Source organism: Flavisphingopyxis soli (genome assembly GCF_007995095.1).
Classification (GTDB): Bacteria; Pseudomonadota; Alphaproteobacteria; order Sphingomonadales; family Sphingomonadaceae; genus Flavisphingopyxis; species Flavisphingopyxis soli.
In genome coordinates this window covers 972,580-1,083,642 of sequence record NZ_VOPY01000001.1, presented here as the reverse complement: position 1 = coordinate 1,083,642, position 111,063 = coordinate 972,580, and the positions used below count along the sequence as shown (strand labels likewise).

Below are 111,063 nucleotides of genomic sequence, written 5' to 3'. Positions count from 1 at the left end.
CGTTCGACGCCTTCGTCACCGGCCCCGAAACACGCGACGAGATGATCGCCCGCCTGTGCACCTGGCACCATCAGCGCGGCCCTGCCCTCCAGGCGGGACTCGGCATCTACCAGGGCAAGAAATTCCACATCGATGCGGGGCTCAAGGGCTATCGCACCTGGGGCAGCGACTATCACCGCGCGAGTTCGCCCTGCGCGGCGTAACCGGCTCTCTCCCCTTCAGGGGAGAGATAGCGCAAGCTTGCCGCTTCAGCGGCTAGCGCGCTTGAGAGGGGCGCGCCAAATCGCAGCCCCTCTCCACTGCGACTAACTCGCTTCGCTCGTAAGTCTCGTTGCAGTGGGAAAAAAGCCTTACCGCCCCGACCATTTCCCGGCGCGCTTGTCGACAAAGGCTGACATGCCTTCGGACTGGTCGTGCGTCGCGAACAGGCCGTGGAACAGGCGGCGTTCGAACTGGACGCCTTGGCTCAGCGTCGTCTCGAACGCGGCGTTGACCATTTCCTTGTTGGCCATCACCGCGAGCGGCGCCATCGAGGCGATCGTCGCGGCGGTCTTGAGCGCTTCGTCGAGCAGGTCGGCGGCGGGCGCAATGCGTGCGACCAGGCCAGCGCGTTCGGCTTCCTCGGCATCGATCATCCGCCCGGTCAGGCACATGTCCATCGCCTTGGCCTTGCCGACCGCGCGCGTCAGCCGCTGCGATCCGCCCATGCCCGGCGACACGCCGAGCTTGATCTCGGGCTGGCCGAACTTCGCATTGTCACCCGCAATGATGAAATCGCACATCATCGCAAGCTCGCAGCCGCCGCCGAGCGCATAGCCCGACACCGCCGCGATGATCGGCTTGCGCGTCGCGGCAAACCGCTCCCAGCCGGCAAAGAAATTGTGCGCGTACATGTCGGCAAAGCCCTGATCGGACATTTCCTTGATGTCCGCCCCTGCGGCGAATGCCTTTTCGCTGCCCGTCAGGACCGCGCAGCCGAGATCATCGTCGGCATCGAAATCGGCCATCGCCGACAGCAGCTCGTCAAGCACCTGCGAATTGAGCGCGTTGAGCGCCTGCGGCCGGTTGAGCGTGACGAGCAGGACGCGGTCACGCGTCTCGGTGGTGATCGTTTCGTAGTCGGCCATGTTGGCTCCCAGCTATCTGCGTTATTCGGGCGTCCACGCCTCGTCGTCGGGCAAGGGCGCGAAGATCGTGTCGATCATGTGCGCGGTGACCTCGTCGGGATGCGCCGGGTCCCATTCGGGCCGGTTGTCCTTGTCGATGATCAGCGCGCGAACGCCCTCGATGAAATCGTGGCGCTGGACGATGTGCGATGCGACCGCGAATTCCTGCCGCATCTCGTCGATGAAGAACGGCATCGTCGCACCTTCGCGCAGCAGCCGCAGCGAGACTTTGCACGACAACGGGCTCTTGGTGCACAGCGTATCGAGCTCGCGCTGCGCCCATTCGCTCTCGTCATTGCCGAGCGCGTCCATCACCTCGGCAAGGTCGTCGGAGGCAAACAGCTTGTTGATCTTGTCGAGATTGGCGAGGATCCGCGCTTCGGGCGGGCTGACCGCGAGCTGGCCGAGGATGCCCTTGATCCGGCCCGGATCGGTGGCGATTCGCTCCTTGGCTTCTTCAAGATGCTCGCTCGGCAAATAATGGGTGGCAATGCCCAGTTCGACGCATTCGCCACCGTCGAGCCGCGCCCCGGTCAGCGCGAGGAACTGGCCCACGCGCCCCGGCAGGCGGGAGAGATACCAGCCGCCGCCGACATCGGGAAACAGGCCGATGCCCGTTTCGGGCATGGCGAAACGCGTATTCTCGGTTGCGACGCGATATTCGCACGGCAAAGAAATGCCGACCCCGCCGCCCATCGTGACCCCGTCCATGAACGCGACGATCGGCTTGACATAGGCGAACATCGTGTTGTTCATGCGGTATTCGTCGCGGAAAAACGCGCGCGCCTGGACGCCGTCTTCGGCGCCGCTTTCGGCGATCATGCGGATGTCGCCGCCAGCACAGAAGCCGCGCCCTTCGCTATGATCGAGCAGCACCGCCTCGATGGCCTGGTCGCCGCGCCACTCTTCGAGCGCGGCCGAAATTCCCCGGCACATATCGATGTTGAGAGCGTGAATCGCCTTGGGGCGATTGAGGCTGATATGCCCTACGCGGCCATGCGAACGTACGATCAGATCGTCGGTCATCTTGTGTTCTTATCCTGTTCCGGGCGGCAGCCTTAGCGCGCTGGCGCTATTGCCGCAACATATCGCGCGCGACGATCATGCGCATGACCTGGTTGGTTCCTTCGAGAATCGAATGCACGCGCAGGTCGCGCCAGAAGCGTTCGATCGGATAGTCCTGAAGATAGCCATAGCCACCAAACAGCTGCAGCGCATCGTTGACGATCTTCGATCCGGAATCGGTAGCGAGACGCTTTGCCATCGCGGCAAAGCGCGTTTTGTCGGGCGCGTTCGCGGTCACCTTTGCCGCAGCGATATAGAGCAAGGCGCGTGCTGCCTCGAGATCGGTCGCCATGTCGGCGAGCATGAATTGCGTGTTCTGGAACTCGCTGATCGCCTGGCCGAACTGCTTGCGGTCCTTGGTATAGGCGAGCGCTTCGTCGAGGCAGCGCTGCGCGCCGCCAAGCGAACAGGCACCGATATTGAGCCGGCCGCCGTCGAGCCCGGCCATCGCGAAGCGAAAGCCCTCGCCTTCCTTGCCGACGCGATTTTCGACCGGCACGCGGACATCGTCGAAGGTCACCATCCGCGTCGGCTGCGAATGCCAGCCGAGCTTCTTCTCGTTCGCGCCGAACGACACGCCCGCCATGTCCTTGTCGATAACGAGGCACGATATGCCCTTGGGGCCATCCTCGCCGGTGCGGACCATCGTCACATAGACTTCGTTCTCGCCTGCGCCCGAGATGAACTGTTTCGATCCGTTGACGACATAGTGATCGCCGTCGCGCTTGGCCGATGTCTTGAGCGCGGCAGCATCGGATCCCGAACCCGGCTCGGTCAGGCAATAGCTGGCGATCTTGTCCATCGTCACGAGATCGGGGAGATATTTCCCCTTCACCGCATCCGACCCATAGGTGTCGATCATCCAGCTCGCCATGTTGTGGATCGAGATGAACGCGCTGGTCGAGGGACAGCCATAGGCCATCGCCTCCATGATCAGCGCCGCCTCGAGCCGGCCAAGGCCGATGCCGCCCGATTCCTCGCTGACATAGATCGCGGCAAAGCCCAGCCCGGCTGCTTTCTTGATCGTCTCGCGCGGGAAGATATGGTCCTCGTCCCACTTGGCGGCATGCGGGGTGATCTCGTCGGCGGTGAAGCGTCGCGCCATTTCCTGGATCGCAAGCTGGTCTTCGCTAAGGGCAAATTGATCGGTCATGCCGGTCCCCTAGCACCGGCATCGGGGCTTATCCAGATTGCAATGAGCGGATAAGTGCCTCGGGCAAACCCGCCTCGATGAACCAAGCGATGCGATCCAGACAATTGCGGGACCAAGCAGCAGGCCGCCGGTCAGCCGACCGATCCAATCAAGCTATTTGCATCGCGAATAGGTCATGTTGACGACAGGATTGATGTCGGCGCGGACAAGCGAATTGCCGCCATCCTCGAGGAACCAGTTGGTCCGGCGAAACCATTTCTCGCCGCGCCCGGTAAAATCGATCCGAGTCTTCACCTTTTCGGCCGATTTGGCAGTCATTTCGGTGACCTTGCCGACGCGGTCGTGGAACGTCAGCGTGTCGCCCTTGATCACGACATACATTTCCGACGCGCCGCGCACCGGCGAAGTGCAATCGCTGTCGAGTACGCCCCAACGCCCGTCGAAACCGGACGGAAAATCGTTGCCCTGCTGAAACGCGACCACTTCGTTGACGGTCGCAGCGGCATTGTCGACCACCGGTGCGCCGCTGTCGCAGCCCCCGAGCAGTGCCAGTCCCGTCAGCGCCAGTGTCGCGCGTAATGCGTTGCTCGGTGTGATCATCGTGAAGTCCCCCTTGTCGTTGTCGTCGGTCGTTTCAGTCCTCAGCCGCAGCGCGTGTAGCGTTCTTCGTGCCGAGGATCATGGTCGACACGCACCATCGTTCGGCCGCCGTTGACGAGCGTATAATCGGTCGTCTGCTTCCATTCCTGTCCCTCGCCGGTGAAAGCCAGATCGGCAGTGATGCTGACCGGAGACTTGACCGTCAGGACCTTCACCGTTCCGATCGATTCGTAGAACCGCAGCTGATCGCCGGTGATCGTCAGCAGGCCCTTGGCATCGCCGCGCGTCGAGGTGCAGTCGCCCGCCACGAGGCCCCAGCGACCCTGGAAGCTCTTGGGAAACGCCTTGCCCATCGGCTGCGCCATTTCCGCATCGGTTGCCGCTTGCGAAGTCGCCGCCTCGTCCTTCTCGGGATCAGGCGCGATCACCGCATCGGTGCCGACCGGAACGCCATTCTCGTCGATCTGGCCCGACTGGCCATTGACCGGTTCGTCGGCCGGCGGCTGCGAGGAATTGCACCCGGCAAGCAACGCAAGGCTCATCAGGGGAATAAGATAGCGCATCGAACCTGTTCCTCTCGGCTGGCCGCAGCCCAATCAGCCCATCGTCGGAATGACGAAGGCGTCCTTGTCATCCGCATCGGCGGTGCCGTCCGGCCAGCGCGCGGTGATCGTCTTGACCTTGGTCCAGAACTTGACGCCTTCAATGCCGTGCTGGTTGGTGTCGCCGAACGCGCTGCGCTTCCACCCGCCGAAGCTGTGATAGGCGACGGGGACCGGGATCGGCACGTTGATGCCGACCATGCCGACATTGACGCGGTGCGCGAATTCACGCGCGGCATGGCCGTTACGCGTGAAAATGGCGACGCCGTTGCCGTACTGATGCTCGCTCGGCAGGCGCAATGCTTCTTCGAAACTCTTCGCCCGGACGATCTGCAGCACAGGGCCGAAAATCTCTTCCTTGTAGCTTTGCATGTCGGTGGTGACGTGATCGAACAGGCTGGGGCCGATGAAGAAGCCTTTTTCGTGGCCCTGGAGTTCGAAACCGCGGCCGTCGACGACGAGCTCGGCACCTTCGTCGACGCCGGTCTGGATCCAGTTCTCGACGCGCGTACGGTGCGCCGCGTTGACCACCGGGCCGTAATGCGCGTCGTCGTCGCTCGACACGCCAACGCGGAGCGCCGCGATCGCCGGGAGCAATTTCTCGCGCAGCCGTTCGGCGGTGTCTTCGCCAACGGGCACGACAACAGGCAGCGCCATGCAGCGCTCGCCCGCCGAACCGAAGGCGGCGCCCGACAGGTCATTGACGACCTGATCCATGTCGGCATCGGGCATGACGATGCCGTGGTTCTTGGCGCCGCCCATCGCCTGGACGCGCTTGCCCGCGGCAACGCCGCGCTTGTAGACGTAATGCGCGATATCCGACGATCCGACGAAGCTGACCGCGCCGATATCCTCGTGGTCGAGGATCGCGTCGACCATCTCCTTGTCGCCGTGGACGACCTGCAAGATGCCCTCGGGCAAGCCCGCTTCGCGCATCAGCTCGGCGAGGCGCACGGGAACGCTGGGATCGCGCTCGGAGGGCTTCAGGATAAACGCGTTTCCGCAGGCGATGGCGGGTCCGAACATCCACATCGGGATCATCGCGGGAAAATTGAACGGGGTAATGCCCGCGCCGATGCCGAGCGGCTGGCGCATCGAATAGACGTCGATGCCAGGTCCGGCGCCTTGCGTATATTCGCCCTTGAGGACGTGCGGGATACCACAGCAGAATTCGATCACGTCGAGCCCGCGCTGGACGTCGCCGCGCGAGTCGGCGACGACCTTGCCATGTTCACTCGACAGCAGCCGGGCGAGTTCGTCGATGTTCGCCTCGACCAGTTCCTTGAACTTGAAGAACACGCGCGCGCGGCGCTGCGGATTGGTTGCCGCCCATTCGGGCTGCGCCGCCTTCGCCGCTTCGACTGCCTTGGCGAGCAGTGCCGCATCTCCAAAGGCAACCTTCGCCTGCACTTCGCCCGCATTGGGATCGAATATCTCGCCCGAACGTCCGCCCGCGGCGCTGCCTTGGGTGATGCTGTCGGCCAGCAAATGGTTTACTTCGCGCAACGTCTTTCTCCTGAACTGGATCATGGCAGGCTGCGTGGCCCGGCGGTTCGGCCGGTCAAACGCCCTGATTTGCCACAGACTTAGCGTGGTTGGCGCATCGGCGTAAAGGCCCGTGAGCGCGATTATGGCAGGCAACGGCGAGTGGGCCGGCAGACACTATTGAGACTCGAAGGTTTTTCGCGCACCCGATTGATCGCTCGTTAATCGCTTTGTGTCATAGCAGCACGATGTCGCGATCCGACCCCGCTGTGGTGCATGAAGAACACCGCCTTGCTGCATTGCGCAAGCTCGACATTTTCGATTCTCCGTCCAACGCCGAATTCACCGCGCTGACCGAGCTCGCCGCGACCTATTTCTCCTGCCCGATCGCGCTGATTTCGATGGTCGACAAGGACCGTCAGCGGTTCAAATCTCCGATCGGCCTGAGCGTCACCGAATTGCCGCGTGTGGGGACGTTCTGCGATGTCACGGTGGCGCAAAACCGACCGCTGGTGGTCGAGGATGCAACACTCGACCCTCGGTTTGTCTCGGGCATGATGGTCGTGAACGCGCCGCATGTCCGGTTTTACGCGGGCATCCCGGTGCGCGAGAGCCACGGCTATGCGATCGGCAACCTGGCCATCGCAGACGTCAAGCCGCGCAACTTTGGCGACGCCGAGATGGACGCTCTGGCCAAGCTTGCTAAGCTTGCCGAAAACATCATCCTGACGCACGAACGCGAGATCGAGCTGATCGACCGATCTAACCAGCTCGAAAAATGGAATACCTTGTTCCGCCAGTCCGAACGCATGATCAAACTGGGCACCTGGGAAGTCGACATCGACGAGGGAAAGCTGAAATGGTCCGACGGCGTTTACAATGTCCATGGCATCTCCATCGGCACGCCCGTCACCATTGCCCAAGCGATCGCTAAATACATTCCGTCCGATCGGGGATTGGTCGAACGGGCGGTTACCGACGCGATCGCCAACGATATGCCGTTTCGATACGAAGCGAGCATCCAAGTCGGTGAGCAAATTCGGCGAATTCAGGCGGTGGGCGAAATTATTACCGACACCGGCGGCGGACGCCGACTGGTTGGCATGATCAAGGACATCGACGACGAATACAGCGCGACCGAGCGGCTCAGGACACTGGCCTTCAGCGACAGCCTGACAGGCGCGCTCAACCGGCTGGGCTTCGACCAGGATTTCGCGCGCCAGCTCGATGCATCCGAGACGTCGGGCGCGTGCGTCCACCTTGCCATTCTCGACCTCGATGGGCTTAAAGCGATCAACGACGTCTACGGTCACCTGTCGGGCGACTTCGCAATCCGCAACACCGCTGCGATCGTATCTGGCCTGCTGCCCGAAGGTACGCAACTGGCCCGTCTGGGCGGCGACGAGTTCGCCATTTTCGGCGGCTCGTCACTGTCATCGCGCGAATTCCTCGCCGCACTGGAAAAAATCCGGCGGGGGTTCGACAAGGGCGTCGTCCACGACGGCCATTACTTATCGATCGGAATATCGGGCGGTTATGCCGTCAGCCGACCCGGAGACCTGCCGAGCAACCTGTTGTCGCGCGCCGATGCCGCCTTGTACCATAGCAAGCGCGTCAGCCCCGGCACCATCAGCTCTTTCAGCAAGGAAATGGACGAGCAATCGCACGATCGCAATGCGTCGGTCGCACGGTTGCGCGGGGCAATCGCCAAGCAGCAGATCGTCGCGCATTACCAGCCGATCGTGCGCCTGTCCGACGGTGCCATCCAGGCCTGCGAGGCGCTCATGCGCGTGCAGGATGAGGACGGCGCAATCCACACCGCCGAGCACTTTGCGCTCGCCTTCGAGGATGCGAAGATTTCGCGCCAGATCGGCGCGTTCATGGTCAAACATACAACGCACGACATGGCCGTGATGGCGCGCCAGCTAGAGTCCCCGCCGCGCATCAGCTTCAATGTGACCGCTGCCGACCTGCTGTCGCTCGGCGGCGTCGAATATTTTCACGACATGGTCGCCAAACATAAACTCGACCATTCACAGTTCTGCATCGAACTGACCGAATCGATGCTGCTGGTCAACGATCGTGGGGCCTTGAAAACGCTGCTCGTCGAACTGCGCAAGGCGGGGACGAAAATCGCGCTCGACGACTTCGGCACGGGCTATTCGTCGCTGACGCATCTGCGCGACTTCCCGATCGATTTCATCAAGATCGACAAGTCGTTCGTCGCCCGACTGGAAAGCGAGCACGAGTCGCGCCTGATCGTGCAGTCGCTGATCCAGATGGCCGCCAACCTTAACATCACGACCGTCGCCGAAGGGATCGAGACGACGGGCCAGGTCGATCTTCTAAGGCAGATCGGTTGCGAATTCGGCCAGGGCTTCCTGTTCGCCAAGGCGATGCCGATCGACCGATTGATCGCCCAGGTAAAAGCTGCCAACGCCATCCGTACCGCACAAATGTCCAAGGCGGGTTAGCAACGCAAAGGTCGGGGCCCCATTCGATGTCGAACCGCCCCTTCGCCACCCCTCCATCGACTGGCGCATCGACCGACAAGCCAACCCCTGATCGCCCGCTGGCCGGGATCGCGCTGCGGCTGCTTTCGGTGCTGTTGCTCGCGATCATGTTCGCGGGCGTCAAGCTTGCCGCGACGCGCGGTGTGCATATCGTCGAGAGCCTGTTCTATCGCCAGATCTGCTCGGCACTGTTCGCCGCCTTGTGGGTCCTCGCCGGACCCGGCCTGGCCAGTCTGCGGACGCAGCGCGTCGGCGCACACGTCACGCGGATGATGATCGGCCTTACCGCAATGGCGCTCAACTTCCTCGCAATGGTCCTGCTCCCGCTCGCCGAGGCGACGACGATCGGCTTTACCGTGCCGATCTTCGCGACGCTGCTTGCCGCGCTGCTCTTGCGCGAACCAACCGGGCGCTGGCGCTGGGGCGCGGTCGCCGCGGGCTTTGTCGGCGTGCTCGTCATCGTCCAGCCGGGCAGCGGGATGATCGCGCCAATCGGCGCTGCGGTCGCGCTCGCCGGCGCGCTGCTCACCGCCGCGGTCACGATCGTCATCCGCCGGCTCGGCGCGACCGAAGCAGCAACGACGACGGTGTTCTGGTTCGCCGCCAGCTCGCTCGCGCCGCTCGGCCTGCTGATGCTCCATTTCGGCCAGGCGCATGATGCCGCGACCTGGGGCATCGTCGCGGTGATGGGGATCGCCGGTGGCGCGGCTCAGCTGGCGCTCACCGGCGCGCTGCGCCTCGCCCCCGTCGCGGTGGTGATGCCGATGGATTATACCAGCCTGATCTGGGCGACGATGTTCGGCGCGATCCTGTTCGGGCAGTTGCCGGGCACATCGACCTGGCTCGGCGCGCCGATCATCATCATCAGCGGCATCGTCATCGTCTGGCGCGAACACGCGCTTGGCCGCCGCGCGGTGCGCGAGGCGGTCAGCGACGGCGGAGAATGACCGACAGGTTGTTGGCCGGCATCGGCGCGACGCGATCGAGCACCAGCCCGAGTGGCTGTGCCGCAGCGATCACGTCCTCGATCCGCCGGATACCCCACGCTGGATTGCGGGCGCGCAGGTTGGCGTCGAAATTCACATTGCTCGGCGCCCGCTCGACCCCGTCCTGCCAATAGGCGCCGTAAAGATAGAGCGGCGCGCCCTTCGGCAGCAACCGCGACGCGCCGTCGAGCAGGCCCAGCGTCGCCTCCCACGGGCTGATATGGACCATGTTGATCGCGAGTATCGCGTCGGCTTGTGCAATCGGCCAGGCCGCATCGCGCACGTCGAGTGCGATTGGCGCAGCGAGATTGCCCAGCCCCGCCTCGGCGCGATGAGCCGCGATCGAGGTCATTGCCTGCGGATCGGGATCGCTCGGCTGGAAGGTCAGCGAGGGAAAGGCGCGCGCGAACGCAACGACATGCTCGCCCGACCCGCTGGCGATTTCGAGCACCATGCCTGCATCGGGCAAGACGTCACGCAACACCGCGAGAACCGCGTCAACATTGCGTTGCGTTGCGGGAGCATGCCGCTTCTCTCCCGGCGTCGAATCGTCGCCGGGCATCCACGGCCGCGGTCCCGGATCCGGATCCCCGGTCATCAGCCCCCTCCGGGCTTCTCGTAATTGCCCGACCCGCTCGCAACTGCCGGTTCGGCCCAGGCGAGGATCGGCTTGCGCGCGGCAAGCGTCTCATCGAGACGGCGGCGCGGCGCGTAATAGGGCGCACCCTTGAGCGCTTCGTCGCCAGCCTTCGCCTGCCCCGCGACATGGCGCATTGCGGCGATGAACTGGTCGAGTGCTGCCTTGCTCTCGGTCTCGGTCGGTTCGATCAGCATCGCGCCGTGGACGACGAGCGGGAAGTACATCGTCATCGGATGATAGCCCTCGTCGATCAGCCCCTTGGCAAGATCGAGCGTCGTGAAGCCCTCGGCAAAGCCCTTATCGCTGAACAGCGCCTCGTGCATGCACGGACCCGATCCGCCGAACGGCGCGTCGAGCACATCCTCGAGACTGCGCAGGACGTAATTGGCGTTGAGCACGGCGTCTTCGGCGACCTGTTTGAGGCCGTCGGTGCCGTGGCTCATGATGTACGCGAGCGCGCGGGTGAACATGCCCATCTGGCCGTGGAATGCGGTCATCCGGCCAAAGCTGTGCGGCAGGTCCTCGCCGACATTCTCTTCCTCGACCAGCCGCCACGCACCGCCGTCGCGATGGACGAAGGGGAGCGGGGCGAACGGCGCGAGCGCTTCTGACAGCACGACCGGGCCCGAGCCTGGACCGCCGCCGCCATGCGGGGTCGAAAACGTCTTGTGCAGGTTGATGTGCATCGCATCGACGCCAAGGTCGCCGGGGCGTACGCGCCCGACGATCGCGTTGAAGTTGGCACCGTCGCAATAGACGAAGCCGCCGACCGCGTGGACCGCGTCCGAAATCGCCTTCATCTCGGGCTCGAACAGGCCGCAGGTATTCGGATTGGTGATCATCACCGCAGCGATGTCGGGGCCGAGCCGCGCCTTCAATGCGGCCAGGTCGACGCGCCCTTCGGGCGTCGCCGGGATGTTCTCGACCTTGTAGCCGGCGAATGCGGCGGTCGCAGGGTTGGTGCCATGCGCGCTTTCGGGGACGAGGACGACGGGGCGATCTTCGCCGCGCGCGTCGAGCGCCGCCTTGATGCACAGGATCCCGCACAGCTCGCCGTGCGCGCCCGCCTTGGGGCTCATCGCGACGCTCGTCATGCCGGTCAGCGTGATCAGCCAGTGCGCCAGCTGGTCGATGACGCCGAGCGCCCCCTGGACGGTGTCCTGAGGCTGGAGTGGATGGATGTCGGCAAAGCCCGGCATCCGCGCGATCTTTTCGTTCAATCGCGGATTGTGCTTCATCGTGCAGCTGCCGAGCGGGAACAGGCCGAGGTCGATGGCGTAGTTCTGCCGGCTAAGCCGCGTGTAATGGCGCACCGTCTCTGCCTCGCTGAGGCCGGGGATGCCCATTTCGGCGGTCCGTTCGAGCCCGCCGAGGCGCGAAGTGTGCGTCGGCGCATCGGCGAAATCGACCCCGGTGGTGTTGCTCGACCCGATCTCGAAGATCAGCGGCTCTTCGAGCATCAGCGCGCGGTTGCCCGTGCTGGTGGTCGGCGCGTCGCCTTCGATGCGCGCCATTTCGGGCTTCCAGCCGCTGGCGTTGATACCGCTCATGCCAGTGCCTCCTTGAGTGCGGAGGCCAGTGCCTCGATATCCTCTGCCGTCGTCGTCTCGGTCACCGCGACGATCAGGCCGTTCTGCAAATCGGCATTGTCGGCATAGAGCCGGCCGAGCGACACGCCGCCAAGCACGTCGCGTTCGGCCAGCGCCTGGACGACCGGCCGCGCTTCCTTGGGCAGGCGCAGCGTGAATTCGTTGAAGAAGCTGTCGTTGATCAGCTCGACGCCAGGCAGCTGGGCCAGCCGGTCGGCCGCTTGGCACGCCAGCGCGTGGTTGAGTGCAGCGAGTTCGCGCAGGCCACGCTCGCCGAGCAAGGTCATGTGAATGCTGAACGCCAGCGCGCACAGCCCCGAGTTGGTGCAGATGTTGCTCGTCGCCTTCTCGCGCCGGATATGCTGTTCGCGAGTCGACAGCGTCAGGACGAAGCCGCGCTTGCCGGTCGCGTCGACCGTCTCGCCGCAGAGCCGCCCGGGCATCTGGCGGACGAACTTCGCCTGGCAGGCGAACAGCCCGACATAGGGACCGCCGAACTGCAGTCCGACGCCGATCGACTGGCCCTCGCCAACGACGATGTCGGCACCCATTTCGCCGGGCGAGGTGATCGCGCCGAGCGCAACGGGCTCGGTCACCACCGCGACGAGCAGCGCGCCCTTGGCATGGACCGCCTTGGCAAGTTTCGACAGGTCGCCGATCCGGCCGAGGATGTCGGGATACTGGACGACCACGCAGCTTGTCTCGTCATCGACCGCATCGATCAGGTCGTCGATATCGGTTGCGGCCGCGAGCGTCGGATCGCGATGGACGATCTGGTCGCGGGTGAATTTCGCCATCGTCCGCGTCACGCTGACATAATGGGGATGCAGCCCCGACGACAGGATCGCCTTGCGCTTCTTGGTCACGCGCGCGGCCATGCTGACCGCTTCCCAGCAGGCGGTCGAGCCATCGTACATCGACGCGTTGGCGACGTCGCAGCCGAACAGGCGCGCGACTTGCGACTGGAATTCGAACAGCATCTGCAGCGTGCCCTGCGCGATTTCGGGCTGGTAGGGCGTGTAGGCGGTGAGGAACTCGCCGCGCTGGATCAGGTGATCGACGCTGGCGGGGACATGGTGGCGATAGGCCCCTGCCCCGAGGAAAAACGGCACGTCGCCGGCGACGGTGTTCTGCGCCGACAGAGATTTGAAATGCCGCTCGACGCTGAGTTCGCTGGCGTGATCGGGCAGGTCGCGGATCGGCCCGGTCAGCCGCGCGGCCTCGGGCACATCGATAAACAGGTCGTCGATCGAGGCGGCGCCGATCTTGGCAAGCATCTCGCTACGATCGTCGGGAGTCAGGGGAAGATAGCGCATTGATACTCCTTTACCCCCTCCTCTTCAGGGGAGGGGCAGTGAGACTGGGCGGCGCGCAGCGGCGCCTTAGTCGCAGCGGGGTGGGGATGATCAGGCGCGACGTCTTAGGCACGCCCCCACCCCAACCCCTCCCCTGAAGAGGAGGGGCTTAGGCTTCACAGCCCCGCGACGTAGTCCTTGTAGGCGGCTTCATCCATCATCGCCGACACCTGCCCGGCATCGGACAGCGTCATCTTGAAGAACCAGCCCTCGCCCTCGGGATCGGTGTTGACCAGCGCCGGGTCGTCGGCGAGCGCGGCATTGCCTTCGCTGACCGTCCCGCTCGCAGGCGCGTAGACGTCGGAGGCTGCCTTGACCGATTCGACCACCGCGGCGTCATCGCCCTGGCTGACCGATTTTCCCGCTTCGGGCGTCTCGACGAAAACGATGTCGCCCAGCTGTTCCTGGGCGTAGCTGGTGATGCCGACCGTCGCGGTGTCGCCGTCGACATCGAGCCATTCGTGATCCTTGGTGAAATACCGCGCCATGTTCAGACTCCCTTGCGAACGTAATTGTGGGGAACGAACGGCATCGCGGTGACGATGCCGTGGAATATCTTGCCGCGCTGCGACAGCGTGATGCGGGTCCCCGCCTCGGCCATCGCGGTCGGCACATAGGCCATCGCGATCGGCACTTCGAGGCTCGGCGAGAAGCCGCCCGAGGTAACGCGGCCGATCTCGTCGCCTTCGTCGTCGAGCACCAGCCCGCCCTCGCGAACCGGCTGGCGGCCTTCGACGGTGAGGCCGACGCGTTTGAGGATCGCGCCCTGTTCGCGCTCCATCAGGATGCGCTCGGCCCCGGGGAAACCGCCTTCTTCGCGGCGGCGTTTCGAGATGGCGAAGCCGAGATCGGCGGCGATCGGCGTCGTCTCGGTATCGATGTCGTGGCCATAGAGCGGCAGTCCTGCCTCGAGCCGCAGCGAATCGCGTGCGCCGAGCCCGACGGGCCTGACCTCGGGCTGTGCAACCAGCGCGTCGGCAAAGTCGGCGGCAATCTCGCCGGGCAGCGAAATCTCGAAACCGTCTTCGCCGGTATAGCCCTGTCGCCCGACGCCGAGCGTGTGGCCGTTCCAGTCGAAGGTCGCGCTCTGCATGAACACCATCGCCTCGACGCCGGGCAGAATGCGCGCCAGCGCATCGACCGCCTTGGGCCCCTGCAACGCGAGCAACGCGCGGTCTTCCTGGTGGTTGAGCGTGATCTCGTCGGCGAGATTTTCGCGCAGATGCGCGATGTCGTCCCATTTGGTCGCGCCGTTGACGACGAGATACCAGTCGGGATCGACATTGGTGATCATCAGATCGTCGAGGATGCCGCCATGCTCGTCGAGCAACAGCGAATAGCGTGTCCGGCCCGGCTTGAGCGCGGAAATATCGCCCGGCACCAGCGTCTCGAGCGCTGCGGCGACATTATCACCGCTGATCAGCAGCTGCCCCATATGGCTGACATCGAACAGGCCCGCGCTTGTCCGCGTCCACAGATGCTCGGCGATGATACCGTCATACTGGATCGGCATGTAGTAGCCGGCGAATTCGACCATCCGCGCACCGTGCGCGCGGTGCCAGGCGTCGAGCGGCAAGGTCAGGGTTTCGGGTTCGCTCGGCTCGGCAACGTCGTCTTCGATAGGAGGGGTCATCGGGGCACTTTCAAAGGGGGCGGCGCGGGCGCACGATTCCGCCGGAGCGAAAGCGTTTATCCGGCCCCCTCTGTCGCTGAAACCTGAGAGCTTGGCGAGTCGCAAAACCCGCTTACACCGTCGGTGGCCCGCCAAGGCCCGAAGGGCGAAGGAGGACGCTTTCCAGAGTGCCCGGCCGGTCAGGGCCATCGCGACGCGGTCCTGGGACCTGAGAGTTTCCGGGGCGGTTGCTCCTTCGGTGAGGACGTCGCCGCCCTCTCTCCCGCGCCGCCAATCGCTCGGGCGGACCCGGGCGAAGGCGAGGCTCCGCATTGGCCGTGCGCGCGGGTTGAGTCAATCTGGGATGCGCGGCGGACAGCGCATTTTCATGCGGGATCGGGTACGCGAGGGATTGGCTCCGCTGCGTTTGCCTGTCTTCGTGGCTGCGCCACTGCGACTCCGAACCCAGGCGGCTCGCCCAGCCATCTCCGCCACAAAAAAGGCCGCCTTGCGGCGGCCTCATTGTGGCGGACACGGAGGGATTCGAACCCTCGGTACGGAATTAACCCGTACGGCGGTTTAGCAAACCGCTGGTTTCAGCCACTCACCCACGTGTCCATCGGTGCATACCGGACGGACCGGCAAGGCAGGCGGGCGCTATAACCAGCGCTCCCGATACTGGCAACGGCAAACCCGCCTGCGTTACCGATAGTCGCAGATCGGTGCGTTTTAGACTCGCCTCGCCGCATTGCAGACTCGAGTCACCGCGCATTCATTGTCGCAGGCGCAGCATCATGGCTTGGTATTCCTTCGACCGAGAGCCTTGGGGGGCTGATATGCGCGCACCACTAATTTCCGCCGCCTTGCTGACGTTATCGAGCATGGGCCTGGCCAGCGTCCCGACGTCCGCCGCGGCGCAGATCACGACTGTCGATCCCAATGACGTGATCGACGCCGATCTCGACCAGGCGGGCCAGACTCCGGCATCGCAGCAACCGATCTATCCCGCGCCGCCGACGAACGCACAGGACCCGTACCAGGACCAGGGCGAAACCACTGAACCCGCCGCGAACGAAACCGCGGCAGCCCAGTCGGACAGTTGGGTCGCCAACGCGCCGGCCGCCAACACGCCGGCTCCGGGCGATAGCGAAACCTATCAGGAAGACGATCTGATCGGCGCGGCCGAGGGCGTGTTCGGCAAGGGCGCACAGGGCCTCGCGACGATGATTGAGGATATTCTCGCCAAACAGGGTCGTCCCAACGGCTATATCGTCGGGCGCGAGGCGGCGGGCGCCTTCGTCCTGGGCCTGCGTTACGGGTCGGGTACGCTGTTCCACAAGATCGAGGGCGAACGCACCGTCTACTGGACCGGCCCGTCGGTCGGCTTCGATGCCGGCGGCAATGCGTCGCAGACCTTTACGCTGGTATACAATCTTTACGACAGCCAGGACCTCTACAAGCGCTTCCCCGCGGGCGAAGGCGCGGCCTATCTGGTCGGCGGGTTCACCGCGAGCTACATGCGCCGCGGCGATGTCGTGCTGATCCCGATCCGCCTTGGCGTCGGTGCCCGTCTCGGCGTCAATGTCGGCTATATGCGCTTCAGCGAAAAGCAGAAGTGGCTGCCGTTCTGATCCAGCAACGGCTGCGGTAATTCAATCGCCGGCGAAAGCGATGAGCGTCTCTACCGGGACGCCTGCATCGGCCAGGCGCTTCGCCCCGCCCAGATCAGGCAGGTCGATCACGCACAGCGCAGCGGCGGCGATCGCCCCCGTCCGTCCGACCAGCTCGGCCGCCGCAAGCAGCGTGCCGCCGGTCGCAAGCAGGTCATCGACCAGCACGGTGCGCTGGCCAGCGCTCAGCATCCCCTCATGCATCTCGAGCCGGTCGCTGCCATATTCGAGCGCATAATCGACACCGATCGCCGCCCCGGGCAGCTTGCCGGGCTTGCGCGCCAGCACCACGCCCAGTCCCATCACGCGCGCCATTGCGGCAGCGAAGATGAACCCGCGCGCTTCGACTGCGACAAGGATATCGGGGCGATAGCGTGCCGCACGGATCGCGAGTAGATCGGTCGCCAGCGCAAAGCCGTGCGGATCGGCGATCAGCGTCGTGATGTCGCGAAACTGGATGCCGGGCTGCGGGAAATCCGGAATCGTGCGGACCAGCGCGGCGAGCCGGGCGAGATCGTCGTCAGCCATCATTGCGCCAGCCGTCGTTGAACGTCGCGCCGCCCGTCACAGGCAGCGCGACCGATCAATGCTTCTTGTCGGCCCAGATCTGGCGATAGGACAGATAGGTGAGGACGGTGAAGATCAGCAGGAAGCCGAGCGCACCCCAACCGACGGCGCGGCGGTTCTCAAGCTTGGGCTCGGCGGTCCAGACGAGAAACGCCGAGACGTCCTTGGCCATCTGGTCGACCGTCGGCTTCGGATTGCCCGGTCCGTAGGTCACCTGGCCTTCGCTCGTCAGCGGCGGTGCCATTGCGAGGTTGAGGTTGGCGAACCACGGATTGAAATGCAGGCCGGTGCCGGGCTTGCTGTCGGCGGGCAGCGCCTCGCCCTTTTCGTTGCGATAGGTCTCCGGATTACGGAAGCCGGTCAGCAGCGAATAGACATAGGGAGCGCCGCCTTCGCGCGCCTTGGTGATCAGCGAAAGGTCGGGCGGCAGCGCATTGTTGTTGGCGGCGCGCGCGGCGGTTTCATTGGGATAGGGCGACGGGAACGCGTCCTTGGGCAGGCCCGGACGCGTCGCCGGCTCGCCGGTGTCGGGATCGATGCTGGGCACTTCGTGCGCCGCGGCAAAGCTCTTCACCTGTCCTTCGTTATAGCCGAGCGCGGCGATGTCGCGGAACGACACGAGGCGCAGTGAATGGCACGCCGAGCAGACCTCGTTATAGACCTGCAGGCCGCGCTGCAGCTGCTTGCGGTCGAACTTGCCGAACGCGCCATCGCTGGCCAGCGCAAGCGTGCGCGGCTTCTGGTGGAAGTCCTCGACCGCCGTGCGCTCAGCCGCCTCGAAGGGAAGTGAACCGATGATCGAGAAGATCAGCGCGGAAACGAAGCCCAGGCCGACGATTATGCCAAAAAAACGAACCATGTGGAAAGCAGCTCCTGTCAGGCCTTAGCCGGCTCGGGATGGGCGGGGTTGGTCGCGCTGACGCCGACCGGATGGGCTTCGTCGGCTTCGCCCGACAACACCGCCTCGGTGATCGAATTGGGCATCGGCAAGGTCGTCTCGATGCGCGACAGGATCGGCACGATGATGAGGAAATGCGCGAAGTAGTAGGCGGTGCAGATCTGGCTGGCGAGGACCGTCCAGTTCGACGGATGCGCCTGACCGAGATAGCCCAGGATGATGACGTCGATGACGAGAACCCAGAAGAACGTCCGGTAGGTCGGGCGATACTTGGCCGACCGCACCGGCGACTTGTCGAGCCACGGCAGGAAGAACAGCAACAGGATCGAACCGAACATCGCCAGCACGCCCCACAGCTTCGCCGGGATCCACAGGAAGTTGCCGGTGAACGATTTGAGGATCGCGTAGAACGGCAGGAAATACCATTCGGGGACGATGTGCGCCGGCGTGGAAAGCGGGTTGGCCGGGATATAGTTGTCGGGATGTCCCATGAAATTGGGCAGGAAGAACGCCATGATGACGAACGCGATCAGGAACACGCCGAGTCCGAAGCCATCCTTCGCGGTGTAATAGGGATGGAACGGGACGGTATCGCTCTCGCTCTTCACATCGACGCCGGTCGGGTTGTTCGATCCGGGGATATGCAGCGCCCAGATGTGCAGGATGATGACCCCGGCAATGACGAACGGCAGCAGATAGTGCAGCGAGAAAAAGCGGTTGAGCGCAGCATTGTCGGGCGCAAAACCGCCCAGCAACAGCTGGCGAATCGGCTCACCGACGATCGGGATCGCGCTGAAGAAGCCGGTGATCACCTGCGCACCCCAGAAGCTCATCTGGCCCCATGGCAGGACATAGCCCATGAATGCGGTGGCCATCATCAACAGGAAGATGACGACGCCGAGCAGCCAGATCATCTCTCGCGGCGCCTTGTACGACCCGTAATAGAGGCCGCGGAACATGTGGATATAGACGACGATGAAGAAGAAGCTGGCGCCGTTCATGTGCATGTAGCGCAGCATCCAGCCCGAATTGACGTCGCGCATGATATGCTCGACGCTGTCGAAGGCGATCCCGGCATTGGCGGCGTAATGCATCGCAAGGACGATGCCGGTGACGATCTGGATCGTCAGTGCGACACCGGCAAGGACGCCGAAATTCCAGAAATAGTTGAGGTTGCGCGGCACCGGATAGCCCGCGCCGATCGCGCCGTAGACCAGCCGCGGCAGCGGCAGTCGCTCGTCGATCCACTGAGTGAATCCGGATTTCGGCTTATAGGCTTCAGCCCAGGGAAAACTCATAGTGTCTGTCCTTAGCCGATCGTGACTTTGGTGTCGGTGTCGAAAACATATTCGGGCACCTGGAGATTGAGCGGCGCGGGACCCTTGCGGATGCGCGCGGCGGTATCATAGGCCGAACCGTGGCAGGGGCAGAAATAGCCGCCGTACGGGCCCTTGTCCTCGCCTTCGGCCGCGCCGAGCGGAATGCAACCGAGATGGGTGCAGACGCCAAGCGTGATCAGCCAGTTTTCCTTGCCCGGTTTGGTCCGTTCGGCGAGCGTCTGCGGATCGCGCAGTTCGCTCAGCGGAACGGCGTTCGCCTCGGCCATTTCCTTGTCGGTCAGGTTGCGGATGAAGATCGGCTGCTTGCGCCAGCTGGTCTTGATCGCCTGGCCGCGCTCGATCGCCGAGATGTCGACGTCGATCGACGCTTCGGCGAGCACGTCGGCGCTCGGGTTCATCTGGTTGACCAGCGGGAACACAACCGCAACGGCACCGACGCCGGCAAAGCTCACCGCGGCAATGTTGAGGAAGTCGCGGCGGCGCACGCCGTCTTCGGTCACGCCGCTGTCGTGCGGACTTTCTATCCCGGCGTTGGGTGCGGGTGCTGTCATCTAAGGGCCCTTGCCTTCGAAAATGCCGTCGAAAAATCGAGTCTAGCCATTGGTCGAACAGGGGGATCGTCAAGCGCGGCGCCGAAGCGCGGCCAAACCGCCCCCTGCGGTGGTTTGGCCGCGTGATAGCGACCGCACCCGCGGTTGCCAACTGCGAATTTGCCGTATCCCGCCTACCGCTTAGTCCTCTCGCACGTTAGCCCCCGTGGCGCTATGGCGACCATCATGGAAATTGCCCTCTACCAGCCCGACATCGCCGGCAATGTCGGCGCGATGCTGCGCACTGCCGCGTGTTTTTCGGCGCGAGTCCACATCATCGAACCGTGCGGCTTCCCCTTTTCGATGCACGCATTTCGGCGCACCGCGATGGATTATGCCGATGCGGTCGAGGTCATGCGTCATGCCGATTGGGCCGCATTCCACGGCTGGGCCGAGGCACAGGATCGCCGGCTCGTGCTGTTGACGACACAAGGCGGCGAATCGCTCTATGCCAGCGCATTCGATTCCGCCGACGTGCTGTTGCTGGGGTCCGAAGGCGCCGGCGTACCGGCCAGCGTGCACGAGGAAGTCGCCTTGCAGGTGCGAATCCCGATGGCAGCGGGTATGCGTTCCTTGAATGTCGGCGTTGCCGCTGGCATCGCGCTCGCCGAAGCGCTTCGACAGACCGGAGGATTGCCAAAATGACGCTCACGCTCGACCCGCAACAGGCCCAGGCGCGCAGCTGGTTCGAATCGCTGCGCGACCGGATCTGCGCCGAGTTCGAGAGCATCGAACGCGAAGCCGGAAGCGATGCCGCGTTCGAATACGGCGCCTGGGACCGCGAGGCCGAGGGTATCGCCGCAGGTGACGGCGGCGGCGGCGTGCGCGGCGTGATGAAGGGCAAGGTGTTCGAAAAGGTCGGGGTCAACGTCTCGACCGTCAGCGGCGAGTTCGCCCCCGAATTTGCCGCCAGCATCAACGGCGCCGACGAAGATCCGCGCTTTTTCGCGACCGGCATCAGCCTCGTCGCGCACATGGCCAATCCGCACGTCCCCGCGGTCCACATGAACACGCGCTTCCTCGCTACGACCAAGCGCTGGTTCGGCGGCGGCGCCGACCTCAACCCGCCGATCCCCTACGAAGATGATACCGCCGCCTTTCATGCGCGGCTGCGCGCAGCGTGCGTGCCGTTCGGCCCCGAGCTCTATGATCGCTATGCCAAATGGGCAGAGGACTATTTCTATATCCCGCATCGCGGCGTCCAGCGCGGCGTCGGAGGGATTTTCTACGACCATCTCGAATGCGCCGATGAGCCCGCATTCGATCGCAACCTCGCATTTTCCAAGGCGGTCGGCGAGGCATTTCTCGACGCCTATCCCGCGATCGTGCGGCGCCGCATGGGGCAGGAATTCACCCCCGAGGAGCGGCGCAGAATGCTCGTCTGGCGCGGTCGCTATGCCGAGTTCAACCTCGTCTATGACCGCGGCACGCTGTTCGGGCTCAAGACCGGCGGCAATATCGACGCGATCCTGATGAGCCTGCCGCCCGAGGCGATCTGGGAATGAGGCGAGCATGGGACTGACGCCGGTCGCGCCGGGAATGCTCGCCGCGGTCGTCACCTCGCTCGAGATGACGACGCCGCCAGCAGCTGACGTCGCCGCCAAAGAATTATCGCCGCTCACGCTCGTCCGGCTCGAATCGCCTACGCTCGACGACTATCGCGCACTGTTTCGCCTCGTCGGGGCCGACTGGCTGTGGTTCTCGCGGCTCGTCCTCGACGATGCGGCGCTGGACGCGATCATCGGCGACCCGGCGGTAGAGATTTACGCCGTGCGCGATGCTGCGGGTGTCAACGTCGGCATGCTCGAGCTCGACTTTCGCGAAGGCGCGACCGCCGAGCTCGCGTTTCTCGGTCTCGCCTCTAGCCTGACCGGCCAGGGGCACGGCCGCTGGCTGATGACGCGCGCGCTGGCGCTGTTGTGGCGGCCGGGCGTGTCGCGGGTCTGGGTCCATAGCTGCACGCTCGACCACCCTGCCGCGATCGCCTTTTACCGCGCCAGCGGCTTCACGGCGTTTGCCCGCGCGCTCGAAACCTTTGCCGACCCGCGCCTGACCGGCCACCTGCCGCGCGATGCCGCGCCGCAGGTGCCGATCATCGCCTAGGCGCGCAAGCCGAAGGCGTCAGGCGAAAGTCTCGGCATCGTCGGCCGGGACGATCTCGCGATAGATCGCGGGCGGGGTCGCCATCCACACCATCAGCGCAGGCAGATAGACGAGCACCGCGACGACGATCAGCGCGGCGGGACCTTGGCCGACCAGCTTGCCCACGATCCAAGCGGCAACAACGACCGCGACGCCGATCACGATGTTGATCAGGAGCGTGAAGCCAACGATCCGCCATTGCGACGGCCCCGTCAGGCGCCACGATTCGCTGATGCCGGTGATCGGATTGAGCAGCCTGCGCGCGGCCATCACCGGACCCGCGACCGACAGCCGAGCCTGAAACCACATGATAGCGAGAAGGAACAACAGGTAGATCGCGACCACCGCAACCAACACGCCGCCAGCAACCGCGCCGCTCTGGATCGCGGCGGGCGTGAAGGCTGCGCCGCCGGTAATCGCAGCGAAGATGAGCCCGAAGACGAGCAGCGCGATGATCAGCACGATATAAAGGACGATCATGAGAACGAAATACGCCAGCGCATAGAGTGCGCCCGCACCAATCGCCCAGCCGACATCGCCCGCCGCGCTACCGGGGACGAGCGCGCCACGCCAGATCATCAGTCCGGCGGCATAGAGCACCACCGTTGCGGCCAGGCCGAACAGTGCCATTCTGGCGAAAAGGCCGATGAACGAGCCCAGGTTGCCCGGCGAGGCTGCCATCGCGGTGAATGCGTTACCCATCGTCATCATGCCGAGCGCGATAATGAGCGCGAGAGCGCCCCCCATCCACAAGACGATGCTCAGCCAGTTTTGTGCCATGAAGGCGAAGGTGCGTGAAAACGCGCCGCCGATCGTCAGTCTTTCCATTTCGTTTCCCCCCTGTGTGCCGAATCGACCCGGCGTGTCGTTATCGGCCGTCCGATCTTACGAAAACTCTTCGCTAAGCGTCTGTCCACTGACGCCGGTCAGCTCACGATAGGCGCCGCACAAGATAGCGGTGTAGATGACGGAAAATGCCGCGCTGAGCAGCGCATCGAGAAGCGCGGTAGCGACCCGCGACACATCATCGGGCAACAACGAGGTCAGCAACAGACCGATGACCCCTGACGCGAGCAGATAGACGACGATGCCGATAATCCCGATCAGCACCAGATAGACGACGAGCCGCCAGCCATTATTGCGCGTGGCGTTCCAGCTGCCCTGGAGCAGGTTGAACGGGTTCTTTTCACCGGTGCTCGCGACATAGGGCAGGACCATCGCAAAGCGTGCGTAGAGATACAGGCCGGGGACGAGGAGCAGGACCAAGGCGAAACCGACCGCGATACTCGACAATATGCCCGCGACAACGGTGCTGATGACGACAGTCAACGCGAATACCAACGTGGCGCCCACGGTCATTCCCCGCGCGCCGAGATAGAGGCGCGCGATCGCGATCGTCCCGACCGATCCCAGAACCGCGGTAACCAGCATATACGGCAGCATGTCGCCATAATATTGCATCAGAACGTCGAACGTCTGTGTCGCCGGGACGCCCTCGACCCCCGGCTGGGGTGGGCCGAATATCCCGACGAGTGCCGCCGGAAGGAACAGGAACACCCCGGCGATTGCCAGGACGAGATCGCGATGCGAAGCGATCAGCCCGGCGGCCGCATTCCACGCCGCGCCCATATCGAATTTGTTCAAAGCATATCCCCGATTGCCCCATTTTATCTCCCCGCACCATGGCTCGCCAGCGACGCCCTGTCCAGATGCCGTGACGCTATGTCGCCCTTGCGGAATGCTGCGCCGATGGGCAAATCGCGGACATGACCGTGCCGATCCCGACCCAGCCTGCCGTGACTGGCCTTGCCGATCCCGACTGGACCGTTGCGCCCGGGCTGACCCCCTATCCTTTCGCGCTCGCCGAAATGGAGCTGCGGGCGAGCGCGATCCGCGATGACGGCGCCGCCGAACGCATCTGGCTGATCGAACATCCGCCGCTTTATACCGCCGGGACAAGCGCGGTCGAAAGCGACCTGCGCAACCCGCGCTTTCCCGTCTTCGCGGCGGGGCGCGGCGGCAAATATACCTATCACGGCCCCGGCCAGAGGGTCGGCTATGTCCAGCTCGATCTCGCCCGCCGCGGTCGCGACATCCGCGCCTATGTCCACGCGCTCGAGGCGTGGGTCATCGCGACGCTCGCCGATTTCGGCGTCACGGCCTTTGCCGTGCCCGAGCGGATCGGCATCTGGACCCGACTGGCGAACGGCGAGGAAGCCAAGATCGGCGCGATCGGCGTGCGCGTGCGCCGCTGGGTGACGATGCACGGTTTTTCGGTTAATATCGATCCCGACCTGTCGCATTTCGGCGGGATCGTGCCGTGCGGCATCGCCGATCACGGCGTCACCAGCCTCGCCGCGCTCGGCTGCCCGGCAAGCATGGCCGATATTGACGAGGCGTTGCAAAAACGCCTTGGAATCCTGATGAATTCGCTTGTTCATCGCTGATTACTCTCTAGGAATCCATAACCATGGCGAAGCGACTGGACATCAACGGCAGCGGGCGGATCGAATGATCAGGAATTTGGGGCTTGGAGCGGGTCTTGCGGCGATCGCCGCGCTCACGCTGGGCGGCTGCGGTGACAAGCAAGACGACGGCTCGGCGACGACAACGACCCGGCTCGATGCGGTTGATGTCCCGCAAGGCACGATCAGCGACGAGCTGATGCCGCTCGACACGCGCAACGAAAGCAGCGCGGTTGCCGCTTCAACCGCAACCAACGAAACCGCCGCTCCGGCCGCTGCGGCGACGAAGCCCGCCGCCGAAAGCCAGGCCAGCGCGACCGACAGTGAAAGCGAGACCGACCAATGACCTTAGCCGACCGATGGCTCCCGACGATGATCAAGACCTGCGCTGCGGCAATGCTGGCGTTGGTCGCGGTCTCGCCTGCGCAAGCGCAGTTTTTCTGGGTATCGCCCGACAATAGCGGCGCTCCCGTAACGGGTTCGGAAATCGACGTCGGCATTCCGTTGCCAGGCGCCAATCCGGCCGAACAGGAAGCCGCACTGACCTGGACGATGCGCACCGGCCTCAACACCGCCGCGCTGCAATGTCAGTTCGAGCCGATGCTGCTGTCGGTCGAAAACTACAACGGCGCGCTCGAAAAGCACGAGGGTGAGTTCGTCCGGGCCTATCAGACGGTCGAAAGATATTTCAAACGCACGCAGGGCGCGAAGTGGCAGGCGCCGTTCGACACCTATCGGACGCGCCTCTACAATTATTTCGGCACCGTCAGCGCGCAATACACTTTCTGCCAGACCGCCGGGAAGATCGGGCAAGAGGCACTCTTCGCACCGGCGGGCACGATGGCCCAGCTCGCGCGCATGCGGATGCGCGAATTTCGCAACAGCCTGATCACGCGCGGCGACCAGCTGCGTGTCATCTATCGCCCGCAATGGTCACCGCTGGTCCTGCCGAGCTTCGACGACAAGTGCTGGGACCGCAAGAACCAGCTCAAGAAAAACTGCCTGCGCGATTACGAACAGGCCAAGCGGCAGCCGCGCGGTCTCGTCTACGGATAACGCCGCGCAGCGCCGAGGCGCCTAGCGGATGCCGAGCAGCTTGTGCGTTTGCAGCGATAGCCTCCAGTGCGGCCGTTCGATCACGAGGTCGACGCAGGCGCGCATGTTTTCGGCACTCCGCGCATCGTCCATCGGCTGGATCAGCCGGTGGACAAAGTCCCAGCCTTCCATCGCGTCGATATCGCTCCCCGGCTGGGGCCACACCAACTTGAGCTCATCGCCCGATCGCTGGACGGTCGTACTCCCCGCCTTGGGGCTGACACAGATCCAGTCGATACTGCGCGGGACGGCGAGCGTCCCGTTGGTCTCGATCGCGATCTCGAAGCCGCGATCGTGCAGCGCGTCGACCAGTGCATCATCGACCTGCAACATCGGCTCACCGCCGGTCAGCACGACATAGCGCAGCGCCGCATCGTCGCCCCAGAAGCCGGTGATCGCATCGGCGAGCGCGCCGGCATCGGCGAACTTGCCGCCGCCCGCGCCATTGGTCCCGACGAAATCGGTATCGCAGAATTTGCAGGTCGCGCTTGCCCTGTCCTGCTCGCGCCCCGACCACAGGTTGCACCCGGCAAAGCGACAGAATACTGCGCGGCGACCGCTGCGCACGCCCTCGCCCTGCAATGTCAGGAACAGCTCCTTGACCGCATAGGCCATCTCAGTCGGCCGCCGCAGCATAGCGCGTCGGATCGTCGAGCCCGGCCGCAGCGAAGCCCGCACGGCGCAAGCGGCAGCTGTCGCACAGGCCGCAATGCTTGAGGTCGGGCGTCGGATCGTAGCACGACCAGCTCATCGCCGGGTCGAGGCCGAGACGGACCGCTTCGGCGGCGATATCGGCTTTGGTCATGTGCTGGAGAGGGGTCTGGATAGCGAACCGCTCGCCGCCATCGCCCGCCTTGGTCGCCAGCGCGGCGAGATCGGCAAAGGCGGCGATGAATTCGGGGCGACAATCGGGATAGCCCGAATAGTCCATGCTATTGACACCAATATAGATTTCGCGCGCGCCTGCCGCTTCGGCCCAGGCCAGGCACAGCGACAGGAACACGGTGTTGCGCGCGGGGACATAGGTGACGGGAATGTCGTCGCCGACCCCCGATTTGGGCACCGCGATATCGGCGGTCAGCGCCGATCCGCCGAACGCGCTGAGGTCGAGCGGCAGCACGACGTGGCGCAGCGCACCGACATGCGCGGCAATCCGCGCCGCGCTCTCGAGTTCGATCCGGTGGCGCTGGTTATAGTCGATCGTCAGCGCAAGGACGTCGCGACCCGCCTCACGTGCGAGTGCCGCGCAGACCATCGAATCGAGCCCGCCCGAAAGCAGCACGACCGCCAGATTTTCATCGAGTGTGTTCATCGCGGGCGCGCTAGCGAGCGCCGGCGCGCTTCGCAAGCGCCGCGCGGTTTGCGGTCAGTCGCAACTGCCGCTTTGCCGGGCCTCATAGTTGTCCGAAAACGGTGATCCGTCGGCGAGTCCCTGCGTATAGACCTGGACCAGCCGCGGCGTTTCGTAGCGCAGCGTGGTGCGGACATGGCCCGCCGCGCCGCACGTCATGTGGATCGTCAGCTCGCCCGGGGCATTCTTGACGACATAGCGCGAACAGGATCGCGGGACGTGGCGCAATGCGAGCAGCTCCTCGCCGCTGCGAACGCAAACTTTCCGCGGCGCGCCTCCGCCGACGGGCTTGAGCTGCCACGCGCCCTTTTCGATCCGGTCGAGCAATATGAAGCCGGGCGCGAATGCGGGCGCTGGTACGGCCAGCGCAATCGATCCGAGCATCAAGCCGAGCTTGCCGGTCGCGACCATCGGGCTTCGCATCGTCCGCATCCCTTCATCCAGCTTTCAGCAGCCAGGATAGCATAAATGGGAAGCAAATGCGCCACGACAATAACAGCTAGGCGGGGTCGAGTCCGGCGGGGATCGCAAAGATTTTCGCGCAAAACGCGCAATCGACGGGAATCGTGCCGTTTTCATCGGCCATTTCGCGCCGTTCGTCTTCGGGAAAGCGCGCGAGCACGCCCGCCAGATAGGCAGCGTCGCAGCGGCATCCGCGCGTCAGCGTATCGCCGGCGAGGACGCGCACCTCATCCTCGTGAAACAGCCGCCAGGCGATCTCTTCGAGCGACAACGCGGGGTCGAGCAGCTCTTCGGGTTTGATTGTCTCGGCGAGCGCGCGGACATGGTCCCATTCGGGATGGTCGAGCCGCGTGTGGAGCCGCTCGCGTCCCTCCTCGCCCTCGGGCAGATGCTGGATCATGATGCCGCCCGCAACATGCTCGCCCGGCGTGCCGCAATCGGCCGAGATCCGCACCAGGCTGGGCAATTGTTCGGACTGGACGAGATACGATTGCGCCGCCTCGGCAATGCTGGCGCCGTCGAGCGGGACGATCCCCTGATAGCGCTCGCCATCGACCCCCTCGCCCGCCGGGCGATCGAAGGTGACCGCGAGATAGCCCTTGCCGAACAGCGCGAACAGCGACGGATCGGCGGGAACCTCGACGAAGCGCTCCATGTCGAACTTCACGTAGCCGCGCAGCTCGCCCTCGCGGAAATCGCAGACCAACAGCTCGATGATGCCCGCCTCGGTCTGCGCCTGCAGCGTCAGCTGGCCGCCCGCCTGTTTGAGCGTCGAACCGAGCAGGGCGGTCAGCACCAGCGCCTCGGCGAGGACCCGCGCGATCGGTTCGGGATAATCGTGCGCCGACAATATTGTGTCGAGCACCGGGCCCAGCCGGACGATCCGTCCGCGGGCATGCCGCGCGGGGATCGTTACCGCCAGCGGGCGATCGAAATAGGTCGCGCTGCCGCCCGCCCCGTCGCTGCCGCCGTCCGATTCGTCGCTCATTTCGCGACCGGTGCCTTCACCATCGGCTTGCCTTCATATTCGTAGTCGCGCGCACCCGCCGAGAGCTTTTCGATGCACTCGTCGATATGGTGCTGCTCGATGTTGAGCGGGGGGAGGATGCGCACGACATTGTCGCCCGCCGCGACGGTCAACAGGCCGTGATTGTCGCGCAGGTGCGCAACGAAGGGGCGGCTTTCGACCTTCATCTTGAGACCGAGCATCAGCCCCTTGCCGCGGACATGGTCGAACAGGTCGTCATGGTTGGGGATCAGCTGTTCGAGCGCGCCGCGCAGCCGTTCGCCGGTCGCCGCAACCTGATCCATGAAACCGTCTTCGAGGATCACGTCGAGTACTGCCGATCCTGCGGCCATCGCCAGAGGATTGCCCCCATAGGTCGATCCGTGCGTGCCGAACACCATCCCCTTGGCCGCTTCCTCGGTGGCGAGGCACGCGCCCAGCGGGAAGCCGCCGCCGATCCCCTTGGCGCTGGCGACGATATCGGGCGTCACGCCGTAATGTTCGTGCGCGTAGAGCGCGCCGGTCCGCGCGACGCCGCACTGGACCTCGTCGAGGACGAGGAGCAGGCCGTGCTCGTCGCAGATCGCGCGCAGGCCGGCGAGGAATTTCTGGCTCGCGGGGCGGATGCCGCCCTCGCCCTGGATCGGCTCGACGAGAAAGCCGGCAGTATGCTCATCGACCAGCGCGCGCGCCGCTTCGAGGTCGTCGAACGGCGCATAGGCGAATCCGGGGAGCAGCGGCTCGAACCCGTCGCGCATCTTTTCCTGGTTGGTCGCGCTGATCGTCCCCAACGTACGTCCGTGAAAGGCGTTGTTGAAGGTGATGATGTTGGTCCGCTCGGGGTTGCCGTTGACATAGTGATAGCGGCGCGCGGTCTTGATCGCGCATTCGACCGCCTCGGCACCCGAATTGGTGAAGAATACGGTGTCGGCAAAGCTCGCATCGACCAGCCGCTGCGCGAGCGCTTCGCCCTGCGGGCTGCCGTACATGTTGCTGACGTGCATCAGCGTCGCCGCCTGCTGCTGGATCGCCCGGGTCAAATGCGGATGGCCGTGGCCGAGGATGTTGACCGCAATGCCGCTGGCAAAATCGAGTGCGCGGCTGCCGTCTTCGCCGATCAGATAGGCCCCCTCGCCCTTGACCGGCCGAAAGTCACAGCGGGGATAGACGGGCATCAGCGGCGTGATCGACATGAAGACAAGACCTTTCGAGAGACAGAGCGCCGCGCGTGCCCGAACGGCCTGCGGCAATGACGCGCCGGCTTATAGCCAGCCAGCCTGAGGGCGGCAACCAGCCGCGCCGGGTGTCGGAACCATATCGGCCGTGCCGAATTGAAAAGACCATGTTTGCCGGTCCACGCTCGCTCTGTCTGATCCTCGCTTTGGCGATTTCCGGCTGCGACATGCCGCGCGACGTCGAAGGCACGACCGAAGCGATCGCCACCGCCGGGACGATCCGGATCGGTCTTGCCGAAAATTCAGGAAAGACCACGCAGGACGACGCGCAGCTGGTGAGCCGGCTGATCACCCGGCTTGAACGCAAGACCGGGGCTCACGCACAGATTACGCGGGCGACATCCGAACCGCTGCTGCTCGACCTCGAAGCGGGCGAGCTCGATCTCGTGATCGGCAGCTTTGCCGCCAAGACCCCGTGGGTAAAGCGCGTCAGCTTCGCCCCCGCGCTCGCCACCCATCCGCGAGGCGAGGCCAGTCTCGAACTCAAGGCCGCCGGGCGCAATGGCGAAAACCGGTGGATATCGCTGATCGAGCGCGAGAGCCGCGCGGTGGCAAAGGAGGCGGGCACGCCATGACCTATGACCATCTCCCCCAGGAACTGCGTGCGCCGATGCATCGCGCGGTCAGGCTCGAATACTGGAACATCTTCTGGTCGACCTCGGTCGTGATCGTCATGGGGCTGGTGATGGGGCAGAGCCAGGCAATGAAGACCGCCTGGGTCGAGGACCTGCTGGCGCTCGTCCCGCCGATCGCCTTTCTCGTCGCCGCCCGGCTCGAATCGACCGCCGACCATTCGCCCCGCTTTCCGTTCGGCATGCGGCGCGCCAACAGCCTGGGCTTTTTCGTCGCCGCAGTCAGCCTGTTCGCGATCGGCGCGCTGATGCTGTTCGAATCGGCATCGACCCTGCTCAAGCAGGAGCACGTCACGATCGGCACGATCGAACTGTTCGGCCAGTCGATCTGGCTCGGCTGGCTGATGCTCGGGGCGCAGCTCTATTCGCTGATTCCGCCGATCTTCATCGGCAACCGCGAATTGCCGCTGTCGAACACGCTGCAGGACAAATTGCTCCACACCGACGCCTTGATGAACAAGGCCAACTGGATGACCGGCGCGGCGGGCATGGCGGGCGTCGCCGGTCTCGGCCTCGGCTATTGGTGGGCCGACTCGCTCGCCGCCGCGCTGATCTCGCTCGACATCGTCCATGACGGGTTCAAGGCGATGAAGGCGTCGAGCGCCGAACTCGTCGACGGGGCGCCGCGCGCGCTCGACAGCGACGGCATTGCCGAGGATGCCGCGATTGCCGTCGGGTTGCTGAGGATCGCCTATCCCGACGCCGAGGTACGGATGCGCGAGACCGGGCGCTTCATCAAGCTCGAGGTCAAGGGCGCGCGCCCCGAAGATGCCAGGTCCCCGCTCGATATCGACCTCCCGCGGCCGTGGCGGATCGACGACATCGCCTTCATTCCCGACCCGATACCGGGCCTGGGCGACTGACGCCTATTCGACCGTCACCGATTTGGCGAGGTTGCGCGGCTGGTCGACGTCGGTGCCCTTGGCCACCGCGACATGGTATGCGAGCAACTGGACCGGCACCGCATAGACGAGCGGCTGGATCAGCGGGTGGCAGGTCGGCATCTCGATCGTCGCGACACAGCCGTCGCCCGCCGCGGCGATACCCGCAGCATCCGAAATCAGGATCACCTGCCCGCCGCGCGCGGCGACTTCGTGCATGTTGCTGACGGTCTTTTCGAACAGCTCGCCCGACGGCGCGATGACGATCACCGGCACGTCTTCGTCGATCAGCGCGATCGGGCCGTGCTTCATCTCCCCGGCGGCATAGCCCTCGGCGTGGATATAGCTGATTTCCTTGAGTTTGAGCGCACCTTCGAGCGCCATCGGATAATCTGGGCCGCGGCCCAGATAGAGCACGTCGCGCGCCGGCGAAACGAGCCCTGCGATCGCCGCGATATCATCGTCATGGTCGAGCGCGCGGCTCATCGCCTCGGGCGCTTCGGCGAGATGCTTGACGATCTCGGCCTCTTCGGCGGCATCGATCCTGCCCTTGGCGCGCGCAAGGTTGGCGGCAAAGGCGGCGAGCACCGCGAGCTGGCAGGTGAACGCCTTGGTCGAGGCGACGCCGATTTCGGGCCCGGCATTGGTCGGCAGCAGCAGGTCGGCCTCGCGCGCCATCGTGCTCGTCGGCACGTTGACGACGACCGCGATCTTCTGATCGTGCTGCTTGCAATGGCGCAGCGCGGCGAGCGTGTCGGCGGTCTCGCCCGATTGCGAGATGAACAGCGCGAGGCCGCCCGGTGCGAGGACGGGGTCGCGATAGCGGAACTCGCTGGCGACATCGATGTCGACGGGGACGCGGGCGAATTTCTCGAACCAGTATTTGGCGACCATCCCGGCATAGAAGCTCGTCCCGCACGCGACGATCGTGACGCGGTCGATCGCCGACAGGTCGAAATCGGGAATCGGCAGCGCGACGCGCCCGTCGAGCGGCTTGAGATACGCCTGCAGCGTCTGCGCGACGACCACCGGCTGCTCGAAGATTTCCTTCTGCATGTAATGGCGGTGGTTGCCCTTTTCGACCGCCGCCGCCGATGCGCCCGACTGGGTGATCTCACGCTCGACCGGCGCATTATCGACATCGAAAATCTCGACGCTGGTCCGGCTCAAGACCGCCCAGTCGCCCTCTTCGAGATAGGATATCCGCTGCGTCAGCGGGGCCAGTGCGATCGCGTCGGAGCCGAGATAATTCTCGCCATCGCCATAGCCGACGACGAGCGGCGAGCCGAGCCGCGCGCCGATCAACAGGTCGTCATGACCGGCGAACAGGATCGCGAGACTGAAGGCACCGTGCAGCTGTGGCAGGACGGCGGCGACCGCGTCGCGCGGGCTTGCCCCGCCCTCGAGCTCGCGGGCGATGAGATGGCCGACGACCTCGGTGTCGGTCTGGCTCGAAAAGCTGCGGCCATCGGCGATCAGCGCGTCGCGCAGTTCCTTGAAATTCTCGATGATGCCGTTGTGCACCAGGCTGACGTCGCCGACGATATGCGGATGGGCATTGTCCTCGGTCGGCGCGCCATGCGTCGCCCAGCGCGTGTGCGCGATGCCGGTCCGTCCGGGCAGCGGGTCGGCGGCGAGCCGCTCGGCGAGATTGACGAGCTTGCCCGGCGCGCGGCGACGGTCGAACCCGCCGTTGACCAGCGTGCAGATGCCGGCCGAATCATAGCCGCGATATTCGAGCCGCCTGAGCCCTTCGAGAAGCGGCCCGGCGACGTCGCCCTTGCCGAGAATGCCAAGGATTCCACACATTTATTTGCCGTCTTTCTCAGGAATATAGATGAACTCGCCAACCGGCATATAGGGGGTCGAGGCCTCGACGTTAAGATCGGCGTCGGTCGGCGCGGTGCAGATGCGCTCGGCGATCGTCTTGTCGCCCTTGATCACCGCGACGCCCGCGCTGAACGCCGGATCATTGCCTTTGCCGTCGAAGCGCGTGCGCACCATGCGGCTGTAGGCGACATAGGTGAAGCCGCCATTGTCGAACTGGATCTGTGCCTCGCCGCCACCCGAATAGGGCGCGGTCGCGCTGCGCATCGTCCCGCTTCCCGGCGTCCCGTCGGCGGGATAGGCCAGCTCGCGCGTGGTGCCGCGACTGGCGCGATATTGCGCGCCCTGCGCGGGATCGGCGGCGCCGCAGACCGACATCGTCCGCGCACCCGAGCCACAGGAAAAGAGAACAATTTCGCCCGGCCGGCACAGCGTCGGCACGCCCGCCACCGCGATCGTCGCGGCCGCGGCTGATGGTGTCGGCGTCTGTGCCACCGTCTCATTGTGAGCCACCGCCGCGCGGTCGGCTTCGTTTGGCGCGGCGATCTCGTTACCGCCGTTGTCGGGGCTCGAGCATGCCGCCAGCATGACCGCCATCGCCGCCCATCCCGCGGCCGCAACGCGGCTCACGCGCCCTTGTCCTTGCGTGCCTGCATCGCTTCGCGGAAGCGCTTTGCCCAGCCGGGCTTGGCGTCCTGCTTGCCGCGCGCCAGCGCCAGCGCATCGGGTTCGACATCGCGCGTGACGACGCTGCCCGCAGCCACGATCGCGCCCGCGCCGATTGATACCGGGGCGACCAAAGCCGAGTTGGACCCGATGAAAGCTCCGGCTCCTATCACCGTGCGATACTTGAAAAATCCGTCATAATTGCACGTGATCGTGCCGGCGCCGATATTGGCCCCAGCGCCGACCTCGGCATCGCCGAGATAGGTCAGATGGCTGGCCTTGGCGCCCTCTCCGAGCGTCGTGTTCTTGACCTCGACGAAGTTGCCGACCTTGGCCCCCTTGCCGAGCACCGCGCCGGGACGCAGCCGCGCATAGGGACCGACGTCGCAATCCTCGCCGACACTCGCGCCTTCGAGATGCGAGAAGCTCTTGATCCGGGCACCGCGCGCAATCTTGACGCCGCGGCCAAAGACGACGTGCGGTTCGATCACCGTGTCCTCGCCAATCGCGGTGTCGAACGAAAAGAACACGCTGTCGGGATCGCGAAGCGTGACACCATTGCGCATCATCTCGGCGCGACGATCGGCCTGCCAGAGAGCTTCGGCGCGGGCGAGATCGGCGCGGTCGTTGACCCCGGTGACTTCGGCCTCGCTCGTCTCTACGACCGCCGAGGCTCGCTCGTCGACGCTCGCCACCGTGACGAGGTCGGGAAGGTAATATTCGCCCTGCGCATTGGCGTTGCCGATCCGCGCGAGCAAATCGAAAATCTCTTCGCCGCGCGCCATGATCGGCCCGGCATTGCACAAGGTTTCGGCGCGTTCGTCGTCGCTCGCGTCCTTGTATTCGACCATCTTGGCGATCCGCCCGCCCGGCCCGGCGATGACGCGGCCATAGGCCTTGGCGTCGGCGGGGCGGAAGCCGAGGACGACGCAGGCGGGGGCATCGGCGTCGTGCAGCCGTGCCTGCATTGCGGCGACGGTCGCCCGCCTCAACAACGGCACGTCACCGAAGCAGACGAGCACGTCGCCGGCAAAATCGGCCAGGGCATCGCGCGCCTGCAATGCGGCGTGCGCGGTGCCGAGCTGTTCGGTCTGCCGCGCGAAAACGACCGTCTCGCGCGAAGCCTCGGCCTCGACCGCTTCGCCGCCCGCGCCGGTGACGACGACGATCCGCGCTGCGCCGGCGCGCTCAAGCTCGTCGATCAGCCCGACCAGCATTGGCCGCCCGGCGATCGGGTGGAGGACCTTGTGCAACGCCGACTTCATTCGCGTCCCCTGCCCAGCGGCAAGGATGACAATGGCGATCGGTCGGGTGGATGCGGCTGAAACCATGAAACAAACCATCGCCTGAATGGGGTGGAAGAAGTCGTGCCGCGCGTTTGCCACGGCGCGGCGCGATTATCCAGTCCCGCCGAGCCCGCGCTTGCGCCATTTTGTCGCGAGATGCGGCAGCAACTGGCGCAGCGGCATGCGAAGAAGGTGCGAGCGGACGTAGAAGGCGAAGCGGTTTACGCCGTGTGTTTCCTGGCCCCAGCCATTGCGTGCGAGCAGGCGACGGACGAACACGGCATCGCTGCGCGCGCCTTTGTGCCAGTCGTTCGGGAGCGGCGTCGCATAGAGACGATGCGCCAGCCGCACGGCGCGCGCGACCGCAGGACCGAGGTCGTGGCGATCGGCGCGGGTGGCAAGCCGGTCCCAGAAATCGGGCGCATCAGACGCAAACTGCCGCAACAGCCGGTCGATATCCCACAGGTTGCGCAAGCCGCCCGCAAGATCGCCGTCGGCGATGAGGTGCGCGGCCGCATGACAGATCATGTCCTCCCGCGACAGCATCATCAGGCCGCCGTCGCCGATCGGCACCGCATCGGCGATCATCGCCGCGGCATCGGGTGTCGGGCGCGCAGTGAGTGGCAGGATCGTGTGGTGGACATCGATCATACGGTCGCGCTCGCTATGCACCAAGGGCGGCAGTTCGTGCATCCAGCGGCGGTAATAGGCATCGTCGTAATCGTCCTGCTTGACCCATTCCCAGCCGTTGCCAAGCAGCGCTGCCTCAACCGCGTCGATCCGATCGCGCGGGACGAGGATGTCGAGGTCGCCGATCTGCCGCCCCGGCGCGGGGTCGAGCCCGGCGGCGGCATAAGTGGTGCCTTTGAGCAGGATCACCGCCACGCCGAGCGGGGCGAGCGCGCGGCGTGCCATCTCGGCCTCCCACACGGCGCGCCGTGTCGCCGTCTCGCTCGCGCTACGGATATCGGCGAGCATCGCGGCAATCGGTGCAGGCAGCGCCAGATCGGCGCAGCGATGGGCAAGCGTCCCGTCGAGCACCTCGGCGCGCGCGACGCTGAGCAGGCGGGTCCAGCGCGCGCCGTCGAACGCCAGCGCAACTGCAGGATCGCGCAGCACCGCGACGAGATCGCGCACCGCGCTCATCCGACGTGCTCGGTCCACAGCCGTTCGACCTCGGCAATGCCTGCTTCGCCATCGCTGTAATCGAGCGCGAGCGCAGGGACCGATTCGACAAAGCGCGACAAGGTGCCAAAGCCGCGCTCGCCCAGCGCGACATAGTTGGTCGACGCCTGCGTCAGCCGCATGAAATTCTCGGACTTTGCCAATCGCCGCGTCGCCGCATCGAACCCGTAACGCGGATAGAGCAGCAGCGCGGGCGCCGCCGGTTCGTCCATCCGCGCAATCGCATCGGCGCGCGGCACAAGGTGGCGGATCGCGCCCTTTGGCGTAGCCTCAAGCCGCGGACCGAAACGGGCGGCATCGGCGACCGCCTCGACCGCGGCGATGCCCGCATTCTTGAGGCTGACGAGCCGGGGAAAGCCGCGCACGCTATCGCTATCGAGGTCGAGCAGCGTGAACTCGTCACCGAGCAGGCGCCAGCCGCGCTCGCCGAGCATCGCCGCAAGCGTCGATTTGCCCGAGCCGCTCTCGCCCGTCAGGATCAGCGCACGCCCGTCCTTTTCGACCGCGCTGGCATGGATCAGCAAATGGCGACGCCAGCCCAGCGCCATCTGCAGGTTCATCCCCATTTCGGCCGCGAGCAGCCCATGCGCGAGCGAAAGCGGCAGCGCATCGGGCAGCATGTAATCGCCGCCGAGATGAACCGAGGGGCGCACGAAACGGCGCCACGGACGCTTCGCCTCGAGCCGGACGGTGAAATCGGCAAAGCCATCGGGCGCGGGCGGATAATCGGCATAGAGCGTGCGCAGGTCGGCGATCGGTGCGCGCCAGTCGCTGCCGACGCGAAATGCCGCCGGGCCGATCTTGAGCGTCAGGCCATGCCGCATCAGAGCGCCCGCGCGTCGACCAGGCCGAGCGCTGCAAGCTCGGCGAGCCGCGCGCGCAGCGCGGCAAGCTCGCCTTCGATCGCATAGTCGTCGGCAAGCCGCTGCATCAGATCGGCAGCGCTGGCGGGCCCCGCGGCAAGCGCGTCGAGAATCGCCGGGACGGGCTCACCGACGAGATGCGTCAGGCCCGAGCGCCGGTCGTAGATCGCATCGAGGAGGTCGAGCGGCGTGCGCAGCAGCGTCGCGGCAGGCGGGGCGTGGTAAACCGGATCGGGCGCGGCGTCGGGCATCACGGCGCTCATAGCATGCGCCGCGCGCCTGTCAGCGCGGCATCTGGATCGAGGCGAAGCAGGTAAAGCCGCCGGTGCCCGAGCGCAGGCGGCGGATATAGTTCACATAGGCCTCGTTCTGTTCGGCCGTCGTGCCGGGCAGGCGGCCGCCGTGCGTCATGACGTTGCGCACGTCCTCGCCCTTGAACGGCATCGCCGCGCCGGGCACCGCGCCGGGCGTGCCGGGAGCGACGAGCGAACCGTCGGCGGCGACATACTGGCTGGCGCGCGACGGATCGGGCACGGGAATTTCGCAGGTCATCACCGAAACCGCGGTTTGGGCGAGCGCGGGACGCACGCTGATCACCGTCGCGGCACCGATCGCGCCGAGTTGCAGCACGCGGCGGCGCGATGCCGCGGGGCTTTGCGCGCTGTTGGCGGACGGGTCTTGGTGATCGCTCATCACCGCTCCATACGACGAGCGGCGCAAGACATAAAGTGCGCTGATATCGCGGTCGGCCCAAGTCCCCGATTGGCACATCGCCCGCCGCGCGTGTAAACGCCGGTCAGCGGCGCGGAGGAAACGACCCATGACGAGAATCCTGTTCGCCCTGGCCGCGGTCGGAATCGGATGTTTCGTCGCGATCACGCTCGGCGCGGCAGCCAATATCGTCCTGATCGTCGCGGGGACCGGCCTTGCCACGCTGCTGCTCGCGCTGTCGCCCGCCGAAACCCATGCGCCGCAGCGTCTCGACGAGACCTCCGAGGTCACAACCTCGCCAATGCCGATCGAGGACCATCCCGCGTTTCGCGCGATCATCGCGGCAACCCCCGACCCGATCCTGATCGTGCGCAGCGGACGGGTCACCGCAGCCAATGACGCGGCGCGCGATTGGCTTGGCGATTATATCGTCGGCAGCGACGTACGCACCGCAATCCGCCATCCCGCCGCCGCCGAGCGGCTGGCCAATCCGCGCCCCGGATCGCAGGGCGGCACGATCGCCCTCGTCGGCCTCGGCAGGCTCAATCGCCGCGTCGAGATGCGCACGATCGCCCTGCCCGACGCCAGCCGTTTCGTCCTCCTGACCGACCGCACCGCAATCGACACCGCCGAAACGAGCCGCGCCGATTTCGTCGCCAATGCGAGCCACGAACTGCGCACCCCGCTGGCGGCGATCCTCGGCTTTATCGAGACGTTGAGCGACCCCGAAACCGGCGGCGACGAGACCACACGCCAACGATTCCTCGCTGTGATGGACAAGGAAGCGCGTCGCATGCAGCGGCTAGTCGACGACCTGATGTCGCTGTCGCGAATCGAGGCGAGCAAGTTCCGCGCGCCGACCGACCCGATCGATCTTGCCGAACTGACCGCTCAGGTCGTCGGCGAAATCGCCAACGGCCAGGACCCGCGTGCCGACGATATCGCGGTGGACGCCGAGCCGGCATTGCCGCTCGTGCTCGGCGATCGCGCCCAGCTGTCGCAATTGCTCCACAACATCGTCGGCAATGCGATGAAATACGGGCGGCCCGAGAGCCCGGTCGAGATTGCCATCGCCCGCGACGGCCATCACATGGTCCGGATCCGCGTCAGCGACCATGGCGAAGGCATCGCGTCCGAACACCTGCCGCGCCTGACCGAACGCTTCTATCGCGTCGATTCGGCGCGCAGCCGCGCCGCCGGCGGGACCGGGCTGGGCCTCAGCCTCGCCAAGCATATCGTCGAACGCCATCGCGGGCGGATCGATATCGCCAGCCGCGCCGGGCACGGCACGCAGGTGACGATTGCGCTGCCGTGCGCCGATGACGAGGACCGCGCGGTACCGCCGTCATAAAATTGTGACCCGCGAGTCATGAAATTGTCATTGGCGTGGCCGATTGGGCTGCATCGCACGATGGCATCGCCCGTCGCGCGCAGACATCCATCTGGGGTTAGGAATACAGCAATGAACAAGACTCTCGCTCTCATCGCCGTCTCGGCGATCGCGCTCGCCGGTTGCAACGACAAGGCCGGCAGCTCGGGCGCATCGCGCGATTACATTTCGGCAGTCGGATCTTCGACTGTCTATCCGTTTGCCACCACCGCGGCTGAAGAGTTCGTCCGCGCCAACGCCGGCATGAAGACGCCGAAGATCGAATCGACCGGTACCGGCGGCGGCATGGAGCGTTTCTGCCAGGGCGTCGGCGCCGCCTATCCCGATATCGAGGACGCCTCGCGCCGGATGAAGAAGTCCGAGTTCGACAAGTGCGTCGCCAATGGCGTCAAGGATATCGTCGAAATCCAGGTCGGCATCGACGGCATCGCGGTGGCCCAGTCGGTCGACGGCACCAAGCTCTCGCTGACCCCGCAGGACCTTTACAAGGCGCTCGCCGCGAACGTCGACGGCAAGCCCAACACTGCCAAGACCTGGAAGGACGTCAACCCGTCGCTCCCCGCGATCGGCATCTCGGTCTATGGCCCGCCCTCGACTTCGGGCACCTATGACGCGTTCAAGGAACTGATCCTTCTGAAGGGTTGCGAAGCCGACCCCAAGATGAAGGCGATGAAGGAGAGCGACAAGGACGGGTTCGAAAAGAGCTGCACCGACCTGCGCAGCGCGCCTTATTATGTCGAGCAGGGCGAAAACGACAACCTGATGATCGGCAAGCTGGCCAAGAACCCCAACAGCGTCGGCCTGTTCGGCTACAGCTATCTCGAGGAAAACCAGGACAAGGTCCGCGGCATTCCGCTGAACGGCATCGCGCCCGAATATGCCGCGATCGCCAGCGGCGAATATCCCGGCGCGCGCCCGCTCTACATCTACATCAAGAAAGCCCATGTCGGCGTCATTCCGGGCATCAAGGAATATGTCGCTGAATTCTTGAAGGGCGCGGGCGAAGGCGGCTATCTCAAGGCCAAGGGTCTGATCCTGTCGCCTGCCGATGTCGCGGCAAAGGCCAATGCCACCGCGGCGGCGATGACGACGCTTGACGGCGCCGACCTGAAGTAACACGGCCTGTTGCCGAAACCGAATTGCGATGGGGGTGCCGGGTTCCGGCATCCCCATTGGCGTTAGTAAAGAGGGGCGTGATTGGTGACGATATCCGGACCGGCACTGCTGTTCCTGATCGTCGGCCTGGGGGTCGTCGGCTGGCTTGCCGGACGCGCCAAGGCGCGCGGCTTTTCGCGTGTCGGGGGACGCCGCGCGCTCCATTCGCTGCCCAATTACCACGGCTGGTACGTGGCCCTTTGGGCGGTCGTCCCGCCGCTGATATTCCTCGCTGTCTGGTCGGCCTTGTCGCCATCGCTGGTGACCGATGCGGTCCTCGCCACGCCCGCTGCCGCCAGCCTGCCCGCCGACATGTTTTCGCGCGCGGCGATTCTTGGCGAGGCGCGCAGCATCGCGATGGGCCAGCTCGACGTCGGCTTCAATCCGCAGGCGGCCGCGCTGGTCGCGCCGTATCGCACCGCAATCTCCTATTATTCCTCGATCGGCGCGGTCGGGGCCGCGTTGCTGCTGTTTGCCGGCTGGGCCTATGGCTACACCCGGCTCAAACAGGATTTTCGCGCCCGCACCCGGGTCGAGCGCGTCGTCATGGGCACGCTGCTGATCGCCTCGCTGATCGCCATCCTGACGACGGTCGGCATCGTCCTGTCGCTGATCTTCGAATCGATCCGCTTTTTCGGCATGGTCTCGCCCTTCGCGTTCCTGACGGGGACGCACTGGAGTCCCGCATCGGGGAACGTCGATCCCGATCAGTTCGGCGCGATCCCGCTGTTCTGGGGGACGATCCTGATCGGCGCGATCATTGCGATGCTGGTCGCCATCCCGCTCGGCCTGATGAGCGCGATCTACCTGACCCAGTACGCCGCGCCCAAGGTCCGCCAGTGGATGAAGCCGATCCTCGAGATCCTCGCCGGCGTGCCGACCGTGGTTTACGGCTATTTCGCCGCGCTGACCGTTGCGCCCGCATTGCGCGACTTTGCCGTGATGATCGGCATCCCCAATGCCAGCGGCGAAAGCGCGATGGCCGCGGGTGTCGTGATGGGCGTGATGATCATCCCGTTCGTTTCCTCGATGGCCGACGACAGCATCAACGCGGTGCCGCAATCGATGCGCGACGGGTCGCTGGCGATGGGATCGACGACCAGCGAGACGATTCGCCAGGTGATCCTGCCCGCCGCGCTGCCCGGTGTCGTCGGCGGCGTCCTGCTCGCGGTCAGCCGCGCGATCGGCGAGACGATGATCGTCGTCATGGCCGCCGGACTTTCGGCGAGCATGACCGCCAACCCATTTGCCAGCGTCACCACGGTGACCGCGCAGATCGTCAAGCTGCTGACCGGCGACCAGGAATTCGACAGCGCCAAGACGCTCGCCGCGTTCGCGCTCGGCCTCGTCCTGTTCATCGTCACGCTGCTGCTCAACATCGTCGCTTTGCGCGTCGTGAAGAAATATCGTGAAGCTTATGAATAGCCCCGACGCCCTCGACGCAGCGGTCGACCGCACGCCGACCGACTGGAACGCGCCCGACATGCAGGCGCGCATCCGGCGACGCTACGCGTCCGAGCGCCGGTTCAAATATGTCGGCCTCTCCGCGGTCGCCGCCTCGGCCGCATTCCTCGCCTTCCTGCTGATCGTCATGATCGGCAACGGCATCGGCGGCTTCACCCAGACGCGCATCGCGCTGCCTGTCGATTTCGAGACCGCACCGATCAGCGTCGATCCCGACCTGCTGCGCTCGGGCAGCGGCGAGGCAGCGCTCGCCAATGCCGATTTCCAGGGGCTGGTCGAATATGCCGCGACCGCCGCTTACGGCCCCGGCGCGAACCAATATTTCAGCGATGGCGCCTGGGTGCTGGTGCGCCGCCAGATTGCCGCCAATCCCGACCTGCTCCTCGGCAAGACGGTATTCGACCTGCCCGCCGCATCGGACATCGACATCGCCAACAAGAGCGAAGGCAGCGCTGAGGCCGAACGCGCGGTAAAACTGCTCGATAGCCGCCACGCGCTGTCGAAAAGCTTGAACGTCGCCTTCCTGACCGGCGGCGATGCGACCGATCCTGCGCTTGCGGGGATCTGGGGCGCGCTCAAGGGGTCGCTGCTGACGATGCTCGTCACGCTCGTCCTTGCCTTTCCCGTCGGCGTTCTCGCCTCGCTCTATCTCGAGGAATATGCCGCGCGAAACCGGCTGACCGACATCATCGAGGTGTCGATCAACAATCTTGCCGCGGTCCCCTCGATCATCTTCGGCCTGCTAGCGCTCGCGGTGTTCATCAACCTGTTCGGCATGCCGACCTCATCGCCACTGGTCGGCGGCGTCACGCTGGCGTTGATGACGATGCCGGTGATCGTCATCGCCGGTCGCAACGCGATCAAGTCGGTCCCGCCGTCGATCCGCGATGCCGCGCTGGGTGTCGGCGCCAGCCGCGTCCAGGTCGTCTTCCACCACGTCCTGCCGCTCGCCTTGCCCGGCATCCTGACCGGCACGATCATCGGCATGGCGCGCGCGCTCGGCGAGACCGCGCCGCTGCTGCTGATCGGCATGCGCGCCTTCATCGCCGATCCGCCCGGCGGGATCACCGATCCCTCGACGGTCCTGCCGATGCAGATCTTCCTGTGGTCCGACGAAGTCGACAAGGGCTTCGTCGAAAAGACCTCGGCGGCGATCATCGTCCTGCTCGTCGTCCTGCTGTCGATGAACGCCTTTGCCGTCTATCTCCGCAACCGTTTCGAAAAGCGCTGGTAATTATGCCCGATTCCATTTCCCCCACCGGCACGCCCAATCCCAAGATGACGGCGCGCAACGTCAGCGTCTATTACGGCGACAAGAAAGCGATCGATAACGTCTCGATCGATGTCGATCGCGATAACGTGACCGCGTTCATCGGCCCGTCGGGCTGTGGCAAGTCGACATTCCTGCGCACGCTCAACCGGATGAACGACACGATTCCCTCGGCCCGCGTCGAAGGCGATATCAAGCTCGACGGCGAAGACATCTATTCGTCGGCGATGGACGTCGTCCAGCTGCGCGCGCGCGTCGGCATGGTCTTCCAGAAGCCCAACCCGTTCCCCAAGTCGATCTACGACAATGTCGCTTACGGTCCCAAGATCCACGGCCTCGCCGAGGGCAAGGTCGAGCTCGACACGATCGTCGAACGCTCGTTGAAGCGCGCCGGCCTGTGGGAAGAGGTCAAGGACCGCCTGACCGACAGCGGCACCGCATTGTCGGGCGGTCAGCAGCAGCGATTGTGCATCGCCCGCGCGATCGCGGTCGATCCCGAGGTGATCCTGATGGACGAGCCGTGCAGTGCGCTCGATCCGATCGCGACGGCCAAGATCGAGGAGCTGATCCACGAACTGCGCGGCCGCTATGCGATCGTCATCGTCACGCACAACATGCAGCAGGCCGCGCGCGTGTCGCAGCGCACCGCCTTCTTCCATCTCGGCAACCTGGTCGAATACGGCCAGACGACCGACATCTTCACCAATCCCCGCGAAACGCGGACCAAGGATTACATCACCGGCCGCTACGGCTGACGATTGAGCAGGAACGCGCTATGAACACGGGCATGGACCACACGGTAAAGGCTTTCGACGACGATCTTTCCGAATTGCGCGGGATGATTTCCGAAATGGGCGGGCGGTCCGAACTGGCGCTTGACCAGGCGATGCGTGCACTGGCCAACCACGATCTCGAACTCGCCGAAAAGGTCGTCGTCAGCGACAAGGTGATCGACGAGCTCGAGGCCGAGGTCGAAAAGCGCATCGTCCAGGTGATGGCGCTGCGCGCACCGATGGCCGACGATCTGCGCGAGATGGTCGCGGCGATGAAGATCGCCGGTGTCGTCGAACGGATCGGCGATTATGCCAAGAACATCGCCAAGCGCATCCCGCTGATGACCGACAGCCGCTCGATCGAGGCCGTCTCGCTGCTCGTGTCGATGGCCGATATCGCCAAGGAAATGGTCCACGACGTGCTCGACGCCTTTGCCGCGCGCGATGCCGATGTCGCGGTGCGCGTGTGCGAGCGCGACCAGGCGGTCGACGATTTCTATAATTCGATCTTCCGCACGCTCGTCACCTTCATGATGGAAAACCCGCGCAACATCGGCGAATCGGCGCATCTCCTGTTCGTCGCCAAGAACATCGAGCGGATCGGCGATCACGCGACCAACGTCGCCGAGATGGTCTATTATGCGGTCACCGGCGATCGCCTGCCCGACCGCGAACGCGGCGAAAACCCCACCGACGAGCCGGTCGGCTGATCGGATCATGCCGCACGCCGACATGCTGCTCGTCGAAGACGACGCCGCTCTCGCCGAGCTGCTGACCTTTCATTTCACGCGCGAGGAATTCACCGTCCGGCACACGCCCGACGGCGAAGAGGCGCTGATCCTCGCCAAGGAAAAAGTGCCCGACATCGTCCTGCTCGACTGGATGGTAGAGAACCTCTCGGGGATCGAGGTCTGTCGCCGCCTGCGCCGCGATCCGGGCACCGCCAACGTGCCGATCATCATGCTGACCGCGCGCGGCGAAGAGGAAGACCGCATCCGCGGCCTCGACACCGGCGCCGACGATTACGTCACCAAGCCGTTCTCCCCGCGTGAGCTGATCGCGCGGGTCCAGGCGGTGCTGCGCCGCGTCCGCCCCGCGCTGGCCGGCGAGACGCTGCGCTATGCCGATATCGAAATCGACACCGTCGCGCACCGCGTCCGCCGCGACGGCGACCCGATCGCACTCGGCCCGACCGAGTTTCGACTGCTGCGCCACTTCCTCGAACATCCCGGTCACGTCTTTTCGCGCGAGCGCCTGCTCGACAGCGTCTGGGGCCAGAACAGCGATATCGAGCTGCGCACCGTCGACGTCCATATCCGCCGCTTGCGCAAGGCGATCAACGAAGGCGGTCGCACCGACCTCATCCGCACCGTCCGCTCGGCCGGCTATGCGCTCGACGCCGAAGGGCGCATCTGACGCCACTCCGGGCGTCATGACCCAAGCCCAGCACCAACGAAAAACGCCGGAACCCGCGTTACGGATTCCGGCGTTCTGGCGTCGTCAGGAGGGGGACGACGACGCGAGGTCTATGGCGTGTTAGAAATCGATCTGCGCGCGCATGCCGAGCGTGTCGACAGAATAGCTGCGATCGGTCCCCGCGGGCACAGCGGCGTTATCGTAAACGATGTGACCGTAGTTGGCGACGAAGCGGACATAATCGATCGGCACCCAGACGAGTGACAGGCCATAGGCGTTCTGCGTTCCACCCGTGATGCCGTTGTCGACGAGGTCGAGATAGTCGTAGCGCGCATTGAGCTGGATCGCGCCGATCCCGCCCTTGGTGATCAGCCGCGAAGGCTTGATGCGATCGAACGCACCGCCCTTGTAACCGCTCGAATCGCCCGGCGTCAGCATCATGCCGACCTCTCCATAGCCGCCGAAAAAGGTCGGATCGGCAGCACCCGAAACCAAGGCGGTCTGCCAGAAGCCTTCGGCGCTCGCGTGGAACGGGCCGGTCATCGCCGCTGCCTCAAGTCCCAAGCCGCGCTCACCCTTGGCCGCGATGTTCCCGGTGTCGATCAGGCGCAGATCGGTTGTGTGCGCAAACGGACGCGCACGGTAGCGCACGCTTGACTGGCCATCGTTGAAATCGTGGTAATGCGCCGATCCGCCGAGATGAAGCTGCGTGTTGCCCAGCTTGGGGAAATATACGACGCGGCCATCGAAGCTGTAGCTGTTGTTGCTGTCGCTCAACAGGTCGCTGGCATTGTCACTGAAAACACCGCCCTGAACGAGCAGCGACTTGCCGTTGTAAGCGCCCGAGACACCGACGCGACGTTCGAAGCCGAAACCGCTGGTGAACGATGCCCGCTCCATGAAGCTGGTGAACAGGTCGCTCGTCATCTCCTCGAGCGACCAGAACGGCTTGATCTGCCCAACGGTGATCGACGCAGGGCCGTCCGAATAGGTCACGTAAACATCGGTCAGCTCGACCGCGCTGTTGGCCAGATCGGCCTCGACGCGATAGGCGAAGCCGCCGGGAATCTTGCCGTCGACGCCGAGATAGATGCGGCGAAATTCGGTCGCGGTGCCAAGCCGGTTGCCGCCGACGCTGTCGGGTGCGTTCACGCTCGCTATGTCGAGCTGAGCACGACCGCGCGGCTTGAAGCTCCAGCCGCCCTCGCCGGTGATCTCGGGCGCACCCTTCCACGCGATGGCGGGAACGCTCTTTGCTGCCGCAGTGGCCTCGGTAGCAGCCGCCGTCGCCGCCTGCGCCTTGACGTCGGCGTTGGCAGCAGCCTGGCCGGCGTCCTGCGCGGTCTGATCGGTCGCTGCGACGCGCGCCTCGAGCGTGGCGAGCTGCGCCTTCATCGCGGCGAGCTGGGCGCGCAACTGCGCGGCTTCGTCGGCGCTGATCTCCTGCGCATGGACGGGCGTGGCAAAAGCGGTAACGGCGCTGGCCGAAAGCAGCGCGGCGGCGAGAGTACGTGTCATGGTTATCCCCGAATAAAATGAATGCCCGAAGGCGTCGATGACGCCGCTAGGACCAAGCTGTTACGATTCGAAGGCGGTTGTGTGACGGATATTTGACAGCCGCCCGCCACAGGCGACCAAAGGGCTTGCCCCGCGCGCCTGCGACCGCCAATCGGGGCACATAATATTGCACATCATCAGCTCAGGGGATTTCGCCATGACGATCGACTTTACCGGACGCGTTGCCGTCGTGACGGGCGCCGGCGGCGGCCTGGGCCGCGAATATGCGATTCAACTCGCGCGCCGCGGGGCGAAGGTCGTGGTCAACGACCTCGGCGGTTCGCGCGACGGCACCGGCCATTCGGATGCCGCCGCCAAGGTGGTCGCCGAGATCGAGGCGGCGGGCGGAGAAGCGATCGCCGATGGCGGCAGCGTTACCGAATATGCCCAGATGGAAGCCATGGTCGCGCGGGCGAAAGACCGCTGGGGCCAGATCGACATCCTGATCAACAACGCCGGCGTCCTGCGCGACAAGAGCTTCGCCAAGATGAGCCCGGAGGATTTCGCCTTCGTCGTCGACGTCCACCTCAATGGATCGGCCAACGCGACCAAGGCGGTCTGGGAAATGATGCGGCAGCAGGCCTATGGCCGCATCCTGATGACCGCCTCGTCGACCGGCCTGTTCGGCAATTTCGGCCAGGCTAATTACGGCGCTGCCAAGCTGGGCCTCGCCGGCCTCACCAAGACACTCGCGATCGAGGGCGCCAAATACGACATTCGCGTCAACACGCTCGCCCCGACCGCGGCGACGCGAATGACCGAGGATATTTTTCCCGAGGCGATGCACGCGCTGTTTTCACCCGAAAGCGTTGCGCCGGCCGCGCTCTACCTCGTCAGCCATGATGCCCCCACCAACATGATCATGGGCGCGGGCGCAGGCGTCTACCAGGCCGCCTATGTCACGCTGACGCAGGGCGTCGCGCTGCCCGCAGACCAGCAAACCCCCGAAGGCGTCGCCGCCGCGATCGACCGGATCACCGACCGGACCGGCGAGATCGTCCCGCAATCGGGCGCCGAACAGGCCGGCACGATCCTCAAATTGCTGCAGGGCGGCTAACTGTATTGCCAACATAACACGCATATGCTAATCCCGTCCCGGGCAAGATCGTAACGATCAAAGAAAAGGACAGGGGATGTATAGCGAAACCGATATCCAGACGGCGATTGCCGATGGCGCGATCAGCGCCGAGGCAGCAGCCGCATTGCGCGCGCACGTGGCAACATTGCGTGAAACACCCGCGGTCGACGAGGAGAGTTTCCGCCTCCTGACCGGCTTCAACGACATTTTCGTCAGCATTGCCGCGGCGATCCTGCTGGTCGCGGTCGGCTGGATCGGCCAGTCGATCTGGCCGGTCGAGGGACCATCGCCGCTCGCGGGCGCGCTGGTTGCCGGCTCGGCATGGGCACTGGCCGAATATTTCACCCGCCAGCGTCGCATGGCGCTGCCCAGCATCCTGTTGCTGCTCGCCTTTTCGGGCGGGATATTCGCGATGCTCGGCGGCTTTATCGCGGTCGGCGGTGAAGACATGTTCGGCAGGAATCCCGATCCGCGGCTGATGGCATCGCTGGCAGCGGGCATCGGCCTGATCACCGCCGGCGCGACCTGGTTGCACTGGAAGCGCTTCATGGTGCCGATCACCGTCGCCGTCGGTGCCGCAGCGATCGCTGGTACGGTCATCGCGCTGATTCTTGCCGGCATCGGCCAGGTCGACAACATGCGCAATATCGTCCTCGGCCTCGTCCTCGTTGCAGGTCTCGGCGTCTTCGCCCTGGCAATGAACTGGGACACGTCGGACAAATTGCGCCAGACGCGGCGCAGCGACGTGGCTTTCTGGCTCCACCTGCTTGCCGCGCCGATGATCGCGCACGCATTGTTCAGCCTCCTGGGCGTGACCGAAGGCAATGCGATCTCGGCAGGCAGCGCGATCCTCGTCATCGCGATCTATGTCGCGATGGGCGTCGTTGCGCTGGCGATCGACCGGCGCGCGCTGCTCGTCTCGGCGCTGGCCTATGTACTCTATGCGCTGACCGAGCTGTTCCGCGAATTCGGTGCGGTCGAACTCAACGTCGCGCTCACCGCGCTGGTGATCGGTTCGGCGTTGCTGCTGCTGTCGGCCTTCTGGCAGAATGCACGCGCGTTCGTCGTCGCTATGCTGCCCGATAGCGTGTCGGATCGCCTGCCGGTGATCGCGGCACCTGCAACGGTGGCAACGCTCACCGCCTGAGCGAACAATACCTAACGCGAGGCGGCCGGTTCGGAAACGGACCGGCCGTTTCTATTCGCCGACCAGCTTCATCAGGCGCCGTTCGACCGGCGCGAGGACGCCCGCCAGTTCATGCCCGCGTTTGAGCACCGCCCCACCCTCACCGACCAGCGACCACATGCCCTGGCGCGCGCGCAGCGCGGGGCGTTTCTCGACGCGGATCTCGGGACGTTCGGCGGCCCGGCGAAAGGCGCTGAAGATCGCGACGTCGCGCCCGAAATACATCGCGTAATCGCGCCAGTGCCCGGCCGCGACCATGCGTCCGTACAGGTCCATGATGCGGGTCAGTTCGGCACGCTCATAGCCGACCTGCGTCGCCCGGCTCGGCTGGGTCGACGGAAACGGCGTAACGTTTCCGCTCAAGCGCGCTTGCCCTTGCGCGGAAGCGTGACGGGATCGGCGGGAGCGATCGCGACCGGCGCGGAGTCGCGCTCGGCCTTGAGCGCCTCAACCTGCTTGGCGAGCACAGCAATCTGGCATTCGAGAATCTCGAGCTTCTGCGTCGCCGGATCGAACCGGTCGCCGCACGGCGTACCATAAGGCATGAACTCGCGCGCGTAATCGTCGGCCTCGACGAGCATCTGGCGCGCGGGAATGCCGACCATCGTCGCGCCTTCGGGAACATCCTTGGTGACGACGGAATTGGCCCCGACGCGCGCACGCGGGCCGAGCGTGATGGGCCCCAGGATCTGCGCGCCCGAACCGATGATGACGTTGTCGCACAGCGTCGGATGGCGCTTGCCCGGAATGCCGTTGGTCGGATTGGTCCCGCCCAGCGTGACGCACTGGTACAAGGTCACGTTGTCGCCGATCTCGGCAGTCTCGCCAATGACGGTAAAGCCGTGGTCGATAAAAAGGTGCTTGCCGATCTTGGCGCCGGGATGGATGTCGATCGCGGTCAGCATCCGTGCGACATGGTTGACCAGCCGCGCGAGGAAGAACAGTCCGCTCTCGAACAGCCAGTGCGAAACGCGGTGGAAACCGACCGCCCACAACCCCGGGTAGGTCAGCACTTCCCAGCGCGACCGCGGGCTTGGATCGCGCGCGACGATCGAATCGAGAGTGGCGATCAGGCGATCGAACATAAAGATTTGCTCCGTTACCCAGACATAATAGGTTCGCGCGCGGCGCATTTCCAGTGACGAGCGTTGACCACGGCACGATTGCACGACAAAATCGATCATTAACGCATTATTGATCGAGTCCTTGTGCAAAATTACCTTCCGACGCTCAAACAGCTGCAATATCTCGTCGCCTTGCAGGAACACGGCCATTTCGGCCGCGCCGCAGAGAGTTGCTTCGTCACCCAGTCGACGCTTTCTGCCGGGATTCGCGAGCTCGAATCGCTGCTCGGCACGATGCTGGTCGAACGCACCCGGCGCGTCGTCCGCTTTACCCCGCTCGGCGACAAGATCGCGGCGAAGGCCAACCGCGTCTTGCGCGAGGCAGAGGATCTCGCCGCGCTCGCCGCAGCTTCGGGCAAGCCGCTGACGGGCGACCTCAGGATGAGCGTGATCCCGACGATCGCGCCCTTCCTGCTCCCCCGCCTGCTGCCCAAGCTGCGCGCCGAACGTCCGCAGCTCAAACTCTATCTGCGTGAAGAAACCAGCCAGGCGGCGTGCGATTCGCTCCACCACGGCCAGGTCGATTGCGTCCTGCTCGCGCTACCCTATGCGTGCGGCGACATCGAACACCAGACGCTGTTTTCCGACCGGCTGTGCGTCGCCTTTCCCGCCGAAGCCGCGGGCGACCTGCCCGATGCGATCGCGCCCGATTCGATCGCGGCGTCGGACCTGTTGCTGCTCGAGGACGGCCACTGCCTCAAGGATCATGCGCTGGCGGCGTGCAACCGGCCCGAACTGCGCTCGGGCGCGGTGATGATGGGGACATCGCTCCACACGCTCGTCCAGATGGTCGAAAACGGGCTCGGCATCACGATGCTGCCGCAGATGGCGATCGATTCCGGCATCCTTGCCAACACCTCGATCGTCACACGGCCGATCGAATCGGACAATGACGCGCGCGACATCGCGCTGGTCTGGCGGCGCAACTCGCCGCGTCGCGACGAATTCGAAATGCTCGGAGAAATCCTCAAGACGCGGTTCGAAGCGGCGTCGTAAGGCGGCGTCAGCCTAGTCCCAACGCGCGGCGCTGGCGTGGTCGGCGGGGCGCGGCGCGACCCACGCGCTCTTGCCGTCGGTGAAATGTTCGCGCTTCCAGAACGGTGCCGCGGTCTTGAGCCGGTCGATCGTGAACGCGACCGCATCGAGCGCGGCGGCGCGATGCACCGCCGAGGCGCCGACGAAGACGATCGGTGCAGCGAGGTCGAGGCGGCCGAAGCGGTGGACGATGGTCAGCGCGAGGAGCGGCCAGCGCGTCGCCGCGTCCCGCGCGATCTGTTCGAGCGCAGCCTGCGTCATGCGCGGATGATGTTCGATCTCGAGCGCGCTGAGGCCATTGCCGCCGCGCACGATCCCGGTGAAATTGGCTATGCCGCCCGCACCCGCCGCACGCAGCTGCGCCATCAGCGGTCCGGCGTCGAACGGCTCGGCCTGGACCGAAACCGATATGCGGGTATTGCTCATCCGCCGGTCATCGGCGGGAACAGCGCGACGCTGGTGGCACCGTCGAGCGAGGTATCGGCTTGCGCCATCACGTCGTCGACCGCGATAAGGACGCTGTCGTCGAAGGTCGCGTGGCCCGCTTCGTCGCGTTCGCGCAGCCATTCGACCAGCATGCCCGCCGAACCGACCGCGGTCGGCAGCGCGACATCCTCGGCAGAGCGGCCCATGGCTTCGCGAAACTTGGCGAAATATTCGATTCTGATCGGTCGGTGGTCGGACATGGCTCAGTCCATATGGCGCAGGCCGGAGCGCAGATAGTCCCATCCGGTGATCAGTGTCAGAACTGCGGCAGCCCACAGCGTGATCACCCCGACATCCTTGACGAACGGGTATTGCGGCAGGCCGCCGGCGAGGATCAGCGCGCCGAGCGCGATCATCTGGAACGCCGTCTTCCATTTCGCCAGCCGCGTCACCGGCATCGAGACGCGCAGGTCGGCGAGGAATTCGCGCAGGCCCGACACGACGATTTCGCGAACCAGGATGACGATCGCCGCAATGACGTGCCAACCGGCGATGTCGCGCGTCGCGCACAGCATGACGATGACCGCGCCGACCATGATCTTGTCGGCGATCGGATCGAGGAAGATGCCGAGCTTCGACACCGTGCCCCGCGTCCGCGCGACATAGCCGTCGAAATAATCGGTGATGCCCATCAGGCAATACAGGACGAAGGCGACCAGATAGCCGAGGTGCCAGCCCGGCCACCACAACAGCGCGACGAGCAACGGCACCGCGAAGATCCGCGACAGGGTGAGGAGGTTGGGCAGGCTGAGCATGATAGGGCGAGACCTTAGACCGCCCTGCGCCCGCTTGAAAACCGTTTTGACCGCGCCAGCGTCAGTCTCTACACCCCCCACGGTGCAAGGGGGCCGAACGCGGTCGCACGGTCGGGCGAAGATAGGGCAACCGTATAGATGCAAACATCGCTCGTATTGTTGAAACGCCGCCATTTCGGCCCGCTCTTCGCAACGCAGTTCCTCAACGCCTTCAACGACAACCTGTTCAAGATGGCGATGGTCGTCCTGGTCACTTACACGATCTATTCGAACCCGGCGACCGAGGCGCAGTTCAATGCGCTCGCCAGCGGCCTGTTCATCCTGCCCTTTTTCCTGTTCTCCGCGCTGGCCGGACAGATCGCCGATTCGAGCGACAAGGCGCGTGTCATCCGCTTCATCAAGTCGGCCGAGATCGGCATCATGATCGTCGGCAGCGTCGGCATCTATTTCGAGCTGGTTCCCGTGATGCTCGCCGCCTTGTTCGCAATGGGGGTTCATTCGACCTTTTTCGGACCGATCAAGTACGCCATCCTGCCGCAGCATCTCGAACCCGAAAACGTTCTTGGCGGGACCGGGCTGGTCGAAGCGGGCACCTATCTCGCGATCCTTTCGGGCACCGTCGTCGGCGGCATCATCCCCCCCGCCTGGGCCGCGATCGCCGTAATCCTCGTCGCAATCGTCGGGCGGCTGACCGCGAGCGCGGTCCCCTATGCACCGCCCGAGGCCGATGCGCCGCCGCTCAAGCTCGACTGGCACCTGATCCGCAACAGCTGGAATCTCGTCTCGGGGACGATGCACATTCCGCGCCTGTTCCTCGCGATCATGTCGATCAGCTTCTTCTGGGCGATCGGCGCGGTGATCATCGCGATTTTCCCGCCGCTGGTGAAGAACCTGCTCGGCGCGGACGAAAGCGTCGCGACGGTGTTCACCGCGGTCTTCTCGGTCGGCGTTGCATTGGGCTCGATCGCAATCAACCGGATGCTCAAGGGCAAGGTATCGGCCAAGTTCGCGCCGGCCTCGGTCATCGTCATGGGGCTGTTCATAGTCGATCTGTGGTATTCGGTCGGTCACTGGGGGCCGGTCGGCGGTCAGCTGATCGACTGGCGCGATTTCCTTTCGCTTGCGAAAGGCGACCGCGTGTTCATCGATTTGCTCGGCATCTCGGTCGCGGGGGGGATGTTTGTCGTGCCGCTTTACGCCTTCCTGACGACGACCGTCGCCAAATCGATGACCGCGCGAACGATCGCAGCGAACAACATTGTCAACTCGGCCTTCATGGTGCTCGGCACGCTGATCTACGGCACGCTCGTCTATTTCGGGGTGACGATCGACGACACGCTATTGTTCGTCGCCGCCGCGTGCCTCGTTTCGGCGTGGCTGGCACAGAAACTCCACCGCGCCTGCGACTGAGGGCGGTTCGGGCGTCGTTTCGGGCCAGCAAGGCTGTCCCGACGCACGGCGCAAGCCGGAGACCTACGCGAGGAAGATCATCGCCGCGGTGAAGAAGGCGACGAAGCTCATCATGAACTGCCGGACATCGTCGTTGGCGATCAGCGGTGCGCGCGTCGGGCGATAGTCTTGCCAGTCGGTCGTGTTCGCCTGCGAGACGATCGCACCAGCGGGCGCGCGGCGGACGCGGCGGCGATCGCGGATGCGGATTTGGCCAACCCCCGACGGGGCGGGTATCGTGATCGTGTTGCTCATGGGCCAAAGGTTAAGCCCGCGTTTACTATCTGACTAGGGGGCAAGATGGTAAATGCGTGCCTGTCCCTCGACGGGACGAATCCGCGGCTCAGTCGGGCGAAAAGTCGAGCCCGATATCGGCCGCGGGTGCCGATTGCGTCAGCCGCCCGACCGAGATGAAATCAACCCCCGTCTCGGCAATCGCGCGAATGGTATCGAGCCGCACGCCGCCTGACGCCTCGGTCGGGACGCGACCGTCGACGAGCGCGACCGCGTCGCGCAGCGTATCGTTGGCCATGTTGTCGAGCAGCAGGTGCGTCGCCCCCGCATCGAGCGCCGGTGCGATCTGGTCGATCCGGTCGACCTCGACGATGATCCGCTCGATCCCTGCGGCGACCGCGCGGCGGACCGCCTCGCCGACCGATCCGGCGACCGCGACGTGGTTGTCCTTGATCATCGCCGCATCGTCGAGCCGCATGCGGTGGTTGGTCGCACCGCCCATGCGGGTGGCGTATTTTTCGAGCACGCGCAGTCCCGGGATCGTCTTGCGCGTATCGAGCAGCGTTGCCCCCGTCCCCGCGATCGCATCGACATAGCGCCGCGTCATCGTCGCGATGCCGGTGAGATGCTGGACGGTGTTGAGCGCCGAACGTTCGGCGGTCAGCATCGCGCGCGCCAGTCCGGTGAGGCGCATGAGGTCGCCGCCCGCGCCGACACGCGCGCCTTCGTCGGCGAGGATCTCGATTCCGACATCGGCGTCGAGCGTGCGAAAAAACGCCTCGGCGATCGGCAGGCCCGCGACGATGACGTCCTCACGGCTGTCCATCACGCCGGCAAAGCGGGCATCGGCGGGAATCGTCGCGCGCGACGTGATATCGCCATGGTCGCCAAGGTCCTCGGCAAGCGTGGCGGCGACGAAGGCGTCGAGGTCGAAACGGTCGAGGGTGAAGGTCATGCGCCTGCGCTACCGACCTTGAACGAACCCGGCAAGCCGTCGCAGGCAGCGATTTCGAAACGGACGCGGAACAATGGCCATCGCAGCGCATTGTCGAGGTTCTGTCCCTGGGGAGCCATTGAATGAACCGCCTGCGCCGCGTCGAAACCTTTGCCCGGCTGGGCTATCTTGCGCGCGGGATCGTCTATGTCCTGCTCGGCTATCTCGCCTTCGCCTCGTCGCGCGCGAAAAGCCCGAGCAATGTGCTCGCCGAGATCAAGGACATGTCTGCAGGCGAACCGATCCTGCTGCTCGTCGGCATCGGTCTCGCCTTTTACGGCCTGTTTCGCCTCTATGGTGCCGCGCTCAACATCGACGGCGAGGACAAGGACGCGCTCGGGATCGGCAAGCGGATCGGTCATGTTGCCAGCGGGCTCGGGCACATGGTCCTCGCGTTCGTCGCGCTCAAGGCCGCGTCGGGCAGCGCGACCCCCGCCAAGGAAGGCGGCGACCGTAGTGGCGAGGCCGCCTCGTTCCTGCTGTCGCTCCCCGCCGGCGAGATCATCCTCGCACTGATCGGACTCGGTTTTCTCGCCGCCGCCGCCGAGCAGGCGCACAAGGCGTGGACCGGCAAGTTCATCCACGAACTCGATGCCGACACGCCGCATTCGGCCAAATTTCTCGGCCATGCGGGCTATGCCGCGCGCGCCGTGGTCTTTGCAGTGATCGGCTGGAACATCGCCGCCTCGGCGCTGTCGGGCAATTCCCGCGAAGTCGGCGGTGTCGGCATGGCGCTCGAAAAACTGCGCGAAAACCCGACGGTCTTCACGCTCGTCGCGATCGGCCTGTTCCTGTTCGGCCTGTTCAGCCTGGTGATGGCAAGGTTCGCCCGTATCTGCGACGAGGACGTCGTGACCAGGCTCAAACAGTCATTGCAAAGCTGAACGGCCGGCGTCCCGGCATCGGCGACAAGCGATCGGTCGGGTCTCATCCCGCCGCCCGACTGGAAAATCCGTAGCTGGTCGTGTAGATAGCGACGCCTTGGACCACGCCGCGCGATACGGCATCGTGTCGCTTGCGCATTCGACCTGGAGACGCACCATGTCACACGCCTTGCTCGCGACAATCGCCATCATCGCTGCCGCCGGAGGAATGACGGCCCAGAGCCAGCCTTCGCGCCACCAGCCCGAAGCCCAGGCGGCGGAGTATTCGGCCAAGCAGTGCGAACAGGCGAAAAACTGGCTGGTCGAGACCGAAGGCCGTGGGGGCGATACGGCCGACAACCAGAAACAATATGGCATCTGGTCGAGCCCCGCTTGCGTTGCCCATCGCCGTCCGCGCCAGCTCGACGTAACTCCGCAGATGCGCAAGACGATCGCAATGCTCAAGGAAAACGGCATCGATATCGAAGCGCGCATGCCGGCCAAGGTCGCCGAATGCCGCGCCAAGGCACCGGGGGCGCTGCTCGCCCTGCCCGCGAGCGAACGCGCGACGATGACCGTCGACGAGGTCGCCGCGACCTGCGTCCTGAATGCCCGCACCGATCTCTATGCCGAAGCGCTCAACGAACTGAATGCCGATCGCCAGAGTCAGTATGCCAGGAAAGAGGCCGAATACGAGCGGCTGAAGCAGGAGCGCGATGACAAGCTGGCCGAAAATGCACGGATCGAGAAAGAGCAGGCCGAAAAGCTTGCCGCGTACAAGGCCGACTATGAGCGCAAGATGGAGGAATGGCGCACCGCGGTCGCCCTGTGCAAAAAGGGCAAACGCGAATACTGCGCCAAGTAGCAAGGCATGGCGCGAACGCGCCCGGGGTGCCGGTTCGGCATTTGCCGATTGACCGCCCCTGCCCTTGCCCATAAGTTGCGGCCATTGCCATGCCCCATGAACCCGCCCCTTCGCTGACTTCGATCGCCGCCTTCGCGCAGCGCAATTGGTGGTGGACGCCCGCATCTTCCCGCTGGCGCGGCCGTATCGCATGATCCTCCCGGTCTCCTGAACGAGACCATCCCGATCCAAGCTCCCGGCCCGCCTCAGGCGGGTTTTTTATTGCCTTTTTTCCGGAAGACCCAAAGCATGATCATCGTTCTCAGACCCCAGGCCACCGCCGCCGAAGCGCAGGATATCCTCGCGCGGATCGAACAGGCGGGGCTTCAGCCGCTGCACATGCCCGGCTCCGAACGCGTCGTCCTCGGCGCGCTCGGCGACGAGCGCGTGCTCGCCGGCCTCCACCTCGACAGCCATCCGATGGTCGAATCGGTCAAGCCGATCCTCACGCCGTACAAGCTGGTCAGCCGCGAAACACATCCGCACGACACCGTCGTCCATATCGGCAGCGGAGAGTCGACGACGGCGATCGGCGGCACCGCGCTGGCGATCATCGCCGGTCCCTGCGCGGTCGAAACGCACGACCAGATGCTCAATACCGCCCGGGCAGTCAAAGCCGCGGGCGCCTCGGCGCTGCGCGCGGGCGCATTCAAGCCGCGCACCAGCCCCTATGGCTTTGCCGGCCATGGCGAGGAAGGCCTCAAGATCCTGCGCAGCGTCGGCGACGAAGTCGGCCTGCCCGTCGTCACCGAGGTGATGGACACCGCCGATATCGACACCGTCGCGCAATATGCCGATGCGCTCCAGATCGGCGCGCGCAACATGCACAATTTCGCGCTGCTCCGTGCGGTCGGCGCGGCAGGCAAGCCGGTGCTGCTCAAGCGCGGCATCGCGGCGAAGATCGACGAGTGGTTGCTGGCCGCCGAATATATCCTCGCCGCGGGCAACCCCGACGTCGTCCTGGTCGAGCGCGGCATCCGCACTTTCGAAACCGCGACGCGCAACACGCTCGATCTCAACGCGGTGCCCTATGTCCGCCAGCGCACGCATCTGCCCGTGCTGGTCGATCCGTCGCACGGCACCGGCATCCGCGATCTCGTCGCGCCGATGGCGCTGGCGAGCGTCGCGTGCGGCGCCGACGGCCTGCTGATCGAAGTCCACGAAGACCCCGAACAGGCGCTCTCCGACGGTGCGCAATCGCTCTATCCGGCGCAGTTCGACGGGCTGATGCGCGCGCTCGCGCCCGTCGCAGCCGCGGTCGGGCGCACATTGTGAGGCGCGATACCGCCGGCGGCACCGGGGATGCGATCGCGCTCCACCGGCGCCTGTCGCTCCCCGCCGACGCGCTCGCGCTCCACGCCGCGCTGACCGATCGTGGCGAGCGGTCCGACACGATGCTGTTCGAGCGGACCGTCGGGCCGACGCTGATCCTCGACGCTGCCGCGCTGCGCATCGTCGCGCGCGGGCAGCGCGTGACCGCCGAAGCGCTGTCGGCGAACGGCGAGAACCTGCTCGCGCTGCTCGTCGATCGCCTGTTAGTCCATGTGACCGATTCCGCGCCGACCGCCGTGCAGTTCGACTTTCCGCGACCGACCGGCGACGACCCCGCCGCGCGGCTCGCCGCCCCCTCGCCGTTCGATGTACTGCGCGCCGCGCTCGCCCCCGTCTCGCGCTCGCCCGAGGAGCCGTTCACGCTCGCGCTGCCCGGTATCGTCGCGTTCGACCATGTCGACCTGTTCGAGGATCTGCCCGCCAACGCCGCCGACCCGCTCGATTTTCCCGACCTCGTCTTCTGGGTCGCCGAATCGCTGGTCGTGATCGATCCCGGCGCGCCGCCCCGGCTGATCTGTACCGCCTTCGGATCGGCCGATGCCGCGGCATCGACGCGCGCGTTCAACGACGCATCGCAGCGCCTGACCGCGCTCGTCGCGCGTTGTGCCGCCGCACCGCCGTTTGCCCCCGTCCCCGTCGCCGCGCTCAACGATCACCGCGCCGAAACCGATCTCGACGACGCCGCCTATCGCGCGGTCGTCTCCGCGATGCGCGAGCACATCGCCGCCGGCGAGGTTTATCAGATCGTCCCGTCGCGCAGCTTTCGCCTGCCGTGCTCCGATCCCTATGCCGCCTATGCGGCGTTGCGCGCCTTCGATCCCAGCCCGTACCGCTATTACGTCACGGCGCCCGACCACACGTTGTTTGGCGCCTCGCCCGAAACATCGGTCCGCGTCTATCGCGAGTTCGGCACGGCGATGGTCGAGGTCAAGCCGATCGCGGGCACGCGTCCGCGCGGTGCGAGCCCCGACGCGGACGACCGGCAGGAGGCCGACATGCGGCTCGACACCAAGGAGCTCGCCGAACACATGATGCTCGTCGATCTTGCCCGCAACGACGTCGCGCGCGTCAGCACGAGCGGCACGCGCCGCATTGCGCGGTTGATGACGACCGAACGCTATGCGCGCGTCATGCATCTCGTCTCGTCGGTCACGGGGCAGCTGCGCGAGGGCCATGACGGCCTCCACGCGCTCGTCGCCTGCCTCAATGTCGGAACGCTGAGCGGGGCGCCCAAGCTGCGCGCGACGCAGTTGCTCCGCGGCGTCGAGGCGACCAAGCGCGGCCCCTATGGCGGCGCGATCGGCTGGCTCAACGGCGATGGCGACATCGATACCGGCGTCGTCATCCGCACCGCGGTCGTGCAGGACGCGATCGCGACGGTGCGCGCCGGCGCGGGCGTCGTCCACGACAGCGACCCACAGGCCGAGGCCGACGAAACGCGGCGCAAGGCCGATGCGGTGCTGGGCATCATCGCGGGCGTCGAAGCCGCGGGGGGTGCGAGCAATGCGTAACGTCCTCCTGATCGACAATCTCGACAGCTTCTCGTTCAACCTCGTCGAGGCGTTCGAGCGGCTCGACTGCCGCGTCTCGGTCCGCCGCAACACGATTGCGGCGGGCGAGGCGATCGCACTTGCCGAAGCTGAACATGCATTGATCGTCCTGTCGCCCGGACCCGGTCGGCCCGAGGACGCGGGATCGCTCATGAGCATCGTCGATGCCGCGATCGGCCGCTGCGACGTTCTCGGCATCTGTCTGGGCCAGCAGGCGATCGTGCTGCACGCGGGCGGCCGTGTCGATCGCGCGCCCGTGCCGGTTCACGGCAAGGCGTGGCCGCTCGACCACGATTGTCGCGGTCCGTTTACCGGCCTGCCCGGCCCGCTCCGCGTCGGGCGCTATCATTCGCTGTGCACGCCCAATCCGCCGGAGCGTTTCACCGTCCATGCGCGGATCGGTGCAATGGCGATGGCGATCAGCGACCGCGCGGCGCGCCAGACCGGGCTGCAGTTCCACCCCGAATCGATCCTGACGCGCGACGGCGACGCGATGCTGGCGAACATCCTCGCCGGACGCTGAGATGCTCCGCTGAAGCCTAGGCAGCAACCTGTTCGAGCTGTTCGCTGACCTCGAGCCAGCGCGCCTCGGCAGCGGCGAGCGCATCGGCGACCTGCGCGCGGCGTTGCGCCAGTTCGCCCATCGTCAGCGTCGCCAGTTCGGGCGGCGCGGCGGCGGGGTCGAACATCGCGTGGTCGATCGCCTTGCAATCGGCATGCAGCCGCGCGCTTTCGGCCTCGGCGGCCTTCGCTTTCTGCTTGAGGTCGCGGGCATCGTCGCGCGCCTTGGCGGCGGCCTTGCGGTCCTTTTTCGATTGCTTGGGCTTGGCGTCGGCCTTGGGCTGGTTCCGGCCAAGGACGAAATCGATATAATCGCCCATGCTGCCGGGATAATCGGTCGCGCGGCCGTCATCGACGAGCACCAGCCGGTCGGCGGTCAGTTCGACCATGTGGCGGTCATGGCTGACGAGGATCACCGCGCCGTTATAGCCGTTGAGCGCCTGGACCAGCGCTTCGCGGGCGTCGACGTCGAGATGGTTGGTGGGCTCGTCGAGGATCAGCAAATGCGGCGCATCGCGCGTCACAAGGGCGAGCGCGAGGCGGGCGCGTTCGCCGCCCGACATCTTGGCCACGCGCTGCGTCGCACGCTCGCCCGAAAAGCCGAAGCGACCGAGCTGCGCGCGCACCGCGCCGGGCGTCTTGCCCTTCATGGCGCGCGTCATGTGCTCGAGCGGCGTGTCGTCGCCGGCCAGTTCCTCGACCTGATACTGGGTGAAATAGCCCACCTGCATCTTGCCCGAGGCGTTCATTTCGCCTTCCATCGGGGTCAATTGCGCCGCCAGCAGCCGCGCCAGCGTCGTCTTGCCATTGCCGTTGCGGCCGAGCAGCGCGATCCGGTCATCGGGATCGATCCGCAGGTTGAGCCGCTGCAGGATCGGCTTGTCGGGGACATAGCCGACCGCGGCGAGATCGAGCGTGATCAGCGGCGGGCGCAGCTCGGTCGGATCGGGAAAGTCGAAGCTGAGGCTGGGATCGTCGACAAGCGCGGCGATCGGCTGCATCTTGGCGAGCATCTTGGCGCGCGACTGCGCCTGTTTCGCGGTCGAGGCGCGCGCCGAATTCTTCGCGACATATTCCTGCAAGCGCGCGCGCTGCGAATCCTGCGATGCCTTGGCCGCCTCGAGCTGCGCGGCGCGTTCGGCACGCTGCGTTTCGAAACTGTCATAGCCGCCGGGATAGATCGTCAGCTGGCCGCCCTGGAGGTGGACGATCGTGTCGACGACGTTGTTGAGCAGGTCGCGCTCATGGCTGATGACGACGAGCGTGCCCGGATAGGCCTTGAGGAAGTTCTCGAGCCACAGCGTCGCTTCGAGATCGAGATGGTTCGACGGCTCATCGAGCAGCAGCACGTCGGGCTCCGAAAACAGCAAGGCGGCGAGCGCGACGCGCATTTTCCACCCGCCCGAGAAGCTGTCGAGCGGCTGGCCCTGCATGTCTTCGTCGAAGCCGAGGCCGATCAGGATCCGCGCGGCGCGCGCCGGGGCGCTGTAGGCGTCGATCGCGAGCAGCCGGTCGTGAAGGTCGCCAAGCCGGTGCGGATCTTCGCAATGCTCGGCTTCTTCCATCAGCGAGGCACGCTCGATATCGGCGGCGAGCACGGTGTCGAACGGCGTCGCGGTGCCCGCCGGAGCTTCCTGCGCGATATAGCCGAGGCGCGTATCGCGCGGCATCTCGATCTCGCCCTCGTCGGCTTCGAGCTCGCCGATCATGACCTTCATGAGAGTCGATTTGCCCGCACCGTTGCGCCCGATCAGGCCAACGCGCGCGCCTGGCGGGATTGCCGCCGTGGCACGATCGAGGATCGTCCGCCCGCCAAGGCGCACCGTGATTGCATTGATTGTCAGCATGGGCGCGCGCTTAGCAGCGAATGCGCGAAAACCCAAGCACGCTTTGCAGGGGCTTGTCCTCGCGCGCGCTTTGCCGCAGCGGGGGCGACACAATCACGACGGACACCGCCCGATGACCCCACGCGAACTGATCGACACGGCGCAGGTTGCCGACGGCGAGGAACTGCGCCTTTACCGGCGCGGCGGCGATTTCATGATCGTGCTCGACCGCAACGAACTGATGAGCAGCCGGATGAGCGGCTCCGAAGAGGCGCTCGCGGTCCTCGCCTGCGAGCAGCTCACCGACCGGCCCGCGGCACACGTGCTGATCGGCGGCTATGGCATGGGCTTCACGCTGCGCGCCGCACTCGCCGAACTGGGCGCTGCGGCCAGGGTCACCGTCGCCGAGCTGGTGCCAGAAATCATCGCCTGGGCGCGCGGGCCGATGGCCGATCTTGCCGCGGGCTGCCTCGACGATCCCCGTGTCGCGCTGGTCGAAGGCGATGTCGGCGCGCTCATCGGACGCGCCACCGGCGTTTACGATGCGATCCTGCTCGACGTCGACAACGGCCCCGACGGGCTGACCCGGATCGGCAACGACAGCCTCTATTCGCTGCGCGGCCTCGCCGCCGCACGCCGCGCGCTGGCGCCGGGCGGCATCCTCGCGATCTGGTCGGCAGCCCCCGACGACCGCTTTCGCCGCCGGCTGGGCGATGCGGGGTTCATGGTCGAAGAAGTCATCGTGCGCGCGCGCAGCAACGGCAAGGGCCCGCGCCACGTCATATGGTTCGCGACCAGGACGCGCTGAACCCGGCGCGAACGCTCGTCACGCCTACCGAAATTTCGCCAGGCGACTAAGCTGACGCCCCCTCGTTGGCGAAGGGACGGCGCAGGACGATCGTCTGTTCGCGCGCTGGGCCGACGCCGATCGCGAACCTTGGAATAAGACCCAATTGTACCTTAGGAAGCTCGGACGCTGTTGGCAGCAGGATACAGCCTTCGCGCTGAACTGCTTGGCAGGCTACTGTCGATATCGGACACTCAGCTTCAGGAAACTTCCTCACCGCCTAACACCTCGACTGGACTTTGCGACACAATCGTATCGTGCTTCACGCCCACCATGATTATACGGCAGCCTTTCGCATGCGGGACGAGCTTCGCAACGTTGGCCAGATTTATAAATTCTGGCTCGCCATTTTGAGCTAGGGTGCATTTTCTCCACTTGGCCACAAATTTCTACCAGCCTCCAAGCTAGGCATAGCACAAACTCGAAGCTGCCGCACTTTATTAACACACCTAGGGGCGGGAAGGTGCCAGCTTGAGCTAGCGACCAGCATGGGTTTGGGGTCGCCAGTTTTCTTGCCGCCAGCGTTGCTCCGTCGCCGCATCAGCAGGGGCGCCAACCATCATCTCGCTCGCGGCGGTCAGCAGCGCGCTGTTGCCTGCCTGGCGATAGGTCGCCTGCTCGCGGCCCGGAAAAGTCCGGCGCAGTTGCCAGCCGTCCTCGGCGCGGCATGCGATCCCCGAAAGAGCCACTGTTTCGAAGCTGCGGCACACGGCGCCATCGGTCGCGCGAAAGGTCAGGCCGATGCGCGTCTCGCTTTGCCGCGGCTGCGCCGAGGCCAGCTGGGTCTCGAGCGCGCTGTTGAGCGTGCCGCTCGCCATCAAAGTTCCGCTGCCGACCGCAACGGGGCCGCCGGGCGCGTCGATCTGCTGGCCGACGAACAGCCCGAAAGCCAGCGCGGCAGCGATCGATCCAACCGCCCACGAGCGACCGAAACGCGGTTTCGGCCGCAGCGTTACGGCGGCCGCGCGCACCGCTGCGATCAGCTGTTCGGGCACTGGCTGTTCGGCGACAGGGTCGTAATGATTGCTCAACATTGCGCGCAGGCCGCGCTGCTCGGCGATCCGCGCCGCCAGTTCAGGATCGTCCGCCATCGCACGCTCGATTCGCCGCGCGGTGACCAGGTCGATCTCGCCGTCGACGAAAGCGTGGATCGTTGCGCTGTCGAAAGTCATGCCGTTGCTCCCAGGTCGCGCGCCAGCGCTTCGCGTCCGCGGACCAGGCGCGAGGTCAGTGTGCCCATCGGAATATCGAGGATTTCGGCGGCCTCCTTATAGGCAAAGCCCTCGACCAGGACCAGCGCGACCGCCTCGCGCTGGTCGTCGACCAGCCGATCCATCGCGGCATCGATATCGACGCGCAGCGCGCGCGATTCGACCTGCTGCTCGCCATCGCCCGCGATCTCGCCAGCGTCGTCGAGCGCGGTGGTCCGGCGCCGGGCGCTCGAACGCACGCTGTCGATCCAGATATTGCGAGTAATCTTCATCATCCAGCTATCCAATCTCGTGCCCGCCTGCCATTGGTCGCGCGCCTTCAATGCCCTCTCAAGCGCAGCCTGGCACAGATCGTCGGCGTCGGACTCGCTCCCCGACAGGCTGCGCGCAAATCGCCGCAACCGGGGTATCAGCCCGATCAGATCGTCTTCAAAAGCCCTGCCTTCAAAAGCCATGCCGTCTCGACATTTTCCCGGTTCACATGGATGAAACGATGACCGTGCTACGTTTAATCCGCATGAGCTGGAAATTATTTATTTCGCGCGCCGCGCGCCGTGTCGTCGCACCTGCCTTCTTGCTCGCGGCGATCGGCGCGATTGTGGCGATGCCCCCCGCTGCCTCGGCGCAGCTGCTCGGCGGGTTGACCGGTCAGGTCTTGCCGGGCACTCCGCTCGGCGGCCCGTTGCGCGGTCTTACCGATCAGCTGACCGACAATGTCGGTAAGCTCGAACGCCTGACTGCGCGCGAAGCGGGTGACCTGCTCGAACGCATCCGCCTCGACCGGATCGATACGCTGCTTCGCGACAATCGAGAGAATATCGAGCGCGACCGCCACGGCGATCCCGCGCTGCGCGGCGTCCTCGTCGCCAGCGGCATCGATGACACCGCACTTGCGGCCGCACGCGCCGCGGGCTTCACGATCGTATCGCGCGAAGACATCGCCGAGCTCGATCTGTCGGTGACGCGCTTCGCCGTCCCGACTGGCGTCTCGCTGGCTGAGGCCGAACGCCGCCTCGCCGCCTTGCTGCCCGCCGCCGACATCGCCGCCGACACGCTCTATTTCCCCAGCGGAGGCGACGCGCGCATCGCATCGGTCCCGCTCGCGCTGGCGGCAAGCGCTGTTACCGCCCCCAGCGCCGGGCCACGGATCGGCATGATCGACGGCGGCGTCGGAACGCACACTTCGCTTCCCGCAATCGAACAGCGTGGCTTTGCGCGCAATGCCCCGCACGCCAGCGGCCATGGCACCGCAGTCGCGTCGCTGCTAGTCGGGCGCGGCAAGATCGCCGGCGCGGCGCCGCGCGCGCGCCTGCTCGCCGCCGACGTCTATGGCGACGATCCCGCCGGCGGCAATGCCACCGCAATCGTCCGCGCGCTCGGCTGGATGGTCCAGCGCAACGTGCCCGTCGTAACGATCAGCCTGGTCGGCCCCGCCAACGCGCTGCTCGGCAAGGCGGTCGCCGCGGCGCAGGCGAAGGGCACGATGGTCGTCGCCGCGGTTGGCAATGACGGCCCCGCTGCGCCGCCCGCCTATCCCGCCTCGTATGACAACGTCGTCGCGGTCACCGGGGTCGATCGCCGCAATCGCGCGCTGGTCGAGGCAGGGCGCGCGCGCCACGTCGATTTCGCCGCGCCGGGCGCCGATCTCAAGGGGGCCCGCATCGGCGGCGGCCTCACCAGCCTGCGCGGGACCTCTTACGCCGCGCCGTTCGTCGCCGCGCGCCTGCTCGCGCATCATGCCGCGCAGGGCGAGAGCAGCACCGCGCTCGCTGCGCTCGTTCGCGAGGCAAAGGATCTCGGCAAGCCGGGGCGCGATCCCCTTTACGGCTATGGCCTGGTTTGCGGTAAATGCGCAACGCGCTGAAATATCATAACTATTTATCCAAAACGGAATTTTTTCACGCCCGCTTGGATTAAACCCCTTCGTCGTCTCGTTCTCCTTCATGACAGCCCCTTTTTCGGGCGCCAACGGGAGACGCAACATGACCTATTTCAAGCACAGCATGATGATCGGCGCGGCAGCAGCAGCCTTGCTCGCGGCAGCCCCTGCGCAGGCACAATTGCTCGGCGGTAGCGGAGGAGGCGGGCTCACCGGCGGGCTTGGCGGCACCATCGGCGGCACGCTGGGCGGCAACACGCTTGGTAACCCGATAGATACGATCGGCCGGACCACCGGCAGTGCGCAGGGTGACGGAAATGCCCGCGGCCGCTCGCGCACCGACCGGAAGGTCGACCGCCGTTCGGGTCGCGTCGAGGCGCGCAACCAGAGCGAAGGCGACGCCAATGGCGCACTCGGCGGCTCGCTCGATAGCCTCGGCGGCGGCATTGTCGGCTCTGGCTCGGGCTCGGCTTCGAGCCGCGGTTCTTCGGACGCCGGGCTCGATGCGCAGCTCGTCGGCACCGACGCCGTGCGCAGCACCGCACGCGGCGTAGCCAGCACGGCTACCAACGACGCCGGCAACGTTGCCGCTACCGCACGCGGCACCGCCGATAATGCCGTTTCCGGCGCGCGCAACGCCGCCTCGGGCTCGTTTGCCGGGTCGGGTTCGGCGCAAGGCTCCGGTTCGGCCAACGGCTCGGGCCTCTTCTCGGGGGCCGCCGGACAGCTCGCCGCGCAGGGCAGCGCGGCGGCTAATGGCAGCGGAATGTTCGCTGTCGCTCCCGGCATGATCGTCGAAGACGCGCGCGGCAAGACGATCGGCACCGTCGCCGGCGTCCAGCAGACCGCCTCGGGCGCGGTCCGCACCGTCACCGTCCTCGCCGGCGATCGTCTCGCTACGCTCGACGCCGCCAACTTCTCGGGCTCGGGTGACGTGCTCGTCTCGGCGCTCGCCAAGGGAGACGTGAAGTCCGAAGCCAAGAGTCAGGAAAAGGCGCAGCGCCGCGAGCGCAAGGCTGCCCGTAAAGATAATCAGCAGACCCGCGACTGATCAACCCGATACGCGGCGCGCCTCTGCCCCCCGCTCATTAGCGCCGCGTTGAGCCGGGACCGTTCACCCCCCCGAACGGTCCCGGCTTTTTTATTGACCGGTTCAATCAGCTGAATTCAGGATCGGAATGCTCGGCCGCGGAGTGACAGCTGTCGACCATCTTGTCCCAGCCGGATCGACCATTCTAATCATATGAGCACGCGGCAGTCTGCCCGCCTTGTCGACGAGTCGGTCACGGCAATTGGTTTGCGCAAAGCCGAATACCGAACGCATTCGCTGCGCCGCACGAAAGCCGCAATGATCTACCGGGCGACCGGAAACATCGGCGCGATCCAGATTCTGCCTGGCCACTCCAAGATCGAAAACACCGTTCGTTATCTAGGTGCCGATGTAGAGGACGCCTTATTGCTCGCTGAGCGGACTGAAATTTGAAACCGGGGCGGTCGTTCGAGAACCTCGCACGACGCTTCTCATGGCTGCGATTCAATATAACGAGGTCAGCAATTGGGTGGGAATCAGGCGCTAGCCGCTGCGGGGAAACTGGACGGTAATGCACGCCCCACCTTTGCCGGTATTCGGACCGGCGGTGACGGCGCCTTGCAACTGGTTTGCCAGGGTAGATATCACGCGCATGCCGAGACCAGCTGTAGCGGCATTTGGATCAAATCCAGCAGGTAGCCCTCTGCCTTCATCGCATACAGCCAAACTGTTGCTCTCGCCTTCGACGCGGAACGCGACGTCAATTCTGCCAGCGCCATATTTTGCGGCGTTGGTAACCAGTTCGTTCGTAATCAATCCAATGGGCTGAATCGAGTTTGCGGGGACCAAATCCTCATCGCCGTCGACAATGATCTCCCGGTCTAGAATGGAAGCCAGATCAGCACACAAACGCCGCAGGAACGCGATGCACGACACCTCTTCCGCGACATCTGCGTAAAAATGACGATGAACCTGGGCAACGGCTGCCACCCTATTGGCCGCCAGCCTAAGGTGGGTGGCGCCATCGCCAACATCTGTCGATCGACTTTGCATCGCGAGCAAGCCTGATACGAACTGCAGACTATTCATCACCCGATGATCGATCTCCTTCGCCATCAGATTTGCCTCCCCGATCGCCGTCAGGGATGAAAGTCTGAGCTCAAGCTGATCCATCACGATGGACGCGAGGTCTTTCAGGTCCTCGACCTGATCATCGTTGATCGAACGGGGCTCCTTATCGATCACGCACAGGGTGCCGAGATTATGACCGTCACCCGTTGCAAGCGGAACGGCCGCATAAAAGCGAAGGCCAAAGTCGCCAGCGACAAGCGGGTTGGCAAGTGATCGAGGGTCACTCCGGGCGTCTTCGATTAGATAGGGAGTATTGCCCATAATGGCAGACGCACAGAGGCCCGGCGCACGATCAATCTGCTCGACTGGCAATCCATGATGTGATTTGAACCAGATCCGATCTTCATCGACAATGCTGACAATCGCAATCGGAACATTGAGCCGCCGGGCAGCAAGCGCTGTGATGCGATCAAAGGCTCCGTCCGGTGGACTGTCGAGAATGTCATAGCGCCGGACGGCGGCTAGGCGCGCAGCTTCATTTGGGCGAACTTCGGCGGCAATCGGCATTCGAATAGTGCCTTTTAATTCGGGGATTCAACGGCCCACCATAATGGATCAAAACTTATAGGACGTCTAATCGTTTGCCCTATTGATGATCGTGCCGCTGCACAGGCGGATCGACCATTGGGCCGAATTCAACGCCTGGCACGCAGCCGAAACAGCATTCGAGGAACCGGGACCGCATACCAGGGCAGACGATGTGCTGTTGCCCACGCGTCTGAGCCTGGAGGCTCCCGGGCATGGCCTAATCGGATGGCTATCGCTCGGCTCCCGTCCCGACGGCTCTCCCATCGGCAAGGATGAGCGCGAGGCTCTGATCATCATCGCCGACCCTTTGGCCCGCGCGCTTCGCCATCAATCCCGCTGCCGTCGCGCCATCGGCCCCGCCGACCGCCCCGCCCAGCAGCTCCCGCCAAGCCGTCGCCCATTGAGGTCATCTCGGCCATCGTGGTCCATGTCAGCGGTCCCGCTCCCTCGCAGCATGTGGTGGCAGAATGCCCCCCTTATCGACCTGCCCCTGCGCCGATCCGCTGAACTTCCTGCAAATAAAGGGAATCGATGCGTCATTTCGAATAAACTCAAAATATCATTGACGTCGGTGACCAACTCTGTCATTTCCACTTATATCGAAACGAGGAGTGAGTCGTGGAAGCCAGTTCAGCTATCGATGCCCTAGGAGCGCTTGCCCAAGAGCACCGCCTAGCCCTGTTCCGGCTGCTCGTGCAGGCCGGCGACAAGGGAATGCCGGCAGGCGCAATTGCAGCGTCGCTCGGTGTTCCGAACAGTTCGCTGTCGTTCCATCTGGCGCAGCTCCGCACCGCGGGGCTTATCCGTCAGGAGCGGCAGCATCGCTCGCTGATCTATCGTGCGAATTACACCACGATGAATACCTTGGTCGATTATCTCACAGAAAACTGCTGCGCCGGCGATACCTGCGGCGGCGAAGCATCAGCATCAGAAGGGAAGCCTGAATGAAACGCCTACACGTCCATATTGGGGTCGAAGATCTCGCCCGCTCGGTCCATTTCTATTCCACCCTGTTCGGTTCTGAGCCGACGGTTGTGAAGGAAGACTATGCCAAATGGATAATCGAGGACCCGAGCGTTAACTTCGCCGTCTCGAGCGGTCACACCCACAAGGGCATCGAGCATCTCGGCATCCAGGTCGAAGATGCCGAACAACTCGCGGAGGTTTATGCGCGGCTGAAGGCCGCCGACCGTCCGGTCATAGAAGAAGGGCAGACGACCTGTTGCTACGCAAAATCTGAAAAGAGCTGGATCGCCGATCCCGATGGAGTGGTGTGGGAAGCGTTCCTGACCAGCGGCGATTCAACGGTTTATGGCGCCAGTATTGACTTGTCTGCGGTTTCCACGACGTCTGCCCCGGGCGGATGCTGTGCTCCCGCTGGCTCGGCGCTGTCATCATGCGACATGAGCTGACCGATGCAGACCTACGACGCAGCATCACTGCAAGGGCCGGTCGACTGGTCGGGGCCAACGCTTCCCGCGATAGCGGGTGCGGCGGTCAAGTTACGATGGATCAACAGCCCGTTCCGCTGGCACCGCAACACAGGCGCCGAAGTGTTCTGCGTGCTCGATGGCGAGGTCGACATGCATGTGCGGACCGGCCCCAGCGCGAAAGCGAACGTGGTTCGCCTGGGGCGGGGGCAGTTAATGCTCATTGAGGACGGCGAGGAACATGTCGCCTATCCTCTTGGTGAAGCGCGAATTCTCGTTATCGAAAACGAGGATAGTGAGTGACCGGGTCTCGAGTGCCGGAGACTCGCGCTCATGATTTCCGGCTAGGGCAGAGAGTCGTAGCCGAAGCGATCGCCAGCTTCTTCCTGTTCGTCTGTGTGATCGGCTCCGGAATCATGGCCACCAGGCTGAGCCCCGGAAACGACGCCATCGCGCTCCTCGCCAATTCGCTGGCGACGGGCGCGATGCTGTTCGTCCTGATCATCGTTTTCGGGCCCATATCGGGCGCCCACATGAACCCAGCCGTCACTCTTGTCGCCGCTTCGCGCGGCGAACTCTCGTGGCCCGATGCCGGCACCTATATCCTGGCCCAGATTGGGTTCGGGGTTGTCGGGGTATGGGCCGCCCACCTGATGTTCGAGCTGCCGGCGCTTCAGGTTTCACTCCACGCCCGAACCGGCCTTGGCCAATGGACGGGGGAGGCCGTTGCGACGTTCGGTCTGATCTTTACAATTATCGGCGCGGTGACATTCCGACCCGCTGCGGTCGGCGCTGCGGTGGGCCTTTATATCAGCGCTGCCTACTGGTTTACCTCGTCGACAAGTTTCGCCAATCCGGCGATCACCATCGCCCGAAGCCTGTCCAATACCTTCGCCGGAATTTCACCAGGCGATGTTCCGGCATTCGTCGCTGCGCAACTAGCCGGGGCAGCACTCGGCGCCGTAACGGCGCGGCAGCTGTTTGATTGGCGCCACTAAGGTACGCAATCGAAACGGGCGATGCGGCGGCCGTCCGTCTTGCAGTCTTCACGTCCCGTGAGCTTCTGGCCAGCGTACTGCACCGTCAGCCTATCGCGCATCCCATTCGAGAATTTCGAGATTGGAGCAGCCTTGAACATGCAACGGATCCGCCAACGCGCGGTGCTTGGCTTCGTCGAGGCTGTTGGCGATTAGCAGGTAAGCGCCTCCCGAGCGGTCCGTAAATGGTCCGGCGCACTCCAGGTGGCCGGCACGCCGCAGGCCATCAAGGAAGGCGTAATGATCGCCGAGCAAATCGTCGCGAAATTGCGGCGTTCGCCGCGTCAGCACGAGATATTTCACCGCTATTCTCCTTTGCTAACGAACCGCGAACCGGCGTGATCGACGAAGCGGCGAGCGCCCGGTTTACCGCCGACACCAAGTCTTCGACCGGATCACGGACATCGTCTGCCGGGCTGCGATCGCCGATCTCCAGCACTAGCACCGGCACAAACGCATCCTCAAGGTCGTCGAACAGGGCTGCGACGGCTTGCCGACACGCAAGCCGGATCAACCGTAGGCCTTCAAAAAACGACGTCCGTTTCACGCAGGTCTGGCCCCTTGCCCCCGTTTTCGGATTCGATGCGTCCATCCTCTCGTTTCGCACACGCTCATTCTATCCGATTACGGGTAGCAGCAGGTCGGCCAGTTCAGCCGGATGGGTCAGCGAGAGCATATGCGGCGCGTCGGAAATTACGGTAAACGTGCTCGCCGGGATGGTTTTCATGCCTTCCATCAAATTCGGGGGTGTCGACACATCAGCCTCGCCCGCGATGATCCGTGTAGCTACTCGCATGCTGGCCAGTTCGTCGGCGATATCCAGCGCATGCAAGGCATTCCACCCGGCCAACCAGCCGTTCAGATCGGCGCGGTCCACGCAGTCACGGGCATAGCGCACAGCCCAGCCATTGCGGGCGAGATCTTCCCCGCGGAACCATCGTGTCAGGCTGGGCGCGATCTGCGCCGCGACCCCTTCGCTACGGGCAGCATCGATCCTTTCTCCAAAAGCCGCGAAGGGCCAAGCGGTCGCGGCAACGACAGTCAGGCTGGTGAGCAGCTCGGGTTGGTCACTGGCGAGCTTCAGGGCGATCGTCCCGCCAAGCGACAGGCCGACGAGATGAACCGGTCCTCCGCCCAGTTGGTCGATAAGCGCGCGCAGGTCGACGGCATAATCATCAATCGCCGTCGCGGCCCTCGCCTGCCCCGCGGCGCCGAAACCCCGAAGATCGAAGGCGATTACGCGATAGCGATCAACCAGATGCGGGATCACGTCGCGCCACATTCGCCAGTCCAGACCCAGCGCATGAACGAGGATCATGACCGGCCCGTCACCGCCGCTGTCGAACAGTTCCGTTTCCATGTCGCGCAATTGCAAATTGCGAAGAGTTCCAAGGGGCATCTTTTGATGGCGTTCGAGACCGGAGCGCAAAATGCGCAGCATGTTCAGCGCGCGAGGATAGCCTGCGTAAACCGATAGATGTTCAGCAAGCGCGATCAGTTCATCGCGGTCAGCGCCGACCCGCAACGCTGCCTCGATGTGGAGCTCAAGTTGCGGTTCGCAGCCGCCCATTGCGGCCAGCGCGACGACCGATGCCATCTCGCGCTCTCGCCGGGACAGGGTGGTGCGCGCGAAGACAGTGCCAAACGCGTGTTCGACAAGGCAGCCAGCAAGAACGGGCGAGGTTTCGCAAACTGCCTGGACGGTTGCCTTGCCGCGCGGGCCATCGATTGCGGCCAACTCACGCTGACCGATGGAATGAAGGGACATTGTTGGCCTCTCAGTCTTGAATGCCGGAATTGATAGAACCAAGACTTCTGCGTGCTCGGCTGCGGCCAGATCGAAACATTGGACCAGCCGCATTGCCAGATATCGCACTCCATGAGCCATTCGTGAATGGAGCTGGAAGGAAGATCGTATTCCAGTTATGGAAAACCAATGGACTGGAACGATTTGCGCTACTTCACTGCGATTCGTCGCTCGGGAAGCCTTACCGGCGCCGCTCGGCTGCTGGGAGTGAGTGTGCAGACCGCTGGACGCCGCATCGCAGCTCTCGAACTAGCCTTGGGAACTCAACTCTTTGTCCGAACTTCGACGGGATACCTGCCGACGCCCGATTGCGAAGCCTTGATCGGAGAGGCGGAACGGGTCGAGGAAGCGGTCGCCAGCTTTAAGGCCAGCGCAAGCGGCAGGGGTGGTGCGATTAAGGGTGTGGTCCGCCTCGCAGCGCCCGAGACAATCGCTAGCCACTTGATTCTACCTGCGCTGCGGCCATTTCTTACCCAACATCCCGGACTTGAACTGGAAATGGTAACGGGCATCACGCCCGTCGGGATTGCGCGAGGAGAGGCCGATCTTGCCCTCCGTCTCGTGACGCCCGAGCATGGCGCTCTGACCATCCGGCGTGTCGGCACGATGGCGCACGGTGTATACGCCGCCAGGGACGATGTAACCGAATTCGCTACGGCACGTCTTGTCGGGTGGACAGCCGAACACAACCTGCCTGCCTCTCGCTGGCTGCACCGACTGACAGGGCGAGCCCCCGAACTGCGTCTCAACAGCATGCCCGGTCAAGTCGCGGCAATCACTGCAGGCCTCGGCATCGGTATCCTGCCATGTTTTTTGGCCAAGGGCCTGAAGCGCCTACCCGTAAGCCTCACTATGGAAGAACCGTTATGGCTTGTCGCTCACGCAACGACTGAAATGCCCGCGCGAGTAAGGCTGGTGAATGACGCGATCGGTACGATCTTGGCAAACAGCGCAGATCGACTTGCTGGTAATGTCGCCACTTGAACTGGCAAGATGGAAGGTTCGAATTAATCCCGTTCGTTAAGTGCCCTAGCAGCAATGGTTGGCAAGGCCGCCCTTGCTGTGTCGAACGGCGGCTTGCTTAGGAAGCGGATCTGAGGCGGGCCTGTCAGCAACCGGCCCGGGAGCGAGGCCAGTCGGCTCTCGATTTAGCCGCCGGACTGCAACGCGCCCATTAGCGGTCGTGAACCTTTTAATGTAAACGTCCCGAAAGCTGCCGTCCGTTGCGTTCAAGCGCCCCATGCCCGAAGCGAACGATCGCCTGCCGGTCATCCTCGCTTTCGGCTAACTGTAGGGCGATCGCATCTCTGGCTAACCCGCCAGTGCTTGCACCCGGCGTGAAAGCCGTCGAGGCAAATTCGGCAGCGACCATGAAGCCGAATTCCGCGTCAGCACCCTGCCTCGGTCGAGCTCAGACCCCAAAAGTCTGCGATGTGGCGGGTCGATGAAATGCCGACTTCGAGCATATACTCGCCTTCTTTCCCTAGACCTTGGTCTCCGGCAGCGCTGATCGGAGTGCCGTGGCCCATCCTCTCGATGATATATTCCTCGATTACCTCTCTACCACCCGGCTCGCACCAGACCTGCCGGGGAATGCCGTCGATTTTCTCGATCCGTGTCGGTGGCCCTTCGACCTTGTGAATCTTTTGCCACTGCCGGACGATGGAATCGGCGTTGGAACTGTCAACGGTCGTATCGCGGCCGCCATGCCAGACTGAGATTGTCGGCCAAGTGCCGGTGAATTTCGAGGCTCCGCGCACCAGGGCGTCAAGCTTGCGGTCCGACGGCCCACCATAGCCTTTCATACGAAAGATCGCCTGCATCAGGTTGCGCGCGCTGCGGTAGGGTAGGCCGGCGATGATCGCGCCTCCCGCAAACACCTCTGGATAAGTCGCCAGCATGACAGAGGCCATCGCACCACCCGAGGACAGTCCGGTGATGAAGACGCGTGACGGATCTATGGCATGGTTATCGACGACCTGCCCGATCATCTGACGAATTGAGAGCGGTTCGCCGTCGCCACGGTGGCTGTCGCCAGTCTTGAACCAGTTGAAGCTGCCAATCGCGTTGTTGGTCCGTCGTTGCCCCGGAAACAGGAGTGCGACGCCACACTCGTCCGCAAGGCCTGACCAGCCTGATCCGGTATTGTAGCTCTCGGCCGACTGGGTGCTACCATGCAGGATAACGACGAGCGGACCGTTTTTTGGAAAGTTCTTGGGAATATACGTCTTCGCGCGCAGCGAACCGGGGTCAGACCCGAAGCTGTTCACGACGGTCAGTCGATCGAGGTTCGGTGAAAATATCGTCATACGGACTCCATCGGCGAGAGCCCGGCATTGGCTGCCAATATCAAAACGTGCCGCCCTAACAATCGGTTCCCCCAAGGGTATGTTGATACACTGAATTCGTCTGATCCCAGCCAAGAGCCGTTCGCGCCAGATCAAGTGATCGCTAGCCAGCGCATAAAACTCGGGACAGCGCCTTTGGCGTTCGCGTCGAAGCCAAGGGTGGTGGTATGTTTGGGGCTAGGGTGTATGTTGCGCGCAATTCAGGAAAAGATGGAGGATGTAACGGCAAAATCAGACGTCCAAAAAGAGAGCGAAGAAAAAGTCGATGCGTTCCGTCAGGATCTCGGCCCTTTCGTCGTCGCAGCGGAAAAAACCCGCATGCCGATGATTTTCACCGACGAGGCGCCTGGTCACCCCATTATTTTCGCAAACGACGCATTTCTGGCGGTTACGGGCTACGAGCGCGAAGAAGTGCTCGCCAAGAGCTTTCAGTCCTTGCTCGCTACGGGTGTCGACGCGGAAACCATGCCGATTGTCGAGGCTGCGTTTGGTGGTGAATGCGAGAGCGATCCCGAGATCCACTATAAACGCAAGGATGGTAGCGAATTCTGGGCGACGATGTTCATCAGCCCGGTTTGCGAAGAGGACGGCACGGTCGTTCAGCAGTTCGTTTCGTTGGTCGATCAAACCAAACATCAGCAAGACAACGCGCAGTGCAAAATGCTGATCGACGAACTCAATCACCGGGTGAAAAACACTCTGGCAACGGTCCAGTCAATCGTCACCCAGGCACTGCGCCGCCCAGCCGAGCCAGCCGCGATCAGGCAGGCGATCGAGTCGCGGCTCATGGCCCTGTCGCGGTCCCACGACCTGCTCACCAGCGGCAATTGGGAGGGCACGGGTTTGCACGACTTGGTCGACACTGCTCTTCATCCGTTCGAGGTCGTTGCGGGCCGCGAAGAGCGATTTACGGTAGACGGCGATAATGTGCACTTATCGCCAAAGACGGCACTATCATTGGCGATTGCCTTCCATGAGCTAGCGACCAACGCAGTTAAGTATGGCGCCTTCTCGAACGAAGCTGGGACAATTCGGATCGACTGGACGGTGGCCGAGGAAAGAACGGGAAACCGAGTTCTTATCCGTTGGTTGGAGCGCGACGGTCCGAAGGTAACACTGCCGGTCGGAAAAGGGTTCGGATCCTGGGCTCTTGAGCGCGGAATTGCACATGAACTGGGTGGCAAAGTAACGCTCGACTATTTAACCGACGGCGTCGCCTGCACGATCGATATCCCCATCGCCGCGGATTTAACCGAATGAGCGGCCTACTAACTGGTCGGCGGATCCTGGTCGTTGAGGACGAGATGCTCGTCTTGATGAATATCGAGATGGCGCTTGAGGACCTTGGATGCACTGCAATCTCAGCCGCGGGCAACGTCGCGGAGGCGCTCTCGCTGCTCGCTGAACAGAGCTTCGATGCGGCGATAATCGACGTCAACTTGGGCGGGGATAAAAGCTACCCGGTTGCCGACAAATTGATGGAACGCGGCATCCCCTTTGCGTTCTCGACCGGAAATGGCGACCACGGCGATCGCAGCGACCTTGATGATCGATTAGTGCTCAAAAAACCTTATTTAGCAGCAGAACTCGTCGCGGTGCTTAATCAACTGATCGCAGACGAGCCATCCACAGCGGTAGCTTAGTGGTCCCAAAATCAACACTTGTGTCGTTCACACGCGGCTTATTTCGGTGGCGGGCCGAGATCTGATTGATCACCAAATTCACGGTCTTCGCGTGGCTTTTCGTCACGCTTGCTGACCGACGCATGGGCTACGGGATCGTCGATGCGTTTCTCCGCCGCACGGGTGCCGACCTTGGTTGCCAGGTTGCCGCCGGACCGGCTTTGTTCTGTGATGCTCGGCTGGTTGGCTTGAGAAAGATCGCTGTCGTCGTTGCGTTTGGCCGTTTCAGCGCGACGATTGCGTTCACGCTCGCCATTGCCAGTGTTTTCGTCAGTCATGATTTTTTCCTTCTGCCAGATCAACCGGCGAAAGGCTCAAGCGTTCCGTCTGGTGCACGCTCGCGGTGCACCGCATGCTGTGGTCTGGGGATGGAATAGCAATAAGCGTCAGCTTGGAAAGGTTGACCCACATCTAGCCGTTAGTCCGCTGTCGGCTCACAAAACGCTATCCCTGACATGCCGGAAGTCCATGCCAACCTCATCTGGGATGTCGCGTGGCGAGCGAAATTCCAGCCAGATTCTGTTCGCGCCTGATCCAGCGAATTCTCGCTGGTCGTGCCTTCGCAAGGATGAGCTTCAGCGTTTCCTCGTGCCGGGACATTGCATGTCCGGTTTTTAACACGCTTTGAGCCCTGATAATCACGTCGAGCGCGTCGCCGATCAATTCGACATCGCGTAGCTCAGAGGCTTGCGCCAACTCGAAACCCAGGATCAGGGCAAGCCATTCGGCGTCGTTGCTGGTCCCAGATCCTAAGTCGTCAAAAAGATGAGCGACGCCGCGCATAACTACCGCTGCCTCAATCGGCCCGGGGTTGGGGCGGCATCCTCCATCGAAGAATACTTTAACCCGTTTGCGGATCATGACCCACCTTATCGCATCTGCGCAATGGCGTTGAAATGGCAGCTTACCATGCTCTGCGCCCCGAAATCAGATCGGCAAGAAACGTCCCACGAGCAGCCGCCTCCCAATGTCAGATCATGGGGTGGAGAGCTGTCAGGTTGTTTTCGGGAAGCGGCTAAGCGGGGCCTGCTAACTTCCGTGCTTGGGTTGCGAATGACCGAAGCGCCTGCTGCTTTTCGCCGAAGCTTGTGCCCGGCCTGGCGTTGATGGTCGGGCAATAGGCCGTGATTAGATAATTGACGATTTCGCCCTCCGAAGCATTCGGATGGCGCGAACGCAGGCCGGCGACAGCGGCGGCAATCTCGCTTTCTCCGCCGGCCCCGAGTTGTCGGCCCATGCTGTCGATTTGGTCTGGACTCATATCCAAAGTTCCTCCGGCTTGTTGGGCAAGCGCGATGGGGCAATCGAGATCACCGGGCGAATGGGATGATGCTGCATCTGCGGCCGCTTTTGGCATTTGAGCGGTCTGAGACGAATTGGCGTCCCGAGACGACTTCGATGTTTCTGAAGGGGGCGAGCAGGCCGACAGCAAGGTCAGAACGGCCGTTCCGATAAGCAATGTGTGCGACTGCCTGAGGTTCATAATCTCCCCTCCCAAAAAGCGATAAGGACTTAATGCACGTTATATATGGGCTGGACTGGCTAGCTGTTCAAGTTGAGTGACGGGGAGTCCCCAGTGTGTATTCGATTGCACAGGCTAGGCGAAAGGCGGTCCTAGCTGCGAACACCGGAACGGCAGCTGGCGGCCCAACAGCCGTCACTCATGACAAAACTGGTAAAATGTCATGAGTTGCATCTGCTTTGCGCCCCATTGCCGTCGTCGACGAGCCCCTGAACGTAGTGCGGCTTCCGACGAGCTAATCCGAAATAGAAAGTGACTGTTCTTCAGCATTTGCCACATTCTTTCTCCGATAGATCAATTAGCTTAGATCGGTGGAATGGTCCTCATCGGCAGGTCGTGCCCAGTCGAGAAGCGACTTGGGTGTCTGCATTTGAAGCATACAAATGAGATCTGCCGGGACCATCACGCCTGCCGCTTTCTGAGGCGACACACTTGAAAGCCCGCACTGCTTTAGGAGCCCAACAATGGCATTCCTTCTATCGGTTGGATCTTTTCCCCATATGCTCGCAGCGCGACGTTTCCTGGTCTGCGCAATCACCTCATGGGGTTTTTGCGTATCACTTAACGACGTCCAAATAGTGTCTTTGAGATATTGTTCGAGGTCGAGCGCCAATAACAGGTGAGTGTCGAGTTCTGCCACAAGGTGATGAACCGCGTTGATCAACGAAGCGACTTCCTTGAAGGTGACAGGCCGCACAGCATCGTACCCACCGAGGAGCATTTCCGCGTCGAGCCCGCTAAATCTGGCCGCAAGTTGGTCAGCGTTGGCTCGTAAGACATCGAGATAAACCTGCGGCGCATCGCGATCGGCTTCTGTGTGCGCTCCTCGATTCCTCCACGCGATCATCAAGAACAAGATAGCCAAAGGAATTCGGTCAAGTTGAGGGCAATGGTATTCGACCGCTTTCATCTTCCCGAAGATGCTCTGCCCCGCAGAGTCTAATGAACTTCGAAAACCCGGCGATTGAATGAGCGCAGGCTTTCGTACGGCGTCCCTAAGATAGACATCGATGGCGTCGATTGCCCTGATCGGAGCCATGTCTAAAATTAGCCGTCTGCTGCGTTTTGCGGAGACGATTACATCCTTTGGAGACCAGACGGTTCGAAGTTCTCCCGGGATCTCGCGCACGTCCCCGCGCTCGATTCCGTCCAGTCCAACTAAGGCGGTGATGATCAAATGATTGGCGTTTCCGAGCAAACCTTTGAAAGCTTTTCGCGGCCGGCTTCTCTCAAGGTAAAGCGTCATTCCAATTCCAGTAATTGTGCGCTTGGTGCGTTTCGAGCGCACATCATCCGCTCTGAGAAAGTCGGGACTTCATAAAGGCGGATGCTCTGCCACTTGAGCTACAAGCGCGGGCGCTGCATTCGCTCACCATCCCGTTAGTGTCAAGCCAGTCAGCACACGCTCAGGCAGGGCCACGCATGAATGAACGGAAGGTTTCGAGAAGCAGAGCTGAGAGTTTCTGAACGGCAGATATGTTGGCGACTGCGGACTGGAACATTAGCCCGACTTTACGACAGATTCGCTCAATCTCGCGCTAGGACCGGACAGGCAGCAGCCAGCTCAAAAGAGGTCACCATGACAAAACTGATAAAATGTCATGAGTGCGCTTCTGGCCGCTCCGACGCGGCAAACTCAATCGACGAGCGCTCGTCTCAGGTTCGGCAGCTTGCGCGTGCGCGAATGGAAATGTCGTTTTCATCCAACGCAAAAAGAGTATCGTTTGCGAGCCGATCTCGACGGAGGGCTTTGTTGTGGAATGGACAAAAGAAAAAATCGAAGCGTTGCCAGCGAAAGGCCGTGATGCCCTCTTCAAAAACGCGCGCGCTTTAAACACGGCTGAAGCCAAGCGGATTGTCGATCTCATGATCGAAAACGATTTTCTCGTTTCTGAAGGCGGCGGGTTGCCCCGTGACCATCCCACAATCCAAACTATCGAAGAGATTATAAGGTCTGACGAGGGACGCGCGGGCGGGATAACAGCAACTAGCGATGGCCTTCCGGCTATGGCGGGCGTTGATAAGTTACTTAGCGACGCTCTTGGCTTTGATTACGGCAGCTACGACACAACGAGTTGGGCTGGCACCTTGATGGTCGAAGTTATGGAGGAGGCGGGCTACGTTAAGGTGACGTCGAAAAAGATGCCGCCTGAAAGCGTCATGAAAACGGCTGCTTTTTTTAAAAAGCGATAAGGTATTTAGTTGCGAGTTAGCCGAATCCCATCGGCATCGAGCGACGCGATCCGAAGGAAGTTGCATGACAGTTTTGACCGATCGATTTGACGAAGCCCTGGCATACGCGAGCCGCTTACATCGAACCCAAATTCGGAAAGGCTCAGAGATACCTTATGTATCGCATCTGTTGGGCGTTGCGTCGATTGCGCTGGAAAACGGCGCGAACGAAGATCAGGCTATAGCTGCGTTGTTGCACGATGCTGTCGAAGACCAGGGTGGCGCGGAGCAGCTGGAAACAATTCGCGCGAAGTTTGGCAACTCAGTCGCAGAGATGGTCGATCATTGCACCGATTGCGATGTCGAGCCGAAGCCCCCGTGGCGCCAGAGAAAAGAAGATTACATTGATAGCTTGAGCCATAAACCGGTTAGCTCGCTCATGGTCAGCCTTGCTGATAAAACTCACAATGCATCCGCCATCGTAACCGATCTGATATCGCACGGCGCATCGGTCTGGGATCGCTTCACTGGCGGCAGAGACGGCACCTTGTGGTATTACGATAAATTGGCAGCAGAGTTCGAGCGACTAACGCCCGGCCATGCCGCCTCTCGACTTTCTCGCGCCGTGAAAGACATGCAAAGCCATGAGCAAAATTCTCGTTCCGTCGAACGGCCCAGCTGACTGGAAACAGTTTCTCGTTCCGATGCCTTATCAATCGACGCCAGGCATTTGCGATCTTAGCTCGTCTAGATAATCTGACCACCATTGAGCCATGCGTGTGCGCTCATCCATATGCTGCCCGCGGTGATAGTTACCTCTGACGGAGCTGCTGTTATCATGCGCCAGCGCAAGCTCGATAGCGTCAGAGCTCCACAGCCCAGACTCGTTCAGCAACGAGCTTGCCATCGCGCGAAACCCATGCGCCGTCATCTCGTCGCCGGAATATCCTAATCGTCGAAGGGCAGCGTTTATCGTATTTTCCGACATTGGGCGTGTGCCGGGATACATTGAAGAAAACACATATTGCTGACCGGCGCTCAGCACCTCTGCCGATTTCAAAATCTCAATGGCTTGTTTCGACAAGGGCACAATATGCGCCTGCCTCATTTTCATTTTTGGTGCTGGGATCGTCCAGCGCGCTTTAGCAAAGTCGAACTCGCTCCACTCGGCCCGTCGTAATTCGCCAGGACGCACGAAAACGTGTGGCGTTAGCTGCAGGGCTAACCTTGTTAACGGTTGGCCTTCGAAGCCATCAATCGCACGTAACAAACCACCAACCTTTTCAGGTTCGATGATAGCGGCATGATGCTTAATTCGCGGTGTGACGAGAGCCCCCTGCAGATAGGAGCTCGGATCGTTACTGGCTCGCGACGACATGATAGCAAGACGAAAAACCCGCCCCGACAACGAACGCATCCTTCGAGCTGTTTCGTAATGTCCCCGGTCATGCACAACCTTTATCGCTGCGAGTAACTCAGCCGGCGTAATTTCGGCGATTGGCCGATTGCCGATCTTTGGAAGCAAGAGCGATATGAGCCACTGGCTCTTTTTTATCGTCACGGCTGCTCGGCCTTCAAGCGATGACTTTTCAAGGAATTCTTCGGCAACTTTTGCAAACGTGTTTGCGATGGCTTGTCCAGCTTCAAGCTGCGCTCGTTTCTTATCATCGGCCGGATTACGCCCGAGAGCGAGCGCCGTCCGCGCCTCATCGCGCCGCCGGCGAGCTTCTTTGAGCGAGACCTCGGGATATCGACACAGGGTCGGCTTTTTCTCTTTGTCGGCGAAGACGTATTTGAGCCGCCACAGCTTGCTGCCGCCTGGTTGGACGAGCAGATATAATCCACCACCGTCACCCAGCTTTCGGGCTTTCGGGCCCGGCTTGGCATTTCGTATCGTCGTGTCGGTCAGTGTCATTTAATGGGGCCACTTTTTCGAGTGCGATCGAAGTGGCCCCCAATGTGGCCCCCTTTCGCTCCGAATGCGGGCGAACGGTGGCGACCAACAGCGGTGAGCCGTTGGCTATAAATAGCAGAAATGCAGGGGTTTTCCAAGCTTTTGCGGACTGCCGCAAACAAGGTAATGGTGCCCAGAAGAGGACTCGAACCTCCACGCCCTTGCGAGCGCCAGCACCTGAAGCTGGTGCGTCTACCAATTCCGCCATCTGGGCACGGGTATCGAGGTAGGAGCGGGCGCTTAGCGGGCTGGCGCGCGGTCTGTCAACTGATCTTGCCGAGCGCACGCTTGCGCATCGCCGCCCCTTGTCACGCATGGCCGCTTCGCGCATGGACGCGGCAGACATTTCCACGATGACGACCGAGGCGAAAATGGCGCGAGCCCCGAAGGCAAACCCTGCAAAAACACCGACCGAGCGGCGCGATGCGCTTGCCGGGAAGCTCGTCACGGTGATCGGCGGCGGCGGCTTCGTCGGCAAGTACGTCGCGCAGAAACTGCTCTCGGCGGGTGCGCGCGTCCGCATTGCCGAGCGTCACCCGCGCAAGGCGTTCGCGATTCGCCCGCTCGGCGGGCTCGGCCAGACGCAGTTCGTCGCCGCCGACATCACCAACGCCGCCAGCATCGCCCGCGCGGTCCGCGGCTCGGACGCGGTGGTCAACCTGGTCGGCGTGTTTGCCGGCGATCTCCAGGCAATCCACGTTACCGGCGCGCGCGATGCCGCCGCCGCGGCACAGGCCGAGGGCGCATCGTTCGTCCATATCTCGGCGATCGGCGCCGATGCCGAGGCCGAGAGCCGCTACGCGCGGACCAAGGGCGAAGGCGAGACCGCGGTCCGCGCCGCGCATCCCACCGCGACGATCCTGCGCCCGTCGATCGTGTTCGGTCCCGAGGATGATTTCATCAACCGCTTTGCCGGCCTGATCCGGATGCTGCCCGTCGTCCCCGTGATCGGTGCGAAAACGAAATTCCAGCCGGTCTATGCCGGCGACGTCGCCGCCGCGGTGCTGGCCGCGCTCGCCGATCCTGCGCGCCACGGCGGCAAGACCTTCGAGCTTGGCGGGCCCGAGACGCTGACGATGCGCGCGCTCAACGAAAAGATCGCCGCCGCAACGGGCCGCAAGCGCGAGTTCGTTGATGTTCCGGGCTTCGCTGCAAAGCTGCTCGCGCGCACGACCGGCTGGGCCCCCGGCGCGCCGATCACCTATGACCAGTGGCTGATGCTGCAGCACGACAGCGTCGTCGCTCCCGCTGCCAGGGGCCTCGCCGCGCTCGGCATCACGCCGACCCCGCTCGACGTGGTCGCACGCGGCTGGCTCGTCAAATATCGCCGTCACGGCCGCTTCGGCGTCCGCGCCGCGTCCTGATCCCCGCGAAAGCCCGACTGTTATGCCGCTGTTTATCGTCGCCATCCTGCTCGGCATCGTCGAGGGGCTGACCGAGTTCATCCCGGTCTCTTCAACGGGCCATTTGATCCTTGCGAGCGAGCTGTTCGGCTATTCGGCCGAGCAATGGGCGACGTTCAACATCGTCATCCAATTGGGCGCGATCCTCGCGGTTATCGTGCTCTACTGGCGCACCTTCTGGGCGGTCATCACCGGCCTGTTCAAGAACGAGCCCGGCGCGTGGCGCTTCACGATCAACCTCTTGATCGCCTTCCTCCCCGCGGTCGCGATCGGCCTCGTCGCGCACAGCGCGATCGAGGCGATGCTCGGCGCGCCGAAGATCGTCGCGGTTGCCCTCATCGTCGGCGGCATCGCGATCCTCGTCATCGAGCGTTTGATCGGCACGCAGCGCTTTCACGGCATCGCCGACATTCCCTATGGCCGCGCGCTGGCGATCGGCTTCATCCAGTGTTTCGCGATGGTTCCCGGCGTCAGCCGCTCGGGCGCGTCGATCATGGGCGCGCTCGCGCTCGGCGTCGAGCGGCGCACCGCGGCCGAGTTCAGCTTCTTCCTCGCGGTACCGACGATGATCGGCGCAACCAGCCTCGAACTGTGGACCAACCGCGACACGCTCGGCAGCGCGAGCGTCGACTGGAGCCTGATCGGCATCGGCTTTGCCGTCTCGTTCATCGTTGCGATGCTCGTCATCCGCTGGTTCGTCGGCATCGTCTCGAAACACGGCTTCGCACCCTTTGCCTGGTACCGCATCCTTGCCGGCAGCGCCGCTTTGATCTGGCTGGTGATGCGCTAGGCCCGTTCACCGCAGCGACAGCGTCCTTTGGCTAGATCGAGCGATCATCGCCTTGATCGTCCAGAGGATTTGCTCATGCGCCGTCTCGTTACCGTTCTTTCGCTTGCCGCGCTCTCCGCGCCGGTTGCAGCGCATGCCCAGATCGCCGAGGTCGAGCTGCCGCCGAGCGACATTGCCGATGCGGGCTATGACACGGGCGATACCGGTTACGACGTTGCGGCTCCCGAAAGCGATTCCTCCGACCCGGGCTATGGCGATGCATCGAACGACGATGGCGATCATGCCGGCGCTTCTGACCGCGTCGCCGACATGCTCGACGACCCCGCCCGCCAGGACGCGATCGCCGACGCGATGAGCGACATGATGCGCGCGCTGATGACGATCCGCGTCGGCCCGATCGTCGATGCCGCGCGGCGGATCGATCCCGATGCCGAGATCGCCGACGCCGACCCCGATGCGACGATTGGCGACATCGCCAGCCGCGGCGATCCTGCCTATGAGGACCGGATCGAGGACGGCATCCGCAGCGGTACCGTGGTATCGGGCGCGATGGTCCGCGAATTCGCGAGGATGTTGCCGGGGCTGATCGCGATTACCAAGGATCTCGGCGCGCAGGCCGAACGCGCAGTGCGCGAACCGCGTCGGCGCTGATCGCGGCCTTCGCAAGCGACAGCAATTAAGCGACAAAGCCGATTCACAGCGCGTGCGTCATGCCCTATGACGCGGCCCATGTGGCAACTCTTCCAATTCCCGCTCTGTCCGTTTTCGCGCAAGGTGCGCCTGCTGCTCGGCGAAAAGGGCGTCGGCTACGAGCTGGTGCGCGAATCGCCATGGCAGCGGCGCGACGAATATGTCGATCTCAACCCGACCGGGCGCACGCCGATCATCCGCGACGCGGCGCGCGACATAACGCTGATCGATTCGGCCGCGATCTGCGAATATTTCGAGGAGACGGTCGACGCCAAGCCGATGATTTCGGGCACCGCGGCCAACCGCGCAGAGATCCGCCGCCTCGTCGCCTGGTTCGATGAACAGATGTACGCCGATGTCGTCGCGCCCTTGCTCGACGAGCGGATGAAAAAGCGCCTCATCCACCGCGCGCCGCCCGATGGCGGGACGCTGCGAAACGCGATGCGCGCCGCCAACGACCATCTCGATTATATCGATTACCTGCTCGACCACCGCAGCTGGATCGCGGGCGCGACGCTCAGCCTCGCCGATCTCGCCGCCGCCGCGCATTTGTCGGTCGCCGATTATCTCGGCGGGGTCGACTGGACCGGGCACGAACATGCCAAGGGATGGTACGCCGGGCTCAAGTCACGCCCCAGCTTCCGCCCGCTGCTGTCCGAGCGGATGGAGGTCATCACCCCGCCCAAGCATTACGAACTGCTCGATTTCTAGCGCAGCAGGTCGCCCGCCATCAGGACGAGGCTGAGCAGGCTCACCGACCAGACCAGCGTCCGGATCTTGGGCGTTCCCGCAGCATAGAGCGGCAGGTAGATCACCCGCGAGGCGAGCCACAGCGCCGCGGCGGCATTGCCCAGCCCGTTGGCGCGCCCGGTGATCTCGAGCGCCAGCGCGAGCGCGACGAAGATGACGAAATTCTCGTGATAGTTGACGCGTGCACGCTCGAGCCGTCCGGCCAGCGGTGGCACCTCGCCCGGGTTTTCGTCGCGCGGCCCCATGTTCCATTCGACGCCGAACTTGCGTGTCTTGACGTTCGACGGCGCAACATTGTGGACGATCGCCAGCGCACAGGCGAGCAGCAGGGCTATCAGTATCGTACTCATCGGCATTCCCCTATCGGCGCCGAGACTAACCTAACAGTGATTAAGAAAAAAGCCGCTTAGCGGTACCGCGCAGTCAGCAGATAGTTGATCGCATGATTGTCGCCCAGGACGAAGCCACGCCCCGGCATCGGCACCAGTCCGCGCAGGTCGCCGACGATCAGCCCCGCATCTTCGAGCATCGCGGTCAATTCCTCGGGGCGGACGAACTTGTCCCAGTCGTGCGTGCCGCGTGGCACCTGGCCCAGCCGTTCGGCCGCCTCGACGAGCAGCAGCTTCGACGCGGTGGTGCGGTTGGGCGTCGACAGGACCATCAGCCCGCCGGGTGCGAGCCGGTCGGCGAGCGCCTGGACGAAGGCCGCGGGATCGGCGACATGTTCGATCACCTCCATCGAGGTGACGAGGTCGAAGCGCCGCAGGTTCAGCGATGCCAGATCGCCGCTGCGATAGTCGATCGTAAGCCCCTGCCCCGCCGCGTGAACGCGCGCCGCGTCGATGTTCTCGGGCGCGGCATCGACCCCGGTGACGCTCGCCCCCAGCCGCGCGAGCGGCTCGGCGAGCAGCCCCGCGCCGCAGCCGACGTCGAGCGCCGACCGACCGGCGAGCGGATGGCGCTCGGTGTCGTCGATTCCCCAATGGTGGTCGATCGCCTCGCGGATATAGCGCAATCGCACCGGATTGAGCCGATGAAGCATCGCCGAGCTGCCCTTGGGATCCCACCAGTCGGCGGCGAGGCTGCCGAAATGTTCGGCTTCTGCGGGGACGATGCTGGTCATTGCGTTTCGCTTTCTCGCTCGCTTGCGTGTCGCAGGCGCTTTGCCTAACAGGCACAGCTTAGCCCAGAGCGGAGACCCGGCGAAACCCATGGCGCGCATCGTGATGAAATTCGGCGGCACGTCGATGGCGGGGACCGAGCGCATCCGCACCGTTGCGGGTCTCGTCAAGCGCGAGGTCGAGGCGGGCAATGAGGTCGCCGTCGTCGTCAGCGCGATGGCGGGGGAGACCGACCGCCTGGTCAATTTCTGCCGCGAGGCCGCGCCCGATTCCGACGGCACCGAATATGATGTCGTCGTCGCCACCGGCGAACAGGTCACCGCCGGCCTCCTCGCCCTGTGCCTGCAGGGCATGGGCTGCCCGGCGCGCAGCTGGCTCGGCTGGCAACTGCCGATCGGCACGACCGGACGCCATGCGCGCGCGCGGATCGGCGAGATCGATACCGACGCGCTGACCGCGGCGATGGCGGGCGGCAGCGTCGCGGTCATCCCGGGCTTCCAGGGCATGATGGACACGGGCCGCGTCGCGACTTTGGGCCGCGGCGGCAGCGACACTTCGGCCGTTGCCGTCGCGGCCGCGATCCACGCCGACCGCTGCGATATCTATACCGACGTCGACGGCGTCTATACCACCGACCCCCGCATCGTCGCACGCGCGCGCAAGCTCGATTACGTCACCTATGAAGAGATGCTCGAGCTCGCCAGCGTCGGCGCCAAGGTGCTGCAGACGCGGTCGGTCGGGCTCGCGATGAAGATGGGCGTGCGCATCCAGGTGCTGACCAGCTTCGTCGAATACGGCATGGCACCGACGCGCGGGACGATGATCGTCGGCGAAAGCGAAATCGAGGACCTCAAGATGGAACGCCATATCATTACCGGGATCGCGCCCGACAAGAACGAAGCCTTGGTCATGCTGATCGACATCCCCGAACGCGCGGGCAACGTCGCCGACATCTTCGGGCCATTGAGCGAAGCGCACATCAACGTCGACATGATCGTCCAGACCCCGACGCGCGGCGACGACCTGATCGATCTCATGTTCACCGTCCCGCAGGCCGACCTTGCCCAGGCGATCGCGCTCGTCGAAGCCGCCAAGGACAAGATCGGCTACGACCGGATGACGCACAACACGCACGTCGCCAAGGTGTCGATCGTCGGCGTCGGGATGAAGAGCCACGCCGGCGTCGCGACGACGATGTTCGATGCGCTCGCCGCACGCGGGATCGAAATCCTCGCGATCGCCACCAGCGAGATCAAGATCAGCGTGCTGATCGAGGAAGACTATACCGAGCTCGCCGTGCGCGTGCTTCACACCGCTTACGGCCTCGATGCCGAGGTCGAAGGAGCAGATTCATGAGCCACGAAAAACTCCATGCGTTGATGCAGCGCGGCACCGACTTTCTTGGTTGCCGCGTCGCGATCATGTGCGGCGCGATGAGCTGGGTGTCCGAACGCCATCTCGTCGCCGCGATCAGCAACGCCGGCGGCTTCGGCGTCATCGCCTGCGGCGCGATGACCCCCGCCCTGCTCGACACCGAGATTGCCGAGACCAAGAAACGCACCGACAAGCCGTTCGGCGTCAACCTGATCACGATGCACCCCGACCTGTTCGCGCTGATCGACATCTGCGAGAATCACGATGTCTCGCACATCGTCCTTGCCGGCGGCCTGCCGCCCAAGGGCAGCATCGACGCGATCAAGGCGACCGGCGCCAAACTCATCGCCTTTGCCCCTGCCGTCAGCCTCGCCAAGAAGCTGATCCGTTCGGGGGTCGATGCGCTGGTCATCGAGGGCAGCGAGGCGGGCGGCCATATCGGCCCCGTCTCGACCAGCGTGCTGGCACAGGAAATCCTGCCGCAGGTCGCGCACGAAGTGCCCGTATTCGTCGCTGGCGGGATCGGCCGCGGCGAGGCGATCGCGAGCTATCTCGAAATGGGCGCCAGTGGCGTCCAGCTCGGCACGCGCTTCGTCTGCGCGCACGAATCGATCGCGCACCCTGCGTTCAAGAAGGCGTTCCTGCGGGCCAGCGCACGCGATGCCGTCGCCAGCGTCCAGATCGACCCGCGCCTGCCGGTCATCCCGGTCCGCGCGCTCAAGAACAAGGGCGGCGAGGAATTCAACGCCAAGCAGCGCGAGGTCGCCAACACGCTCGACCAGGGCGGCATCGAAATGGCCGAGGCACAGCTCCAGATCGAACATTACTGGGCGGGCGCGCTGCGCCGCGCGGTGATCGACGGCGATGTCGAGAACGGGTCGCTGATGGCGGGCCAGTCGGTCGGCATGGTGACCAGCGAACAGAGCGTCGCCGAGATCGTCGCCGAACTGACCGAACAGGCCGCCGTCGCGCTGAGCTATCGCGGTTAAATTCCTCCCCGTACGAGGAGGGGGACCGCGCGAAGCGTGGTGGAGGGGCACTGCGCCAACGTTAGCGCAAAGCCCCTCCGTCAGTCCTGCGGACTGCCACCTCCCCGTACCGGGGAGGAATTGGAAAGCGACGCATGATCACCGCCTACCCCACTCCCCCAATGACAGCGCGCCTGTGCATCTGCTAGGTCCGCTGCCATGACCACCGCGCCGCCCCCGCCGACCTCCGCCGCCCAGTCCGCGCGGCAGATCCTGACGCGGCTGCACGATGTGATGGCGGCGCGGACCAACCCGCAATCCAAGCTCAACCAGGTCGTCGGGATCATCGCCGAAGAGCTGACCAGCGAGGTCTGTTCGATCTATCTGCTGCGCGAAGGCGTGCTCGAACTCTATGCGACGCACGGGCTGCAGCAATCGGCGGTCCACGTCACCCGGCTCGGTCTCGGCGAAGGTCTCGTCGGGACGATCGCGCGCGACATGGAAACGCTCAACCTCGACCAGGCCGCCGCCCATCCCGACTTCGTCTATCGCCCCGAGACGGGCGAGGACATGTTCCACAGCTTCGCCGGCGTGCCGATCGTCCGTTCCGAACGCGCGGTCGGCGTCGTCGCGGTCCAGCACGTCGATCCGCGCAAGTACGAAGAGGTCGAGATCGAGGCGCTGCAGACCGTCGCGATGGTCCTCGCCGAACTGCTCGCCAATGCCGGGCTGGTCGACGAGGCTCAGCCCGGCGGCGCACAGTTCGACACGACCTCGCAGCAGCTTTCCGGCCTCAAGCTGGTCGAGGGCATGGCGGCGGGCGAAGCCGTCTTTCACCAGCCGCGCGTCGTCATCGAACACACCGTCGCCGACGATACCGAGGCCGAGCGCCACCGCGTCTATGCCGCGTTCGACAAGATGCGCGAGCAGATCGACCGGATGGCGAGCCAGGCCGAATTCGGCGCCGGCGGCGAGCATGAAGAGGTCCTCGCGACCTACAAGATGTTCGCTTATGACGAAGGCTGGAGCCGGCGGATCAACGAGGCGATCGACAGCGGCCTGACCGCCGAGGCAGCGATCGAGCGCGTCCAGCAGCGCACCCGGATGCGCATGCGCCAGATCCACGATCCACTGCTCGCCGAGCGGATGCACGATCTAGAGGACCTCTCCAATCGCCTGCTGCGCATCGTCGCGGGGCGGATGGGGACCGCCGCCCAGGTCGGGCTGCGCGCAGACTCGATTCTCGTCGCGCGCAACCTCGGCCCCGCCGAGTTGCTTGAATATGACCGCCGCCGGTTGAAGGGCGTGATCCTCGAGGAAGGGTCGCTGACCGCGCACGTCATCATCGTCGCGCGCGCGATGGGCGTCCCCGTGCTCGGCCGCGTGACCGGCGTGCGCAGCCAGGTCCGCGAAGGCGACCGGTTGCTGTTCGACACCGCCGAGGGGACCGTCCACATTCGCCCCGGACAGGCGCTCGAGGACGCCTTCGACAGCAAGTTCGCCTTGTCGCAGAAACGCCGCGCCGCCTATGCCGCGCTGCGCGATACCGAACCGCGCGGGACCGATGGGACGCGCATCGACCTGATGATCAACGCGGGCCTCAAGGACGATCTCACCGCGCTCGACCTGACCGGCGCCGATGGCATCGGCCTGTTCCGCACCGAGTTCCAGTTCCTCGTCTCGGCAACGATGCCGCAGCGCGAGCGCCAGCAGAAACTTTACGAAGAAGTGCTCGATGCCGCGGGCGACCGCCCCGTCGTGTTCCGCACCGTCGATATCGGCGGCGACAAGGCGCTGCCCTATATGCGCAGCGGCGATATCCTCGAGGAAAACCCGGCGATGGGCTGGCGCGCGCTGCGCCTCGCGCTCGAACGCGGCGGCCTGATGAAAGCGCAGGCGCGCGCGCTGCTCCAGGCAGGCGCCGGTCGCCCGCTCAACGTCATGTTCCCGCTTGTTTCCGAACCGTGGGAGTTCGACGAGGCACGCGCGATCTTCGCGCAACAGGCAGGCTGGATCAAACAGCAGGGCGGCCGCCTCCCCTCGCAGGTCCGCTACGGCGTCATGCTCGAGGTCCCGGCGCTCGCCGAAATGCTCGACACTATGCTGGACCGGATCGATTTCGTCTCGGTCGGGACCAACGACCTCACCCAGTTCCTGTTCGCCGCCGACCGCGCGCATCCCAAGCTGGCCGAACGCTATGACTGGCTCAGCCCCGCAGTGCTTCGCTTCCTTGGTCGCGTCGTCAGGATCATCGCCGACGGCCCCAGGAACGCTGCCGGTGACGGCCCGCGCGTGACGCTCGGCGTATGCGGCGAAATGGGCGGGCGGCCATTGGAGGCGCTGGCGCTGATCGGCCTCGGCATCAACCGGCTGTCGATCACGCCTGCCGGGGTCGGGCCATTGAAGGCGATGATCCAGTCGCTCGACATCGGCGCGATCCGCCGCGACATGCCCGCATTGCTCGCCGGCTCGACGCGCAGCCTGCGCCAACCGCTGACCGACTGGGCTTTGCAACGGCACGTCGATATTTCTGCATGAAATTGCCCTGCCCCCTGCGGAGGGTTTGACAATATGGTCACGTTGGTGTGACATCGGCAATAATCTGATAATCTTGGGGGCGGGATAGCGATACATGGGCAACGACGAATACCAGGACGATGCCATCGAAACGCCGACCGAACGCATCGGCGACCGACTTCGCGCTGGCCGCGAGGCGCAGGGCCTGTCGCTGCAGGACATCGCCAAGGAAACGCGGATCCCGATCCGCCACCTCGAATCGCTCGAAAACTCCGAATATGCCGCCTTGCCGGGCAAGACCTATGCGATCGGTTTCGCCAAGGCCTATGCCCGCGTAATCGGCGGCGATGAAGCCGAGGTCAGCGACGCGGTCCGCAACGAATACGAATATATCGACAGCGACGATCGCCACGAATACCAGGCGTTCCAGCCCGCCGATCCGTCGCGCGTACCTTCGCGGTTCCTCGCCTGGACCGCCGGAATCGTCGCGCTGGCGTTGTTCGGTGCGTATATGATCTGGAAACCGTTTTCGGACGGCGGCGATCCCTATGCGACGAGCGAGACCGTCGATGCCGCGCCCGGCATTTCGGGCGAGGACCGCGCTCCGGCAGCAGCAGCGACGACCGATACCGTTGCGGCCGATGCGCCGATCGTGCTGACCGCCAACGCGCTCGTGTGGTTCCGGATCGACGATGCGCAGGGCAACCGGCTGCACGAACAGGAACTCGCTGCGGGTGACAGTTACACCGTGCCGCGCGATACGACCGGCCTGCTGCTGCGCACCGCGCGTCCGCAGGCGCTCGATGTCACCGTCGGCGGTCGCAAGATCGCGACGCTGGGTCCGCCCGATACGCTCGTCAGCAACGTGCCGCTCGACCCGCGCGCGCTCGTCGCACGGGCCAATGCCGGCCCCTGACGATGGCAGGCGTCGCGGTTAAGCATCGCGACAGCCCGCGTTTTATAGTTAAGCCCGACTTTACCCGGTGGTCCGCCGCGCTATGGTGACCCCGGACCGATCAACGCGTTTGCGAGGGGACTTATGACACACCTATTCCATCACCGGCTGGCCGCACTTGCGCTCGCCGCGATCATGGTCAGCGCCGCGCCGCACGCCGCCGCGCAGGACGCCAGCATCGCCCCGCGCGTCGACAAGCTCGAAAAGGAAATGCGCGCGGTCCAGCGCAAGGTTTTCCCCGGCGCCGACGGCACCTATTTCGAACCCGACATCACCCCTGCCCAGCCGGTCCGCACCGGACAACCGTCGAGCGCCCCGCTGACCGACGTGATGGCGCGCCTCGACGCGCTCGAGGCGCAACTTGCCTCGATCACCGGGCAGGTCGAAAATCTCGGCAACCGCCAGCGGATCATGGCCGACGAGTTCGCCGCGTATAAGACCACCACCGATCGCAAGATCGCCGACCTCTCGCCCGCTGCCGCACCGCCTCCGGTTGCTTCGTCGAACGACAGCGCATCGCCGCCCGCTTCGACCAAGCCGTCGGCGACCAAGCCCGCGGCGAACGACGCGCGCGTCGCGCTGGTCCGTGCGGTCGAGGTTCCCGACACCGGCGACAAGGGCGAGGACGCCTATCTCTACGGCTATCGCCTGTGGGACGCGCAGCTCTATCCCGAGGCGCAGATCCAGCTTAAAAAGGCGGTCGCCAACTATCCCAAGCACCGTCGCGCGACCTTCGCGCAGAACCTGCTCGGCCGCGCCTATCTCGACAATGGCGAAAACGGCCTCGCCGCCAAGGCATTCATGGCCAATTACCAGGACCGCCCCGACAGCGCGCGTGCGCCCGACAGCCTGATGTATCTCGGCGTCGCGCTGACCCGCCTCAAGCAGAAGGACGGCGCCTGCCGCGCGTTCAAGGAGCTCGACCAGGTCTATGGCGCGACGATTTCCCCGTCGCTCAAGGCAGAGGCGGGCAAGGCACGTGCGGCGGCGGGGTGTAGCTGAGCGGGGTGACACAGGCCGCGCCTCGATCGGCGACCCGGCGCTTCCGCGACGATCTCGCCGCCATCGTCGGTGAGCAGGCGGCGAGCCAAGCGCGGTTCGGCATCGCGGTATCGGGCGGCCCCGACAGCCTCGCGCTGCTGCTCCTTGCGCACGCAGCGCTTGGCCCGCGGATCGCCGCGGCGACGATCGATCACTGCCTGCGCCCCGAATCCGCCGACGAGGCGCGCTATGTTGCCGATGTCTGCGCCGAACGCGGCATCGCGCATGCGATCATGACCCCCGATACGCCGATCTCGGGCAATATCCAGGCGAGTGCGCGCGCCACACGCTATGGCCTGCTCGACCGCTGGCGCACGGCAAATTCCCTCGATTACATCCTCACTGCACACCATGCCGACGACCAGCTCGAAACGCTCGTCATGCGCCTCAACCGCAGTTCGGGCGTCGCCGGCCTCGCGGGCATTCGCGCGCGCAACGGGACAATCGTCCGCCCGCTGCTCCACTGGCACCGCGACGAGCTTGGCGATGTTCTTGCCGAGGCCGAACTGCCCTTTGTCGACGACCCTTCGAACCGCGACCACCGCTACGACCGCGCGCGGTTGCGCGCCGCGCTGGCCGACGCCGACTGGCTCGATGCCAAGGCAGTGGCCAAAAGCGCGGCGTTGCTCGGCGAAGCGACCGAGGCGCTCGACTGGATGACCGCGCATGCGCTCGAAACCGCGCTGACGCCCGACGGCGATGCGCTGATCCTCGCTTATGCCGATCAGCCGCGCGCGCTGTGGCACCGGATGCTCGTCACCGCACTCGACCGCGCCGAGCCAGGCATCACGATCGGCGAGATCGCCTTTCACCGCCTGTGGGACGCCATGCAGCGCGGCGACAAATCGTGCATCGGCGACCTGACCGTTACCGCCCTGCCCGGCACGGCGCGCAGCTGGCGGATCGCCGCCGCTCCCGCCCGTCAGGGCCAGCTTTCCCGACCCGCTCCGCTGAAGGTCGATAAGGCTGATCGAGATTGCTCGTAACACAGGTCATTGCGCATTAATCATCGCACCTTATCTTGGGGGACGATGGCAGGGGCGGAATGGCCGTATCCCTTCACTATGCGACAGGTTCGATGATGGACGACGACAAGACGCCGAAGAACGATCCCGAAGGCGGCGGCAACCCGTGGATGCGCAGCATCGCGATCTGGGCGGGGATCATCTTCGCCATGCTGCTCGTCGCATCGCTGTTCGGCGGCGGCGCGAAAACGGGCGATGCAATCGCCTATTCGGATTTCGTCGCCCAGGTGAAGCAGGGCCAGATCAAGACCGTCGTCATCGGCCCCGAAACGATCGTCGCGACGACCACCGACGGCGCCAAGGTTTCGACGATCCCGACCAAGGACGCGCAGCCGACGCAGCTGCTGATCGACAACAACGTCCAGGTTTCGAGCCAGGCAACCGGCTCGGGCAGCATCTGGCTGTACCTCCTGATCCAGGCGCTGCCCTTCCTGCTGATCCTCGGCGTCGCGTTTTTCGTCATCCGCCACATGCAGAAATCGGGCGGCACCGGCGGCGCAATGGGCTTCGGCAAGTCGAAAGCCAAACTGCTCACCGAACGCCAGGGCAAGGTCACATTCCAGGACGTCGCGGGCATCGACGAAGCGCGCGAGGAGCTTGAGGAAATCGTCGAATTCCTCAAGGATCCCAAGAAGTTCAGCCGTCTCGGCGGCAAGATTCCCAAGGGCGCTTTGCTGGTCGGCTCGCCCGGCACCGGCAAGACGCTGCTCGCCCGCGCCATCGCGGGTGAGGCAGGCGTTCCCTTCTTCACCATTTCGGGCTCGGACTTCGTCGAGATGTTCGTCGGCGTCGGCGCCAGCCGCGTCCGCGACATGTTCGAACAGGCCAAGAAGAACGCGCCGTGCATCGTCTTCATCGACGAAATCGACGCGGTCGGTCGCCATCGCGGTGCCGGCCTCGGCAACGGCAATGACGAGCGCGAACAGACGCTCAACCAGCTGCTCGTCGAAATGGACGGCTTCGAGGCGAACGAAGGCATCATCATCATCGCCGCGACCAACCGTCCCGACGTGCTCGATCCCGCGTTGCTGCGTCCCGGTCGCTTCGATCGCCAGGTCGTCGTGCCGCGGCCCGATATCGACGGCCGCGTCAAGATTCTCGAAGTCCACATGCGCAAGGTTCCGCTCGCCCCCGACGTCAACGCCCGCACGATCGCGCGCGGCACGCCGGGTTTCTCGGGCGCCGACCTTGCCAACCTCGTCAACGAGGCTGCCCTGCTCGCCGCACGCCGCGCCAAGCGCCTCGTCGCCGCGCAGGAGTTCGAGGACGCCAAGGACAAGGTGATGATGGGCACCGAACGCAAGTCGATGGTGATGACCGACGACGAGAAGAAAATGACCGCCTATCACGAGGCCGGCCACGCCATCGTTGCGGTCAACGAGCCCGCGTCGGACCCGATCCACAAGGCGACGATCATCCCGCGCGGTCGCGCACTCGGCATGGTGATGCGCCTGCCCGAACGCGATTCGTACAGCTATCACCGCGACAAGATGCACGCCAACCTCGCCGTTTCGATGGGCGGCCGCGTCGCCGAGGAAGTCATCTTCGGCTACGACAAGGTCTCATCGGGCGCATCGAGCGACATCCAGTACGCGACCAAGCTGGCGCGCGACATGGTCACCCAATGGGGCATGTCCGATGCGATGGGCCCGCTCCAGTACGAAGAGCCGCAGGGCGAGACCTTCCTCGGCTATTCGCAGTCGCAGCGCAGCCACATGTCCGACGAAACCGCCAAGAAGATCGACAGCGAAATCCGCAAGATCGTCGATGGCGGCTACGACCGCGCCAAGGCGTTGCTCAAGAAGCACATCAAGCAGCTCCACCTGCTCGCCAACGCGTTGCTCGAATACGAGACGATGTCGGGTGACGAGATCAAGGAGCTGCTCAAGACGGGCAAGTTCCACCGCGACGATGGCGAGATCATCAAGCCTTCGTCGACCCCGCAGGTCGGTACCGCGATCCCCAAGGCGGGCGGACGGCGCAAGAACCGCCCGTTTGGCGATGCCTCGCCGCAAGGCGCCTGATAGCGGTCAGGCTCACAAGCCCCCGGCCCTCTGGCCAAGGGCTTGATGCACCAAGGCGATTCGGTCATCCTGCGTGTTCAACGGGGGAGCGATCGAATGATTCGTAACGACTATCTGTATCTTGGCGTCGCGGCGGTCGCGCTCGTCGCGGCGAGCACGCCTGCCCAAGCCGGCGACACGCCGATCTACGCGCCGGCACCGGCCTGGGTCGATCGCAAGCCGGTTCCCGAGGTCGGCGAGGCCGAGGCGGAGGCCGATTTCTCCTTCCTCCTTGCCGATCGCCAGACGCGGATGAAGGACGGCATCGTCGAGAGCTATTCGAACTACGCCTATCGCGTCAACGACGCCTCCCTGCTCGCCCAGTTCGGCAATCTTTCGGAGAGCTGGAACCCCGAAAATGGCGACTTCACCGTTCATCGCGTCGCGATACTGCGCGGCGGACAGGTCATCGACCTCGTCGCCGACGGTCAGAAATTCACCGTCCTGCGTCGCGAGGCCAATCTCGAGAAGCTGTCGCTCGACGGCGTGCTGACCGCGACGATGCAGCTAGAAGGTATCAAGGTCGGCGACACGATCGTGTTCGAAAGCTCGACCAGCTACCGCGACCCCTCGCTCGAAGGCGAGGTCAACGATGTCGAGGCGCTGCTCGATAACAAGCTCGACGTGAAGTCGGCGGGCCTGCGCATTCTCTGGCCGAGCGATGTGACGATGCGCTGGAAGGCGCCCCAATCCGCGGGCGCCAGGCTCGCCAAGCGCGGCGCGGTGACCGAACTCGTCGTGACCAACCCGTCGCTGACCAAGATCGACATGCCCGATGACGCGCCGACGCGCTATCGCATCGGGCCGCTCGTCGAGGTGTCGAGCTTTGCCGACTGGCAGGCGGTCAGCCGCACCGCCAGCAAGGCCTACGCGCCGCGCGCGACGATCGCCGCCGATGGCGAACTTGCCGGCGTCGTCGCGGGAATCGCGGCCAGGACCAGCGATCCGATCGAACGGACCGCCGCCGCGTTGCGCGTCGTCCAGGACGATATCCGTTACCTGTTCCGCGGCATGGAAAACGGCAACTACACGCCGCAATCGCCCGACAAGACCTGGTCGCTGCGCTTTGGCGACTGCAAGGCCAAGTCGCTGCTGCTTGCGACGATGCTGCGCGCGCTGGGCATCGAAGCCGACGTCATGCTGGTCAATTCGACCTCTGGTGATGCGCTGCAGGACCGCCTGCCGAGCTTTGCCGTGTTCGACCATGTCATCGTCCGCGCGATGATCGATGGCAGGGATTACTGGCTCGACGGGACGCGTGTCGGTGACCGCATCGGCGACATCGCCGACACCCCCGATTTCGGCTATGCGCTCCCCGTCACCGCGGCGGGCAGTGATCTCATCGCGATCCCAGTACGACCGCTCGGCCGACCGGCTTCGAAGGTCACGCTGGGTTACGATTCGAGCGCGGGCATTACCTTGCCGACGCTGTTCGACGTCACCGTCAGCTGGCGGACCTCGAACGACAACAATCTCAAGTCGTCCAGGGGCGCCGTCAGCGAAACCGAATATACCAAGATGCTCGACGACGTGATCGACAATTACGTGCCGAACACGGGGATATCCGAACGCTCGATCAGTTTCGACGAGGCCAGCGACACGACGACGATCAAGGCCCGCGGCCTCAGTTGGCTGACCTGGGACAGGGTCGACGGCCGCTATGAGCGCGAGTTCAATTCGGCGATCGGATCGAAAAAGCTGACCGCCAACCGGTCAAAGAGCGAATGGCGCAACATCGCCTATTCGGTCGGTACAAAGACGCATGTCCGCTACGCCACGACGTTGCGGCTGCCGGACGTCGGCAGCGGTTTTGCGATGGTCGGGCGCGCCGCTATCGACGAGCGCGTGCTCGGCACCCATTTCGAACAGGCCGCAACGCTGGCCGACGGCCGCTTCGAAGCCGATGAAACCTGGCGGACGGTCGCACGCGAAATCCCGGCGGCGCAGATCGTCGCCCAGCGCCGCGCGCTCGCTGCGGTCAAGGCCGATGCGCTGCGCATCGAGGCGCCGAGCGACTATCCCGGAACGCATGTCGAGGCGATGCTTGCGGCCAGGGCGCACCGGCTCGGGCCGATCATGGATGCGCTCGACAAGGCGGTGGCGAGCGCGCCCAAGGACGAAATCGCGCCCTTGCGATCGCGTGCCTATGTTTACGAGCTGACCCAGCAATATGCCAAGGCGATCGCCGATCTCGACGCGATCATCGAAATAGACCCGAGCGCGGGCAAATATCTGTGGCGCGCCGAACTCTATGCCCGCAGCGACAAGGCCCGCGCCGAAGCGGACATTGATCAGGCGTTCGCGATCGAGCCCGATTCGCTCGACGCGCTGAAGCAACTGGTCGAATTGCGGCTCGATCACGATGCCTATGACGATGCCCTGTCGGCGATTGCCGAGCGCGAAGGCCTGGGGATCGAGGACAAGCAGATCGCCGGGCTCAAGGCATCGGTGCTCGCCGCTGCCGGGCGCGGCGACGAAGCGATGGCGGCGCTCGAAGCCGCCGGCCGCAGCGCGCAAAAGGCGCCCGAGCTGATCTCGGCGCGGTGTGCGACCGAGGCACGCTACACGCTCGGCGCCGATCGCGTGCTGGCCGACTGTACCCGCGCGATCCAGCTCAACGAACAACCTTCGGGGCCGTTGATCAATCGCGCGATCGCCTATGCCAAGCTCGGCCGCACCGCCGAGGCGATCGAGGATATCGATGCGGCGATCGAGATCGACCCCGATTCGGCCTGGGCCTATTATCTCCGCGCGGTCATCGCCAAGGGCTCCGATGCGGCGCGCGACCGCACCTATGCCGCCTATATCGATCCCGACGTCACCAGGGACCTGGCGAAGATCGGCATGGCGCGCTGATCGCACTGCACCCCTGACGCCAGCCACAAAAAACCCGGCCACTGGCCGGGTTTTTTTCGTTCGAAGGGGTGCCAAAGCTTAGCCGCCGGAGTTCAGCCCTTGTCGAAGTCGGTCGCGATGTTGGTCGGGCGCGGCGGCGCGGCGGCGGTGAGGCGCAGCGCCTCGGCCGAGCGGCTCTGCGAACCGATTTCATCGGGCGTGTCGTCGTCGTCGATCTGGACCTTCTGGAGGTTCTGGACGAGCGATTCCTCGAGATGCTTGGGCTTGACCTTGCTCTCGGCGATCTCGCGCAGGGCAACAACGGGGTTCTTGTCGCGGTCGCGATCGACCAGCAGCTCGGCGCCGCCCGAAATCTCGCGCGCGCGCTGCGCAGCAAGCAGGACGAGGTCGAAACGGTTGGGAATCTTGTCGACGCAATCTTCGACGGTGACGCGAGCCATATGCCGCTTCCTTTGCAAAACTTACGCTAAATGCGGGGAAAATTCGAAGCTCTCGCTTAGCGTCACAGCCTCGCGGAGTCAATGAAAACCGCCCGCGCCTCCGTCCGCACGTCGCTCGCCGCAGGCTCCGCACCGGCCTTGCCAAGCGCCGCGCAGCGACTATCGCAGGCGGATGGCCGACGATCACTCCCCTGTCGACGACGCGCGCGCGCCGCACGAGCTCGACCTCTTCCGCGATGCGGTGCCGTTCGGCGCGCGCGTCGGCGACGACGAATTCCGGGTTTTTCCTGCAGGAGAGGACCGGCTCGCGGCGCTGCTCGCGCTGATCGAAGAGGCTCGCGCCACGCTCGACCTGACCTTCTACATCTTCGAGAACGATACAGTCGGCGTACGCGTCCGCGATGCGCTCACCGCCGCCGCGCGGCGCGGCGTCAAGGTCCGCCTCATCATCGACGGCTTTGGCTCATCGGATACCGACGAGGCATTCTTTGCCGACTTGGTCGAGGCCGGCGCCGATTTCTGCCGCTTTTCGGCCAAGCGCTCGGTGCGTTACCTGATCCGCAATCACCAGAAGATCGTCATCGCCGACGGGCGCCGCGCGATGATCGGCGGCTTCAACGTCGCCGATGCGTATTTCGCACCGCCCGCCGACAATGGCTGGCACGACCTCGGCATGACGATCGAGGGCCCGGCGGTGACGCCGCTGCAGCACTATTTCGACCGGCTCCACGCCTGGACGCAGAACCCGCACGCGCAATGGCGGACGATCCGCCGCCTGATCCGCCAGTGGGATCCCGGCGAGGGCAAGGTCGGGCTGTTGCTCGGCGGGCCGACCAGCCGGCTGAGCCCGTGGGCACGCAGCGTCAGCCTCGACCTCAAGCACGGCAAGCGGCTCGACATGATCATGGCGTATTTCTCGCCCGCGCAGAGCCTGTTGAGGCGCATCGGCCGGATCGCGCGCAACGGCGAGACGCGGCTCGTCATGGCGGGCAAATCGGACAATGGCGCGACGATCGGCGCAACCCGGCTGCTTTACGGCTATCTGCTCAAGCGCCGCGCGAAGATCTACGAATTCACCCCCTGCAAGCTGCACACCAAGCTGATCGTGCTCGACGACCGCGTCTATATCGGCTCGGCCAATTTCGACATGCGCAGCCTGTATATCAATGCCGAGATCATGCTGCGGATCGACGATGCAGCCTTTGCCAACCGCATGCGCGCCTATGTCACGACGCACATCGCCTATTGCGAAGAGATCACCCCGGCGGTCCACCGCGCGCGCGCGACCCTGCTCAACCGCATCCGCTGGGCGCTGAGCTGGTTCCTCGTCACCGTCGTCGACTACACCGTTTCGCGCCGCCTCAATTTCGGATTGTAGAAGACCCGTCATTGCGAGGAGCGTAGCGACGAAGCAATCTCCGCGAAGCTGCTACGGTTTCTTGAACCACGACCGGCACGTGTCGGGCGACGCCACCCTTGCGAGAGGTTGCCGCGCGGCGTTGCCGCTCGCAATGACGATTGGGGGCAAGCGCTAAGCCTGCCGATCTCAGTCCTTGTGCGCCCAGAACAGGTGGCACGGCGGGATATTCCAGTATTCGATGGCATGGTCGATCGTGCCGAAACGGCCCTTGAGGAAATCGAGCACCTTGGCGCGGAACTGGTAGACCAGGAAGGCGCCGCCGGGACGGATCGCGGCGGCGGTGGCATCGGCGATCGCGTCGCCGACGCCCTTGGGCAGGGTCGAGAACGGCAGGCCCGACAATGCGTAATCGGCGTGGGCGTGGCCCAGCGCGGCGAGGATTTCCTGCACGTCAGCGGCCGATCCGTGGACCGGGACGAAGCGGCTGTCGCGGATTTCCCTGGTCAGGTAATCGACGAAGTCGCGGTTGGTATCGATCGCGACCAAAGTTGCATCGGGACGCATCTTCGCGAGGATCGGGCGGCAGAAGGTGCCGACGCCGGGGCCGTATTCGACGAACACCTTGCAGTTCGCCCAATCGACCGGCCCGAGCATGTGGTCGATCAGCCTGGCCGAGGACGGGACGACCGAACCGACCATCACCGGGTTCTTGGCAAACCCCTTGAGGAACATGCCCCACGGCCCGAGAAAGTCGACAAATCGTTCGGCAGTGTTGCGCGAACGTGCGCGTTTCTCGGCCTTGGTGGTGGTCATCGCTCTATCCGCGCAGCTGAAGGGGAAGCATAGCCAGTCGCAAAATAGCGGCGTGTTTGCAACTGATATCGCGTCGGCCGCAGCGCTGCTCCGGGTGCAGGGCGCGGCGACGCAACGAGACCGCGCGTCGCATAAACGCGCTTGATGGCGGCCGAGTCAGGCCTATGGTGGACGCCATGTCGAGCGCCCCCGCCCCCGTTCCGACCGACGCGATCGCGGTCATTTTTTCGGCCCGGCGCCGCGACGGCGACGCCTGGAACTATGCCGCCGCGGCCGACGAGATGGAGCAGCTCGCGGCGACGCAGCCGGGCTATCTCGGCATCGAAAGCGCACGCGGCAGCGACGGTTTCGGCATTACCGTCAGCTACTGGGCCGACGACGAAGCGGCGCTGGCATGGCGCGACCACCCGCTTCACGCCGCGATCCGGCAGCGCGGTCGCGCCATGTGGTACGACGACTATCGCGTCACCGTCGCGCGCGTCACGCGCGGCTACAGCTGGGCGCGCGAGTGAACGACAGCTCCGCGTCGGCCGCCGCATCACCTGCGCTCTCGGCGATCGGCGGCGTGCGCCCTTCACGCATGGCCGTGCTGTTCCTCGTCATGCTCGTCGCGGCCGCAGGCAACACCGCGATGCAGTCGATCCTGCCCGCGATCGGCACCCGGCTGGGCGTGCCCGACTGGTGGGTCGCGCTCGCATTCTCGTGGTCGGCGCTGCTGTGGGTCGTCAGCGCGCCGCGCTGGGCGGCGATGAGCGACCGGCGCGGGCGGCGCGCACTGATGGCACTCGGCCTGATCGGCTTTGCCTCCTCGATGCTGCTCTGCGGCCTCGCGCTCTACGCCGGTCTCGCCGGATGGATCGGCGCGGGCGTCACCTTCATCGCCTTTGCCCTGTTCCGCAGCCTCTACGGCGCGCTCGGGTCGGCCGCGCCGCCCGCGGTCCAGGCCTATGTCGCGGCGCGCACCCCGCGCATCCACCGCACCGCCGCGATGGCGCTGATCGCATCGTCATTCGGTCTCGGCACGGTGATCGGCCCCGCGGTCGCACCGTTCCTCGTCTTTCCCGTCGTCGGCCTGGCCGGGCCGCTGTTCGCCTTTGCCGGCTTCGGCATCGCGGTGTTCGTTGCGCTCCGCATCGTCCTGCCCAATGACGATCCGCGCTTTGCCGCGCGCAGTGCGGTCGTCGGCTATCCCTCCAGCGGCGGCGGCGCGCTCGCGGTCGAGGATGACGACGACGAGGACGCGGTGGCGGGCGGCAACGCGCCCCACCTCAGACCCGCCAGCCGCGCGCTCGGCTGGAACGATCCGCGCACGCGCCCCTGGCTGCTCGCGGGCCTGCTCGGCGGCCATGCCCAGGCGATCGTCTTCGGCATCATCGGCTTCGTCGTGCTCGACCGGCTCGGGCTGCGCGGCGATCCGGGTGCTGCGGTGGCGCCGACGGGCATCGTCCTCCTCGCCGGCGCGGGTGCGACTTTGCTCGCGCAATGGGGGCTGATCCCGGCGCTGTCGATCGGTCCGCGCGCGTCGATCCTGTGGGGCGCCGCGCTCGCGCTCGCGGGATCGATCGTCCTCACCTTTGCCGGCGGGCTGCTCGGCATGGTCAACGGCATCGCGATCGCCTCGCTCGGCTTCGGCCTGTTCCGCCCCGGCTTTACCGCGGGCGTCTCGCTCGCGGTGCGTCGCAGCGAGCAGGATGCGGTCGCCGGACAGGTCGCCTCGACCAACGGCGCCGCCTATATCGTCGGCCCGACGCTCGGCATCGCGCTCTACACGGTTTCGCGCGCCCAGCACGGCTGGCTTGCCTTCGCGCTGATCGGCGGCATCTCCGCCTTCCTGCTGGCCTGGGGCTGGAAGGCGTTGCGGGTCGATTGACGACCCATTCCTAAGTCTCGTCACCCTGAATGTGTTTCAGCATGACGAACTAGCGCTGACTGCCCCTAATCCTCGTGCTTCGCGGCGTTGATCGGCTTGAGCATGCCTTCGTCGATGAACCCGATCGTGCCGCCCATCCGCGCCGCCTGGCGCTTGAGCTGGCCCTCGATGCTCTCATACTCGCGCTCCATCGCTTCGCTGACAGACGCGCGCGTGTCCTTGAGCGCCGCCTCGAAATCATCCTGCCCGACCTTGCGCACGTCGAGCGAACGCCTCAGCGCATTCAAGCCGGCGCGGCGAACAAGGTCCTCGAGATCGGCGCCGGTAAAGCGCTCCGCCTCGACCGCGATCGTATCGAGATCGACGTCCTTGGAGAGTGGCATTTTCGCCGTATGGATCGCCAGGATCCGCCGCCGACCCGCCGCGTCGGGCACGGGAACATAGACGAGCTCGTCGAAGCGTCCCGGCCGCAGCAGCGCGGGGTCGATCATGTTGGGGCGGTTGGTCGCGCCAATCACGACGACCGACTGCATGTCTTCCAATCCGTCCATCTCGGCGAGGATCGTGTTGACGACACGGTCGGTCACCGCCGGCTCGCCGCCGCCGCTCCCGCCGCGCGCGGGCACCAGGCTGTCGAGTTCGTCGATGAACACCACGGTCGGCGCAACCTGGCGTGCGCGCGCGAACAGCCGCGCGATCTGTTGCTCGCTCTCGCCATACCATTTCGACAACAGGTCGGATGACTTGGTCGCGATGAAATTGGCCTGCGCTTCGCGCGCGACCGCCTTGGCGAGCAGCGTCTTGCCCGTTCCCGGCGGCCCGTAGAGCAGGAACCCTTTGGCCGGGCGGATACCGAGCCGGCGAAACGCCTCGGGGTCCTTCAACGGCAATTCGATGCCCTCCTTGAGCCGCTGCTGCGCATCGTCGAGCCCGCCGACATCGTCCCATTTGACGTTGGGGACCTGGACCATCACCTCGCGCATCGCCGACGGCTGGACGCGCTTGAGCGCGGCGAGGAAATCGTCGCGTGTGACGTGCAGCTCGTCGAGCAGCTCGGGCGGGATCGTCGCTTCTTCGAGGTCGAGCTTGGGCATCAGGCGGCGGACCGCCTCGATCCCCGCCTCGCGCACCAGCGCGGCAAGGTCGGCTCCAACGAATCCGAAGGTCGTACCGGCGAGCTCGTCGAGATCGACGTCCTCGGCGAGCGGCATGCCGCGCGTGTGGATGCCGATGATCTCGCGCCGGCCGCGCTGGTCGGGCACGCCAACGATGATCTCGCGGTCGAACCGGCCGGGGCGCCTCAGTGCCTCGTCGAGCGCTTCTGGACGGTTTGTAGCTGCAATGACAACCAGATTGGTTCGCGCCTCGAGCCCGTCCATCAGCGTCAGCAGCTGCGCGACGAGGCGCTTTTCGGCCTCGCCCTGGACCTGGCCACGCTTCGGCGCGATCGAATCGATCTCGTCGATGAACAGGATCGACGGCGCCGCCTTGGTCGCAGCCTCGAAGATCTCGCGCAGCTGGCCTTCGGACTGGCCATAGGCGCTGCCCATGATCTCGGGCCCGTTGATCAGGAAGAACTCGGCATCGCTTTCGTTCGCGACTGCGCGGGCGAGGCGCGTCTTGCCCGTTCCCGGCGGGCCGTGGAGCAGGACGCCGCGCGGCGGGTCGATGCCGAGGCGGGCAAACAGTTCGGGATAGCGCAGCGGCAGCTCGACCATCTCGCGCAACTGGTCGATCGTTTCACCGAGCCCGCCGATATCGTCATAGGTAACATCGGCGCGGCGCGCCTCCCTGGGCTCCTCGAACTCGGGGCGCAGCTCGACCTCGGTCGTCTCGTCGATATGGACGATCCCCGACGGCACCGTCGAGACGACGACGAGGCGGATCTCGGTCAGCGAATAGGCCGGCGCGCCGAGCATCTGGCGCAGCTGCGGCGGCAGTTCGTCGTTCTGCATGCGGTGATGACCCGATGTCGCGACGACGTCGCCCGCGACCATCGGCCGCCCGGCAAAGTTGCGCTTGAGCGCCTGGCCCGATCCCTGGAGCCGCAGGTTCTGCTGCGCCGGCGCGAGCACGACGCGTTGCGCCGGGCGCGATGCCGCCTTGCGCACGGAGACGAAATCATTGGCCCCGGCGCCGGCATTGGCGCGCTGCAGACCGTCGAGCCGCAAGCGGTCGATGCCTTCATCCTCGGCATAGGGAAAGACGACGCGCGATGCGGTCGTGCGCTTGCCCATGATCTCGACGATATCGCCCTCGGCGAGCGCGAGCTTGGCCATGATCTCCCGCGGCAGCCGCGCGAGCCCGCGCCCGCTGTCCTCGGGACGGGCGTTGGCGACCTGGATCTTGATCGTGTTGCTGTCGCTCGGCGGCGTTTCGGCATCGGCCATGCGGGAACCCTCGTGTTGCTTCGCCGCAGACCGGCTGATGATGGAACGGATAGATAGGGATGAAAGTTGCGCGCGCCAGATGTGCGCCCTGCGGTTGGCGACCGGCGGCGCGCGCGCCCTTCCGCGGCGCGACGTTGTGCCGTTGCGAACAAAGTCTTGCAGTTGCAGTTTTTGCAATGCTAGCGTGCATTATGCGACGCCTGCCGCCCCTGATCGGTCTCGAAGCCTTTGCCGCGGTCGCGCGGCTCGGTTCGATCAAGGCCGCCGCCGGCGAACTGTCGTTGAGCAACCCGGCGCTGTCGCGGCGCATCCAGAATCTCGAGGCGCTCGTCGGGCAGCAGCTGTTCGACCGCCGTCACCAGGCGCTCCGGCTGACCGAGGCGGGCCGCCGCCTCCAGCTCGAACTGGCCCCCGCGCTCGACGATCTTGCCGCCGCGATCGACCGGGCCGTCGGCGAGCCGCGCGAGCTGCGCCTTCGGCTCAACGTCCTGCCGCTGTTCGCCTCTCAGCGCCTGTTCCCGCGCCTGCCCGAACTGCGCGCGCGCCATCCCGAGCTCCACCTCGACGTCGAAACCGGCGGCCATGGCGAACTGCGCCTCGGCGATGCGGTCGATGCCGCGATCATCCTTACGAAGTCGGTCGATCCCGACCTCTATGCGGTCCGCCTCGGCAGCGATCTCGTCTTTCCGATCGCCGCGCGCTCGCTGGTCGAGGGTGGCGAGCGCATCACCGCGCCCGAACAGTTGCAGCGGATGACCGTGCTGATCCATTCCGAAATGCCCGAAACGTTCGACGAATGGCGCCGCGCGATCGGCATGCCCTATCTCGAACCCGCCGCGATCGACCATTTCGACAGCGGCCCGCTGATGCTCGAGGCCGCGGCCCAGGGCGTCGGCGTCGCCTTCATGCACAGCCACCATCTCGACGACGCGCGCGACGACCGGCTCGTCCGCCTGTTCGATTTCGAGGTCGCCAGCCCCTATGCCTATTACTTCGCCTGTCGCCCCCGCGCGCTCAGGACGCGGCCGGTCAAGCTGTTCCACGACTGGCTGGTCGAAGCGGGGCTATAACCAAAAACGGCGCCGCGACCGGAAGGTCGCAGCGCCGCGTTCGGTCCGGGCGAGCCCGGAAGATTATTCGATTACTTGGCTTCGTCGATCGCGTCAGCCTTGGCTTCACCGGCGTTCTCGACGGCATCAGCCTTGTTCTCGAGCGCGTCTTCGGTCGCTTCGTTGGTGGCGTTGTCGGCCATGTTGTCGATCACGTCGGCCTGCGCTTCTGCGTTATCTTCGACAGCGTCGGCTTCCTTGCTCTGGCAACCGGCCAGCGCCAGCGCGGCAGTGGCCACGGCAGTCATCAAAATCGTCTTACGCATAAATCCTCCTGTTAAAATGCACGACAAATACGTTTCGCGTCTGGAATAGTTTCATCGTCAGACGACATTTCGCATAACATTTCGCGAAAAGCCACCCTTCAAATCAACGCGTTCAGCCCAGCTTGGCGGAGATGATCTTGCCTGGATTCTTGGGCGGTTCGCCCTTGGGCAGCGCGTCGACATGCTCCATGCCGCTCTCGACCTGGCCCCAGACGGTATATTGGCCGTTGAGGAAGCCCGCGTCGTCGAAGCAGATGAAAAACTGGCTGTTGGCGCTGTTCGGATCCGACGAACGCGCCATCGAGCACGTCCCGCGAACATGCGGTTCCTTCGAGAACTCGGCCTTGATGTGCGGCTTTTCGCTGCCGCCCATGCCGGTGCCGGTCGGATCGCCGCCCTGCGCCATGAAGCCGGGGATGACGCGGTGAAAGACGACACCGTCGTAGAATCCCTCGCTCGCGAGTTCGGAGATCTGCGTGACGTGGTCGGGCGCGAGATCGGGGCGCAGCTTGATGACAACGTCCTTGGGCGTGCCGTCGCCGGTGTCGAGGGAAAGCGTCAGTGTATCGGCCATGATGGGCTCCTGAATCAGAAAGGTGGTCGTATTGCCGCTGCCCTAGCGCGTCGCTGCGCGCTTTTCCAGTATCGGACGGTCGTCACGTGGCAACTGCCGTTCCGGTTGCTTTTCCGCGCTGCGTGGCTAGGAAAACGCATCGGCCGCGATCCACTGCAGGAGCATCTTATATGAGCGATATCGCCGACATGCTCCGCGACGGCGATCCGCCGCCCGCCGAAACCAGCCTCGACGAGGACGATCGCCTCAAGCCATCGTTCGTCCGCGCGGTCCTCGACCATGTCGAGGATGGCGAGGCCGAGGCGGCGCGCGCGCTGGTCCGCCCGCTCCATCCCGCCGACATCGCCGATCTGTTCGAGCTCGCCGACCGCGACGAGCGCGCCCCGCTCGCCGCCGCATTGGGCGAACTGCTGACCGCCGACGCCCTGTCGGAAATGAACGACTATGTCCGCGAGGACATCGTCGATGTGCTCGCGCCCGAACAGGTCGCGGTGTTTGCCAGCGCGCTCGATACCGATGACGCGGTCGCGATCATCGAGGACATGGACCGGGCCGACCAGCAGGCGGTGCTCAACGCGCTCGATCCCGAGGACCGCGCCGCGATCGAGGAGGCCCTGTCCTACCCCGAGGAGACCGCCGGGCGCGTCATGCAGCGCGATCTTGTCGCGGTGCCCGAACATTTCACCGTCGGCCAGGTCATCGACATGCTGCGCGACGACGGCGACCTGACGACCGATTTCTACGAGATTTTCATCGTCGATCCGCTTCACCGGCCGATCGGCACCTGCCAGCTGTCATGGGTCCTGCGCACGCCGCGCGATATCGCGATGGCCGACGTGATGCAGCGCGACCAGACGCTGATCCCCGTCGACATGGACCAGGAAGAGGTCGCGCTGCGCTTTCAGAAATATGCGCTGATCTCGGCCGCGGTCATCGATCCGGGCGGCCGGCTGGTCGGCATGATCACCGTCGATGACATCCTCCACATCGTCCAGGAAGAGGCCGGCGAGGATGCGCTGCTGCTGTCGGGCGCAGGCGACGGCGACATCAACGAACCGATCCGCGAATCGTACGTCGCGCGCGTCCGCTGGCTGATCGCCAATTTGTTCACCGCGCTCGTCGCCTCGACGATCATCTACGCGTTCGGCGCGGCGATCGAGAAAATGGTCGCGCTCGCCGTGCTGATGCCGATCGTCGCGGGTGTCGGCGGCAATGCCGGCACGCAGACGCTCGCGGTCACCGTCCGCGCGATCGCGACCAACCAGCTGACCAGTTCGAACACGCGCCGCGCGATCGTCCGCGAACTGCGCATCGCGCTGCTCAACGGCCTGACCATCGCGGTGATCGCGGGCGTCGGCGTGACCTTGTGGTTCGGCATCCTCCATCTCGGCTTTGTCATCGCCGCCGCGATGACCGCCAACATCGTCATCGCCGGGCTCGCCGGCGTCGCGATCCCCGTGACGCTCGACCGGCTCGACCAGGATCCTGCGGTGGCAAGCTCGGTGTTCGTCACGATGATCACCGATTCGATGGGATTCCTCGCCTTCCTCGGCCTCGCGGTCGCCAGCGGGCTGGTGTCGCTCTAGTTCCCCTCATCCAACTTCGACTAGCTCGCTTCGCTCGCAGTCTTCGTATCCTTCTCCCGCAGGCGGGAGAAGGATGTGGAGGCTTGGCAGCTTGCTGCCTAGCCGGAGCTGGATGAGGGGAACGCGGCTAAACGCCAACGCTTGAATCCCCAGCCCCCCGCTGGCAAAGCCGCCGACATGGATGACGCACCGCAGCAATCGCTCCCCAAGACCTTCGACCCCGCCGCGATCGAGGCGCGCTGGTACGCGCACTGGGAGGAGAACGGATCGTTCCGTCCCGACCGCCCCGATGCCGAGCCCTTCACGATCGTCAATCCGCCGCCCAACGTCACCGGCTCGCTCCACATCGGTCACGCGCTCGACAACACGCTGCAGGATATCCTCGTCCGCTACGAACGGCTGCGCGGCAAGGACGCGCTGTGGGTCGTCGGCACCGATCACGCGGGCATTGCGACCCAGATGGTCGTCGAACGCCAGATGGCGC

General features: G+C 64.6%; 115 protein-coding genes, 3 tRNA genes, 1 pseudogene and 2 riboswitches (2 of these 121 cut by a window edge). Of the genes and pseudogenes, 59 read left to right on the top strand and 60 right to left on the bottom strand.

The window, feature by feature from the left end; translation table 11 throughout:
* A protein-coding gene (locus FSZ31_RS05400; RefSeq protein WP_147122014.1) for a D-Ala-D-Ala carboxypeptidase family metallohydrolase crosses the window boundary here: on the top strand, positions 1–203 show its end. Its footprint begins 469 nt before the window's first position; only the last 203 of its 672 coding nucleotides appear in the window; the start codon falls outside the window, past its left edge; the stop codon is at positions 201–203.
* Between the two features lie 147 nt (positions 204–350).
* Here the strand turns inward: FSZ31_RS05400 and FSZ31_RS05395 are convergent, their stop codons facing one another.
* The 6 genes from FSZ31_RS05395 to FSZ31_RS05370 form a co-directional block, all read right to left on the bottom strand.
* On the bottom strand, positions 351–1,127 hold the full coding sequence (locus FSZ31_RS05395; protein ID WP_147122012.1) for an enoyl-CoA hydratase: 777 nt from the start codon (positions 1,125–1,127) through the stop codon (positions 351–353).
* A gap of 21 nt (positions 1,128–1,148) precedes the next feature.
* Entirely contained in the window at positions 1,149–2,192 is a 1,044-nt protein-coding gene (locus FSZ31_RS05390; protein ID WP_147122010.1) for an enoyl-CoA hydratase/isomerase family protein, read from the bottom strand.
* Between the two features lie 46 nt (positions 2,193–2,238).
* Positions 2,239–3,384, bottom strand: coding sequence for an acyl-CoA dehydrogenase family protein (locus FSZ31_RS05385; protein ID WP_147122008.1), 1,146 nt, complete (start codon positions 3,382–3,384; stop codon positions 2,239–2,241).
* A gap of 153 nt (positions 3,385–3,537) precedes the next feature.
* Positions 3,538–3,984 carry a hypothetical protein gene (locus FSZ31_RS05380; RefSeq protein WP_147122006.1) on the bottom strand — a complete coding sequence of 149 codons (447 nt, stop codon included), beginning with the start codon at positions 3,982–3,984 and terminating at the stop codon, positions 3,538–3,540.
* 41 nt (positions 3,985–4,025) lie between these two features.
* Entirely contained in the window at positions 4,026–4,547 is a 522-nt protein-coding gene (locus FSZ31_RS05375) for a hypothetical protein (RefSeq protein WP_147122004.1), read from the bottom strand.
* Positions 4,548–4,580: 33 nt separating this feature from the next.
* On the bottom strand, positions 4,581–6,092 hold the full coding sequence (locus tag FSZ31_RS05370) for a CoA-acylating methylmalonate-semialdehyde dehydrogenase (protein ID WP_236643706.1): 1,512 nt from the start codon (positions 6,090–6,092) through the stop codon (positions 4,581–4,583).
* Positions 6,093–6,319: 227 nt separating this feature from the next.
* Between FSZ31_RS05370 and FSZ31_RS05365 the strand changes: the two genes are divergently transcribed.
* The gene (locus tag FSZ31_RS05365) at positions 6,320–8,545 is read left to right on the top strand and encodes a putative bifunctional diguanylate cyclase/phosphodiesterase (protein ID WP_147122000.1); all 2,226 of its coding nucleotides are present in this window, start codon (positions 6,320–6,322) and stop codon (positions 8,543–8,545) included.
* Between the two features lie 26 nt (positions 8,546–8,571).
* On the top strand, positions 8,572–9,531 hold the full coding sequence (locus tag FSZ31_RS05360) for a DMT family transporter (protein ID WP_147121998.1): 960 nt from the start codon (positions 8,572–8,574) through the stop codon (positions 9,529–9,531).
* Here the strand turns inward: FSZ31_RS05360 and FSZ31_RS05355 are convergent.
* The 6 genes from FSZ31_RS05355 to FSZ31_RS05330 form a co-directional block, all read right to left on the bottom strand.
* Positions 9,512–10,168, bottom strand: a complete 657-nt coding sequence (locus FSZ31_RS05355) for a DUF938 domain-containing protein (RefSeq protein ID WP_147121996.1) — start codon at positions 10,166–10,168, stop codon at positions 9,512–9,514. The two genes, FSZ31_RS05360 and FSZ31_RS05355, sit on opposite strands and share 20 nt — an antisense overlap.
* On the bottom strand, positions 10,168–11,760 hold the full coding sequence (gene gcvPB / locus FSZ31_RS05350; protein ID WP_147121994.1) for an aminomethyl-transferring glycine dehydrogenase subunit GcvPB: 1,593 nt from the start codon (positions 11,758–11,760) through the stop codon (positions 10,168–10,170). The genes FSZ31_RS05355 and gcvPB overlap by 1 nt, the downstream gene beginning before the upstream one ends.
* Positions 11,757–13,115 (bottom strand): aminomethyl-transferring glycine dehydrogenase subunit GcvPA, encoded by a 1,359-nt coding sequence (gene gcvPA / locus FSZ31_RS05345; RefSeq protein WP_147121992.1) that lies wholly within the window; start codon positions 13,113–13,115, stop codon positions 11,757–11,759. Before gcvPA ends, gcvPB begins: the two co-directional genes overlap by 4 nt.
* A 155-nt stretch (positions 13,116–13,270) precedes the next feature.
* On the bottom strand, positions 13,271–13,642 hold the full coding sequence (gene gcvH, locus FSZ31_RS05340; protein WP_147121990.1) for a glycine cleavage system protein GcvH: 372 nt from the start codon (positions 13,640–13,642) through the stop codon (positions 13,271–13,273).
* Between the two features lie 2 nt (positions 13,643–13,644).
* Positions 13,645–14,787, bottom strand: a complete 1,143-nt coding sequence (gcvT, locus tag FSZ31_RS05335; protein WP_147121989.1) for a glycine cleavage system aminomethyltransferase GcvT — start codon at positions 14,785–14,787, stop codon at positions 13,645–13,647.
* Positions 14,788–14,847: 60 nt separating this feature from the next.
* A riboswitch (glycine riboswitch) is annotated at positions 14,848–14,963 on the bottom strand.
* A gap of 10 nt (positions 14,964–14,973) precedes the next feature.
* Positions 14,974–15,062, bottom strand: a riboswitch (glycine riboswitch).
* Positions 15,063–15,291: 229 nt separating this feature from the next.
* Positions 15,292–15,384: transfer RNA gene (locus tag FSZ31_RS05330), tRNA-Ser, on the bottom strand.
* Between the two features lie 218 nt (positions 15,385–15,602).
* Here FSZ31_RS05330 and FSZ31_RS05325 point away from each other — a divergent pair.
* Positions 15,603–16,397 carry a DUF1134 domain-containing protein gene (locus FSZ31_RS05325; RefSeq protein ID WP_147121987.1) on the top strand — a complete coding sequence of 265 codons (795 nt, stop codon included), beginning with the start codon at positions 15,603–15,605 and terminating at the stop codon, positions 16,395–16,397.
* Between the two features lie 21 nt (positions 16,398–16,418).
* Here FSZ31_RS05325 and FSZ31_RS05320 read toward each other — a convergent pair whose 3' ends face one another.
* From FSZ31_RS05320 to petA, 4 genes are read right to left on the bottom strand one after another with little or no spacing between them, the layout of a single operon-like run.
* A complete protein-coding gene (locus FSZ31_RS05320; RefSeq protein WP_147121985.1) occupies positions 16,419–16,964 on the bottom strand; it encodes an adenine phosphoribosyltransferase in 546 nt (181 codons plus the stop codon).
* A 55-nt stretch (positions 16,965–17,019) separates the two neighbouring features.
* Positions 17,020–17,862 carry a cytochrome c1 gene (locus FSZ31_RS05315; protein WP_147121983.1) on the bottom strand — a complete coding sequence of 281 codons (843 nt, stop codon included), beginning with the start codon at positions 17,860–17,862 and terminating at the stop codon, positions 17,020–17,022.
* 17 nt (positions 17,863–17,879) lie between these two features.
* Positions 17,880–19,199 carry a cytochrome b gene (locus FSZ31_RS05310; protein ID WP_147121981.1) on the bottom strand — a complete coding sequence of 440 codons (1,320 nt, stop codon included), beginning with the start codon at positions 19,197–19,199 and terminating at the stop codon, positions 17,880–17,882.
* A gap of 11 nt (positions 19,200–19,210) precedes the next feature.
* Positions 19,211–19,792, bottom strand: a complete 582-nt coding sequence (gene petA, locus FSZ31_RS05305; protein WP_147121979.1) for a ubiquinol-cytochrome c reductase iron-sulfur subunit — start codon at positions 19,790–19,792, stop codon at positions 19,211–19,213.
* A gap of 225 nt (positions 19,793–20,017) precedes the next feature.
* Between petA and FSZ31_RS05300 the strand changes: the two genes are divergently transcribed.
* Genes FSZ31_RS05300 through FSZ31_RS05290 form a run of 3 tightly spaced genes read left to right on the top strand, consistent with a single transcriptional unit; the run spans position 20,018 to position 21,934 of the window.
* Complete coding sequence (locus tag FSZ31_RS05300; protein WP_147121976.1) at positions 20,018–20,476, top strand: tRNA (cytidine(34)-2'-O)-methyltransferase; 459 nt, start codon at positions 20,018–20,020, stop codon at positions 20,474–20,476.
* Positions 20,473–21,336 carry an oxygen-dependent coproporphyrinogen oxidase gene (gene hemF / locus FSZ31_RS05295; protein WP_147121974.1) on the top strand — a complete coding sequence of 288 codons (864 nt, stop codon included), beginning with the start codon at positions 20,473–20,475 and terminating at the stop codon, positions 21,334–21,336. The genes FSZ31_RS05300 and hemF overlap by 4 nt, the downstream gene beginning before the upstream one ends.
* A gap of 7 nt (positions 21,337–21,343) precedes the next feature.
* On the top strand, positions 21,344–21,934 hold the full coding sequence (locus FSZ31_RS05290) for a GNAT family N-acetyltransferase (protein WP_147121972.1): 591 nt from the start codon (positions 21,344–21,346) through the stop codon (positions 21,932–21,934).
* Between the two features lie 18 nt (positions 21,935–21,952).
* Here FSZ31_RS05290 and FSZ31_RS05285 read toward each other — a convergent pair whose 3' ends face one another.
* On the bottom strand, positions 21,953–22,801 hold the full coding sequence (locus FSZ31_RS05285) for a hypothetical protein (protein ID WP_147121970.1): 849 nt from the start codon (positions 22,799–22,801) through the stop codon (positions 21,953–21,955).
* Positions 22,802–22,858: 57 nt separating this feature from the next.
* The gene (locus FSZ31_RS05280) at positions 22,859–23,617 is read right to left on the bottom strand and encodes a glycerophosphoryl diester phosphodiesterase membrane domain-containing protein (RefSeq protein WP_147121968.1); all 759 of its coding nucleotides are present in this window, start codon (positions 23,615–23,617) and stop codon (positions 22,859–22,861) included.
* 122 nt (positions 23,618–23,739) lie between these two features.
* Between FSZ31_RS05280 and lipB the strand changes: the two genes are divergently transcribed.
* The 3 genes from lipB to FSZ31_RS05265 all read left to right on the top strand — a co-directional run bounded on the left by lipB (position 23,740) and on the right by FSZ31_RS05265 (position 25,494).
* A complete protein-coding gene (lipB, locus tag FSZ31_RS05275; protein WP_147121966.1) occupies positions 23,740–24,420 on the top strand; it encodes a lipoyl(octanoyl) transferase LipB in 681 nt (226 codons plus the stop codon).
* 64 nt (positions 24,421–24,484) lie between these two features.
* A complete protein-coding gene (locus FSZ31_RS05270; protein WP_147121964.1) occupies positions 24,485–24,784 on the top strand; it encodes a hypothetical protein in 300 nt (99 codons plus the stop codon).
* A 26-nt stretch (positions 24,785–24,810) separates the two neighbouring features.
* Positions 24,811–25,494 (top strand): hypothetical protein, encoded by a 684-nt coding sequence (locus FSZ31_RS05265; RefSeq protein ID WP_147121962.1) that lies wholly within the window; start codon positions 24,811–24,813, stop codon positions 25,492–25,494.
* Positions 25,495–25,515: 21 nt separating this feature from the next.
* Here the strand turns inward: FSZ31_RS05265 and queE are convergent, their stop codons facing one another.
* The 5 genes from queE to FSZ31_RS05240 all read right to left on the bottom strand — a co-directional run bounded on the left by queE (position 25,516) and on the right by FSZ31_RS05240 (position 29,545).
* The gene (queE, locus tag FSZ31_RS05260; protein WP_147122566.1) at positions 25,516–26,148 is read right to left on the bottom strand and encodes a 7-carboxy-7-deazaguanine synthase; all 633 of its coding nucleotides are present in this window, start codon (positions 26,146–26,148) and stop codon (positions 25,516–25,518) included.
* A gap of 1 nt (position 26,149) precedes the next feature.
* Positions 26,150–26,845: a 7-cyano-7-deazaguanine synthase QueC gene (queC, locus tag FSZ31_RS05255; protein WP_147121959.1), complete on the bottom strand. Its 696-nt coding sequence runs from the start codon at positions 26,843–26,845 to the stop codon at positions 26,150–26,152.
* A gap of 54 nt (positions 26,846–26,899) precedes the next feature.
* On the bottom strand, positions 26,900–27,307 hold the full coding sequence (locus FSZ31_RS05250) for a hypothetical protein (protein ID WP_147121958.1): 408 nt from the start codon (positions 27,305–27,307) through the stop codon (positions 26,900–26,902).
* A 76-nt stretch (positions 27,308–27,383) separates the two neighbouring features.
* A complete protein-coding gene (gene hslO, locus FSZ31_RS05245; protein WP_147121957.1) occupies positions 27,384–28,334 on the bottom strand; it encodes an Hsp33 family molecular chaperone HslO in 951 nt (316 codons plus the stop codon).
* Positions 28,331–29,545 (bottom strand): aspartate aminotransferase family protein, encoded by a 1,215-nt coding sequence (locus FSZ31_RS05240; RefSeq protein ID WP_147121956.1) that lies wholly within the window; start codon positions 29,543–29,545, stop codon positions 28,331–28,333. Before FSZ31_RS05240 ends, hslO begins: the two co-directional genes overlap by 4 nt.
* 188 nt (positions 29,546–29,733) lie before the next feature.
* Here FSZ31_RS05240 and FSZ31_RS05235 point away from each other — a divergent pair, with 188 nt between their 5' ends.
* Both FSZ31_RS05235 and FSZ31_RS05230 read left to right on the top strand, forming a co-directional pair.
* On the top strand, positions 29,734–30,162 hold the full coding sequence (locus FSZ31_RS05235) for a hypothetical protein (protein WP_147121955.1): 429 nt from the start codon (positions 29,734–29,736) through the stop codon (positions 30,160–30,162).
* Complete coding sequence (locus FSZ31_RS05230; protein WP_147121954.1) at positions 30,159–31,082, top strand: cation transporter; 924 nt, start codon at positions 30,159–30,161, stop codon at positions 31,080–31,082. The genes FSZ31_RS05235 and FSZ31_RS05230 overlap by 4 nt, the downstream gene beginning before the upstream one ends.
* Positions 31,083–31,085: 3 nt before the next feature.
* Here FSZ31_RS05230 and glmS read toward each other — a convergent pair whose 3' ends face one another.
* The 7 genes from glmS to FSZ31_RS05195 all read right to left on the bottom strand — a co-directional run bounded on the left by glmS (position 31,086) and on the right by FSZ31_RS05195 (position 37,620).
* Positions 31,086–32,909, bottom strand: coding sequence for a glutamine--fructose-6-phosphate transaminase (isomerizing) (gene glmS / locus FSZ31_RS05225; protein WP_147121953.1), 1,824 nt, complete (start codon positions 32,907–32,909; stop codon positions 31,086–31,088).
* Positions 32,910–33,557, bottom strand: a complete 648-nt coding sequence (locus FSZ31_RS05220; RefSeq protein ID WP_147121952.1) for a hypothetical protein — start codon at positions 33,555–33,557, stop codon at positions 32,910–32,912.
* A complete protein-coding gene (gene glmU / locus FSZ31_RS05215) occupies positions 33,554–34,924 on the bottom strand; it encodes a bifunctional UDP-N-acetylglucosamine diphosphorylase/glucosamine-1-phosphate N-acetyltransferase GlmU (protein ID WP_147121951.1) in 1,371 nt (456 codons plus the stop codon). Before glmU ends, FSZ31_RS05220 begins: the two co-directional genes overlap by 4 nt.
* Before the next feature lie 66 nt (positions 34,925–34,990).
* Positions 34,991–36,025: a nucleotidyltransferase domain-containing protein gene (locus FSZ31_RS05210; protein WP_147121950.1), complete on the bottom strand. Its 1,035-nt coding sequence runs from the start codon at positions 36,023–36,025 to the stop codon at positions 34,991–34,993.
* Positions 36,022–36,888 carry an HprK-related kinase A gene (locus FSZ31_RS05205; protein WP_147121949.1) on the bottom strand — a complete coding sequence of 289 codons (867 nt, stop codon included), beginning with the start codon at positions 36,886–36,888 and terminating at the stop codon, positions 36,022–36,024. Before FSZ31_RS05205 ends, FSZ31_RS05210 begins: the two co-directional genes overlap by 4 nt.
* Positions 36,888–37,190, bottom strand: coding sequence for an HPr-rel-A system PqqD family peptide chaperone (locus FSZ31_RS05200; RefSeq protein ID WP_147121948.1), 303 nt, complete (start codon positions 37,188–37,190; stop codon positions 36,888–36,890). The genes FSZ31_RS05205 and FSZ31_RS05200 overlap by 1 nt, the downstream gene beginning before the upstream one ends.
* 19 nt (positions 37,191–37,209) lie before the next feature.
* Positions 37,210–37,620 (bottom strand): hypothetical protein, encoded by a 411-nt coding sequence (locus FSZ31_RS05195; protein ID WP_147121947.1) that lies wholly within the window; start codon positions 37,618–37,620, stop codon positions 37,210–37,212.
* 127 nt (positions 37,621–37,747) lie between these two features.
* Here FSZ31_RS05195 and FSZ31_RS05190 point away from each other — a divergent pair, with 127 nt between their 5' ends.
* The 7 genes from FSZ31_RS05190 to phoB all read left to right on the top strand — a co-directional run bounded on the left by FSZ31_RS05190 (position 37,748) and on the right by phoB (position 45,106).
* Complete coding sequence (locus FSZ31_RS05190; protein WP_147121946.1) at positions 37,748–38,989, top strand: sensor histidine kinase; 1,242 nt, start codon at positions 37,748–37,750, stop codon at positions 38,987–38,989.
* 111 nt (positions 38,990–39,100) lie between these two features.
* Entirely contained in the window at positions 39,101–40,144 is a 1,044-nt protein-coding gene (locus FSZ31_RS05185) for a substrate-binding domain-containing protein (RefSeq protein ID WP_147121945.1), read from the top strand.
* Positions 40,145–40,234: 90 nt separating this feature from the next.
* On the top strand, positions 40,235–41,608 hold the full coding sequence (pstC, locus tag FSZ31_RS05180; protein WP_147122565.1) for a phosphate ABC transporter permease subunit PstC: 1,374 nt from the start codon (positions 40,235–40,237) through the stop codon (positions 41,606–41,608).
* The gene (gene pstA / locus FSZ31_RS05175) at positions 41,601–42,881 is read left to right on the top strand and encodes a phosphate ABC transporter permease PstA (protein WP_147121944.1); all 1,281 of its coding nucleotides are present in this window, start codon (positions 41,601–41,603) and stop codon (positions 42,879–42,881) included. The genes pstC and pstA overlap by 8 nt, the downstream gene beginning before the upstream one ends.
* Before the next feature lie 2 nt (positions 42,882–42,883).
* Positions 42,884–43,672 (top strand): phosphate ABC transporter ATP-binding protein PstB, encoded by a 789-nt coding sequence (gene pstB, locus FSZ31_RS05170; protein ID WP_147121943.1) that lies wholly within the window; start codon positions 42,884–42,886, stop codon positions 43,670–43,672.
* A gap of 20 nt (positions 43,673–43,692) precedes the next feature.
* Positions 43,693–44,400, top strand: coding sequence for a phosphate signaling complex protein PhoU (phoU, locus tag FSZ31_RS05165; protein WP_147121942.1), 708 nt, complete (start codon positions 43,693–43,695; stop codon positions 44,398–44,400).
* A 7-nt stretch (positions 44,401–44,407) separates the two neighbouring features.
* Positions 44,408–45,106 (top strand): phosphate regulon transcriptional regulator PhoB, encoded by a 699-nt coding sequence (phoB, locus tag FSZ31_RS05160; protein WP_147121941.1) that lies wholly within the window; start codon positions 44,408–44,410, stop codon positions 45,104–45,106.
* A gap of 120 nt (positions 45,107–45,226) precedes the next feature.
* Here phoB and FSZ31_RS05155 read toward each other — a convergent pair whose 3' ends face one another.
* Positions 45,227–46,624, bottom strand: coding sequence for an OprO/OprP family phosphate-selective porin (locus tag FSZ31_RS05155; RefSeq protein ID WP_147121940.1), 1,398 nt, complete (start codon positions 46,622–46,624; stop codon positions 45,227–45,229).
* 196 nt (positions 46,625–46,820) lie between these two features.
* Between FSZ31_RS05155 and FSZ31_RS05150 the strand changes: the two genes are divergently transcribed.
* Positions 46,821–47,720, top strand: coding sequence for an SDR family NAD(P)-dependent oxidoreductase (locus FSZ31_RS05150; protein ID WP_147121939.1), 900 nt, complete (start codon positions 46,821–46,823; stop codon positions 47,718–47,720).
* 76 nt (positions 47,721–47,796) lie between these two features.
* Positions 47,797–48,888: a hypothetical protein gene (locus FSZ31_RS05145; RefSeq protein ID WP_147121938.1), complete on the top strand. Its 1,092-nt coding sequence runs from the start codon at positions 47,797–47,799 to the stop codon at positions 48,886–48,888.
* Positions 48,889–48,939: 51 nt separating this feature from the next.
* Here FSZ31_RS05145 and FSZ31_RS05140 read toward each other — a convergent pair whose 3' ends face one another.
* Positions 48,940–49,290, bottom strand: coding sequence for a DUF2794 domain-containing protein (locus FSZ31_RS05140; RefSeq protein WP_147121937.1), 351 nt, complete (start codon positions 49,288–49,290; stop codon positions 48,940–48,942).
* The gene (epsC, locus tag FSZ31_RS05135) at positions 49,287–50,012 is read right to left on the bottom strand and encodes a serine O-acetyltransferase EpsC (RefSeq protein WP_147121936.1); all 726 of its coding nucleotides are present in this window, start codon (positions 50,010–50,012) and stop codon (positions 49,287–49,289) included. The genes FSZ31_RS05140 and epsC overlap by 4 nt, the downstream gene beginning before the upstream one ends.
* 123 nt (positions 50,013–50,135) lie before the next feature.
* Here epsC and FSZ31_RS05130 point away from each other — a divergent pair, with 123 nt between their 5' ends.
* Positions 50,136–51,047 (top strand): hydrogen peroxide-inducible genes activator, encoded by a 912-nt coding sequence (locus FSZ31_RS05130; protein ID WP_147121935.1) that lies wholly within the window; start codon positions 50,136–50,138, stop codon positions 51,045–51,047.
* A gap of 12 nt (positions 51,048–51,059) precedes the next feature.
* On the opposite strand, the gene FSZ31_RS05125 is transcribed toward FSZ31_RS05130, so the two are convergent.
* From FSZ31_RS05125 to pgsA, 3 genes are read right to left on the bottom strand one after another with little or no spacing between them, the layout of a single operon-like run.
* Entirely contained in the window at positions 51,060–51,512 is a 453-nt protein-coding gene (locus FSZ31_RS05125; RefSeq protein ID WP_147121934.1) for a molybdenum cofactor biosynthesis protein MoaE, read from the bottom strand.
* Positions 51,509–51,772, bottom strand: coding sequence for a MoaD/ThiS family protein (locus tag FSZ31_RS05120; RefSeq protein WP_201739121.1), 264 nt, complete (start codon positions 51,770–51,772; stop codon positions 51,509–51,511). Before FSZ31_RS05120 ends, FSZ31_RS05125 begins: the two co-directional genes overlap by 4 nt.
* A gap of 3 nt (positions 51,773–51,775) precedes the next feature.
* Positions 51,776–52,327 carry a CDP-diacylglycerol--glycerol-3-phosphate 3-phosphatidyltransferase gene (pgsA, locus tag FSZ31_RS05115; protein ID WP_147121933.1) on the bottom strand — a complete coding sequence of 184 codons (552 nt, stop codon included), beginning with the start codon at positions 52,325–52,327 and terminating at the stop codon, positions 51,776–51,778.
* Positions 52,328–52,465: 138 nt separating this feature from the next.
* Between pgsA and FSZ31_RS05110 the strand changes: the two genes are divergently transcribed.
* Positions 52,466–53,737, top strand: a complete 1,272-nt coding sequence (locus FSZ31_RS05110; RefSeq protein ID WP_147121932.1) for an MFS transporter — start codon at positions 52,466–52,468, stop codon at positions 53,735–53,737.
* A 63-nt stretch (positions 53,738–53,800) separates the two neighbouring features.
* Here the strand turns inward: FSZ31_RS05110 and FSZ31_RS05105 are convergent, their stop codons facing one another.
* The 3 genes from FSZ31_RS05105 to FSZ31_RS13030 form a co-directional block, all read right to left on the bottom strand.
* The gene (locus tag FSZ31_RS05105) at positions 53,801–54,031 is read right to left on the bottom strand and encodes a hypothetical protein (RefSeq protein ID WP_147121931.1); all 231 of its coding nucleotides are present in this window, start codon (positions 54,029–54,031) and stop codon (positions 53,801–53,803) included.
* A gap of 88 nt (positions 54,032–54,119) precedes the next feature.
* Positions 54,120–54,965 (bottom strand): carboxylating nicotinate-nucleotide diphosphorylase, encoded by an 846-nt coding sequence (gene nadC, locus FSZ31_RS05100; protein ID WP_147121930.1) that lies wholly within the window; start codon positions 54,963–54,965, stop codon positions 54,120–54,122.
* Positions 54,962–55,084, bottom strand: coding sequence for a hypothetical protein (locus FSZ31_RS13030; protein ID WP_268934257.1), 123 nt, complete (start codon positions 55,082–55,084; stop codon positions 54,962–54,964). Before FSZ31_RS13030 ends, nadC begins: the two co-directional genes overlap by 4 nt.
* Before the next feature lie 3 nt (positions 55,085–55,087).
* Between FSZ31_RS13030 and FSZ31_RS05095 the strand changes: the two genes are divergently transcribed.
* From FSZ31_RS05095 to FSZ31_RS05075, 5 genes are all read left to right on the top strand, one after another.
* Positions 55,088–55,888 (top strand): DUF1206 domain-containing protein, encoded by an 801-nt coding sequence (locus tag FSZ31_RS05095; protein WP_147121929.1) that lies wholly within the window; start codon positions 55,088–55,090, stop codon positions 55,886–55,888.
* 157 nt (positions 55,889–56,045) lie between these two features.
* Positions 56,046–56,732, top strand: coding sequence for a hypothetical protein (locus FSZ31_RS05090; protein WP_147121928.1), 687 nt, complete (start codon positions 56,046–56,048; stop codon positions 56,730–56,732).
* Positions 56,733–57,020: 288 nt separating this feature from the next.
* Entirely contained in the window at positions 57,021–58,046 is a 1,026-nt protein-coding gene (gene aroF, locus FSZ31_RS05085; RefSeq protein ID WP_147121927.1) for a 3-deoxy-7-phosphoheptulonate synthase, read from the top strand.
* Positions 58,043–59,614, top strand: coding sequence for an anthranilate synthase component 1 (locus FSZ31_RS05080; protein ID WP_161595955.1), 1,572 nt, complete (start codon positions 58,043–58,045; stop codon positions 59,612–59,614). Before aroF ends, FSZ31_RS05080 begins: the two co-directional genes overlap by 4 nt.
* Positions 59,607–60,176: an anthranilate synthase component II gene (locus tag FSZ31_RS05075; RefSeq protein ID WP_161595954.1), complete on the top strand. Its 570-nt coding sequence runs from the start codon at positions 59,607–59,609 to the stop codon at positions 60,174–60,176. Before FSZ31_RS05080 ends, FSZ31_RS05075 begins: the two co-directional genes overlap by 8 nt.
* Before the next feature lie 16 nt (positions 60,177–60,192).
* Here the strand turns inward: FSZ31_RS05075 and FSZ31_RS05070 are convergent, their stop codons facing one another.
* Positions 60,193–62,061, bottom strand: coding sequence for an ABC-F family ATP-binding cassette domain-containing protein (locus FSZ31_RS05070; protein ID WP_147121924.1), 1,869 nt, complete (start codon positions 62,059–62,061; stop codon positions 60,193–60,195).
* 112 nt (positions 62,062–62,173) lie between these two features.
* Here FSZ31_RS05070 and FSZ31_RS05065 point away from each other — a divergent pair, with 112 nt between their 5' ends.
* Positions 62,174–62,848 (top strand): spermine/spermidine synthase domain-containing protein, encoded by a 675-nt coding sequence (locus tag FSZ31_RS05065; RefSeq protein WP_147121923.1) that lies wholly within the window; start codon positions 62,174–62,176, stop codon positions 62,846–62,848.
* A 515-nt stretch (positions 62,849–63,363) separates the two neighbouring features.
* On the opposite strand, the gene FSZ31_RS05060 is transcribed toward FSZ31_RS05065, so the two are convergent.
* Both FSZ31_RS05060 and FSZ31_RS05055 read right to left on the bottom strand, forming a co-directional pair.
* Positions 63,364–64,059 carry an anti-sigma factor family protein gene (locus FSZ31_RS05060; RefSeq protein WP_147121922.1) on the bottom strand — a complete coding sequence of 232 codons (696 nt, stop codon included), beginning with the start codon at positions 64,057–64,059 and terminating at the stop codon, positions 63,364–63,366.
* Positions 64,056–64,553, bottom strand: coding sequence for an RNA polymerase sigma factor (locus FSZ31_RS05055; protein ID WP_147121921.1), 498 nt, complete (start codon positions 64,551–64,553; stop codon positions 64,056–64,058). Before FSZ31_RS05055 ends, FSZ31_RS05060 begins: the two co-directional genes overlap by 4 nt.
* Positions 64,554–64,615: 62 nt before the next feature.
* On the opposite strand from FSZ31_RS05055, the gene FSZ31_RS05050 reads away from it, so the two are divergent.
* The 3 genes and pseudogenes from FSZ31_RS05050 to FSZ31_RS05040 all read left to right on the top strand — a co-directional run.
* Positions 64,616–65,962: a S8 family serine peptidase gene (locus FSZ31_RS05050; protein WP_147121920.1), complete on the top strand. Its 1,347-nt coding sequence runs from the start codon at positions 64,616–64,618 to the stop codon at positions 65,960–65,962.
* A 118-nt stretch (positions 65,963–66,080) separates the two neighbouring features.
* Positions 66,081–67,028 carry a hypothetical protein gene (locus tag FSZ31_RS05045; RefSeq protein WP_147121919.1) on the top strand — a complete coding sequence of 316 codons (948 nt, stop codon included), beginning with the start codon at positions 66,081–66,083 and terminating at the stop codon, positions 67,026–67,028.
* A gap of 165 nt (positions 67,029–67,193) precedes the next feature.
* Positions 67,194–67,460, top strand: a pseudogene (locus tag FSZ31_RS05040) (tyrosine-type recombinase/integrase); the annotation flags it as partial.
* A 90-nt stretch (positions 67,461–67,550) separates the two neighbouring features.
* On the opposite strand, the gene FSZ31_RS05035 reads toward FSZ31_RS05040, so the two are convergent.
* Positions 67,551–68,645, bottom strand: a complete 1,095-nt coding sequence (locus tag FSZ31_RS05035; protein ID WP_147121918.1) for a sensor histidine kinase — start codon at positions 68,643–68,645, stop codon at positions 67,551–67,553.
* 639 nt (positions 68,646–69,284) lie between these two features.
* Here FSZ31_RS05035 and FSZ31_RS05030 point away from each other — a divergent pair.
* Genes FSZ31_RS05030 through FSZ31_RS05015 form a run of 4 tightly spaced genes read left to right on the top strand, consistent with a single transcriptional unit; the run spans position 69,285 to position 71,094 of the window.
* The gene (locus FSZ31_RS05030; RefSeq protein ID WP_147121917.1) at positions 69,285–69,614 is read left to right on the top strand and encodes an ArsR/SmtB family transcription factor; all 330 of its coding nucleotides are present in this window, start codon (positions 69,285–69,287) and stop codon (positions 69,612–69,614) included.
* On the top strand, positions 69,611–70,078 hold the full coding sequence (locus tag FSZ31_RS05025) for an ArsI/CadI family heavy metal resistance metalloenzyme (protein WP_147121916.1): 468 nt from the start codon (positions 69,611–69,613) through the stop codon (positions 70,076–70,078). Before FSZ31_RS05030 ends, FSZ31_RS05025 begins: the two co-directional genes overlap by 4 nt.
* Before the next feature lie 3 nt (positions 70,079–70,081).
* Entirely contained in the window at positions 70,082–70,399 is a 318-nt protein-coding gene (locus FSZ31_RS05020) for a cupin domain-containing protein (protein ID WP_147121915.1), read from the top strand.
* Positions 70,396–71,094, top strand: coding sequence for an aquaporin (locus tag FSZ31_RS05015; protein WP_236643666.1), 699 nt, complete (start codon positions 70,396–70,398; stop codon positions 71,092–71,094). Before FSZ31_RS05020 ends, FSZ31_RS05015 begins: the two co-directional genes overlap by 4 nt.
* A 90-nt stretch (positions 71,095–71,184) precedes the next feature.
* Here the strand turns inward: FSZ31_RS05015 and FSZ31_RS05010 are convergent, their stop codons facing one another.
* Positions 71,185–71,436: a YciI family protein gene (locus tag FSZ31_RS05010; protein ID WP_147121914.1), complete on the bottom strand. Its 252-nt coding sequence runs from the start codon at positions 71,434–71,436 to the stop codon at positions 71,185–71,187.
* Between the two features lie 313 nt (positions 71,437–71,749).
* Positions 71,750–72,994, bottom strand: a complete 1,245-nt coding sequence (locus tag FSZ31_RS05005) for an alpha/beta fold hydrolase (RefSeq protein WP_201739119.1) — start codon at positions 72,992–72,994, stop codon at positions 71,750–71,752.
* Between the two features lie 33 nt (positions 72,995–73,027).
* Here FSZ31_RS05005 and FSZ31_RS05000 point away from each other — a divergent pair, with 33 nt between their 5' ends.
* The gene (locus tag FSZ31_RS05000; protein WP_236643665.1) at positions 73,028–73,924 is read left to right on the top strand and encodes a LysR family transcriptional regulator; all 897 of its coding nucleotides are present in this window, start codon (positions 73,028–73,030) and stop codon (positions 73,922–73,924) included.
* A 404-nt stretch (positions 73,925–74,328) separates the two neighbouring features.
* On the opposite strand, the gene FSZ31_RS04995 is transcribed toward FSZ31_RS05000, so the two are convergent.
* A complete protein-coding gene (locus tag FSZ31_RS04995) occupies positions 74,329–75,249 on the bottom strand; it encodes an extracellular catalytic domain type 1 short-chain-length polyhydroxyalkanoate depolymerase (protein WP_147121912.1) in 921 nt (306 codons plus the stop codon).
* 225 nt (positions 75,250–75,474) lie between these two features.
* Here FSZ31_RS04995 and FSZ31_RS04990 point away from each other — a divergent pair, with 225 nt between their 5' ends.
* Both FSZ31_RS04990 and FSZ31_RS04985 read left to right on the top strand, forming a co-directional pair.
* A complete protein-coding gene (locus FSZ31_RS04990; RefSeq protein WP_236643664.1) occupies positions 75,475–76,548 on the top strand; it encodes an HWE histidine kinase domain-containing protein in 1,074 nt (357 codons plus the stop codon).
* Positions 76,545–76,931 carry a response regulator gene (locus FSZ31_RS04985; protein ID WP_147121911.1) on the top strand — a complete coding sequence of 129 codons (387 nt, stop codon included), beginning with the start codon at positions 76,545–76,547 and terminating at the stop codon, positions 76,929–76,931. Before FSZ31_RS04990 ends, FSZ31_RS04985 begins: the two co-directional genes overlap by 4 nt.
* A gap of 38 nt (positions 76,932–76,969) precedes the next feature.
* Here FSZ31_RS04985 and FSZ31_RS04980 read toward each other — a convergent pair whose 3' ends face one another.
* The 5 genes from FSZ31_RS04980 to FSZ31_RS04960 all read right to left on the bottom strand — a co-directional run bounded on the left by FSZ31_RS04980 (position 76,970) and on the right by FSZ31_RS04960 (position 79,846).
* The gene (locus FSZ31_RS04980; protein ID WP_147121910.1) at positions 76,970–77,248 is read right to left on the bottom strand and encodes a hypothetical protein; all 279 of its coding nucleotides are present in this window, start codon (positions 77,246–77,248) and stop codon (positions 76,970–76,972) included.
* 199 nt (positions 77,249–77,447) lie between these two features.
* On the bottom strand, positions 77,448–77,831 hold the full coding sequence (locus FSZ31_RS04975) for a ribonuclease HI (protein WP_161595953.1): 384 nt from the start codon (positions 77,829–77,831) through the stop codon (positions 77,448–77,450).
* 154 nt (positions 77,832–77,985) lie between these two features.
* Entirely contained in the window at positions 77,986–78,453 is a 468-nt protein-coding gene (locus tag FSZ31_RS04970) for a hypothetical protein (protein ID WP_147121909.1), read from the bottom strand.
* 337 nt (positions 78,454–78,790) lie between these two features.
* The gene (locus FSZ31_RS04965; protein ID WP_147121908.1) at positions 78,791–79,738 is read right to left on the bottom strand and encodes a hypothetical protein; all 948 of its coding nucleotides are present in this window, start codon (positions 79,736–79,738) and stop codon (positions 78,791–78,793) included.
* A gap of 17 nt (positions 79,739–79,755) precedes the next feature.
* A tRNA-OTHER gene (locus tag FSZ31_RS04960) sits at positions 79,756–79,846 on the bottom strand.
* A gap of 401 nt (positions 79,847–80,247) precedes the next feature.
* On the opposite strand from FSZ31_RS04960, the gene FSZ31_RS04955 reads away from it, so the two are divergent.
* Positions 80,248–80,685, top strand: coding sequence for a hypothetical protein (locus FSZ31_RS04955; RefSeq protein ID WP_147121907.1), 438 nt, complete (start codon positions 80,248–80,250; stop codon positions 80,683–80,685).
* 64 nt (positions 80,686–80,749) lie between these two features.
* Positions 80,750–81,346 carry an HD domain-containing protein gene (locus FSZ31_RS04950; protein WP_147121906.1) on the top strand — a complete coding sequence of 199 codons (597 nt, stop codon included), beginning with the start codon at positions 80,750–80,752 and terminating at the stop codon, positions 81,344–81,346.
* Positions 81,347–81,376: 30 nt separating this feature from the next.
* On the opposite strand, the gene FSZ31_RS04945 is transcribed toward FSZ31_RS04950, so the two are convergent.
* A complete protein-coding gene (locus FSZ31_RS04945; RefSeq protein WP_147121905.1) occupies positions 81,377–82,579 on the bottom strand; it encodes a tyrosine-type recombinase/integrase in 1,203 nt (400 codons plus the stop codon).
* 166 nt (positions 82,580–82,745) lie between these two features.
* Positions 82,746–82,832 (bottom strand) — tRNA-Leu (locus tag FSZ31_RS04940).
* A 115-nt stretch (positions 82,833–82,947) separates the two neighbouring features.
* On the opposite strand from FSZ31_RS04940, the gene FSZ31_RS04935 reads away from it, so the two are divergent.
* The 4 genes from FSZ31_RS04935 to FSZ31_RS04920 all read left to right on the top strand — a co-directional run bounded on the left by FSZ31_RS04935 (position 82,948) and on the right by FSZ31_RS04920 (position 86,212).
* Positions 82,948–83,982 (top strand): complex I NDUFA9 subunit family protein, encoded by a 1,035-nt coding sequence (locus FSZ31_RS04935; RefSeq protein WP_408021640.1) that lies wholly within the window; start codon positions 82,948–82,950, stop codon positions 83,980–83,982.
* A 22-nt stretch (positions 83,983–84,004) separates the two neighbouring features.
* The gene (locus FSZ31_RS04930) at positions 84,005–84,811 is read left to right on the top strand and encodes an undecaprenyl-diphosphate phosphatase (RefSeq protein ID WP_147121904.1); all 807 of its coding nucleotides are present in this window, start codon (positions 84,005–84,007) and stop codon (positions 84,809–84,811) included.
* 75 nt (positions 84,812–84,886) lie between these two features.
* The gene (locus tag FSZ31_RS04925) at positions 84,887–85,462 is read left to right on the top strand and encodes a hypothetical protein (RefSeq protein WP_147121903.1); all 576 of its coding nucleotides are present in this window, start codon (positions 84,887–84,889) and stop codon (positions 85,460–85,462) included.
* 78 nt (positions 85,463–85,540) lie between these two features.
* Positions 85,541–86,212, top strand: coding sequence for a glutathione S-transferase family protein (locus tag FSZ31_RS04920; RefSeq protein WP_147121902.1), 672 nt, complete (start codon positions 85,541–85,543; stop codon positions 86,210–86,212).
* On the opposite strand, the gene FSZ31_RS04915 is transcribed toward FSZ31_RS04920, so the two are convergent.
* Entirely contained in the window at positions 86,209–86,601 is a 393-nt protein-coding gene (locus tag FSZ31_RS04915) for an MAPEG family protein (protein WP_161595952.1), read from the bottom strand. The two genes, FSZ31_RS04920 and FSZ31_RS04915, sit on opposite strands and share 4 nt — an antisense overlap.
* A 56-nt stretch (positions 86,602–86,657) precedes the next feature.
* Entirely contained in the window at positions 86,658–87,374 is a 717-nt protein-coding gene (gene ubiG, locus FSZ31_RS04910; RefSeq protein WP_147121900.1) for a bifunctional 2-polyprenyl-6-hydroxyphenol methylase/3-demethylubiquinol 3-O-methyltransferase UbiG, read from the bottom strand.
* An 88-nt stretch (positions 87,375–87,462) separates the two neighbouring features.
* Between ubiG and FSZ31_RS04905 the strand changes: the two genes are divergently transcribed.
* From FSZ31_RS04905 to FSZ31_RS04870, 8 genes are all read left to right on the top strand, one after another.
* Positions 87,463–88,728 (top strand): aspartate kinase, encoded by a 1,266-nt coding sequence (locus FSZ31_RS04905; RefSeq protein WP_147121899.1) that lies wholly within the window; start codon positions 87,463–87,465, stop codon positions 88,726–88,728.
* Positions 88,725–89,735 (top strand): NAD(P)H-dependent flavin oxidoreductase, encoded by a 1,011-nt coding sequence (locus FSZ31_RS04900; protein ID WP_147121898.1) that lies wholly within the window; start codon positions 88,725–88,727, stop codon positions 89,733–89,735. The genes FSZ31_RS04905 and FSZ31_RS04900 overlap by 4 nt, the downstream gene beginning before the upstream one ends.
* A 198-nt stretch (positions 89,736–89,933) precedes the next feature.
* Positions 89,934–92,252, top strand: coding sequence for a phosphoenolpyruvate--protein phosphotransferase (gene ptsP, locus FSZ31_RS04895; protein ID WP_147121897.1), 2,319 nt, complete (start codon positions 89,934–89,936; stop codon positions 92,250–92,252).
* A gap of 94 nt (positions 92,253–92,346) precedes the next feature.
* The gene (locus tag FSZ31_RS04890; RefSeq protein ID WP_147121896.1) at positions 92,347–93,147 is read left to right on the top strand and encodes a helix-turn-helix domain-containing protein; all 801 of its coding nucleotides are present in this window, start codon (positions 92,347–92,349) and stop codon (positions 93,145–93,147) included.
* Positions 93,148–93,270: 123 nt separating this feature from the next.
* Complete coding sequence (locus FSZ31_RS04885) at positions 93,271–94,188, top strand: tetratricopeptide repeat protein (protein WP_147121895.1); 918 nt, start codon at positions 93,271–93,273, stop codon at positions 94,186–94,188.
* A gap of 5 nt (positions 94,189–94,193) precedes the next feature.
* The gene (gene tilS, locus FSZ31_RS04880; protein WP_147121894.1) at positions 94,194–95,213 is read left to right on the top strand and encodes a tRNA lysidine(34) synthetase TilS; all 1,020 of its coding nucleotides are present in this window, start codon (positions 94,194–94,196) and stop codon (positions 95,211–95,213) included.
* A gap of 95 nt (positions 95,214–95,308) precedes the next feature.
* The gene (gene ftsH / locus FSZ31_RS04875; RefSeq protein ID WP_147122553.1) at positions 95,309–97,276 is read left to right on the top strand and encodes an ATP-dependent zinc metalloprotease FtsH; all 1,968 of its coding nucleotides are present in this window, start codon (positions 95,309–95,311) and stop codon (positions 97,274–97,276) included.
* A 96-nt stretch (positions 97,277–97,372) separates the two neighbouring features.
* Entirely contained in the window at positions 97,373–100,171 is a 2,799-nt protein-coding gene (locus FSZ31_RS04870) for a DUF3857 domain-containing protein (protein WP_161595951.1), read from the top strand.
* A 92-nt stretch (positions 100,172–100,263) separates the two neighbouring features.
* On the opposite strand, the gene rpoZ is transcribed toward FSZ31_RS04870, so the two are convergent.
* Complete coding sequence (gene rpoZ / locus FSZ31_RS04865) at positions 100,264–100,611, bottom strand: DNA-directed RNA polymerase subunit omega (RefSeq protein ID WP_147121892.1); 348 nt, start codon at positions 100,609–100,611, stop codon at positions 100,264–100,266.
* A 172-nt stretch (positions 100,612–100,783) separates the two neighbouring features.
* On the opposite strand from rpoZ, the gene FSZ31_RS04860 reads away from it, so the two are divergent.
* On the top strand, positions 100,784–101,989 hold the full coding sequence (locus tag FSZ31_RS04860; RefSeq protein WP_147121891.1) for a phospholipase D-like domain-containing protein: 1,206 nt from the start codon (positions 100,784–100,786) through the stop codon (positions 101,987–101,989).
* Between the two features lie 168 nt (positions 101,990–102,157).
* Here the strand turns inward: FSZ31_RS04860 and FSZ31_RS04855 are convergent, their stop codons facing one another.
* Positions 102,158–102,784, bottom strand: a complete 627-nt coding sequence (locus FSZ31_RS04855; protein WP_147121890.1) for a class I SAM-dependent methyltransferase — start codon at positions 102,782–102,784, stop codon at positions 102,158–102,160.
* A gap of 176 nt (positions 102,785–102,960) precedes the next feature.
* On the opposite strand from FSZ31_RS04855, the gene FSZ31_RS04850 reads away from it, so the two are divergent.
* Positions 102,961–103,296 (top strand): antibiotic biosynthesis monooxygenase family protein, encoded by a 336-nt coding sequence (locus FSZ31_RS04850; protein ID WP_147121889.1) that lies wholly within the window; start codon positions 102,961–102,963, stop codon positions 103,294–103,296.
* Positions 103,293–104,654, top strand: a complete 1,362-nt coding sequence (locus FSZ31_RS04845) for an MFS transporter (RefSeq protein WP_236643663.1) — start codon at positions 103,293–103,295, stop codon at positions 104,652–104,654. Before FSZ31_RS04850 ends, FSZ31_RS04845 begins: the two co-directional genes overlap by 4 nt.
* Before the next feature lie 65 nt (positions 104,655–104,719).
* On the opposite strand, the gene FSZ31_RS04840 is transcribed toward FSZ31_RS04845, so the two are convergent.
* Positions 104,720–107,044, bottom strand: coding sequence for a CDC48 family AAA ATPase (locus tag FSZ31_RS04840; RefSeq protein WP_147121887.1), 2,325 nt, complete (start codon positions 107,042–107,044; stop codon positions 104,720–104,722).
* A gap of 191 nt (positions 107,045–107,235) precedes the next feature.
* Here FSZ31_RS04840 and FSZ31_RS04835 point away from each other — a divergent pair, with 191 nt between their 5' ends.
* Complete coding sequence (locus FSZ31_RS04835; protein WP_147121886.1) at positions 107,236–108,114, top strand: LysR substrate-binding domain-containing protein; 879 nt, start codon at positions 107,236–107,238, stop codon at positions 108,112–108,114.
* 71 nt (positions 108,115–108,185) lie between these two features.
* Here FSZ31_RS04835 and FSZ31_RS04830 read toward each other — a convergent pair whose 3' ends face one another.
* Positions 108,186–108,419, bottom strand: a complete 234-nt coding sequence (locus FSZ31_RS04830; protein ID WP_147121885.1) for a hypothetical protein — start codon at positions 108,417–108,419, stop codon at positions 108,186–108,188.
* Between the two features lie 112 nt (positions 108,420–108,531).
* Positions 108,532–108,993 (bottom strand): peptidylprolyl isomerase, encoded by a 462-nt coding sequence (locus FSZ31_RS04825; protein ID WP_147121884.1) that lies wholly within the window; start codon positions 108,991–108,993, stop codon positions 108,532–108,534.
* Positions 108,994–109,163: 170 nt separating this feature from the next.
* On the opposite strand from FSZ31_RS04825, the gene mgtE reads away from it, so the two are divergent.
* A complete protein-coding gene (gene mgtE, locus FSZ31_RS04820; protein WP_147121883.1) occupies positions 109,164–110,579 on the top strand; it encodes a magnesium transporter in 1,416 nt (471 codons plus the stop codon).
* A 177-nt stretch (positions 110,580–110,756) separates the two neighbouring features.
* A protein-coding gene (locus tag FSZ31_RS04815) for a valine--tRNA ligase (protein WP_147121882.1) crosses the window boundary here: on the top strand, positions 110,757–111,063 show its start. The gene runs 2,615 nt beyond the window's last position; the window shows 307 of its 2,922 coding nt (coding positions 1–307); it begins with the start codon at positions 110,757–110,759; the stop codon falls past the right edge of the window.

Coding starts and splice junctions, on each gene's coding strand:
- FSZ31_RS05395 (WP_147122012.1), bottom strand. CDS start 1,127: ATGGCCGACTACGAAACGATCACCACCGAGACGCGTGACCGCGTCCTG.
- FSZ31_RS05390 (WP_147122010.1), bottom strand. CDS start 2,192: ATGACCGACGATCTGATCGTACGTTCGCATGGCCGCGTAGGGCATATC.
- FSZ31_RS05385 (WP_147122008.1), bottom strand. CDS start 3,384: ATGACCGATCAATTTGCCCTTAGCGAAGACCAGCTTGCGATCCAGGAA.
- FSZ31_RS05380 (WP_147122006.1), bottom strand. CDS start 3,984: ATGATCACACCGAGCAACGCATTACGCGCGACACTGGCGCTGACGGGA.
- FSZ31_RS05375 (WP_147122004.1), bottom strand. CDS start 4,547: ATGCGCTATCTTATTCCCCTGATGAGCCTTGCGTTGCTTGCCGGGTGC.
- FSZ31_RS05365 (WP_147122000.1), top strand. CDS start 6,320: ATGTCGCGATCCGACCCCGCTGTGGTGCATGAAGAACACCGCCTTGCT.
- FSZ31_RS05360 (WP_147121998.1), top strand. CDS start 8,572: ATGTCGAACCGCCCCTTCGCCACCCCTCCATCGACTGGCGCATCGACC.
- FSZ31_RS05355 (WP_147121996.1), bottom strand. CDS start 10,168: ATGACCGGGGATCCGGATCCGGGACCGCGGCCGTGGATGCCCGGCGAC.
- gcvPB (WP_147121994.1), bottom strand. CDS start 11,760: ATGAGCGGTATCAACGCCAGCGGCTGGAAGCCCGAAATGGCGCGCATC.
- gcvPA (WP_147121992.1), bottom strand. CDS start 13,115: ATGCGCTATCTTCCCCTGACTCCCGACGATCGTAGCGAGATGCTTGCC.
- gcvH (WP_147121990.1), bottom strand. CDS start 13,642: ATGGCGCGGTATTTCACCAAGGATCACGAATGGCTCGATGTCGACGGC.
- gcvT (WP_147121989.1), bottom strand. CDS start 14,787: ATGACCCCTCCTATCGAAGACGACGTTGCCGAGCCGAGCGAACCCGAA.
- FSZ31_RS05325 (WP_147121987.1), top strand. CDS start 15,603: ATGCGCGCACCACTAATTTCCGCCGCCTTGCTGACGTTATCGAGCATG.
- FSZ31_RS05320 (WP_147121985.1), bottom strand. CDS start 16,964: ATGGCTGACGACGATCTCGCCCGGCTCGCCGCGCTGGTCCGCACGATT.
- FSZ31_RS05315 (WP_147121983.1), bottom strand. CDS start 17,862: ATGGTTCGTTTTTTTGGCATAATCGTCGGCCTGGGCTTCGTTTCCGCG.
- FSZ31_RS05310 (WP_147121981.1), bottom strand. CDS start 19,199: ATGAGTTTTCCCTGGGCTGAAGCCTATAAGCCGAAATCCGGATTCACT.
- petA (WP_147121979.1), bottom strand. CDS start 19,792: ATGACAGCACCCGCACCCAACGCCGGGATAGAAAGTCCGCACGACAGC.
- FSZ31_RS05300 (WP_147121976.1), top strand. CDS start 20,018: ATGGAAATTGCCCTCTACCAGCCCGACATCGCCGGCAATGTCGGCGCG.
- hemF (WP_147121974.1), top strand. CDS start 20,473: ATGACGCTCACGCTCGACCCGCAACAGGCCCAGGCGCGCAGCTGGTTC.
- FSZ31_RS05290 (WP_147121972.1), top strand. CDS start 21,344: ATGGGACTGACGCCGGTCGCGCCGGGAATGCTCGCCGCGGTCGTCACC.
- FSZ31_RS05285 (WP_147121970.1), bottom strand. CDS start 22,801: ATGGAAAGACTGACGATCGGCGGCGCGTTTTCACGCACCTTCGCCTTC.
- lipB (WP_147121966.1), top strand. CDS start 23,740: ATGACCGTGCCGATCCCGACCCAGCCTGCCGTGACTGGCCTTGCCGAT.
- FSZ31_RS05270 (WP_147121964.1), top strand. CDS start 24,485: ATGATCAGGAATTTGGGGCTTGGAGCGGGTCTTGCGGCGATCGCCGCG.
- FSZ31_RS05265 (WP_147121962.1), top strand. CDS start 24,811: ATGATCAAGACCTGCGCTGCGGCAATGCTGGCGTTGGTCGCGGTCTCG.
- queE (WP_147122566.1), bottom strand. CDS start 26,148: ATGGCCTATGCGGTCAAGGAGCTGTTCCTGACATTGCAGGGCGAGGGC.
- queC (WP_147121959.1), bottom strand. CDS start 26,845: ATGAACACACTCGATGAAAATCTGGCGGTCGTGCTGCTTTCGGGCGGG.
- FSZ31_RS05250 (WP_147121958.1), bottom strand. CDS start 27,307: ATGCGAAGCCCGATGGTCGCGACCGGCAAGCTCGGCTTGATGCTCGGA.
- hslO (WP_147121957.1), bottom strand. CDS start 28,334: ATGAGCGACGAATCGGACGGCGGCAGCGACGGGGCGGGCGGCAGCGCG.
- FSZ31_RS05240 (WP_147121956.1), bottom strand. CDS start 29,545: ATGTCGATCACGCCGCTGATGCCCGTCTATCCCCGCTGTGACTTTCGG.
- FSZ31_RS05230 (WP_147121954.1), top strand. CDS start 30,159: ATGACCTATGACCATCTCCCCCAGGAACTGCGTGCGCCGATGCATCGC.
- glmS (WP_147121953.1), bottom strand. CDS start 32,909: ATGTGTGGAATCCTTGGCATTCTCGGCAAGGGCGACGTCGCCGGGCCG.
- glmU (WP_147121951.1), bottom strand. CDS start 34,924: ATGGTTTCAGCCGCATCCACCCGACCGATCGCCATTGTCATCCTTGCC.
- FSZ31_RS05210 (WP_147121950.1), bottom strand. CDS start 36,025: ATGAGCGCGGTGCGCGATCTCGTCGCGGTGCTGCGCGATCCTGCAGTT.
- FSZ31_RS05205 (WP_147121949.1), bottom strand. CDS start 36,888: ATGCGGCATGGCCTGACGCTCAAGATCGGCCCGGCGGCATTTCGCGTC.
- FSZ31_RS05200 (WP_147121948.1), bottom strand. CDS start 37,190: ATGAGCGCCGTGATGCCCGACGCCGCGCCCGATCCGGTTTACCACGCC.
- FSZ31_RS05195 (WP_147121947.1), bottom strand. CDS start 37,620: ATGAGCGATCACCAAGACCCGTCCGCCAACAGCGCGCAAAGCCCCGCG.
- FSZ31_RS05190 (WP_147121946.1), top strand. CDS start 37,748: ATGACGAGAATCCTGTTCGCCCTGGCCGCGGTCGGAATCGGATGTTTC.
- FSZ31_RS05185 (WP_147121945.1), top strand. CDS start 39,101: ATGAACAAGACTCTCGCTCTCATCGCCGTCTCGGCGATCGCGCTCGCC.
- pstA (WP_147121944.1), top strand. CDS start 41,601: ATGAATAGCCCCGACGCCCTCGACGCAGCGGTCGACCGCACGCCGACC.
- pstB (WP_147121943.1), top strand. CDS start 42,884: ATGCCCGATTCCATTTCCCCCACCGGCACGCCCAATCCCAAGATGACG.
- phoU (WP_147121942.1), top strand. CDS start 43,693: ATGAACACGGGCATGGACCACACGGTAAAGGCTTTCGACGACGATCTT.
- phoB (WP_147121941.1), top strand. CDS start 44,408: ATGCCGCACGCCGACATGCTGCTCGTCGAAGACGACGCCGCTCTCGCC.
- FSZ31_RS05155 (WP_147121940.1), bottom strand. CDS start 46,624: ATGACACGTACTCTCGCCGCCGCGCTGCTTTCGGCCAGCGCCGTTACC.
- FSZ31_RS05150 (WP_147121939.1), top strand. CDS start 46,821: ATGACGATCGACTTTACCGGACGCGTTGCCGTCGTGACGGGCGCCGGC.
- FSZ31_RS05145 (WP_147121938.1), top strand. CDS start 47,797: ATGTATAGCGAAACCGATATCCAGACGGCGATTGCCGATGGCGCGATC.
- epsC (WP_147121936.1), bottom strand. CDS start 50,012: ATGTTCGATCGCCTGATCGCCACTCTCGATTCGATCGTCGCGCGCGAT.
- FSZ31_RS05125 (WP_147121934.1), bottom strand. CDS start 51,512: ATGAGCAATACCCGCATATCGGTTTCGGTCCAGGCCGAGCCGTTCGAC.
- FSZ31_RS05120 (WP_201739121.1), bottom strand. CDS start 51,772: ATGTCCGACCACCGACCGATCAGAATCGAATATTTCGCCAAGTTTCGC.
- pgsA (WP_147121933.1), bottom strand. CDS start 52,327: ATGCTCAGCCTGCCCAACCTCCTCACCCTGTCGCGGATCTTCGCGGTG.
- FSZ31_RS05110 (WP_147121932.1), top strand. CDS start 52,466: ATGCAAACATCGCTCGTATTGTTGAAACGCCGCCATTTCGGCCCGCTC.
- FSZ31_RS05105 (WP_147121931.1), bottom strand. CDS start 54,031: ATGAGCAACACGATCACGATACCCGCCCCGTCGGGGGTTGGCCAAATC.
- nadC (WP_147121930.1), bottom strand. CDS start 54,965: ATGACCTTCACCCTCGACCGTTTCGACCTCGACGCCTTCGTCGCCGCC.
- FSZ31_RS13030 (WP_268934257.1), bottom strand. CDS start 55,084: ATGGCTCCCCAGGGACAGAACCTCGACAATGCGCTGCGATGGCCATTG.
- FSZ31_RS05095 (WP_147121929.1), top strand. CDS start 55,088: ATGAACCGCCTGCGCCGCGTCGAAACCTTTGCCCGGCTGGGCTATCTT.
- FSZ31_RS05090 (WP_147121928.1), top strand. CDS start 56,046: ATGTCACACGCCTTGCTCGCGACAATCGCCATCATCGCTGCCGCCGGA.
- aroF (WP_147121927.1), top strand. CDS start 57,021: ATGATCATCGTTCTCAGACCCCAGGCCACCGCCGCCGAAGCGCAGGAT.
- FSZ31_RS05075 (WP_161595954.1), top strand. CDS start 59,607: ATGCGTAACGTCCTCCTGATCGACAATCTCGACAGCTTCTCGTTCAAC.
- FSZ31_RS05070 (WP_147121924.1), bottom strand. CDS start 62,061: ATGCTGACAATCAATGCAATCACGGTGCGCCTTGGCGGGCGGACGATC.
- FSZ31_RS05065 (WP_147121923.1), top strand. CDS start 62,174: ATGACCCCACGCGAACTGATCGACACGGCGCAGGTTGCCGACGGCGAG.
- FSZ31_RS05060 (WP_147121922.1), bottom strand. CDS start 64,059: ATGACTTTCGACAGCGCAACGATCCACGCTTTCGTCGACGGCGAGATC.
- FSZ31_RS05055 (WP_147121921.1), bottom strand. CDS start 64,553: ATGGCTTTTGAAGGCAGGGCTTTTGAAGACGATCTGATCGGGCTGATA.
- FSZ31_RS05050 (WP_147121920.1), top strand. CDS start 64,616: ATGAGCTGGAAATTATTTATTTCGCGCGCCGCGCGCCGTGTCGTCGCA.
- FSZ31_RS05045 (WP_147121919.1), top strand. CDS start 66,081: ATGACCTATTTCAAGCACAGCATGATGATCGGCGCGGCAGCAGCAGCC.
- FSZ31_RS05035 (WP_147121918.1), bottom strand. CDS start 68,645: ATGCCGATTGCCGCCGAAGTTCGCCCAAATGAAGCTGCGCGCCTAGCC.
- FSZ31_RS05025 (WP_147121916.1), top strand. CDS start 69,611: ATGAAACGCCTACACGTCCATATTGGGGTCGAAGATCTCGCCCGCTCG.
- FSZ31_RS05020 (WP_147121915.1), top strand. CDS start 70,082: ATGCAGACCTACGACGCAGCATCACTGCAAGGGCCGGTCGACTGGTCG.
- FSZ31_RS05005 (WP_201739119.1), bottom strand. CDS start 72,994: ATGCGGCTGGTCCAATGTTTCGATCTGGCCGCAGCCGAGCACGCAGAA.
- FSZ31_RS05000 (WP_236643665.1), top strand. CDS start 73,028: ATGGAGCTGGAAGGAAGATCGTATTCCAGTTATGGAAAACCAATGGAC.
- FSZ31_RS04995 (WP_147121912.1), bottom strand. CDS start 75,249: ATGACGATATTTTCACCGAACCTCGATCGACTGACCGTCGTGAACAGC.
- FSZ31_RS04990 (WP_236643664.1), top strand. CDS start 75,475: ATGTTGCGCGCAATTCAGGAAAAGATGGAGGATGTAACGGCAAAATCA.
- FSZ31_RS04985 (WP_147121911.1), top strand. CDS start 76,545: ATGAGCGGCCTACTAACTGGTCGGCGGATCCTGGTCGTTGAGGACGAG.
- FSZ31_RS04980 (WP_147121910.1), bottom strand. CDS start 77,248: ATGACTGACGAAAACACTGGCAATGGCGAGCGTGAACGCAATCGTCGC.
- FSZ31_RS04975 (WP_161595953.1), bottom strand. CDS start 77,831: ATGATCCGCAAACGGGTTAAAGTATTCTTCGATGGAGGATGCCGCCCC.
- FSZ31_RS04970 (WP_147121909.1), bottom strand. CDS start 78,453: ATGAACCTCAGGCAGTCGCACACATTGCTTATCGGAACGGCCGTTCTG.
- FSZ31_RS04965 (WP_147121908.1), bottom strand. CDS start 79,738: ATGACGCTTTACCTTGAGAGAAGCCGGCCGCGAAAAGCTTTCAAAGGT.
- FSZ31_RS04950 (WP_147121906.1), top strand. CDS start 80,750: ATGACAGTTTTGACCGATCGATTTGACGAAGCCCTGGCATACGCGAGC.
- FSZ31_RS04945 (WP_147121905.1), bottom strand. CDS start 82,579: ATGACACTGACCGACACGACGATACGAAATGCCAAGCCGGGCCCGAAA.
- FSZ31_RS04935 (WP_408021640.1), top strand. CDS start 82,948: ATGGACGCGGCAGACATTTCCACGATGACGACCGAGGCGAAAATGGCG.
- FSZ31_RS04930 (WP_147121904.1), top strand. CDS start 84,005: ATGCCGCTGTTTATCGTCGCCATCCTGCTCGGCATCGTCGAGGGGCTG.
- FSZ31_RS04925 (WP_147121903.1), top strand. CDS start 84,887: ATGCGCCGTCTCGTTACCGTTCTTTCGCTTGCCGCGCTCTCCGCGCCG.
- FSZ31_RS04920 (WP_147121902.1), top strand. CDS start 85,541: ATGTGGCAACTCTTCCAATTCCCGCTCTGTCCGTTTTCGCGCAAGGTG.
- FSZ31_RS04915 (WP_161595952.1), bottom strand. CDS start 86,601: ATGAGTACGATACTGATAGCCCTGCTGCTCGCCTGTGCGCTGGCGATC.
- ubiG (WP_147121900.1), bottom strand. CDS start 87,374: ATGACCAGCATCGTCCCCGCAGAAGCCGAACATTTCGGCAGCCTCGCC.
- FSZ31_RS04905 (WP_147121899.1), top strand. CDS start 87,463: ATGGCGCGCATCGTGATGAAATTCGGCGGCACGTCGATGGCGGGGACC.
- FSZ31_RS04900 (WP_147121898.1), top strand. CDS start 88,725: ATGAGCCACGAAAAACTCCATGCGTTGATGCAGCGCGGCACCGACTTT.
- ptsP (WP_147121897.1), top strand. CDS start 89,934: ATGACCACCGCGCCGCCCCCGCCGACCTCCGCCGCCCAGTCCGCGCGG.
- FSZ31_RS04890 (WP_147121896.1), top strand. CDS start 92,347: ATGGGCAACGACGAATACCAGGACGATGCCATCGAAACGCCGACCGAA.
- FSZ31_RS04885 (WP_147121895.1), top strand. CDS start 93,271: ATGACACACCTATTCCATCACCGGCTGGCCGCACTTGCGCTCGCCGCG.
- ftsH (WP_147122553.1), top strand. CDS start 95,309: ATGGACGACGACAAGACGCCGAAGAACGATCCCGAAGGCGGCGGCAAC.
- FSZ31_RS04870 (WP_161595951.1), top strand. CDS start 97,373: ATGATTCGTAACGACTATCTGTATCTTGGCGTCGCGGCGGTCGCGCTC.
- rpoZ (WP_147121892.1), bottom strand. CDS start 100,611: ATGGCTCGCGTCACCGTCGAAGATTGCGTCGACAAGATTCCCAACCGT.
- FSZ31_RS04860 (WP_147121891.1), top strand. CDS start 100,784: ATGGCCGACGATCACTCCCCTGTCGACGACGCGCGCGCGCCGCACGAG.
- FSZ31_RS04855 (WP_147121890.1), bottom strand. CDS start 102,784: ATGACCACCACCAAGGCCGAGAAACGCGCACGTTCGCGCAACACTGCC.
- FSZ31_RS04850 (WP_147121889.1), top strand. CDS start 102,961: ATGTCGAGCGCCCCCGCCCCCGTTCCGACCGACGCGATCGCGGTCATT.
- FSZ31_RS04840 (WP_147121887.1), bottom strand. CDS start 107,044: ATGGCCGATGCCGAAACGCCGCCGAGCGACAGCAACACGATCAAGATC.
- FSZ31_RS04835 (WP_147121886.1), top strand. CDS start 107,236: ATGCGACGCCTGCCGCCCCTGATCGGTCTCGAAGCCTTTGCCGCGGTC.
- FSZ31_RS04830 (WP_147121885.1), bottom strand. CDS start 108,419: ATGCGTAAGACGATTTTGATGACTGCCGTGGCCACTGCCGCGCTGGCG.
- FSZ31_RS04825 (WP_147121884.1), bottom strand. CDS start 108,993: ATGGCCGATACACTGACGCTTTCCCTCGACACCGGCGACGGCACGCCC.
- mgtE (WP_147121883.1), top strand. CDS start 109,164: ATGAGCGATATCGCCGACATGCTCCGCGACGGCGATCCGCCGCCCGCC.